A 111058-nucleotide genomic window follows, 5' to 3' on the forward strand; every position below is an offset into this window, starting at 1 on the left:
GATGGTGTGGCCCGAGTGGCTCGCCGAGCTGGAGCGCACCCGCTACGACAACCCGCTGTTCCTCGGCATCACCTTCGAGGACTTCACCCCGGGCTACGACACCCACTCCGCCGTGCTCTTCCCGGAGACCATCGCCGTCCGCGAGGCCCCCGAGCGCTTCACCTGGGGCGGCATCTTCTGCGACCGTGAGGCCGCGCGCTACCGCAAGGTCACCGAGGCCGCCGTCGACATCCTCGGCATCGAGCTGCCCGAGGACATCGCCCGCATGGTCGAGGACCAGGAGCGCTGCGAGAAGGCGTTCGTCCTGTGGGACATGGTCCACGACCGCACCCACAGCCACGGCGACCTGCCGTTCGACCCCTTCATGATCAAGCAGCGCCAGCCGTTCTGGATGTACGGCCTGGAGGAGCTGCGCTGCGACCTCACCGCCTTCAAGGAGGCCGTGAAGCTGGAGTCCGAGGGCAACGAGCACGGCCGCGACGTGCAGTACGCCGTCCTCTTCGACCGGATGTTCCGCTTCCCGGTGTCGGGTGACCGCAACCGCAACTACGACGGCCTCGGCGGCCAGCTGCTCTTCGCGTACCTCCACAAGCACGACGTCGTGCGCTGGACGGACAACAAGCTGAAGATCGACTGGATGCGTGCCCCGCAGGTCACCAACCAGCTGTGCGGCGAGATCGAGGACCTCTACCGGGCCGGCATCGACCGCCCGAAGCTCGTCCACTGGTTGAAGGCCTACGAGCTGGTCTCGACGTACCTCGCCCCGCACCCGGGCTCCAAGTGGGCCAAGGGCGCCGAGGCCCTCGACATGACGCAGCCTCCGCGCAAGCTCGTGGACGACGTGCTTCCGGACGAGTTTCCGCTGAGCATGTTCTATGAGGCCCTCGCCAAGAAGCTCAAGGGCGTGATCGCTTCGGCGAAGGGCATCACGGCCCGCAATGCGGAGAACGCCGATCGGGCCGCCGCGTGAGCACTCGCCCTCAGGAGGCTGCACAGATGAACGGCTCCGGGAACAGCAACGGAAAGCTGCACGGAGCGGTGGTGGCGGTGGCCGGGGCCGGCGGGCCCGCCGGCCGCGCCGCCCTGCTCCGCCTCGCCGAAGCGGGTGCGGTGGTCGTGGCGTCCGACGCAGATCCGACGCGCCTCGCCGAGGCCGTGGACGCGGCGCGCTACGCCCACGGTGGTGCCACCGTCACGGGTGACACCGTGGACCTGCTCGACCTCGACGCGACCAAGGCGTGGGCCGAGCGGACCGAGAAGGAGTTCGGCCGGATCGACGGTCTCGTCCACCTCGTCGGCGGCTGGCGTGGCAGCAAGACCTTCACCGACGTCGACCTCGCGGACTGGGACTTCCTGGAGAAGCTCCTCATCCGCACGGTCCAGCACACCTCGCTCGCCTTCCACGACGGACTGCTGCGCAGCGACCGCGGACGCTTCGTCCTGGTCAGCCAGTCCGGCGCGCACAAGCCGGTCGCCAACAACGCCGCGTACAACGCGGGCAAGGCGGCCGCCGAGGCCTGGACCCTGGCCATGGCGGACTCCTTCCGCAAGGCGGGGGGTGACGAAGGCCCCGTAGCGGCGGCTGCGATCCTGGTCATCAAGGCACTGGTGCACGACGCGATGCGCGCCGAGCGTCCCAATGCGAAGTTCGCGGGCTTCACCGACGTCAAGGAGCTGGCCGAGGCCATCGCCGGCGTCTGGGAGCGGCCCGCCACCGATGTGAACGGACAGCGTCTGTGGCTCACTCCGCAACCGTGAGAACCGATGCCGGGAAGACCGATGCCCGGCGGCACCACGATCCGGCGGTGCGCGGTTTCGCGAGCGACAACTACGCGGGGATCCACCCCGAGCTGCTCGCGGCCGTCGCGCTGGCCAACGGCGGCCACCAGGTCTCGTACGGCGATGACGAGTACACCGAACACCTGCAGAAGGTCTTCCGCAGCCACTTCGGTCCGTACGCGGAAGCATTCCCGGTCTTCAACGGCACGGGCGCCAACGTCGTCGCCCTGCAGGCCATGACCGACCGGTGGGGCGCCGTGATCTGCGCCAAGACCGCCCACATCAACGTGGACGAGGGCGGCGCGCCGGAGCGGATGGCGGGCATCAAGCTGCTCGCCGTGCCCACCCCCGACGGCAAGCTCACCCCTGAGCTGATCGACCAGGAGGCCTGGGGCTTCGAGGACGAGCACCGGGCCATGCCCCAGGTCGTCTCGATCACCCAGAACACCGAACTCGGCACGGTCTACACCCCGGACGAGATCAAGGCCATCTGCGATCACGCCCACGGCCTCGGCATGAAGGTGCACCTCGACGGCGCCCGGATAGCCAACGCCGCGGCGTCGCTCGACATGCCGATGCGCAGCTTCACGAACACGGTCGGCGTGGACGTGCTGTCGTACGGCGGCACCAAGAACGGCATGATGTTCGGCGAGGCCGTGGTGGTGCTCAACCCGGACGCGGTCCGGCAGATGAAGCACATCCGCAAGATGTCGATGCAGCTCGCCTCGAAGATGCGGTTCGTGTCGGTGCAGCTGGAAGCGCTGCTCGCCAAGGACCTGTGGCTGCGCAACGCCCGGCACGCCAACGCGATGGCGCAGCGGCTCGCCGCGGGCGTGCGCGAGACGGACGGTGTGGAGATCCTCTACCCGGTGCAGGCGAACGCGGTGTTCGCGCGGCTGCCGCACGAGGTCTCGCGACGGCTGCAGAAGCGTTACCGCTTCTACTTCTGGGACGAGGCGGCCGGCGACGTCCGCTGGATGTGCAGCTTCGACACCCAGGAAGAGGACGTGGACGGCTTCCTCCAGGCGCTCAAGGAAGAGCTCGCCCGCTAATTCAATAGATATACAAATTGCGGCATAGGTATGCTCCTGGATCATGGAACTGATCCAGGAGCAAACCGGCATTGCCGCCTACCTGGCGGCCGATGACGTCATCGACCACCACCACCCGCTCGTGCGCGAAACCGCGGACGCGTTCTGGACCGCGACGGGCGGTGACGCGCACGCGTACGCCGAGGCCGCCTTCGAGTTCGTCCGCGACACGATCCCGCACTCGGCGGACTCGGGTGACCCGCGCGTCACCTGGCGCGCCTCGGACGTGCTGGATACCCGCAACGGCATCTGCTACGCCAAGTCGCATGCGCTCGTGGCCCTGTTGCGGGCCCGGGGCATCCCGGCCGGCTTCTGCTACCAGCGCCTCGCCGACGACGACGGGACCAATCCCATGATCCACGGTCTGATCGCGCTGCGCCTGCCCGGCGCCTCGCGGTGGCACCGCCAGGACCCGCGCGGCAACAAGCCCGGCGTGGACGCCCGGTTCAGCCTCGACGGCGAACAACTGGCCTTCCCCGTCCGCCCGGAGCTCGGCGAGATCGACTACCCCGAGCTGTACGCCACCCCGCACCCCGCCGCGCTCAAGGCCCTCCAGGAGTCCGCCGACCGGCCGGAGTTGTGGCGGAAGCTTCCGACGGAGCTGTAACCGGCGACGGCGCCGCTGAGGTGCCGGGACCCCGCGCCGCCGTCAGCGCGTGCAGTAGGGCCGCCGCGAGCTGCAGTCCGGCGATCCCGGTCAGCAGCGTCCATGCCGGCGCGTCGGCCGCGAGCCCCACCAGGGCCGCCCCGGCCGACGCCGCCGTCACCTTCAGCCCCGCGCCCAGGGTGAACACCTGCGTCCGGACCTCGTCCGGGGCGTACTCCGAGCGGATCCGCAGGGTGGCCGTGAGCAGCGGTCCGTCGCACACCCCGGCCACCGCGAACAGCGCCGCCGCCGCGGCGACCGACGAGGTGAACGCGGCCGCCGCCAGAGCCGCCCCGGTCCCGGCCAGCGCCCACCGCACGAGCAGGCCCGGCTCCACGGACGTCATCCGGCCCAGCGTCAGCGAGCCCGCCAGCGCGCCCACCGCGAAGGCCGTCATCAGGACGCCCCCGGCGCCCGGGCTGCCGAGCCCGTCGGCCAGCAGGACCGAGGTGGTGGTGAGGGCGCCCACGCCGACGAAGGCCATGGTCGTCGCAGAGGTGACCGCCCGCAGCTCCCGGACCCGCCACAGGGCGGCGAGCCCCGCGCCCAGCCCGGCCCGGGGTCCGCCCTTCGACGGGCCCGCGCCCGGCTCTTCGTACGGAAGCGTGGCCGCGAACCCCGCCGCCAGCGCGCCGGAGACCGCCAGGACCGCCATCGCCGGAGCGGCGGAACCGAGGGCCGCGGCCAGGCTGACCGCCGCGGGCGAGGTGACCGAGGCGGCGTTGTAGGTGGAGGCGTCCCAGCTGTACGCCCGGTCGCGCCCGGCACCCGCCGGGACCAGCCCCGTGACCAGGCTGGACAGCCCGCCCGTCACCATCGGCCCGCAGCTGCCGCCGAGCGCCGCCACCACGAGCACCAGCGGCACCGGCGCCCGGCCCAGCAGTACGGCCAATGTCGCCACGGCGGTCGTGAACCCCGCCAGGGCGCCGACGTGGAACAGCCTCGGCCGGCGGGCCCGGGCCGCGGCGGCGCCCGCCAGCGGAGCCGCCAGCACGTGCGGGGCCAGCCAGGCCGTCACCACGAACGCCCCGTACGCCGCGCTCCCGGTGCGCTCCAGGGCGAGCAGCACCACGGCCATCCCCATGCCCTCCGAGGCGAACCGTGCGGCCAGCGCCGCTGCCAGGTACCGCCCGAACCCGCTCATCCCCGGACCCCCCAGTGTGTAACGTGATAGGCGCACAAGACGTTACGCCATTCGCGTGTAAGGGGAAAGGATCCGGCATGGCGGACTCCCGAGGGGGCTTCTCGGCGGCCCGGCGGCTGCTCGACCTCGCCGAGGCGGTACGCGCCGACCCCGAGCTGCCGCGCGCCGCCCTCGCCGAGCTGCTCGCCGGGCACGGGGAGCGTCCGGCGGACCTCACCGAGCAGGCGTTCTCCGAGGCGGGCGCCGCCGAACTGCGCACGGCCGCCCGGCGGATGGCGGGCGTGCTCGGCGAGCGCGACGAGGACCGTGCCGCCGACGCCCTCAACGCCCTGCTGGCCGAGTGCGCCACCCGACCCCGGTTGACCCGGCACGACGGCCACCCCTGGCACCTGCACGTGGACCGCGGGGAGGAGGCGGGCTGGGGCGACTGGTTCCTCGCCTCCGGCGCCCTCGCCCTCGCCCAGCTGCTCACCGAGTACGGACGGATCGCCTGGGGCGCCTGCGCCGCCGCGGGCTGCGGGCGGTTCTTCCTCGCCACCGGGCCGGGCAGCGCCCGCCGGTACTGCTCCACCGCGTGCGCCGGCCGAGCGCGCGTCGCCGCCCATCGCCGCCGCAGGCGCGAAAGCTGACAGGAAAGTTTCTTGTCGGATATCGTTGTCAGCTTGGCATGGGCATGAGTACTTTCGAGGGCGCCGGAACCCCTCCCACCGGAAGGCCCCCCATGCGTTTCGGATTGCCCGCCGCGCTCACCGCCCTGGCCCTCGGCCTGGCGGCGGCCGTGGTCCCCGTCCCCACCCTCGCGGCGCCCCCCGCCCCCGCCCCCGCGGCGCCCGCGCAGTTCGCCCACCCCGGAGTCCTCAACAGCCGCGCCCAGCTGGACTTCGTACGGACGAAGGTGCAAGCGGGGCAGCAGCCGTGGAAGTCGGCCTTCGACTCCATGCTCGCGAGCAAGTACGGCTCGCTGTCCCGCACGCCCAAGCCGCGCGCCGTCGTCGAGTGCGGCTCGTACTCGAACCCGGACATCGGGTGTTCCGACGAGCGCGAGGACGCCATCGCCGCCTACACCCAGGCGCTCGCCTGGTACATCACCAGGGACAGCAGGTACGCGAAGAAGTCGATCGAGCTGATGGACGCCTGGTCCGCGCAGATCAAGGACCACACCGACAGCAACGCCCCGCTGCAGAGCGGCTGGGCGGGATCGACCTGGCCGCGCGCCGCCGAGATCGTCAAGCACACGTACGACGGCGGATGGCCGGGCCAGGGGCGGTTCGCGACCATGCTGCGCGACGTCTACCTGCCCGAGGTCATCAACGGCCGGCCGAACAGCAACGGCAACTGGGAACTGATCATGATGGACGCCGCCGTCGGCATCGCCGTCCACCTCGACGACCACGCGAGCTACGACAAGGCGATGGGGATCTACCTCGGCCGCGTCCCCGCCTACTTCTACCTGGCGTCCGACGGCGCGCAGCCCGTCTACCCGCCTCGCTCGTCCATCGACACCAGGAGCGAGCTGGTGGAGTACTGGCACGGCCAGAGCACCTTCGTGGACGGCCTCGCCCAGGAGACCTGCCGGGACTTCGGCCACACGGGCATGGGGATCGCGGCGACCATGCACGTCGCCGAGACCTCGCGGATCCAGGGGCGCGACCTGTACCCGCAGTTCAAGGACCGCTTCCGGCACGCGCTCGGCTTCCACGCGAAGTACGAACTCGGCGAGGCGGTGCCGTCCTGGCTGTGCGGCGGAACCCTGGCCAAGGGCATCGGCCCGGCGACCGAGGTCGGCTACAACGCCCTGCACACCCGGCTGGGCGTCACGCTGGAGAACACCCGCAGGCTCACCGAGGGGCGGCGCCCGGCGGGCACCGAGAACCACTTCGAGGCGTGGGAAACCCTGACCCACGCCGAGAACCCCAACTGAGCGGGGCGTGAAGGCGCGGGCCACAGCGGCTCGCGCCGACCCGGCTATCAGGGGTGCTCCGGTCCGTCAAGCCACGAAATTCAGGGACGTGATGCGACGCGAGGGGTGAGGCGTACTGGAGGTGTCCATTTTTCGCCCCTCTCGTCAGAGGAGAACCGCCATGACTCACCCCTTTCGAACCCGACGCCTTGCTCTGTTCGCGGCCTCGACCGCCGTAGCCGCCGGAGCCGTGCTGGTGCCCACGACCTCCTTCGCCGCCACCCCGGCGGCATCCCACGTGGTCGTGGCGGAAAGTGACGGGGACGACGCCAACAAGTCCAACCTTCTCCTGGTCGTGCCTCCCGGCAGCGAAGGCACCATCAAGGTCGACCCCGACCACGGGCAGCCCGCCAAGCATCAGCCCGGCAAGTGGGGCAAGAAGCGTCCGGGCAAGGGCGGTTCATCCGACGACAGGATCGTCGTCACCCCCGGGAAGCCGGCCCAATGGCAGTGCATCGTCGCCCCGTGCGGTCCCCCCGAGGACGACTCGGTCGTGGGCGGTATCGCCATGCCCGGCACCGTGGACCCGCCGCAGCTGCCCGACGGCAGGACCTTCCCGGGCTGAGGCGCCCAGCGCCAGGATCCCGGGGTGACTGCGGCCCCGTCCCTTGGAGGGACGGGGCCGCACTCTGCTGTGGGGATCAGCCCGCTTCCTTCACCTGGGCCGGCGTCGGGGCGGTCCCGCCCAGGTGGGCCGGCAGCCACCACGAGTCCTCGGTGCCCTTGGGCTTCTCCGGGTAGGCGCGCTGCGCCGCGTCCAGCAGCTCCTGCACGCGCTCGCGCAGCCGCCGGGTGATGGCACCGGCGTACTGGTCCTTCGGCGCGTCGAGCGGCTCGCCGACCCGCATCGTGACCGGGATGTGGCTGCGCTTGAGGTTCTTCGGGCGACCCTTGGTCCACAGGCGCTGGGTGCCCCACAGGGCCACCGGGATCAGCGGTACGCCGGCCTCCTGCGCCATGCGCGCCGCACCCGACTTGAAGCTCTTGAGGGTGAAGGACTGGGAGATCGTCGCTTCCGGGAACACCCCGATGATCTCCCCGGCGCGCAGCGAGTCGAGCGCGTGCTGGTACGCCGACTCACCCTGCGCGCGGTCCACCGGGATGTGCTTCATCGCGCGCATCAGCGGGCCGGACACCTTGTGCCGGAACACCGACTCCTTCGCCATGAAGCGCACCAGGCGCTTCTGCGGCCGCGCGGTCAGGCCGGCGAAGATGAAGTCGAGGTAGCCGATGTGGTTCGACACCAGGACCGCCCCGCCCTTGCGCGGGATGTTCTCGGTGCCCTTCATGTCGATACGGATGTCCAGCGCACGGAAGAGCGTGTGTGCGGCGCCGATCACCGGAGGGTAGACGAACTCAGCCATGGTGCGGAGACCGCGCTTTCTGCCTGGGGAGGTACTCCCGGCCGGAAGTTACGGCAGCGTAGGTACGCGCCATTGGGGATCGTGCCCCATGCGCGCGCTGCTGGCCAGCCCAGACGCCCGTGCCCGGGGAGATTCTCGTCACGCCGGGAATCGTGCAGGTCCGGCGGGCGCTTCGTTCCCCGTACGAGCGTACGGCGATGATGTACGTACACGAAGGCAAGGGCCGGTCGACACGGTCGAGTCGACGGCCGAGGTGACGACGGGAGTGCGGGTGCGCGGGCAGGATGAGGCGCCGGGCCGGCTGGGCGCGGCGGAACTGGGCGCGGAGCCGGGGGAGCGCGCCAGCCTGGTGCAGTTCTCCAGCGCGTTCTGCCAGCCCTGCCGGGCCACCCGGCGGATCCTCGCCGAGGTCGCGGCGATGGTCGAGGGTGTCGCGCACATCGAGATCGACGCCGAGGACCGGCTCGAACTGGTCCGGGCCCTGGGGATCGAGAAGACCCCGACCGTGCTCGTCCTGGACGGGGCGGGCCGGATCGTCCGGCGGGCGGCCGGGATGCCGCGCAAGGCGGATGTGATCGCCGCCCTGGGGGCCGCCGTCTGACAGGCGCGCAGGTGGGCGGGCCGGCGGACGCGCCGGTCCGGTCATCGGTGTGAGGACCGGCACACGCGCCGTGCCGTGAGCCCGCACGCAGCGTGACGCGCCTGACATCTGCCGGATCCCGCTTGACTGTGTACACGCGCGATCGACAGGCTGGCCGTATGCCGTATGAACTCCTGCTCTACGGACGGGTCCACGTCGACCTCGTCCGCCACGCGAGCGCGCGCTGTTGGGATCACTGAACGTCCCCGGTCCCCGATCCCCGACAGTGCCCGCGTGCTCCGCGGCAGAAGGAAGTACTCCGATGACCGCTCCTGCGGCCCCGACGGCTCCGTCCCCCCGATTCGACGCAGGGCTCCCCGGCTCGCCCGACCTCCTGCGCTCCGTGTTCCGGCAGCACGCCGCCGGAGTCGCCGTCATCACAGCCGAGACCGGCGGCCGGCCTGCGGGCTTCACCGCCACCTCGCTCAACTCCGTGTCCGCAGACCCTCCGCTGCTCTCCTTCACCATCGGCACCGGGTCCTCCAGCTGGCCCGCCGTACGCGACAGTGAGTACCTCGGCGTCCACGTACTCGGCGAGCACCAGCGGGAGCTGGCCGGCCTCTTCGCGCGGAGCGGAGCCGACCGTTTCGGCCCGGGCACCGACTGGAGCACGGGGCCCCACGGGGTTCCCGTGCTGGACGGCGTGCTGGCGTGGCTGGTGTGCAGGGTGGTGGCCCGTGTGCCCGCCGGCGAGCACCGTGTGATCATCGCGGAGGCGGTCGTGGGGGATCCGGCGGGGGAGGGGCGGCCCCTCCTGTACCACCAGGGTCGCTTCAACGCGCTGCGCGACTGAATCGTCCCTGCTGGGGCGGGTTCGGGCGGCGTTGGACAGATCACAGTTCACCGGCCTTGCAACCGTGGAGCACCCACGGTGTACTGACGAGTAACATTCCCTTCGGAGCGCGGGCCGCCCCGACCGGGATCCGCCCGACAAGGCGCCTATGCTGCCTGCACAAGGCGGTATCAGAAAAAGACGATGCGGTAGGAGAGCCGGCGTGAGCCTGAGGATCGTTGTCTGTGTGAAGTACGTGCCCGACGCCACCGGCGACCGGCACTTCGCCGATGACCTGACCGTCGACCGCGACGACGTCGACGGCCTGCTGTCGGAGCTCGACGAGTACGCCGTCGAGCAGGCGCTGCAGATCGCCGACGAGGCCGACGATGCCGAGATCACCGTTCTGACGGTGGGCCCCGAGGACGCCAAGGACGCGCTGCGCAAGGCGCTGTCGATGGGCGCTGACAAGGCCATCCACGTCGAGGACGACGACCTGCACGGCACCGACGTCATGGGCACCTCGCTGGTGCTCGCCAAGGCGATCGAGAAGGCCGGCTACGACCTGGTCATCACCGGCATGGCGTCGACCGACGGCACCATGGGCGTGCTCCCGGCGATCCTGGCCGAGCGCCTGGGTGTCCCGCAGGTCACCCTGCTCTCCGAGGTCAAGGTCGAGGACGGCACCGTGACCGGCCGCCGCGACGGCGACACCGCGAGCGAGCAGCTGGAGGCCTCCCTCCCCGCGCTCGTCTCGGTGACGGACCAGTCGGGCGAGGCCCGCTACCCGTCCTTCAAGGGCATCATGGCCGCCAAGAAGAAGCCGGTGGAGTCCTGGGACCTGGAGGAGCTGGAGATCGAGGCCGACGAGGTCGGCCTGGAAGGCTCCTGGACCACGGTCGACTCCGCGGCCCAGCGTCCGGCCCGTACCGCCGGCACGATCGTCAAGGACGAGGGCGAGGGCGGCAAGCAGCTGGCCGAGTTCCTGGCCGGCCAGAAGTTCATCTAAGAACTTCGGCCACTCCTCACAAGCCCCCAGACACTTCGCAATAGCAGGAGAGCAGTCCCATGGCTGAAGTTCTCGTCTACGTCGACCACGTGGACGGCGCCGTCCGCAAGCCCACCCTTGAGCTGCTGACGCTGGCCCGCCGCATCGGCGAGCCCGTCGCCGTCGCCCTGGGCGCCGGTGCGGCCGACACCGCCGCCGTGCTCGCCGAGCACGGCGCCGTCAAGGTCCTCACCGCCGACGCCCCCGAGTTCGCCGAGTACCTCGTCGTACCGAAGGTGGACGCGCTCCAGGCCGCGTACGAGGCCGTCTCCCCGGCCGCCGTGCTCGTCCCGTCCTCCGCCGAGGGCAAGGAGATCGCCGCCCGCCTGGCGGTCCGCATCGGCTCCGGCATCATCACCGACGCCGTCGACCTGGAGGCGGGTGAGGAGGGTCCGGTCGCGACGCAGTCCGCCTTCGCCGCGTCCTTCACCACCAAGTCCCGTGTCTCCAAGGGCACCCCGGTCATCACCGTGAAGCCGAACTCGGCTCCGGTCGAGGCCGCCCCGGCCGCCGGCGCCGTCGAGGCGCTCGCCGTCACCTTCGGCGCCCTGGCCACCGGCACCAAGGTCGTCTCCCGCACCCCGCGCGAGTCGACCGGCCGCCCCGAGCTGACCGAGGCCGCGATCGTGGTCTCCGGCGGCCGCGGCGTCAACGGCGCCGAGAACTTCCACATCATCGAGGAGCTCGCGGACTCCCTCGGTGCGGCCGTCGGTGCCTCGCGCGCCGCCGTCGACGCCGGCTGGTACCCGCACTCCAACCAGGTCGGCCAGACCGGCAAGTCGGTCTCCCCGCAGCTGTACATCGCTTCCGGCATCTCGGGCGCGATCCAGCACCGGGCCGGCATGCAGACCTCGAAGACCATCGTGGCCATCAACAAGGACGCCGAGGCCCCGATCTTCGACCTGGTCGACTACGGCGTGGTCGGCGACCTCTTCGCGGTCGTCCCGCAGCTGACCGAGGAGATCAAGGTCCGCAAGGGCTGACCTGCGGATAAGTGGTCTCCGGGGCCGTGTGGTGATTCTCACCGCACGGCCCCGAGTCGTTTGTCCAGGACGGGAGAGGGACCATTGACGGAGCGGAACCGCGTGACTAAATTCTGCTATGCGGATCTAAGCTTCCGTGAAGCGGAAAAGAGGAGAGTGCACGATGGGTCAGCAGGAGAAGGTGGCGACGAGCCTCGCAGGCGCGGTCAGCGAGGGCATCAGCGCCTCCCTCGCGCCGGTGGACGCGGAACTCGCGCGCCACTACCCGGGCGACCCCGGCACCCGTCAGCCCATCCACACGGTCTACGTGCCCGGTGACGTCTTCGCCGCCGACACCATCCGCTCCTGGGGCGACCAGGCCCTCGCCGCCCTCGACGAGCACGCCCCCGACGCCGCCACCTTCGCCAAGGTGCTCGGCATCTCCGACGAACTGGCCGTACCCGTCTACGACCGCGTCCGCGCCAAGCTCGCCTCCGAGCCCATCGAGGACCTCCGCGTCGACTTCGAGGACGGCTTCGGCGTCCGCTCCGACGAGGAGGAGGACCAGGCCGCGGCCCGCGCCGCCCGCCTCGTCTCGGAGGCCTTCTCCAACGGCACGAACGCCCCGTACATGGGCATCCGCATGAAGTGCATGGAGTCCAACGTCCGCGACCGCGGCATCCGCACCACCGACATCTTCCTGTCCGGCCTGCTGGCGAACGGCGGACTCCCCGAGGGCCTCGTCCTGACCCTCCCGAAGGTCACGTACGCCGAGCAGGTCAGCGCCTTCGTGAAGCTGCTTGAGGCCTTCGAGACCGCCCGCGGCCTGCGCCCGGGGCGGATCGGCTTCGAGATCCAGATCGAGACCAGCCAGTCCATCCTGGCCTCCGACGGCACCGCCACCGTGGCCCGGATGATCGAGGCCGCCAAGGGGCGCGCCACCGGTCTGCACTACGGCACCTTCGACTACAGCGCCTGCGTCGGCGTCTCCGCCGCGTACCAGTCGAGCGACCACCCGGCCGCCGACCACGCGAAGGCGATCATGCAGGTCGCGGCCGCCGGCACCGGCGTACGCGTATCCGACGGCTCCACGAACGTCCTGCCGATCGGCACCACCGAGCACGTCCACGAGGCCTGGAAGCTCCACTACGGCCTGACCCGCCGCGCCCTGGCCCGCGCCTACTACCAGGGCTGGGACATGCACCCGGGCCACCTGCCGACCCGCTACGCGGCCGTCTTCACCTTCTACCGCGAGGGCCTCGACGCCGCCGCCGCGCGCCTGAAGGCGTACGTAGCCAAGATCGAGGGCGACGTGATGGACGAGCCCGCCACCGCGAAGGCGCTGGCCGGCTACCTGGTGCGCGGCCTCGACTGCGGCGCCGTCGGCGCCGACGAGGTCACCGCCCTGACCGGTCTGACCCGCGCGGAACTGGACGCCTTCGCGATCCCGCGCCGCTCGGCGACGTTGACGGCGACCGCCTGAGCCGTGTGGTTCCGCACGAGGCCCGGCCGGGGACGCCCTGGCCGGGCCTCGCGTCCTCAGGCGCGTCGGATCCCATCGCCGCACCGTGCCGTCCGGGCCGACCGCCGCCGCCGGCGGGGCCGTTCCCGTGTTGCGCGGGCTGATCCGGTGAGGCGTCAGGCAGTCGGCGGGAGTTCGCCCGAGCCGCGGGGGATCAGGCGGGTCGGGAGCTCGATGCGGGTCGGGGGGAGGTCGGTTCCGGAGAGGCGCTGGAAGAGGCGGTCCGTGGCCACCCGGCCCAGCTTCGCCGGGTCCTGGGCGACCACGGTGACGCCGGGGCGGAGCAGGTCGGCCAGCTCGAAGTCGTCGAAGCCGACCAGGGCCACCGGGCGCTCCCGGTCGGCGATGACCCGTACCACGGTGACCGTCACGCGGTTGTTGCCGGCGAAAAAGGCCGACACCGCCTCCGGGCCCGCGAGCATCGCCCGGGCCGCCGCGGAGACCCGCTCGGGAGCCGTGGAGCCGAGGGAGACCCAGGATTCGGCCACGGGCAGGCCCGCGTCCGCCATCGCCTCGCGGTAGCCGCGCAGGCGCTGCGCGGCCGTGTGGATGCGCGGATGGTCGCCGATGAAGCCGATGCGGCGGTGGCCGCCCGCGATCAGGTGCGCCACCCCGTCCCGGGCGCCGCCGAAGCTGTCCGAGAGCACCACGTCCGCGTCGATCCGGCCGGCCGGGCGGTCCACGAAGACGGTGGCCACACCCGCCCGGATCTCCGGTTCCAGGTAGCGGTGGTCGTCGCCCGCCGGGATCACGATCAACCCGTCGACCCGGCGCGCGCACAGCGCGAGCGCCAACTCCCGCTCGCGGTCCGGGTCCTCGGCGCTGGAGCCGTTGAAGAGCAGCGCGCCGTGTGCACGGGCCACCTCCTCCACCGCGCGGCTCAGCGGGCCGTAGAAGGGGTCGGCGAGGTCCTCAAGTACCAGGCCCACGGTGGCGGTTCGGCCCTTGCGCAGGACGCGGGCGCTGTCGTTGCGGCGGAAACCGAGGGCGTCGATGGCCTCCTGGACCCGCTGCTCCGTGTCGGGGGTGACGCCGGCCTCTCCGTTGACCACCCGGGACACCGTTTTCAGGCCCACGCCCGCCCGGGCCGCCACGTCCTTCATGGTCGGCCGGTTTCCGTAACGGGGGTCGGACGGGCGGCGGCTGATGGGCACGGTGGGGAAACCTCCGGAGGTATCGGGCGGCGCTGTGACCTTGAGGATAAGCACTCGGCCGAGAGTGAGGTTTCCGTGGCAGGGTGAGCGGGGCAAGCCACTGGGGGCTCCGGCGGAGCCATGGGGAGAGGGGTAGACGTGATTGTCTGGATCAACGGCACATTCAGCGCCGGAAAGACCAGCACGGCCCGCGAACTGACAGGAATCCTGCCGGACAGCACTCTGTTCGACCCGGAGTTGATCGGCGACGCGCTGCGCGTTCTGCTGCCGGGCAAACGTCTGGCGGAGGTCTCCGACTACCAGGACCTGCCGAGCTGGCGGCGCCTGGTGGTGGACACGGCGGCGGCGATGCTCGCGGAACTGGGCGGGGTGCTCGTCGTACCGATGACCCTGCTCCGGCAGGAGTACCGGGACGAGATCTTCGGCGGTCTGGCGGCTCGCCGGATAGCGGTGCGCCATGTGCTGCTGGCCCCTGAGGAAACGATCCTTCGGCAGCGGATCGCGACGCGGGAGGAGCCGGGCGAGCCACAGGAGGTGGACCTCCGGGTCCGCCAGTGGGCCTACGACCACATCCCCGTCTACCAGCAGGCACTCGGCTGGCTCACCGCCGACGCGCACGTCATCGACAACGGCGCCCTGAGCGTGCGCGAGACCGCGGAGCGGATCGCCGAAGCGGTGCGCACCGATGAGGCCCGGGTCTGCGACATCGTGCAGACCCCGGAGCCCACGCGGGAGACGGTGGCGTCCGGGGTGCTGCTCTTCGACGAGCAGGACCGGGTGCTGCTGGTGGATCCGACGTACAAGGCGGGCTGGGAGTTCCCGGGCGGCGTCGTCGAAGCCGGCGAGGCACCCGCGTGCGCGGGCGTACGGGAGGTCGCCGAGGAACTGGGCCTCGTACTGGACCGGTCGCCCGGTCTGCTCGTCGTCGACTGGGAGCCCCCGCAGCCGCCCGGCTACGGAGGGCTGCGCCTGCTCTTCGACGGTGGCCGCCTCACGGACGGCGCGCAGGACCGGCTCCGGCTGCCCGGCCCGGAACTGCGGGCCTGGCGCTTCGTCACGGAGGCCGAGGCCGCCGGACTGCTCCCGCGGCACCGCTACGAGCGCCTGCGCTGGGCCCTGCGCGCCCGGGAGCGGGGCCGCCCCCTGTATCTGGAGGCGGGCGCTCCGGTCGGCTGACGGGGTACGTCAGGTCGTGGTCTCGGCGGCGGCCTTGGCGAGGGCCGCCGCCGTGTCCGACGTCAGAGGATCGCCGTGTCCGAAGCAGGCCACGGAGGGAGCGAGCGCGGCCAGGCGGTGGAAGGAGTCGATCGCCCGCGCACGGTCCACGTTGAACACGCCCAGCATCAGAGGGCCGACGGCGGCGACGCAGTCACCGGTGAACAGCACCCCGTGGCGGGGGAGGTGCACGCCGATGCTGCCGTCCGTGTGGCCCGGGGCGTGGACCACGTGGGCCCCGTCCCCGAAGTCCAGCACGTCCCCGTCCTCCAGCTCCCCGTCGACCGGGGTGGGCGAGGCGCCGGGCACCACCGTCAGGGCGTGCTCGTACAGCGGGACCTCCCAGTCCAGCAGTACCGGTTCGGGTACGGGCAGCTCTCCCCGGATCACGGGCGCGTCCAGCCGGTGGGCCAGGACGCGCGCGTCCCAGCGGGCGGCGAGCTCACCGGCCGCGCCGATGTGGTCGCCGTGGCAGTGCGTGAGGACGATCCGCTCCAGCCGCCCGGGATCCAGCCCGAGGGAACGTATCGCCCCCTCGATCTCGGCGGCCGACTCGACGTTGCCCGAGTCGACCAGGGTGAGGGCTTCGCCGTCCTGCCAGAGGTACGCCTGGCCGATGGGGAAGCGGAGCATGTGGAGCCGGTTCGGAAGTACTTCGACAAGATCCATACCGCGAACGTACGGACCCGGCCCCGCCCCGCGCACGCGAGTTCACCGGGAGCGCAGTACGCCCAGGGCGCACTGCGCCCTGGGCGTACGGCCTACTCGCGGCGGGTCAGCCGCGCTTGGACTCCGCGTAGTTGACGAGGAAGAGGGCCTCGGCCACCGACAGGCGCTCCAGCTCCTGCGGCGACACGCTCTCGTTGACCGCGTGGATCTGCGCCTCCGGCTCGCTCAGCCCGATCAGCAGCATCTCCGCGTCCGGGTACAGCTGCGTCAGCGTGTTGCACAGCGGGATCGAGCCGCCCATGCCGGCGACCTGCATCTCCTCGCCCGGGTAGGCCTCCTGCAGCGCTGCCGCCATCGACGCGTACGCCGGGCTGCTCGTGTCCGCCTGGAACGGCTGGCCCTGCCCCACGATCTCCAGCTCCAGGCGCGCCTTCCACGGGGTGTGCGCCACCATGTGCGCCTCCAGGAGCTTGACGGCCTCGGTGGTGTCCACGCCCGGCGGCACCCGCAGGCTTATCAGCGCGCCGGCGCTCGCGTGCACCGACGGCGTCGCGCCGACCACCGGCGGGCAGTCGATGCCGAGCACCGTCACGGCCGGACGGGCCCACAGCCGGTCCGCGATCGTGCCTTCGCCGATCAGCTCGACCCCGTCCAGCACCTTCGCGTCGCCGCGGAAGTCCGCCTCCGGGTACTGCAGGCCCTCCCACACCGCGTCCGAGGCCAGCCCGTCCACGGTCGTCGAACCGTCCGCCGCGCGCAGCGAGTCCAGTACCCGGATCAGCGCGGCCAGCGCGTCGGGGGCGACGCCGCCGAACATCCCGGAGTGCAGGTTGCCGCCCAGCGTGTCGATCTTCACCTTGAGCAGGCACATGCCGCGCAGCGTCGCCGTCACCGTCGGCAGCCCGAGGCGGAAGTTGCCCGCGTCGCCGATGACGATGGTGTCGGCGGTCAGCAGCTCCGGGTTGGCTTCGGCGTACTGCTGGAGGCCGCCGGTGCCCTGCTCCTCCGAGCCCTCGACGATCACCTTCACGCTCACCGGCACGCCGCCGTTGGCCTTCAGGGCGCGCAGCGCCAGCAGGTGCATGATGAACCCGCCCTTGCAGTCGGCGGAGCCGCGCCCGTACCAGCGGCCGTCGCGCTCGGTCAGCTCGAAGGCGGGGGAGATCCAGGCCGCGTCGTCCAGCGGCGGCTGCACGTCGTAGTGCGCGTAGAGCAGTACGGTCGGCGCGCCCTCGGGGCCGGGCAGGAAGCCGTACACCGACTGGGTGCCGTCGGGGGTGTCGAGGAGCGCCACGTCCTGGAAGCCCTCGACGCGCAGCGCGTCCGCGACCCAGTTCGCGGCCGCCTCGCTCTCGCTCTTGGGGAACTGCGCCCAGTCCGCCACCGACTGGAAGGCCACCAGCTCGGTCAGCTCCTGCTTGGCGCGGGGCATCAGCGAGGCGATGGTCTCGGCGATCGGATTCTGGGACATGGGCACGCTCCTTTTGGGTGCGACGTTGTGCTCTTCAGTACGCCACCCGCATCCGCGGGGTATGCGTATGCCGGGTACGGCGAAAGACAGTCCCGATCCTCGCACAGCGGGGCGAGGCGGCGTCGCGCCGTAGGATTTCCCCGGCATCGGAGCAAACCGGGTGATCAGGAGCAGCAGCACATCGTGAGCAGCGACGACGACGTACGCGACGCAAGCGCAGGACACGAAGCGCAGGGGGCGGACGACGAGGTGGCCGGGGGGACCGGCGAAGTGGGCGAGGTCTGGGACGTGGTCGTGGTCGGGGCCGGTCCGGCCGGGGCCTCGGCGGCGTACGCGGCGGCGACGGCGGGCCGGCGCGTCCTGCTGCTGGAGAAGGCCGAGCTGCCCCGGTACAAGACCTGCGGAGGCGGCATCATCGGCCCGTCTCGTGACGCCCTGCCCCCGGGCTTCGTACTGCCCCTCAAGGACCGCATCCACGCGGTCACCTTCTCGCTGGACGGGAAGCTGACCCGGACGCGGCGCTCGAAGCAGATGCTGTTCGGGCTCATCAACCGGCCGGAGTTCGACGCCGGGCTGGTCGCGGTGGCGGAGAAGGCCGGCGCGACCGTCCGTACGGGTACGGCCGTGGCCCGCGTCGAGCAGCACGGGGCGGCCGTGCCCGACCGGCGTACCGTGGCCGTGCTCCTCGCCGACGGGGAGACCGTCCTGGCCCGCGCGGTCGTCGGCGCGGACGGCAGCGCGAGCCGGATCGGCGCGCACGTCGGGGTCGAGATGGAGCAGGTGGACCTCGGGCTGGAGGCGGAGATCCCCGTGCCCCCGACGGTCGCGGAGGACTGGAAGGGGCGGGTACTGATCGACTGGGGCCCGCTGCCCGGCAGTTACGGCTGGGTCTTCCCCAAGGGCGACACCCTCACCGTCGGGGTCATCTCGGCCAAGGGCGAGGGCGCCGCGACCAAGCGGTACCTCGACGACTTCATCGCCCGGCTCGGACTCGCCGGCTTCGAACCGGCCGTCTCCTCCGGGCATCTGACCCGCTGCCGCAAGCCCGATTCGCCGCTCTCGCGCGGGCGGGTGCTGGTGGCGGGCGACGCCGCCGGACTGCTGGAACCGTGGACCCGGGAGGGCATCTCCTTCGCGCTGCGCTCGGGGAGGCTGGCGGGGGAGTGGGCGGTGAAGATCTCCGAGGCGCAGGACGCGGTGGACGCGCGCCGTCAGGCGCTCAACTACGCCTTCGCCGTGAAGGCGGGGCTGGGTGTGGAGATGGGCGTCGGCCGGCGGATGCTGTCCGTCTTCGAGGCCCGGCCGGGGATGCTGCACGCGGCGATCACCGGGTTCCGCCCGGCGTGGCGGGCCTTCGCCCGCATCACGCGGGGCTCGACGACCCTGGCGGACATGGTGCGTACGTACCCGCTGGCGCGCAGGGTGCTGCACGCGCTGGACGCCCGGCAGGCGGCGCGAGGCGCCGTCGGCGGTGGCAGCGGCACCGGCAGTGGTGGCAGCGGCGGACACGGGACGGCGTAGGCGTCGACGCCTGCGCGGAGGTGAGGGCGGAGGCCGGACGGCGGCCTGGACCGGCGGGGCGGATCGAACCTGAACGAGGTGGACCGGCCGGAACGGGCCGCCGCGGCCTTCGCGGCGGCCGAGGGGTACGTCGGGGTGGCGGTGACCGCTCTCGCGCTCAACCACCCCGGCCCGGCCGAGGTATTGCCGCCTACGTGGGCGAGCGGATGCCCCGGCTGCTGCCCGACCGCCACCGCCACCGCTACCCCGACCGCGGCTCTCGGAGCGGCTGACCGGCCGCGGCCTCACCCGGGGGCGGCGGGTCAGTTCGACACCGTGATCCGGAAGACCGGGTGGTCGCCGGCGGCCGCCTGGAGCTCCGCGTCGGAGGACTTCGCGGTGACCCCCTGGAAGAAGCGGTTGACCTCCCAGCCCCACTTCTCCAGATAGGCGCGCAGGACGGCGGCTTGCTGGACGGGGTCGGTGATCTCGGTGGCGGTGAAGTTCCGGACCTTGCGCCCCACGCGCAGCTCGCCGCCGCCCGCGACCCGCATGTTGCGGACCCACTGGGAGTGGCCGCGGGCCGAGACCAGGTACTGCGCGCCCTCGAACGTGTGCGGGTTGACCGGGATGCGCTGCATCTCGCCGGACTTGCGGCCCCGGACCGACAGCTCGGCGGTTCCGGCCAGGCTGATGCCGAGCCGGGCCAGCTTGCCGAAGAGCGCGTTGAACCGGACGGCGAACGGGCTGGCCTGGACGTAGTACGGGTTGGTCGCGTTCACGGTGACCTCCGGGGTCGTCTTCCTCACTGAGAGAGCACTGCTCTCGCTTGAGAACAGTGTGCACGGATCGGTGCGCCAAAACAAGAGCACCGCTCTCTAAGTGGAGCAGGGATCCGATTGTTGGGCACTGCTCCATTTGCGTGGCAGACTGACGCGCATGAACACCGTGCGAGGGGCCAGGGAGCGGGCCCGCATCGAGGTCACCGCCGCCATCAAGGACGAGGCGCGCCGCCGGCTCGCGGCCGAGGGCGCCGCCAAACTCTCCCTGCGCGCCGTCGCCCGCGAGCTCGGCATGGTCTCCTCCGCCCTCTACCGCTACTTCCCCAGCCGTGACGAGCTGCTCACCGCGCTCATCGTCGACGCGTACGACAGCGTCGGCGCGGCGGCCGAAGAGGCGGACGCCCGCGCCCTCGCCGCCGGTCACCCGCCCCGCGCCCGCTGGATCGCGGTCTGCGAGGCCGTCCGCGCCTGGGCGCTGGAGCACCCGCACGAGTACGCCCTCATCTACGGCTCCCCGGTTCCGGGCTACAGCGCCCCCCTCGACACCGTCGGTCCGGCCTCCCGTGTCGGGAACACCTTCATCGCCATCCTCCGCGCCGCCTACGAGGGCCGCGGCCTCGCGCTGCCCCCGCTGCCGGCCGCCCTGCGCCCCGAGGCCGTCCGGATGACCGCCGACTTCGCCGAAGGCCTGCCCCCGGAGGTCACGGCCGCCCTGGTCGCCGCCTGGGCGCAGCTGGTCGGCCTCGTCTCCTTCGAGCTGTTCGGCCAGTTCAACCGCGTGGTGGAGGACCGGGCCGTCTTCTTCGCGCATGCCGCCGGGCAGCTGGCCCATGGGGTCGGACTGCCCGCGGTGTGACGCCGACTTCGTAGGGGGACTGACGGAGAATCACATGATGAGGTGACAGGTCGCTCTTCTGTTCCTCGTACGAAGGAGGGCGGTTCAGCCTTGAACCAAGGGCCGCCCGTCTAGTGTTCCTCGGGTCGCCCCCCTGCCGCCGCCGGAGGAACAGTCATGCCCCGCGCCGTGAAGGCCCTGTACGCCGTCCTGGTGACCGTCTTACTGGCCGCGCCGGCGCCGGCGCCCGCGGTCACGGCGCCGGCCGGCAACGCGGAACCGGCGCCGCATGGCCGGTCGGCGGCCGCGCTCCCACCCGACCGGGACCCCACCGGGATCCCGGCCCCGACCACGACTCCCGCACCCCCGGCGCCCCGGATACCCGGCGTGCGGGGTCTGGACATCGGCGTCCCCGCGTACGTCTGGGCGAACGACGCCATGCTGACCGACCTCACCACCACCGGCCCGGCCGCCTCCGTCGTCGTCCTCAACCCCGGCAACGGCGACTCCCCCTTCGAGGCCCCGTGGCGGGCCCGCGCCGACGCCCTGCGCCGCGGCACGACCGCCGCCGGCGGGAAGACCAAGGTGCTCGGCTACGTCCACACCGACCACGGCAACCGCGCCGCCGCCGCCGTGAAGGCCTCGGTCGACAACTACCTCAGGACCCCCGACGGCCGCCTCCACGTCGACGGCGTCTTCTTCGACGTCGTCAGCCGCGACTGCGGTCCCGGCAACGCCATCCGCGACCACTACGCGGAGCTCCGCCGCCACGTGGAGGACACCATGCGCGCCATCGACCCGGCCGCCGCGCCCCTCGTCGTCAACAACCCCGGCACGGCCATAGCCGACTGCTACCTGGAGCCGGGCCGCCGGACCGCGGACGTCTTCGTCACGTACGAGGACACGTACGCCGCGTACACCGGCGGCGGCTGGCTCGGCGGCAACGTCTTCGACCCGCTCACCGGCTACCGCGCGGGTACCGAACTCGATCCGAGCGGCACGGCGTTCTGGCACCTGGTCCACGACGTCCCGGACGCGGGGGCGATGCGCACGACCTTGCGCACCGCTTTCGACCGGGGCGCGGGCTACGCCTACGCGACCAGCGCGGCCATGCCCAATCCCTGGAACACGGGCCCGGCATGGAAGTACGGCGCCCAGACCGCCTACGCCGCCACCCTCGGCTGACGCACGGCACACGGCGCACGGCGTCAGGCCGGTGCGGCGAAGCAGTGCACCGTGACGGTCCGGGTCGCGCTCCACCGCTCGTCGACGGTGCCCAGCAGGCTCCAGCCCTCTCGTTCGTACAGGGCGACCGCGGCGGTGTCGTGGGCGAGGACGTCGAGGACCGGATGCAGACCACGTTCCCGCGCCTCCCGCACGGCCCGCGCCAGCAGTCGTGCGCCGACCCCGAGGCCGCGCGCGGCGGGCGAGGCGAACAGGCGGCCGACCACGGCGGTGCGCTCGACGGGTACTCGCGCGCGCCCGCTCCACAGGGCCGGTGCGAGGTCCCCCGGACCGCTGCGCGCCAGGCCGACGTGACCGGCGATCCGCCCGTCCGTCTCCGCCACCCAGGCCGCCAGCAGGGTGGGCGGCGTCAGCCACTCGGCGGGACGCTCGGGCCAGTTCACCGGATAGCCGTCGCGGTCGTGCACCGCGCGGAGGAGGCCGGCGCACGCGTCGAGGTCGGCGGACGCCCGCGGCCGGATCACCGGTAGTCGTCCGGGTGGCCCTGCATCCAGGTGTTGATCTTGTCCCGGGTGCCGATGAGCGAGGCCTGGTGCTTCTTCAGGTTCTCGAAGGAGCGGTCCCCGCCGAGTTCCTCGTCGAGCTTCGCGATCAGGTCGATCGGCTCGGGGAAGTGGCCGGGCCCCTTCGGGTCGTTCTTCATCGCGCGGTCCATGCGGTGGAGCTCGTCGTGGACCCGGCCGAGGAAGTACGCGCAGTTGCCCGGAGTGCACGAGTCGTTCAGCGTCGCCTGGAGACCGGCGAACGCGTCCCGCACCTTCTCGGCCGGGAGGGCGCCGGCAGACGGCGCGGCCCCCGAACCCGGGGCCCCTGAGCCCGGCGCCCCCGAACCCGGGGCCGTCGGATTCCCGGCCGCGGGGGCCACGGACGCGGACACGGAGGGCGCCGCGGCGGCCGGGCCGGCACCCGGGGTCCTGGGCTCCGTGCCGCAGGAGACGGTGAACGCCGCAAGGGCGACGGTGAGCACCGCGGCAGACCGCGCTGAAGACACGAACATCGACTGACCCCCATGATCGACTGAGGCAGTCGACCCTACTGCCTGCCCGGCGGGCGCCCGCCGCCGCCCTCCTCGGATCCCGCCCTCCTCAGATCCCGGCGGCCTCGGTCCACAGGCGGGCCAGTGCCAGGTCGCCGGTCACCCCCGGACCCGCCAGCGGCTGCCGGTTCCACAGCGCCGCGTACAGCCAGGCCGCCTCCCCCGTCACCTCGCAGTCGACCGCGTCGTCCGTGGCACCCAGCACCGTGCGCGGCGGTTCCGGCGACAGGTGTACGGTCCACGCCGCGCCCGTGTCCACGGCCCTGACCCGCATCACCCGGGGCTCCGGGGTCCGCACCCGGCTGCGCGGCCGCGCGTGGAAGCCGGTCAGCAGCTCGTCCACCCCGTCCTCCGCGAACTCGGGAGCCACCGCCGAGAACGCCACACCGAGCGCCGCCTCCGCGTCCATCCGGTGCACGGCCGTCTCATGGGCCTGGCGCCGCGCCCAGAACGCGAGCGGCGACGGCGGGGCGGTGGGCAGGAAGGTCCAGCACTGCACATCGGCCGGGGCCTCGCCCAGGGCGCGGACCAGGGCCGCGTGTCCTTCGCGGAACCAGGCGAGCAGCTCCGCGCCGGCCAGCTCCGGGGCGTCGGGGAAGGGCGCCCCCTCCAGCAGTCCCCCCTCGACGTACCCGGCCGCCCAGCGGTGCACCGAGCCGGTGTGCCGCAGCAGATCGGCGACGTGCCATCCCGGACAGGTGGGCACGAGGGCGGTCGTACCCGCCTGTTCCGCCACGTCGGCCAGCAGCTCGCCGTCTCGCTCAAGGGTCTTCACGAAGTCGTTGATCTCCATGCCGGGAGTCTGCCAGCAGGCCCGCGGCAGTGGGGGCCAGGGACGGGGAACTCTTCCCGATCGAGCGCGTCCCTCCGTTCGTTCGACCGGCCCGTCACGGGTGCCGAAGGCCCTGCCGGGCACCGCCCCGGGAGGGCTCGGGCACACCGGTCGGCTGAACATCACCCTCCGGGTCGGCGGCCTCGGCTGGCGGGGCGGCATCCGAGGGCCCCCGATCATGGGAGGATCGATGCCATGAACGGCAACGGGGCCCCGCCGCGGGTGGGGGATGTGACCACGGTGGCCACGCCTTCTACGGCTTCCACGGCTTCTACCGCTTCGTCGGCTTCGTCGGCTTCCACGAGGGCCAAACTGGAGCGTGGCCGCAGCGCGCTCGGCCCGGCGCTGGAGCTCGTCCACACCGGCCGTGCACCGACCCGGGCCGTCCTGACGGCCGAGCTCGGGGTCACCCGCGCGACCGCCGGAGCGGTCGCCGCCGAGCTGGAGGCGCTCGGGCTGATCCGTGTCGACTCCCGCCCCGGTGGCGCGGGCGGCGCCCAGGGCCGCCCCTCGCACCGCCTGTCGGTCGACGAGAACGGCCCCGTGGCGCTGGCCGCGCAAGTGCACGCGGACGGTTTCCGGGCCGCGCTGGTCGGTCTGGGCGGCCGCATCGTGGCCACCGCCCCCGGCAAGCTCACCGTCGCAGCCGACCCGGCGCAGGTACTCGGCGCGGTGGTGGAGGCCGGGGCAGCGCTGCTCGCGGAGAGCGGCCGCCGCTGCATCGGCGCGGGGCTCGCGGTCCCCTCCGCGGTCGCCGAGCCGGATGGGACGGCGCTGAACCCGCTGCACCTGGCCTGGCCCCCCGGTTCCCCCGTACGGGCCGTCTTCGCGGAGTGCGTGAAGGCGGCCGGGATCAACGGCCCGGCCTTCACCGGTAACGACGTCAACCTCGCGGCCCTCGCCGAGCACCGGCACGGCGCGGGGCGCAGCGCGCAGCACCTGCTGTGCGTGGCCACCGGGCACCGCGGGGTCGGCGGGGCGCTGGTGCTGGACGGCCGCCTGCACAGCGGGAGTTCGGGCCTGGCCCTGGAGGTCGGCCACCTCACGGTGAACCCCGAGGGGCGCCCCTGCCACTGCGGCGGCCGCGGCTGCCTGGACGTGGAGGCCGACCCGCTGGCCTTCCTCACGGCGGCGGGGCGCACGCCCGGCCCGGAGGTGTCGCTGCTCCAGCAGGCCCGCGACCTGTTGAGCGCGGAGTACGCGGAGCCGGCGGTACGGGCGGCCGCCGAGGAGCTGATCGACCGGCTCGGGCTCGGCCTCGCGGGCCTGGTCAACATCCTGAACCCGGACCGGATCATCCTGGGCGGGCTGCACCGGGAGCTGCTGTACGCCGACCCGGAGCGGCTGCGCGCGGTGGTCGCGGACCGCAGCCTGTGGGGGCGCAGCGGGGGCGTTCCGATCCTGCCGTGCACCCTGGACCACAACAGCCTGGTCGGCGCGGCGGAGCTGGCGTGGCAGCCCGTGCTCGACGACCCGCTGGGGGCGTTGGGCGCCGCGGCGTAGAACCGACCGCCCATGGCCGGGTTCGCCGCCCGGCCGGGGCCGGCTCGGCTCGGCCCGGCTCGGCCCGGGTCTGTCCGGGCCTCGCTCGGGTTCCCCGGTCGGCTGCCGGGCCGTCCGGGGTGCCGCCGCCGTGCGCTACCCGGGCCTGACGCCGACCGACGCCGCCACCGACACGCCTGTCGATACGGTCACCGGGTCCACGGCGACGATCGCGGTCCGGGCGGGTTCTCGTACGGGCTTGGTCCCGATGCGTACCGGCTGCGGCAAAGCCGCCGGCGTGGGGGCCGCGGTGAGCGAGAACCACACGACCTTGCCCGGACCGTCCGCCTGATGCCGGGCGCCCCAGGCCTCGCTGAGCGCCTCCACGAGCGCGAGCCCGCGCCCGCAGGTCTCCAGGGACCCCGCGACCGCCTCCCGGATCTCCGGAAGCCGCGGATCGCTGTCGATGACCGAGACAGTGAGCCGCCCGAGTCGGAATTCGATCTCGACGGTGCACGTTTTGTCCGGCTGCGCGTGGCGATGGACGTTGCTCAGCAGTTCCGTCACTCCGAGCGCGGCCCGGTCTATGAGCGGATCGAGCTGCCAGTGACGCAATTGCGCGGAAATGATTCTGCGGATCTGGCCTATGCGCGACGGCAGCGCCTGCAGTTCGACGACGCAGTGTCTGCGGGAATGACTGATCACGGCTGCGACTCCCCGAAATGAGTGTTACGGGTGCTGCACCCTCGGTAATGCTCCACCAGGGTCACCCACGGTGCTCCACAGTGCAACCGAATGCGACCAAAAGCGATTCGCATGGAACCCCAAAGTGACTGTTTGTGCAGGTGAGGGAGGTACATTGCGAAAGCAGGGGGCGAATACACGCACAAAGGAGCACGGCGCATGAGCACCACCGGTACCAGCGGTACGACTGCCACGACCGTCGACGTCGACCGCAGCGACGCGGACTACCGCGCCTGGCTGAAGGAGGCCGTCCGTAAGGTCCAGGCGGACGCCAACCGCTCCGCGGACACCCACCTGCTGCGCTTCCCGCTCCCCGAGGCCTGGGGCATCGACCTCTACCTCAAGGACGAGTCCACGCATCCGACGGGCTCCCTCAAGCACCGCCTCGCCCGCTCGCTGTTCCTCTACGCCCTGTGCAACGGCTGGATCCGCCCCGGCCGCCCGGTCATCGAGGCCTCGTCCGGTTCCACGGCCGTCTCCGAGGCGTACTTCGCCAAGCTGATCGGCGTCCCGTTCATCGCCGTCATGCCGCGCACGACCAGCCCGGAGAAGTGCCGCCTCATCGAATTCCACGGCGGCGTATGCCACTTCGTGGACGATTCGATGAAGATGTACGAGGAATCGGCGCAATTGGCCGCCCGTACCGGCGGCCACTACATGGACCAGTTCACCTACGCGGAGCGGGCCACCGACTGGCGCGGCAACAACAACATCGCCGAATCGATGTACCAGCAGCTGCGGCTGGAACGTTTCCCCGAGCCCGCCTGGATCGTGGCCACCGCCGGCACCGGCGGCACGTCCGCCACCATCGCGCGCTACGTGCACTACATGCAGCACGACACCCGCATCTGCGTCCCGGACCCGGAGAACTCCTGTTTCTTCGACGGCTGGACCAACAACGACCCGGACGCGAGCAGCGATTGCGGCTCGCGCATCGAGGGCATCGGCCGGCCGCGCATGGAGCCGAGCTTCGTCCCCGGCGCCATCGACCGGATGATGAAGGTCCCGGACGCGGCGAGCGTCGCCGCGTGCCGCGCGCTGGAGACGGCCATAGGGCGCAAGGCCGGCGGCTCGACCGGCACCGGCCTGTGGAGCGCGCTGAAGATCATCTCGGAGATGGTGGCGGAGGGCCGTACGGGCAGTGTCGTCACCCTCCTCTGCGACCCGGGCGACCGCTACCTGGACAAGTACTACTCCGACGCGTGGCTGGCGTCGCAGGGGCTCGACATCGCCCCCTACGCGCGCACGATCGAGACGCTGCTGACGACCGGAGTCTGGCGCGAGCCCATCGCCTGACGCTGGCGCCCCGCTTCGTGAGCTCGCCCTGTTCGAGCCGCAGTCCGCTGGCTACGCTGTGCGGACTTCGATCACGGCGGAGCTTCGGGGGAAGTCATGGCGGGCATCGCGTACAACAGGCCGGAGCGGGACGCGCGTACGCGGGCCCAGACAGGTGCGGAAACGGGTACGGGTACGGGTACGGGTGCGGGGGACGGGCCCGGGAGCGCGGCGCGGGCGTCGCCGTTGGAGTGTCCGAGCTGCCGACGCTCGGACGAGGTGCGCGCCGTCCCCGCCGTCTGCCTCAGCGGGCACAGCCGGCTCCAGCAGGGCGGCACCCGCGGTGACGAGCGGAGCGTCCCCACCCGGGAGGTCGTCCCCCGGCTGGCGGCAGCGCTGGCCGCGACCCCGCCCGCGCCGGTGACCGCCGGGCGGACCGCTCTGGGCGTGCTGTTGATCCTGGTGTCGATCGGCACGTTCATCGGCGGGGCGGCGGGCGGGAAATGGTTCGCCGACCCGCCGGAGAGCGTGCCCCAGGGGTCGCTCCAACTCTGGGGCGGCGCCCATGGGCAAGCCCCGCCCGAGCCCGGGGCCGGGCTCCTGTTCCTCGGCTGGATCTCGACCTTCGCGCTGCTCGGGGCGGTCCTGCTCATCGTCGCGGCCGTACGGATCCAACGTGCCTTCCGGGCGCGGATCGCCGCCGGCCGGGACGCCGCCGAGGAGGTCTGGTCCCGCGGCTGGTGCTGTGCGCGCTGCGCGGTGGTCCACTTCGCCGAGGGGCCGGCGATGTCCCTGCAGGAGTTCCGGGCGACGGTGTGGGGCGCGGGAGGCTACGGAGACCTCGCCCGGGAGCACCGGGTGACGGGAGCGGGCGGCGACTACTGATCCGCCCCGCGCCGCCCGGTGAGGCGGCCGTCGAGCGTACGGACCGCCGTACGGAAGGAGCGGCCCAGGCCCGGGCGGGCGGCGGCGAGGGTCAGCCGGAAGAGGGCGGGCCCGTCCGCGGCGAAGGTCCAGCGGACGTGCGTGCCCGAGCCGGCGGGGGTCAGCCGCCACTCTTCCAAGAGGGCGCGGGCACCGGGGGCGTTGGTCTCGTCGACCCGGTACGCGTACCGCCGTTCGGGGTCCGCGGCCATGATCGTCTCCTGGAAGCGCACCCCGCCCACCAGCTTGATCTCGCGACCCGCGCCGCCGTGCGTGGGGCGGGCCAGGGTGACGGCCCTGAACCACCGCGGCCAGCCCTCGACCTCCTCCGCCAGCGCCCCGTACACGGCCTCGGGGGCGGCGGTGGTCCGCGCGGCGAAGACCAGCCGTACGGGCGCGTCCTCGATGAAGTCCAGCCCCACCGGGCGGAGTCGGCGCAGAGTCATGGCGTTGCCCCCTGGGGTGGTCTGCGGAACGCGCGCGCGGAACAGGGTGACCCTAACTGACTATCAGTCAGAAGTCCGCCCCGAGGCCGAAACCCGCGGTGCGGGGGCTGGGCAGGCGGTCCACCGCGCGGGATGCTGGAACCGCGCCGATCACGCCCCGCGAGCGGAGGCCGCTTTGCCGGATGCCCCCAGCCCCGAACCGCCCCTCGCCCCGGAACCGCCCCTCGCCCCGGAACTGCACCGCGCCCCAGAACCGCCCCTCGCCTCCGAACCACCCCTCGCCCTGGAACTCCTGGTCCACGGCGTCGCCGGCGCCGCTCCCGCCGAGCTGCTCGGCGACCCGCGCACCGTGCGCGTCACCGGCGACTCCACCGCGGCCGTCTTCCGCCGCACCGAGGACGCCGACGCCGAAGCCCACCCCGAGCGCTACCCCGGGCGGCCCGTCCCCGAGGCCTACTGCTGGTCCCGGCTCACCTCCGGCAACGGCGCCCGCGCCCTGTGGCTGCTGCTCCTGCCCTTCATGGTGGCCAACCTCGCCCACTGGGCCCGCCCGGCCACGCTCGCCGCCGACCCCGCGCCGCGCACGGTACGCACGTACGGGGTGCTCGTACGGATCCTCGCGCTCGGCCTGACCGTGCTGCTGATCGCGGCCGCCTGCGAGGTCGCGCTCGACCTGTTCGCCTGGCAGTGCGCGGGCTCCGGCACCTGCGCCGGCTCGCGATCCTGGCTCCGCTTCCTCGCGCCCGGGGGCGGCTGGTGGGCCCGGCCCGGGCGCCGCCTGGCCCTCGCGGCCCTGGTCCCCGCAGCGCTGACCGGGCTGCTCTGGTTCCTGTCGAACCGTACGTGGAGCGCCTACGAGTCCCAGCCGCCGCCCGCCGGCGCCACCGACCCGGACACCGCGTCGGACACCGCGCCCGCGCTCGGCCGCCCCGGATTCTGGTACGGGCGGCGGCTCGTGGCCCGCCTGCGCGCCGCGCACACCGCCGCCGGGCTGCTCACCGTGGCCGCGGCCGTGGCCGCGCCCACCGCCCGCCACGACCGCCGCGCCGGTTCCGCCGTACTCGAAGTCCTGGGCTGGGCCGCACAGTCACTGCTCGTCGCCGGGGGACTCACCGTGGCCTGGGTCGTCTGCCGGCGCGGCCGCACCGAGGCCCGGCCCGACCACCGGCTCGACCGGGCCGCCGTCACCCTGCTGCCGGGCGCCGCCCTCGCCCTCCTCGCCGCCGTCCTCCTGTACGCCTGCTGGCCGCGTCCCGGCTGGACCTCCGCCGGGCGGCTCCCCGGGGACTTCGCCTTCGGGATCCTCATGCTGGGCCAGGGCGTCTGCGTGCTCGCCCTCACCGGCGTCGCCGCGTACCTCCACCGCCGGGCCCCCGACCCGGCCGCCGCCCTGCACGGCCTCGGCGGGCCGGCCGTCGCCATGCTCGGCTGCGCGCTCGGCGGGGTGATGTCAGGCGGGGTCGCCCAGCGCGTCGCCGACTGGCTGGACGGGGGAGCCACCCCAGGCATGGCCGGGGCGCCGCTGCCCGGCCCGCCCGTACTGCTGTCCTGGCAGGCCGCCGTGCTTCCGCCGCTGCTCCTCGTACTGGCCCTGCTCGCCGCCTGGTTCGCGGCGCGCGGAGCCCGGATCCGGCGCCGGCTCGCCGCGACGGTCGCCGCCGAGTACCCGGGGGAGACGCCCGATCAGGCCCGCAGCCGCCGGATCGCCGGGGCCAGGGCCGCCGCCGCGCTCACCGACTCCGCGCCGTGGTTCGTGGCGGCCGTCTCCGGGATCACCCTCCTGCTCGGCGCGGGAGCGCTCGCCGGAGCCTGGTCCACCGGGCGGGTCCCGGGCGAGGCGGCCCGCGGGACCGGGCCGCTCCTGGAGGGCGCCGCCCGCGCCGCCCAGGACACCGGGTCCTGGCTCATAGGCTTCGGTTTCGTCCTCTTCGTCACCTGGGGCCGCCGCGCCTACCGGGACCCCGCCGCGCGCCGCACCATAGGAATCCTGTGGGACGTCGGCACCTTCTGGCCGCGCGCCGCCCACCCTTTCGCACCGCCCTGCTACGCCGAGCGCGCCGTCCCCGACCTGACCTGGCGGATGGCCGGCTGGACCGGCCGCACCGGCGGCCGTCTGGTGATCTCCGGCCACTCCCAGGGCAGTGTGCTCGCCGCGGCCGCCGTCTGGCAGTTGCCGCCGCCCGTCCGCCGCCGGGTCGCCCTGCTCACCTACGGCTCCCCGCTCGGCCGCCTCTACGGCCGCTGGTTCCCCGCCTACTTCGGCCCCGGCCCGCTCACCGCGCTGCACCGGGAGGTCGACTGCTGGCGCAACCTGTGGCGGGCCACGGACCCCATCGGCGGCCCGGTGCTCCCCGGCACACAGGAGGGCGTGGACCGCGGCCCGCTGGCCGACCCGCTCGCCTACGGCCGCAGTGCCCGCCACCCGCTGCCCGCGCCGATCCTCGGCCACTCCGACTACCAGGCGGATCCGGCCTTCGCCGCCGAACGCGACGCCCTGCTCGCGCGCCTGGACACGGCGGCACGGGCCCAGGTGCCCCGCCCTGGGGGTCCCCCCGGAGGGAGTCCGGGGGAGGAAGCCGGGGGAGTACCGGGCCGGAGCCTCAGCAAGGCGCGGGCTGCCCCGGCAGATCCGCCGGGAACAGCAGGGTGAGCTCGTCCTTGCTCGGCTCCGACAACTGAGCCACCCGCCCCGCGTGCCGCTCCACCATCGACTCGAAGGTCTGGCGCGCCGTGCGGCCGTTGCCGAAGGCCGGCCCCTTCGGCAGCTCCGTGAAGTACGTCAGCAGCGCCTCGCAGGTGCCCTCCCCGAGCCGGTACTCGTGCTCCTCCGCCTGCTGCTCGACGATCCGCAGCAGTTCCCCCGGCCCGTAGTCGCCGAAGGTGATGGTCCGGGAGAACCGTGAGGCCACCCCCGGGTTCACGGTCAGGAAGCGTTCCATCTCCGCCGTGTACCCGGCGACGATCACCACCACCGCCTCGCGGTGGTCCTCCATCAGCTTGACCAGGGTGTCGATCGCCTCGCGGCCGAAGTCCCGGCCGGAGTCCTCCGGCGCCAGCGCGTACGCCTCGTCGATGAACAGGACCCCGCCGCGCGCCCGGTCGAAGGCCTCCTGCGTACGGATCGCGGTGGAGCCGATGTGCTCGCCGACCAGGTCCACGCGGGACACCTCGACGAGGTGCCCGCGCTCCAGAACCCCGAGGGAGGCGAGGATCTCCCCGTACAGCCGGGCGACGGTGGTCTTGCCCGTGCCCGGTGAGCCGGTGAAGACCAGGTGCCGGCGCACCGACGCGGCCTTCAGGCCCGCCTGCTGCCGCCGCCGGCCCACCTCGATCATGTCGGTGAGCGCGCGCACCTCGCGCTTGACGCTGTCGAGGCCGACCAGCGCGTCGAGTTGCCCCAGAACCTCACCCGAGCCCCGGGCGGGCGCAGCGGTGGCCGCAGCCGTCGGCGCGGCCCCGCCGTCCGCCGGGCCGGCGGGCCGCGCCGCCGGTACCTCCGCCGCCCGGAGTACGGGACTCTGCCCGGCGGTGTCCGTACGGATGCCCGCGTGCGCCCCGGCGAACGCCCCGCCCGCGGCGGCCTGGGCCGCCGGGCGGGCGACGGACTCGTCGCCGGTGCAGTCCTCGGCGACCGGCCCGGTCTCGGGGAACTCGTACCCGCCGCGTGCGCAGCGCTCGGTGTGACAGCGCGCCAGGGCGGTGCGGCAGCCGTCGAGGACGTGGAAGCCGAAGCCGGAACTGCCCGTCACCCGGCAGGCCGTGAAGGTGCCGCGGCCGCCCGCCGACACGTAGAACCCGGCCTCGGCGGGGGAGGTGACCGTGCACCGCTCCAGGGTGGGGTCCGCGCCCTTCGTGACGATCACGCCGGTCTGCACGGCGTCGATGGTGCAGTTGGCGAGGGTGCCCCCGCTGCCGTGGTCGCGGAACCAGGCCCCGGTGGCCGCTTCGCGGATCCGGCAGTCGTCGAGCTGCGCGGTGGCCCCGTCGCTCACCGACACCGCGGTGTTGCGCACCTGGGACAGATCGCTGTCGACCACGTCCACACGCGAACCCCGGTCCAGTACGAACAGCGCGTCCGGCACGTCGTGGACCCGGCAGGAGTCGAGCGACACGGCGGCCCCGTCACTGATCCACACCGCCGGATAGTCGCCCGTGCTGTCGTGGATCTCGCAGGATTCGGCGTCGACCCGGGTCCCCGGGTCCCACACCGACAGGCCGTTGCGGCCGAAGCGGCGCACCGTGGTGCGGCTGAGCGTGAGCACCGAACGGGACCGCAGGTCGATCGCGTTCTCCGGGATGTCGTGGATGTCGCAGCCGGCCAGGGTGAGCACCGCGTCGGTGTCCAGGGTGACCCCGTCGGCCGTGGTGCGGTGCACCGCACAGTCCGTGAGCCGGGCCGTGGCGCGGGCCGCGATCTGCACGCCGGAGCCCTTGATCTCGTACACCTCGCAGCCCAGCGCCTCCAGGCCCGAACCCTCGCCCGTGACCCCGATGCCAGTGCCCGTGGCGTGGTGGACCCGGCAGCGCTCCAGCCGGGGGCGGCCGCCGCCGCGCACCGAGATACCGGTCTGCCCGGCGGCCACGACCTCGCACTCCTCGAACACTCCGCCGCCGCCGTCCAGCACGGCGATCCCGACCCCGCTCGGATTCTCCACCGTGCACCGCCGGACCAGGGGCCGGGCCCCGCTGCCGCGTACCTCGATGCCGGCCGCCGACCGCGTGCTCACCCGCAGGTCGGTGAGCTCGGGGGCGCCGTCCTCCACCAGCAGCGCGGGCGCGGCCCGGTCCTGGCCCTCCAGGTGCAGGTCCTGGACCACGGCCGAGGCGCGCACGGTCAGCGCGACCCCGTCGAGCGGGGCGATCCGCACCGACCCCAGGCCGCCCTCGGGCCCGCGCAGGGTGACGGCATGGTGCAGCACCAGGTTCTCCCGGTAGGTGCCGGGAGAGATGGACAGCACGTCCCCGTCGCCCGCGACGGCCAGAGCCGCCGCCAGCGTCGGATACTCACCGGAGCGGCGCCGCCACCGCGAAGCCCCGCCGTGCGTCACCTGGACCGTGCCCTGAGCCATGGTGCTGTCGTGCCCCCACCCTCTTACTCGCCGCGCCGCCGATGCGGACGCTCTGGTCTGGCCGGTCCACCGTAGCGCGCGCGGGGCCGGTGAGTTGCCAGGTCAACTGCCCGCGCCCGCCCGGCCCCAGTCCGGCCCGGCCGCCGCCCACGCGCGGTCCAGCCGTACGTACCGCTGATGCATGAGCCGCCGTACGACCAGCCGGCGGACCGTCTCTCCCAGTACGGCCACCGCGATCGCGGCCGCCAGGCCCGCCACCCCGGCGTGGACGGCGGCCGAGGACGGGTCGAGCGGCTGCCCCACCACCCGGCCGTGCGCATCGGTCCATATCCGGAACCGCTCGCCGGGGCGCGGCGGTTCCTCCGCGGCCGGCACCGTCCCCTCGTGGCTGCTGCCGTCGGGAGCGGTCCACGCGGCCACGATCTGCGTACGCTGCGGGGCCGTCTGCTGCGCGGAGGGATCGGCGGGCGCGCCGGTCGGCGACGCCGAAGCCGAAGCCGAAGCCGAAGCCGAAGCCGAAGCCGACGCCGACGCCGATTCCGAGGCGGGCCGGACCACCACCGCCGGAACCAGATGCCGCTCCTGCCGCTGCTCGCGCGCGGCCCGCTGCAGCGTCCCGTCGACCTGCACACCCGCGACCCAGCCGATGGCCGGAGCCACCAGCAGGACGCACACCAGCGCGGCGAACGCCACCCAGGCCTCGAAGAGATCGGTCGGCCGGCGCAGCGGATTGCGCCGCCAACGCCACACACCCATTGCTGTCCACACGGTCCGGCACCCCCTTTGCCTCCGCCTGCCTGCGCGTCCAAGCCTTCCGCACGCCCCGGGGACGCGCATTCCGGGACGCGCGAGACCTGTGCCACCCGATCCGGAGCCAGCTCCCGGCGCTGGTCATGCGCCGGTGCCCGTGCCGGTCCTCGCGGGTGTCCACATGTCCTGACTGCTCCAACGGCGTGGTCGCACCAGTTGGTTCCAGCCTGGGGACGGAGCCCCTCGAAGGTGTCATTCCGGCGGCCGTTCGCAGCCGTGCGACAGGCCGTTCGAGGCAGCTCGTACGAGGCAGATCATTACAGGCGGTTCATTCGCGACAGTCCATTCGCGACAGTTCATTTCCAAAAGGTCGTTCACGGGTCATTCCAGGACGCGGACCTCGTCGCCGACGCGCACCGTGCCCAGCCGCACCGGCACCAGCTGCCGTCCGAAGGCCAGCGACTTTCCGATCCGCCGGTGCACGGCAAGGGTCTTCAGCGGCTCCTTGCCCCGTTCCGCCGTCCGCTGGTCGGTGGTGGTGACGACGCACCGCCCGCACTCCCGGACCCCGCGGAAGACGGCGTCGCCGATCGCGATGCGCCGCCAGCCGTCCTCGGCCCAGGCTTCCGCGCCGGAGACCACCACATTGGGGCGGAACCGGTTCATCGGCAGCGGGCCCTCCTGCGGATGTTTCCCTTGCGCGATCAGCGCGTTGAGCGCGTCCAGCGAGGCCAGGGTGGTGATCAGCAGCGGGTAGGCGTCAGCCAGGCTCACCGTTTCGCCAGGCAGCGCGTAGTCCGGATCCACGGGCCGTCGTACGGCCGGATCGTCCAGGTGCACCAGCCGCGCCGGCTCTCCGAGGTACGCGCTGAACCAGTCGGCCGCGGCACTCGCCGCGACCACGGTGTCGATCTTCTTCCCGAACAGCAGGACCGGCTCCAGCGAACCCTGTGCGGGTGCCTCCACGACCAGTTCCGCCATTCCGGGAGCCGAGACCGCGATCCGGCCGCCGTCGAGCGGACGGGCGCAGGCCAGGGCAAGTCGCGGTTGCTGGCGTTGGGTTATGACAGTTCCCCCGGAGTCGACCAGCGCCCACCGCCGGTCCCCGGACAGCCCCCAGGGCTCCACGGCCACCTCGTCGGGAGCTGTCCCCGCTACCGACTTGACGGGATGGACGTGAAGCGCCTGGACATACAAGTTCGCCATGGGGGCATCCTGCCAGCCGCCCCTCCACCGCCCCAGCGGTTAACGCTCCTCCGTCAGTAGCCGCGCCCCTGGTACGGGCGGCCGTACGGGTCCTCGTACGAGGCGGCCGGTACCGGCGCGGGAGCCTGCATCGGACGCGGCGCGGCCGGGCGCATGGCCTCGTACCCGGTGGCATTGGCGAGCGGGCGGGGCTGCTGCGGCTGGGGCTGCGGCATGTACCCCGCGCGGGCGGCCATCGGCTGCTGCTGCGGGATGTAGGGGGCGGGCGCGTTCTGCAGCGGCATCGGCTGCGGTGCGCCCTGCTGCTGGTACGGGTATCCGTACGCGGGCGATTGCTGCTGAGGCGTCGCCGGGGGCAGGGCCGGCAGCGACGACGCGAGGGCCGGCAGGTACCCACCGCTCGAATACCCGGCGCTCGGGGAGTCGTAGGCGGCCGGAACGCGGATCGGGGCGATCTGCGGAGTGCCCCGTTCGGCGACGAGGGAGTCGTAGATGGGGGTGTCCGGGAAGGAGGGCGCGGAGTAGTAACCGCCGCCATAAGTGGAGCGGGGGGAGGTCATGGGACCTAAGTTAAGCCCACGAATTCACGGGGTCCATAGCGAGGTGGCCCGAACACCGCCCTGACCTGCATATTCGCAGGTCAGGGCCACAGCTTTCACTTGACGTTCACGTGCACGATTCGCCACTTCCGCCCCAGCATGTCCCACTCGTACTCACCGGTTGTGCAGTGCACCGACTTGCTGCTGACGCAGCGTCACAAGCCGGTGACCTCGGATGACGTTGTTTCGGGCAGCAGTTCGCCGTTTCAGGCGTCACTGGGACGGGCATAGGTACGGCCCTTCCATGCCGCGCCCCGCCCCCGGTAGTGCTGGACCGCCGAGTCGACGGTCATCAGGAGGTACAGCAGCGCCGTGAGCGGAAGCAGCGGCGCGAGGGTGGCGGACTGCCCGTAGTAGCGCAGCATCGGCAGGTACGTGCCGGCCATCAGCAGCCAGGCCAGGCCGCCGGCCCACGCGATCGCCGGCTGTCCGCCGGCGAGCCCGGCCAGAAGGGCGGCGGGGGGTACGAGGTACACGAGCGTCAGGCCCGCGACCGTGCCGGCGAGCAGGAGGGGCTTGTGGCGCAGTTGCGCGTAGGCGCTGCGCGAGATCATCCGCCACAGGTCGCCGAGCGCGGGGTACGGCCGCACGCTGTCGACCCGCTCCGCCAGCCCGAGCCAGATCCGGCCGCCGGAGCGCTGGACCGCGCGGGCGAGCGAGACGTCGTCGATGACCGCGTGGCGGATGACGTCGGGCACGCCCGCGCGCACGGCGGCCCCGGTGCGCAGCAGGACGCAACCGCCGGCGGCCGCCGCGGTGCGGGCGGCGGGGCGGTTGATCCGGCGGAAGGGGTAGAGCTGGGCGAAGAAGTACACGAAGGCGGGTACGACGAGCCGCTCCCAGAGGCCGGCGACACGCAGCCGCGCCATCTGGGAGACGAGGTCGAGGTCGGCGGAGGTCGCGGCGGCGACCAGCTCGCGGAGGCTGTCGGGCTCGTGCGCGATGTCGGCGTCGGTGAGGAGGAGGTAGTCGGGCTCGGCGGCGTGCGAGGTGCGGGCCAGCGCGATGCCGTGGCGCAGGGCCCAGAGCTTGCCGGTCCAGCCGGGGGCGGGATCGCCGGGGGAGGTGACGGTGAGCGGGAGCCCCGGATGCTCGCGGGCGAGGCGCAGGGCGAGGGTGGCCGTCCCGTCCGTACTGCCGTCGTCGACCAGGATGACCTCGGCCTCGCCGGGATAGTCCTGGGCGATGAGGGAGGGCAGGCTGCGGGGCAGTACCTCGGCCTCGTCCCGGGCCGGGACGACGATGGCCACGGAGGGCCAGCGGGCGGGGGCGGTACGCGGGGGGAGGCGGACGTCGGTGCGCCAGAACATGCCCTGGGCGAGGGTGAGCCAGACCCAGGCGGCGAGGGAGGCGTAGGCCGCGCAGGCGGCGGTGAGGAGGCCCATGGCCGCAGTGTGCCGGGCCGCGCGGGGCGTGTCGCGCATCCGGCCGCCCCGGGTGCGGCGGGCCCCGCCGGCCGGGCCGGGGCCGGGGTGCCGGTGGTCCGCGGTGCGGTGCGGCGCAGGCGCGGCGGACCCGGCGCCGACCCGCCCGGGCTCCGCCTTTCGGCGGGCGGCGGCGGGTGGTCGAAGGCGCCGGACAAGGCAGACCGGCGCGGGCGCGGTCCCCCGGCCCGGGCCCGCCCCGCCCCGTACGCCCCGCCGAGCCCGTCCAGCTGCCGGCCCGCCGCAAGGCGGTGGACCGGGCGGCCCCGCTCCGGGAAGGTGTCGGGGCCCGGGCGGGAGGGAGCACGACGGGGGCGTCGACTAAGGTGAGCGGGTGAAGATCGCGCTCATGGACTCCGGAATCGGCCTCCTCGCGGCGGCCGCGGCGGTGCGGCGGCTGCGGCCGGACGCGGATCTGGTCCTGTCCAACGACCCCGACGGGATGCCCTGGGGGCCGCGGACCCCCGCCGACCTCACCGGGCGGGCCCTCGACGTCGCCCGGGCCGCGGCCACGCACCGCCCCGAGGCGCTGATCGTGGCCTGCAACACCGCCTCCGTGCACAGCCTGCCCACCCTGCGGGCCGAGCTGGAGCCGGGTATCCCGGTCATCGGGACCGTACCGGCGATCAAGCCCGCCGCGGCCGCCGGCGGGCGCGTGGCGATCTGGGCCACCCCCGCCACCACCGGCAGCCCGTACCAGCGCGGCCTGATCCGCGAGTTCGCCTCCGGGGTCCACGTCACCGAAGTGCCCTGCCCCGGGCTCGCCGATGCCGTCGAGGCCGCCGACGACGACGCCGTGACGGCCGCCGTCGCCGCGGCCGCCGCCCTGACGCCGGCCGATGTCACCGACGTGGTGCTCGGCTGTACGCACTACGAGCTGGTCGAGTCCGCGATCCGGGCCGCCCTGGCCGCCCGGACGCAGGGCGCGGAGCTGGTCTTCCACGGTTCCGCCGAGCCCGTCGCCGTCCAGGCACTGCGCCGGATCGGTGCCCGGCCCGAGCCCACCCTGCCCGTCACCGGCGGCCTGACCGTCCTGCGCAGCGGGCGCGTGGGAACGCTTCCCGCCGCCGCCCTCGGGTACGCGGAGGGGCGGCTGCTCGTCGGCCATGGTGCGCCCGTCGGCTGACCCTCAGCCGGGCCCGGCCGACGCCAGCCGCCGGGCCAGCTCGCGCAGATCGTCCGCGTCCAGGACCCGGTCCCCGAACCCGGGCAGCGGCACGTGCAGCGCTGCCGTCCAGTGCCCGGGGATCGAGTGGTCCCCGTACCGGGCCCCGGCGAGGGTTCCGGTCACCGCCGCCACGGTGTCGGTGTCCCCGCCCAGGTCCACGGCGGCCCGTACCGCCTGCGCGAACTCGCCGGTCGTCCGCAGCGCCCACACCGCCGAGCCCAGGCAGGGCCACACCGCCCCGTTGAACTCGGTGGCGAGGCCGGGGTGCCACGCCGGGTCGAGCACGCGGCCGTAGCGTTCGCGGTGGTCCGGGTGGACCGCGCCGAGCGTCGCGGGCAGGGCGGCCAGCGGATCGGCGCCGTCCAGCGCCACGCGTACCAGCTCGTGCAGGACGGCCGTGCCCTCCCAGGCGGCCCGGTCGCCGTGCGTCAGTGCCGCGATCCGGCGCGCCGCCTCCATGGTCCCCTCGCGTCCGGCGCCCGCGAAATAGACCGCCGAGGTGGCCGCGCGCATCAGCGAACCGTTGCCCGCCGCGCGGGCGTTGATCTGGAAGTGCAGGGCGGCCGCGCGGTCCCAGGGCTCGCCGTTCGTCAGCACGTCCTCCGTCTGGAGGTCGATGTCCTTCGGCCGACCGGCCGCCCATCGCTGGAACCGGCCGAAGACGTCCGGGAGTTCGAGGCCGCCGTGCTCCAGCAGGGACTCGCCGACCAGCACCGCCATCTGCGTGTCGTCCGTCGCCTCGCCCGGATCCCACCCGCCGCCGCCCCGCATCTCCTCGCCTCGCGCACTCAGTTGCCCAGCAGGCCCGAACTCGTACGGCGCCCCCAGCGCGTCACCCGCCGCCGAGCCGACCACGGCGCCCACGGCCCGGTCGAGTCGGGTCGTCACCGTGCCCGCAGGGCGCATACGGAGGCCAGCAGGTCGCCGGTGAAGCGGTCGAGGTCGTCCAGGCCGGCCGCCTTCAGGGTGTCCGCAGTGCCCGCCAGCAGGTGGGGGATGGCGCCGTGCAGAGCGAGGGTGAGCGCGCGCGCCGGCTCGGGCCCCGCCGGCAGCCCGGCCCCACGCAGCAGCTGCGCGTGGGCCGCGAAGTCCGACGCCGCGATCGGGTCCAGCAGCCCGGCCAGCCAGGGCCGCCGGGTCGCCTCGGACTGCAGTTCCAGGTACGCCAGCATGCGCGGCCGCCCGGGGCCCGCCACATCCCGCAGCAGGCCCGCGAGCAGCGCCGCGAGCTCTCGAGCGTCGGCCGGTCCGGTGTCGGCCCCCGCCAGGGCGGAGGCCAGCGCCCGGTACTGCTCCAGGCAGCGCTCCGCCACCGCCCGCAGCAGCGCGTCGCGGCTCGGGAAGTAGTTCTTGGCCGTGCCCGTGGGTACGGCGGCCGCCGCGTCTACGGCCCGGTGCGTCAGCCCTCGCCCGCCCGCCTCGGCCAGTACGGCGATGGCCGCGTCCCGCAGCCGGTTCCTCCGGTCCTGATTCACCCCGCCAGCATAACCACGGCCGTGGTACCGCAGGTGTAGTACCACGGCCGTGGTCCGACGCCGGATCCGGCGCCCCGGCGGCAGGGGCCTGGCCGTCGTCGGAGGCCTACGCCCCGGCGAGCCGGCGCGTCAACTCCTCCCGGGAGACCTCCTCCAGGTGGGTCAGGAAGACCCACAGGTGCCCGGACGGATCCCGCAGGATGGCGGTCCGGTCGCCGTGGAACTGGTCGGCGGGCTCTTGTACCAGCTCCGCTCCGGCCGCCACGGCGGTCCGGGCGAGCGCGTCCACGTCCGGTACGAACACGTGCAGCGCGACCGAGGTCCCGCCCAGGGCCGGAGGGGCGGTGAAGGGGCCTTCGGAGGTGTCGCCCAGCATCAGGACCGCCTCGCCGATCCGTATCTCGGCGTGCAGCACCCCGCCCTCGGGCCGGTCGATCCTGAACTCCTCGACGGCGCCGAAGGCCCGGACGTAGAACGCGATCGCGGCGGGCGCGTCGGCCACCATGATGTGCGGCACCACCGCGGTGCGGTAGCGCTCGGGGACATTGCTCTCGACTGCCTGGTGAATGGTCATACCGGGGACCGTAGAACCTCAAGTTTGGTTCAGGTCAAGCACGGGCAGAGGCGCGATGCGGAGAGCGGGTGAGAGGGCGGTGGCGCGCATGCGGAACGTGAGTACGCTGCTACACATGACGGGTCACCCTCCGGGTCCGCTCTGGGCGGGCCGGGCCTCCAACCGTGTGCAGTGGCTGCTCGCGGCCGCCGGTGCGGCCTGTCTGGCGCTCGGCATCGAGCTCGCCGTCGACAACGCCTGGACCTCCGGCATCGTCCCGCTGCTCATGTCCGTGATCGGCTGCCTCGCGGTGGGGCTGCTCATCCTCTACGGCACCCTCGCCTTCGTCCACGTGGACGTCACCATCGACTCCGAGGCCATCGAAGTCCGATGCGGCCACGTCGGCCTGCCGCGCCGCAAGATCCGCCTCGCGGAGGTGACGTCCGCCGAGTTCGTCCCCCGGATCACCCCCCAGCAGTGGGGTGGCTGGGGCTACCGCTGGCGCCCCGAGAGGGGCACCGCGGTCATCGTCCGGCGCGGCGAGGGGCTGGAGGTGCGGCTCGGCGACGGGAAGCGCTTCACGGTCACCGTCGACGACGCCGAGAACGCCGTCCGGGTCATCCGCGCCCACCTTCGGGCCCTCGCCCGATAACTGCTTACCGACGCCCGGCGCACGGGGACGTACACTCCGCCAGATGAGCAGCAGTGTCACCCGCGCGGCCGGGAACGAGCCCGCGCACCCCGGATCCGGAGCCCCGACCGAAGCCGCGGCGCACCCCGCCCCCGGCGCGAAACGGAAGGGCGCCGCCCTGCTGCGCGCAGCGCTCGCCGCCCTCGCCGGGGTACTGCTCTACCTCAGCTTCCCGCCCCGCCCCCTGTGGTGGCTGGCCCCCCTCGCCCTCGCCCTGCTCGCCGGCTGCCTCCACGGTCGCCGCGCCCGGGCAGGCTTCGGCCTCGGGTTCCTCGCCGGGCTCGGCTTCCTGCTGCCGCTGCTCGTCTGGACCGGTGCGGAGGTCGGGGCGGTGCCGTGGCTGGCGCTGGCCGCCGTCGAGGCCCTCTTCATCGGAGTCACCGGCCTCGGCGTCGCCCTCGTCAGCCGCCTCCCGGCCTGGCCGCTGTTCGCCGCGGCCGTCTGGGTCGCGGGCGAGGCCCTGCGCGCCCGTGCCCCCTTCGGCGGATTCCCCTGGGGCAAGCTCGCCTTCGGCCAGGCCGACGGAGTCTTCACCCCCATCGCCGCCCTCGGCGGCACCCCGCTGCTCTCCTTCGCCGTGGCCCTCTGCGGATTCGGCCTCTACGCGGCCCTGCGCGTCGCCCTCGACCGCCCCCGGCGCGCCACCGCGGCGCTGGCCGCGCTCACCGTCGCCGTGCCCATCGGCGCCGGCCTCGCGGCCCGGCCCCTGGTCTCCGACGCGGCCGAGGACGGCACGGCCGTGGCCGCCGTCATCCAGGGCAACGTGCCGCGCCTGGGCTTCGACTTCAACGCCCAGCGCCGCCAGGTCCTGGACAACCACGTCAACCGGACCATCCAGCTCGCCGACGACGTCAAGGCCGGCCGTGCCCCGAAGCCCGACTTCGTCGTCTGGCCGGAGAACTCCTCCGACCTGGACCCGTACGCCGAGCCCGACGCGTACGAGGCCATCGACACGGCGGTCAAGGCCATCGGCGTGCCCGTCGCCATCGGCGCCGTCGTGGCCCCGGAGACCGGACCGCTGCGGAACACGGTGATCCTCTGGGACCCGGTGGCCGGCCCCACCGAGACCTACGACAAGCGGAAGATCCAGCCCTTCGGCGAGCGCATCCCGATGCGCTCCTTCGTCCGGCTCTTCAGCTCGGACGTGGACCGGGTGCGCCGCGACTTCGGCCCCGGCAAGGAACCCGGCGTCTTCGACATGGCCGGCAGCGGCGTCGGCATGGTCACCTGCTTCGAGGCCGCCTTCGACGACGCCGTCCGCTCCACCGTCCGGGACGGCGCCCAGGTGATCGCCGTACCCAGCAACAACGCCACGTTCGGCCGGACCCAGATGACCTACCAGCAGCTCGCCATGGACCGGGTCCGTGCCGTCGAGCACAGCCGCACCGTCCTCGTGCCCGTCACCAGCGGGGTGAGTGCGGTGATCCGTCCCGACGGGAAGGTCGTGCAGCAGACGAAGATGTTCACCGCCGACGCGCTGGTCGCCGAGATCCCGCTGCGCTCCACCCGTACCCCGGCCACCGTCGTGGGACCGCTGCCCGAGTACGCGCTGCTCCTCCTCGCCGCGGGCGGGCTCGGCTGGGTCCTGACCCGTCGGATTCGCGCGCCCCGGGCTGCCTGACCGGGGAGTCGCCGCCCCGGCCTCGTAGGGTCGGGGCATGACCACTCCCGATTTCATCCGCGAGATCCGTGCCACCGCCGGTCACCGGCTGCTCCTGCTGCCCGGGGTCACGGCCATCGTCCTCGACGACCGGGGCCGGGTGCTGCTCGGCCGGCGCTCCGACACCGGGCGGTGGTCCGTGATCGGCGGGATCGCCGAGCCTGGGGAGCAGCCCGCCGAGACCGCCGTGCGCGAGGTGTACGAGGAGACGGCCGTGCGGTGCGTCCCCGAGCGGGTGGTCCTCGTCCAGATGCTGGAGCCGATGACCTACCCCAACGGTGACGTCTGCCAGTTCCAGGACATCACCTTCCGCTGCCGGGCGACCGGCGGCGAGGCCCGGGCGAACGACAGCGAGTCCCTGGAGGTGGCCTGGTTCGACGTGGACGCGCTCCCCCCGCTGGAACGGTTCGCCGTGGACCGCATCCACCAGGCCCTGCGCGACGAGCCGACCTGGTTCGCGGCGCCCGCCGCCGACCTGGACGGGGAGTCCGCCGACGCCTGAGTCCGTCCCCGCGGGCCGGGCCGGGCCGTCCCGGATCCGGCAGGGGCGTCAGCCCTCGTCCGCCGCCTCGCGGTAGAGCTCCACGGCCTGGTCGCCCATCACCGCGCTGTAGGAGACCTCCGGGACGGCGCCGCCGCCCTCGTGGCCGCCGAGCACCCCGGCCAGGGCGCCGTGCACCAGCCAGGGGCTGCCGCTGGTGCCGCCGCTGAGGTCCGGGCACTCGATGCGGCGCTGGGTGTCCGAGAACAGGCTGGTGGTGTTGGCGCAGCGCAGCGGGGTCTCGTCGGTACGCGGGTACCCGATGACCGTCACCGTGGCGTCGGCGGGCTGCTCGGCGGCGACCGGGAAGCCGCCCACGAGGTCCTCGACCGCGCCGGACCGCCCCTCGTCCACCGGGGCCACCGTCGCGAAGGCGATGTCGTCGTCCGGGTCCTCGCCGTCCGTCCAGCCCGGAGCGACGTGGACGCCGGTCACCTTCCACACGCCGTACGGGGCCTCGCCGTCCCGGTAGCCCGGCGCGAAGACGGTGGTGTCCGGGTCGCCCAGGCAGTGCGCGGCGGTGGCGATCACATCGCGGTCGTCGCTGTGCACCACCGCCGCGGTGCAGAAGTGCCCGCCGTCGAGCCCGCCCCCCGAGAAGAGCGCCCCGACCCGGTCCGCCGAGGCGTCGGGCAGGGCCTGCGCGGTGACTCCGAACGGCGGACCGGCCGCGGCGTCGGGGACGTCCACGCTGGTCAGCGCGGCCATCGCGGCCAGCGCCAGCAGGATCCTGGACGCCCGCCGCGTACGGGTGCGGCGGGCCGGTCGGGGGAGCATCCGGTGGATCATGTTCCGACCCTGCCTGCCGAACCTGTGTCCGGAGGGAGGTGTTCCGTATGAATCCCCTGTGAATCCCGTGAACCCGATGTGAAACTCGGGTCACGGCCGGACAAGTCCCGCCCGAGCCCGTTCGTGCCGAACCGTCCGCTACGCGCGCCGCTCGTACACCGTCACCCGGCGGCCCCGGATTTGCCGGTCCTCGACCACCGTGAACCGCTCCCGCAGCACCGCGGCCTTCGCCTTGTCCCGCTCCGCCGACGGCGCCTTCGCGACCTTCGCCGCGTCCGTCACCAGCAGTACCCGCTGCTGTGTGAGCAGCGTCGCCCGGATCCGAGCAGGATCTGCCTCCTCGCCCTTGAGCGTCGCCGAGACCACCGGCGTCTCGGCCAGCGCCACGTCCGCCAGGCCCGTGAACGCGCCGGGGGAGACCAGCGCGGTGTCCCGCCGCGCGGCCGGTACGAACAGCACCGCGTCCCCGTCCCGCTTCAGCCGCGCCACCTCGCCGGCCACCGCCAGGACGTCGTCGACACGGCTCGCCGGGGCCCGCTTGCCCAGTTCCACCGGCAGCAGGGCCAGCACCGCGATCCCCACGACCCCCGGCACCAGCAGGCCCGCGGCCCTCGGGAACCGGGGCGCGGTGGCCCGTACGGCGGCGCCCAGGGCGGCGCCGATCAGCAGGGCCAGACCCAGCATGCTGAACAGCACGTACCGGTCCAGGAACAGCGGCTGGACCAGCGACAGCCCCACCAGCCCGAGCTGCGGAACCACCAGCAGCGGCAGCCCGACCGCCGCCGCCGACAGCCGCCCCGCACGAGGCCGCCCCGCACGAGGCCGGTCCGCCCACGCGCACAGGCCGCCGATCGCGAACAGGATCCCCGGCCCGATCAGCATGTGCCAGGTCAGCGGCGGTATCCACGACACCTGGTCGGACTGCTCCCGGCTGAACAGGATCAGCGGCAGCGTCCCCGCCACCGCGCCCGCACCGTACGCCGCCCAGCGCAGCCACACCCCGCGGCCGGCCCGGACCCACCACAGGGTCGCCACGTGGGCGGGCAGGACCAGCAGCGACAGCCAGTTCAGCAGGGCGCACAGCAGCACGGTGATCCCGTACGCCGTCCAGCGCGGCCAGGCCCGCCGCCCGGGCGGGAGGTCCAGCAGCGACACCAGCAGCAGGGTCGACAGCCCGGCCCCGGCGGCGACCAGCGCGTACGGCCGGCCCTCCTGGAGGTAGAACTGCACGGCCGGCAGCAGCCCCAGGGCCAGCCCGCCGCCGAGCCCCGCCCAGAACCCTGCGAGCCGCCGCCCGATCAGGCCCACGCACGCCGCCGCGGCGGCGACCGCCAGCACCGACGGCAGCCGCAGGGTCGTCGTAGCCGCCCCGAACACCTCGAAGAGGCCGTGCATCAGCAGGTAGTACAGCCCGTGCACGGCGTCGACGTTGCCGAGCATGGCCCAGATCTCGTCCGCCGACCGCCCGGCCACCTGCCAGGTCGCCGCCTCGTCCCGCCACACGCTGTCCTGCCGGGAGAGCCCCCACAGGCCGAGCACCAGCGTCCACAGGGCCGGGACCAGCCACACGAGGTGCCGGTGGCGAGGACCGGACGGGGAGGATATGTCGGAAGCCATGAAGGTGCGCTGGTCCTCGGTGCGGGGCGTGGGCGGAAGCCACCAGTCTATGGACGACACGGACGGTTTACGGTCCGGCTGTTGTGCACCGCGGAGCGTGATCGTCCGGGCCGGCCGCCCCTAGCCTCGCCGCAGGAGCACGAACGAGGGGCGGTACCCGGTGAACTGGCTCATCCACGACTACCGCGAGAGCGATCTCGCGGCGGTCGTCCATCTGATCGACACCACGGCCGAACTCGGCCAGGAGTCCGTCTTCTCGCTCGCCGAGTGCATCAGCGCCCTCACCGGCCGGCAGCCCTGCGTGGTCGCCGTCCACCAGGGTGTCCCGATCGGCGCGGCCCTCGCCTGCGTCACCGGGGAGCGCGCCTGGGTGATGCGCATCGCGATCGCCGCGGGCTGGCGCGGCCGGGGCCTGGCCAGCGCCCTGCTCGTCGAGCTGGAGCGACGGCTCGTCGCGGCGCGCGTCGGCCGGATCGCGTACGTCCTGCCCGAGGAGGACCTGCTCGGCGAGGGCCTCCTCAACGCCGGCTACACCCGGCAGCCGGCCGTCGCCTACTTCGAGAAGACCGAGCCGCTGCACGGACCGGCGGCCGGCCTCCTCGACGACCTCGGCGGCCGGTTCCTGCCCAGCGACCTGTGGGCCGGGGTCGCGGGCATGGAGAAGGAGAAGGACCTCATCGAGCGGCGCGTGGTGCTGCCGCTCGCCGAACCCGAGCGTGCCGCCGCGCACGGCGTGCGGCCGCCGCGCGCCATCACCCTCTTCGGCCCGCCCGGTACCGGCAAGACCACCTTCGCCCGGGCCATCGCCTCCCGGCTCGGCTGGCCCTTCGTCGAACTGCTGCCCTCCCGCCTCGCCGGTGAGGGCAGCCTCGCCGCTGCGCTGCGCGACGCGTTCGCCCGGATAGCCGAGCTGGAACGGGTCCTCGTCTTCATCGACGAGGTCGAGGAGATCGCGCCCGTACGCACCGAGCCCGCGCAGCCCGGCGGCATCCACGGGGTGACCAACGAACTGCTCAAGCTGGTCCCGGGCTTCCGGGAGGGCGACGAGCGGCTGCTGGTGTGCGCCACCAACTCCATCCACTCCCTCGACCCGGCCTTCCTGCGGCCAGGGCGCTTCGACTACCTGATCCCGATCGGCACCCCGGACGCCGGGGCCCGCGCCGCGATCTGGTCCCGCTATACGGCGGGGCGCGCGGACGTCGACGTATCGGCCCTGGTGGCGGCGACCGAGCTGTTCACACCGGCCGACATCGAGCACGCGGCGCGGATCGCGGCCCAGGTGTCCTTCGAACGGGACCTGGAGGCGGTGGGCGTGCGGGGCGCGGTGGCCGCGCAGCTCGGCGCGGGTACGAAGGACTACCTGGCAGCTGTCCGGCAGTGCAGGCCGACGGTGACCCCGGCGATGACGGGCGAGTTCGAGGCGGACATCACCGCGCACGCGAGGTTCTAGACACGCGAGGTTCTGGACACGCGAGGTTCTGGACACGCGCGGTCCTGGAACCGGCGGACCGGGTGCCCGCGCTTCGGCCGGACGGCCACACCTTCCCCGGCCGGCAGACCTACGGGCGGCACCGGTACGTGAACTCCACCGCGGCCGTGCGCTGCCCGGGCGAGAGCAGTTCGAGTTCGGCCTTCGCGGGGTAGCTCCCGGCGCCCTGGAAGGTCCACAGCAGGTGCAGCCGGGCCTCCCGCTGTCCGCGCGGCACCCGCTCGGTCAGCCGCTCGGAGTGCGTGCCGTCGCTGCGGAGCCAGCGGTAGGTGAGGGTGCCCGGGCGCCCGTTGGTCCGTACGACGGCCACCACGTCGGCCGCCGTGTCGCACGCCGGTCCCCCGGGATCGGTGGTCACGGCCACGTCCCGGACGACGAGGGCGGGCCCGTACCGCTGCCACCCGAGGTACGCGAGGACCGCGAGCAGGACGACCGCGGCCAGCGTGTACCGCCGCAGCCCCGCGCCGCGCCGCCGCCCCGCGCCGCGTACGGCGGTGGCGGGGACGGGGAACGGGGCGGGCATGGCCGCCGTGACCCCGGGCCCGAACCGGAGCACCGAACCCTCGACCCGGTCGGGTGTCACCTCCGGAGCCGCCGGCGGCCCGGAGAACCAGTGGCTGCCGAGCACGGTGGCGCTGTAGTCGTCGTCGCCCTGCGGGACGTGGGGATCGCTCATCGGGGCGCCTCCTGGCACCGCAGCAGGTACTGGGAGTCGGACGCGGACCTGTTGCCGGCGGCGGGCTTGGTGGTGACCCTGACCCCGCCGTAGCAGCCGCGGCCGCGGGTGAAGGTGTGGGCCTGGACCACGCGGGCCACCGAACCGGCTTGGACGACGACCGTGTCCGTGCCGTCGGGCACGGAATAGTCGCCCGGCCCGCTGCCCAGGAACCACTCCAGTACGACGGTGACCGGCCCGGTGCCCTGGGCGGCGAGCGTCACGGTCGCATCGCCCCGGTACACACCGGGCTTGAGCGAGACGTCGACCTTCGTGACCTTCAGGGTCGGCGTGGGAGTGGGGGCCGGTGTCGTCGGCCCGCTCACCGTCGGCTTCGGGGTCGGGCTCGGGGCCGAGGACGCAGAAGGCGTGGGAGTCGGCGACAGCGAGGGCGAGGCACTCTTCGACGCCGACGGGCTCGCGCTCGCGGACGGGGACACCGAGGCCTGCGGGGCCGGGGCAGGGGTCGGCGAGCCGGACCCGGGAGGGGCCGCGCTCGTCGTGGCGAACGCGCTCAGCGCCGAGGCCCCGCCCGGTGCCGCGCCGATCGCGTCCGTGGTGATCACCAGCACCGCTCCCAGGACCAGCGCCACCCCGGCCGCCAGCCAGCCGCTGCGGCCGGGGGCCCAGCCGGAGCCGCTGTGCAGCGTGGTCGTGGCCACCGCGGTGGTGCCCTCCGCCGCGGCTCCCGCCGAGGGGAACAGCAGCGGCAGCAGCGCGGCCAGCGCCGCCAGCTTGCGCTGGCCGCGCTCCTCCCACTGCGGCCCGTACGCGGCGAGGGCCACGCCCTCCAGCTCCGTCACGAAGGCCTCGGCGTTCTCCGGCCGTTGCTCCGGCTGCTTGGCCAGACCGCGCCGGATCAGCGGGCGTACGGGCTCGGGGGCCTCGGTCTCCGGCACCGGCGCCTCGATGTGCTGGACCGCGAGCTCCGCGAAGTTCTCCCCGTCGTACGGCTTGCGCCCGGTCAGGCACTCGAAGAAGGTCGCCGTCGCCGCGTACACGTCGGCCGCGGGCGAGGCCGGCCGGCCCTGCCACTGCTCGGGCGCCATGTAGGCCGGGGTTCCGGCCACGCCCGGTGTGGTCCCGCGGCCCGCCGCGATCCCGAAGTCCACCAGCTTCGACGAGCCGTCCGCCGCGACCAGCACGTTCTCCGGCTTGTAGTCGCGGTGGACCACGCCCTCCCGGTGCGCCGCCGCCAGGCCGAGCAGGGAGCCCTTCAGGACCACCAGCGCGGCCTCGGCGTCCGCCCGCCCGGCCTGCTTCAGCAGGGCGCGCAGGGAGATGCCGTCCACGAGTTCCATCACGATGGCCGCGCCGCCGGGCGACTCCACGTACTCGTACAGACCCACCACGTACGGCGACCGGAGCCCGCCGAGCAGGCGGGCCTCGGCCCGGAACTCGCCGACGAAGGCCGGGTCCTGGCGCAGCCGGTCGCTGAGGTACTTCACCGCGACCGCCGTGCCCGTACCGTCGTGCACGGCGAGCACGACGCGGCCGCTGCCGCCCGAGCCGAGCTCGCGTACCTCCGTGTAACCGGGGACCGTCCATGACGCCCGGGTGTCCTTCATCGCTTCCCGCCCCCTGCCGCCGTGCCCTCGGGCCGTCCGGTCGTCGACCGGCCAACCCCAGGGACACGGTTTCCGCCACGGCCGGTTCCCAACCGTGCGGGGGTGTCTCAGGCGGCGGCCGGTACCGCGCCGATCATGGCGTGCAGCCGGTCGGCCGCCGCCCGTCCGAAGTCCGGGTCGTTGATGTGCGTGTCGTAGTCGTAGAGCCGGGCGGCGCTGCCCCGCAAGCCGTCGCGCAGTGCCGAGAACAGGGCCCGGTCCGCGTCGGGGTCATGGTAGGGGCCGCCCGGCGCGCCGAGCGTGGACAGTCCGCGCAGTGGGACGCAGACCGCGGTGGGGCCGGTGGCCGCACGGAGTTTGGCGGCGACCCGGCGGCCCAGTTCCGCGCACTCGGCCTCGGTCGTACGGATCACCGTGATGGACGGGTTGTGGACGCGGACCCGCCGGTATCGGGCTTGTTCGGGCAGCGTCTCCAGCGGGCCGAACTTGACCATGTCCAGTGCGCCCAGGCTCACCACCTGCGGAATCCCGGCCAGCCCGGCCGCACTGAGCCGGTCGGGGCCGGCGGTGAGGATGCCGCCGCACAGATCGTCGGCGAGCTCGCTGAGGGTGAGGTCGAGGACCCCCGCGAAGACCCCCTGGCCGGCCAGCTTCTCCAGGGTGCGGCCGCCGCTGCCGCTGACGTGGAAGACGAGTACCTCGTAGCCCAGCTCGGTCAGCCGTTCGCGGGCCGCGTCCACGCCGGTCGTGGTCACGCCCGCCATGCTCGCCGCGACCAGCGGGCGGCCGCCCGCGCCCAGCCGGGCCGGGCGGCGGGTGTCCGGGGCCGTGCGGGCGAAGGCTCTGGCCATGCCGGCGACCGCCTCCACGGCGTTGGCCAGGACGGGCGCGGAGATGCTGTTGATCCCCGCTATGTCCACGACGCTGTACATCATCGTGATGTCCGCGGAGCCCACGTAGGGCGAGACATCGCCCGACGCCATGGACGAGACCATCAGTTTCGGCACGCCCAGCGGCAGGGCGCGCATCGCCCGGGTCGCGATGGAGGTGCCGCCGCTGCCGCCTATCGCGAGCACCGCGTGCAGCCGGCCCTCGGCGTGCAGGCGCAGCAGGATCGCCTCCGCGCCCTGGGCCATCGTGGTGACGGCCGCGCCCCGGTCGGCGGCCGCGCGCAGTTCCGGCAGCTCCGTTCCCGCGGCCCGGGCCACCGCTTCACGCGGTATGTCGGCGGGCACCCGGGGCTCGCCCATCACTCCCGTGTCGACCAGTATCACTTCGACGCCGGCGCGCAGCAGCCTCTCGCGCAGCCAGCCGTACTCCACACCCTTGGTGTCCAGGGTTCCCACCAGCACGACGTTCGTCATATGTGCAATGTCCATGCAGGGGGGTTTGTTTGCAAGTAATGGTCGAGTCAACCCTTCAGTAGCGCCAACAAGCGCTCCAGAAAGGGAATTTGAGGGGGCATCAGTTTGGTTTCCGCCATCTGGGGAGTGAACCAGGCCACCCGCTCCAGCTCGGGGAACTCCTGCACGGTCCCGGAGTGCGGCGGCCACTCCATGGAGAAGGTCCCGGGCACCATCAGTGCGGGGTCGAGGTCCGCCTCCACGGCCCAGATGGTCACCAGCTTCCCGCTGCTCAGCCGTACTTCGCCCAGCGGCAGGTACTCGCCCTCCGGGGGCGGCAGCCCGATCTCCTCGGTGAACTCCCGGCGGGCCGCGTCCCGCGGCGTCTCGTCCGGTTCGTACTCGCCCTTGGGGATGGCCCAGCCCCCGGCGTCCCGTCCGGCCCACAGCGGGCCGCCCATGCGGCCGAGCAGGATCTCGACCCCCGGGTCCGAGCCCTGACCCGTTCGGCGGAACAGGAGCAGTCCGGCACTGCGCTTGTGCGTCATGCGTCCATGTATGCCCCGCGCGGCGCGGACTCAGTGATCCCTGCCGGACCCCGCGCTTCAGTGGTCGTGCGGGCCCTGCCGGTGGACCGGACCGTGCGCGTCCGCGCAGTGGGTGTCCCTCGGCCCCTCGCCCCCCGTGCGGCCGACCGTCAGGAGGGTGTCCTGCACGTGGTCCACCTGGAGGGTGGTGTGCGTGATCCCGTACTCCTCGGCCAGCATCCGCTCCAGGTCCCGGCGCACCGCGTGGCAGTCGCCCGCCGGCTCGACGAGCACGTGCGCGGAGAGCGCCGCCTGCCCGGAGGTGATGGTCCAGATGTGCAGGTCGTGCACCTCGGTGACCGGCGGGTGTCCGACGAGCCGGTCGCCCACCGCATCCGGGTCCATATGGGCCGGAGCGGCCTCCAGGAAGATCCGGCCGGACTCGCGGACCAGACCGTAGCCCGCCCTGACCATCAGCACCACCACCACGAGGGTGGCGATCGCGTCGGCTTGCCGGAAGCCGGTGGTGAGCACGATCAGACCGGCGGCGGCCGTCCCGATGAAGGCGAACAAGTCGTTCAGGATGTGCTGGTAGGCGCCCTCGACGGCCAGCGAGGACCGGTTCGCCTTTGAGATGCACCAGGCCGCGGCCACGTTGACGACGATGCCCGCGAGCGCGGTCACCACGACCAGGCCGCCCTGCACCGGCGGCGGATCCATCAGCCGCCGCACCGCCTCGTACGCCAGCCAGGCCGCCAGCAGGATCAGGGTCAGCCCGTTGGCCTGGGCGGAGAGTATCTCCGCCCGCTTGAGGCCGTACGTGAAACCGCCGCGCGCCGGACGGGCTGCGAGCCGCATCGCGATCAGCGCGAGGACGATCGACACGGCGTCGGTCAGCATGTGGGCCGCATCGGAGATCAGGGCCAGCGAGTTGGCCATGATGCCGACGATCACCTCGACGGCCATGAACGCGCCGATCAGGCCGAGCGCGATCGCCAGCCAGCGCCGGTCGGCATCGGCGGCCACGCCGTGGCTGTGCCCGCCGTGGCCTCCGTGGCCGGTGTCGTCGTGCGCGTGATCGTGCCCGGTCATGGCGTCCCCCGTTTGTTCGGTTCCGACGCGTGAAGTGAAGCGCACCTCGGCGGGATCGGCAAAGGCTGCAACGGGGACCGTTGTCATTACCCATAAGCCGCCTCTGACCTGCGGTTATGTTGGACCGGTGCCGGTCCCGCCGGATCGTGGGAAAATCTGCTCATGGTCCAGCGGCCCGGTGTGCCGACGGCGCCCGAGCTCGTCCTGGAGACCGACCTCGGTTCCACGGAGATGAGCCCGGGCCGGGTGTATCACGTCGGCCGGGACCCCCTGTGCGAGATCTGCCTCGACGATGCCCGCGTCTCCTGGCACCACGCGCTCCTGCGCCCTGACGGCGACCACTGGACCGTCGAGGACGAGGGCAGCACCAACGGCACCTGGGCCGACGGCCACCGCATCCACGAATGGATCGTCGGCCCGGGAAGCGAGCTGCGCTTCGGCAGTGCCGCGGACGGCCCGCGCGCCGTTCTCGTCGACCGCGCCCGGCCCCGGCCCGCGTCCGCGTCCCGGCCCTCCGGGGTCTCCAACCCGTCCCTGACCGGCACCTTCCGGCAGCCGACCAGCATCCGGCCGCTGCTCGCCCGTACCGCCGTCCGCATCGGCCGCGCCCCCGACAACGACCTCGTCATCGACGACCTCGTCGTCTCCCGCCGGCACGCCGAACTGCGTGCGCTCGCCGACGGCACGCACGAGATCGCCGACCTCGACAGCCACAACGGCACCTATCTCAACGGCGCCCGCGTGGAAGGGGCCGCCCCCCTCGCCGAGGGAGACATCGTCGGCATCGGCCACTCCGACTTCTGCCTAGTCGGGGACCAGCTCCAGGAGTACGTCGACACGGGCGAGGTCTCCCTCGACGTCCAGGACCTCACCGTCGCCGTCGACCGCGGCCGCAAGACCCTCCTCGACGCCGTCTCCTTCCCCGTCGGCGCCAACTGCCTGCTCGCCGTGATCGGCCCGAGCGGAGCGGGCAAGTCCACCCTGCTGGGCGCCCTCACCGGCCTGCGCCCCGCCGACCAGGGCACCGTCCTCTACGACGGCCGCGACCTCTACCGCGACTACGCCGAACTGCGCAGCCGCATCGGCCTCGTCCCGCAGGACGACATCCTGCACACCCAGCTCACCGTCCGGCGCGCCCTCACCTACGCCGCCGAACTGCGCTTCCCGCAGGACACCGCCAAGGCCGAACGCCGGGCCCGGGTCGACGAGGTGATCGGCGAACTCGGCCTCCAGCAGCGTGCCGGCCAGCCCATCCACAGCCTCTCCGGCGGCCAGCGCAAACGCGTCTCCGTCGCCCTGGAACTGCTCACCAAGCCCTCGCTGCTCTTCCTGGACGAACCCACCTCCGGCCTCGACCCCGGCATGGACCGCTCGGTGATGCACATGCTGCGCGGCCTCGCCGACGACGGCCGCACCGTCATCGTGGTGACCCACAGCGTGCTCAGCCTCGACGTCTGCGACCGGCTGCTCGTCCTCGCCCCCGGCGGGCGGATCGCGTACTACGGGCCCCCCGGGGAGACCCTGGGCTTCTTCGGCTTCACGCAGTGGCCCGAGGCCTTCGAAGCGTTCGAGAACCAGCAGGACCGCGACTGGGCCGGGGAGTACGCGACCTCGCCCCTGCACCGCAGGTACGTCGACGGAGCCCCCCGGCAGCCGCGGCCGGGCGGCGACGACCGGGACCGGGGCCGGCACGCCTCGGCCGGTTTCGTCGCCGCGCCGCCCAAGTCCCAGAGCTGGGCGTCCCAGCTGTCCACCCTCATCCGGCGTTACGCGGCCGCGCTCAGCGCCGACAAGACCTTCCTCGCGATCATGATCGCGCTGCCCTTCGTGATGGGAGCCATGGCCCGGGCCCTGGCCGGCGGCGTGCTCACCCGGGAGACGGCGATGAACGCCCTGCTCATCCTGTGCGTCGGCGGCGTGCTCACCGGGGCCGCCAACGCCGTCCGCGAGCTCGTCAAGGAGCGGGTCATCTACCGGCGCGAACGCGCCGTCGGGCTCTCGCGCTCCGCCTACCTGATGTCCAAGGTGGTGGTGCTGGGGGCCATCACCGTGGCCCAGGCCGTGGTGCTGACGCTCGTCGGCCTCTTCGGCGTGAAACTGGGCGCGCCCGGCGGGCGAGGAGTCTTCCTTCCACCCCTCGCCGAGATCGCCCTCGTCGTGGCGCTGCTGTCCTTCACCGCGATGATGCTGGGCCTGCTGGTCTCCGCGCTGGTCACGAAGGAGGAGGTCACCATGCCGCTGCTGGTGCTCCTCGCCATCGTGCAGGTGGTCTTCTGCGGCGCGCTACTCCACCTGGACGGAGTGCCGGTGGTCGAGCAGCTGGCCTGGCTCGTACCCTCGCGCTGGGCGCTCGGTGCGATGGCGGGCACCATCGACCTGGGCGCGATCCTGCCCGGCCCGCTCACCGACGACCCGCTGTTCGCCCACAGCCCCGGCGTGTGGCTGCTCGACGTCGGCATGCTGGTGGCACTGTCGGTGCTCTTCGGGGTGCTGGTCGCCCGGCTGCTGCGCCGCCACGAGCCCGCCATCATGCGGAAGTAGGACCGCCCATGACGAACCCGGACGACGCCCTGGACTTCCGGCCCACTCACGTCGTGCCGCAGGAGGGACTGCCGGCCTGGGAAGAACCCGACGTCTCCCGGCCGACGGAGCCCCTCGACCCCTTCCTGCCCGTGCAGCTGCTCGCCCGCCGCGGGGACTGGGGCGAGATCCTCTGCTCCAACGGATGGTCCGCCTGGGTGGACGGACGGCTGCTGATCACCGTGCCGCAGCCGCCGCCGACCGCAGGAGGAAGGCAGCCGGGGCGGGCCGAGGACCCGGGCCCGCAGCTCGCGCGCAGCGCCGAAGCCCTGGAGCGCTACCGGCAGGCCGTCGCCGACCTCGCCTCGGGGCGCACGGACGGCGAGGCCTTCCGGCGCTCCGTGAAGGGACTGCGGGCCGGGGTCGTGCTGGACGGTGAGTCCGCGTGGCTCTACGACGACACGACGGGACGGTGGCTGTACGGCGACGGGACCCGCCTGGCGACCTATGCGGTCGCCGCGGAACCGGGGGCCCCGCCCGGGCCTCAGGACCCGTCGGCGCCCTCGGATCCGGACGGTGCGGGAGACGAACGGACCGGTCCGCCGACCGCCGATGCGCTCACGCCCCGGCCTGACGCGGAGCCCGAGCGGGCGGTGGCGTACGACCCGACCCGCATCGTGGACACGCCCGGGAACGCGAACGGGGACGGGGACGGGTGATGGAGCCGGAGCCGGTCGGCGGGCGGCCCTCCGACCTGCGCGGCAGGCGCATCGCCGGGTACGAGGTGGAGAGCGAGATCGGCCGGGGCGGGATGGCCGTCGTCTACCGGGCTCGGGACCTGCGCCTGGACCGGACGGTGGCGCTGAAGCTGCTGGCTCCCGAACTGGCCCGTAACGACACCTTCAGGCAGCGGTTCGCGCACGAGTCGCGGGTGGCCGCGGCCATCGAGCACCCGAACATCGTGCCCGTGTTCGAGGCCGGGGAGGCGGAGGGACTGCTGTACATCGCGATGCGGTACGTCGCCGGGCAGGACCTGCGGGCGATGCTGGACCGCACGGGCCCGCTGCCGGTCGGCACGGCCGCCCGGATCGCGGGGCAGATCGCCTCGGCGCTGGACGCGGCACACGACCACGACCTGGTGCACCGGGACGTGAAGCCGGGCAACATCCTGATCGCGGAGGGGACGGACAGCGACCACCCCGAGTACGCGTACCTCACGGACTTCGGGCTGACGAAGAAGTCGCTGTCGCTGACCGGGTTCACGACCGTGGGGCAGTTCGTCGGGACCCTGGACTACGTGGCGCCGGAGCAGATCTCCGGGAAGCCGGTGGACGGCCGGTGCGACGTGTACAGCCTCGGGTGCGTCGTCTACGAGACCCTGGCCGGAGGCCCGCCCTTCGAGCGGGACGACGACATGGCCCTGCTCTGGGCCCACCAGTTCGATCCGCCGCCACCGCTCAGCTCCCGGCGGTCCGGGCTGCCGGGCGCGGTGGACGAGGTACTGGCGAAGGCGCTCGCCAAGTCGCCGGAGGACCGGTGGAGCACCTGCCTTGAGTTCACCGGAGCGCTCAAGCGGGCCGGGACTGCCGCCCGCCCGCGGACCCGGGAGGCGCACGCGCCGGGGCCCGCGGAGCCGCCGCCACCGCCTCCGCGATGGGCGCTGCCGGTGTTCGGACAGCACCCCTAGGCAGGCGGGGGCGCTGCGGCCTCGACGCGGCCGCGGCGGCGGAGGGGGCGGGCCAGGAGGGCGCCCAGGAAGCCCGCCACCGCGCCCCAGAGGACGGCGAGGCCGACCGTGCGCCACAGGACGGGATCGAGTTCGACCTCCCCGCTGAGGCTGTCCACGTCCCCGATGCCCAGCAGGGTGAGGCCGAACTGGGCATGGACCCGGGCCAGCAGGCAGACCGTCAGGGTGGCGAGGGCCAGGGCCGCGCCGAGGTGCAGCGCGTGCTGCCAGGCGCGGACGTGGGCGGGGGAGCGTACGGCGGCCAGGACACCCGTGGCGAGCAGCAGGACGGCGGCCGTCGGCACAAGCCACCACCAGCGGGCGTCCTGTTCCGTGAGCGAGGCCAGGTCGAGCGTGGACAGGTCGGGGCCGCGCAGCACCTGGTCCATCGGGTGCGGCATCGGCAGCCCGAAGGGGCCCTCGACCTTGCCCTCCCAGGCGCCGCCGAAGCCAACGGTGAGCGCGAGCCAGGCGAGGTTCGGCAGGCCCAGCAGGACCACGGCCATGGTCCGGGCGGCATGGCCCTGCGTCGCGGCCACGACCACGCCGACCCCGATGCCGAGGACGACGTATGCGAGGAGCAGTGCGACCGTGGCGGAGGCCGCCGGGCGTACCGCCGTGTGGAAGCGGACCAGCCCGGCCGGGAGCGGTGCGCGGCGGGAGACCAACAGGGTGACCAGCAACAGGCCCAGGATCCACAGCAGTCCGAAGAAGAGAGTGGTGGGCAGATCGGCCCGAAATCCCACCGTCGGTGCGGAGTCGAGGAGTTCGCCGATCTCTCCGAGGGGGGAGTCGCCGGTGGAGATGCCGAAGGTCTGGCGGGCGAGGAGCGCGGTCCCCGCGAGGGCCAGCAGCCACAGGAGTACCAACGGGCCCGCCCGGCCCAGTAGTTCACGCGGTCGGGCCACCGCCCGGTGGTGCAGCGGCCGCAGGAAGCAGTACGCGGCGGTGAGGGCTCCGGCCAGGCTCACCGAGAGCGGGAGCACGGACAGGCTTGCGTCGGCACCGACCAGGAAGCCGGCGCCGCCGGACACCTCGACCGAGCCGCCGGCAGCCATCACGACGACTGCGGCGATCACCCGCGGGAACGCGCCGTCCGGCAGATCGCCGGCACCGGCACAGGCCAGTCCGGCCGCGGCTACCGCGGCCATCACCAGGAACCCCGCCAGTACCGCGATCACGGCGTCACGCCAGGAACGGCTCACAGAGTCACCGTAGGCAGCCCCGGTACGCGCCACCACCTGAACGGCGCACCCAATAGTGCGCTGGAGTGACGGATGTCCCGAGACTTCTAGGGATGGGCCTGTATGTACTGGTTCATTTGCGGAGCATCCAGGAGGGCATCGGTGACCACGCAGCCTTCGGGCACACCGCCGTCGGGACGCCCCACCGGCCCGCCTTCCGGTCCCCTCTCGGGTGGCCGTCAGGGCGCCCCGCCGCCCTCGCCTCCCGGGGGCACGGGCGGAGGAGGGCGAGGGTCGGGGTCCGGGCCGCACGGCGAGGGGGCCGGGAAGCCCTGGTGGCAGTCCGGGCCCCGGCTGGCGGCCGCGCTCGTCGCCGTGGCCATGGCGGTGGCACTGGCCGTGGTGCTGACCCGGCCCAGCGGTACCCCCGCGAAAGGCGGCGAGCTCTTCCTGCAGCCGGCCGGGTCCACCGGAAAGGACCCCTTCACCGAATCGACGGCGACGACCCAGGGCGTCCAGGAGCCCCGGCCGACTCCCACCGGCTCCGAGCCCGCGACGGGCACCATCACCACCCGCTCCGTCAGCGGCTCCCAGCCGGGCCTGTACGGCGGTACCCAGGACCTGGCCAGCTGCGACGTCGAGAAGCAGATCAAGGAGCTGGCGGCGGTGCCCGCGAAGAACAGCGCCTTCGCCTCGGCCCTGGGGATCCAGCCCGCAGACGTCCCGCAGTATCTGCGCTCCCTCACGCCGGTCCAGCTCCGGATGGACACCCGGGTCACCAACCACGGTTACAAGGACGGCGTGGCGACCCCATACCAGGCCGTGCTCGAGGCGGGGACGGCCGTGCTGGTGGACGACAGAGGGGTGCCCCGCGTGCGGTGCGCCTGCGGGAACCCGCTCAAGCCGCCGGTGCCCCTCAAGCCCTACTCGCGGCGGTACGGGCAGCCGTGGGCCGCGTACCGCCCGCAGGGCGTCGTGGTGATCGCGCCTTCCGAGACGGTCGTCGACAAGATCGTGATCTACGACCACGAGGACCACCGCTGGTACGAGCGCGGCCGCGGCCCGGATCCGGGCCGCGACAAGCCCGTCCCGCCACCGGTGCTCCCGACCCCGCCGATGACCGCTTCCGCGCCCGCCACGTCGCCCGGCGTGTCCGCGACCCCCACCAAGGCCACGGAGGCGCCCACCGAACCCACGGGCACGCCCACCGAAGCCACGGGGGAGCCGACCGAACCCACGGGCACGCCCGCAGAGACCATGGGCGCGACCGCCGAGGACACGGGTACGCCGACCGACGAGCCCGAGATACCCCCGTTGTTGCCGCCGCCGCCGGCACTGACGGACCGGACCGCTACGCCGACCGGGAGCGGGACCACGACCTCCGGCCCGCCCGCCACGCCGCCCCCTTCCAGTACGCCGCCCCCTTCCAGTACCGGGCCGACCTCTTCCGGTACCGGGCCGACCTCGCCGTCCCCGTAGGCACGCACCTCACCAGGGGGCTTGGCCGAGGCGGCTGTTGTCGGCTTCCGTGCCTCAGTGGCCGCCGCTGCGGCAGAACTTGCCGGAGCCGCTCGGGGCACCGGCGATGAAGCCCCGGCCTCTGCGCGGCGCGGGCTTGGAGTTGTCCCAGCTCTCCTGGGATGCGGGTGCCTGACATGAGGAGAAAAGCGGGGGAGGGTGAGACCCTGGCAGCATGGCCCAGAGGGGACAGAACCCCGAGGTCGACTGGCCCGCGCGGCCGGATACGAGCCTTGCGCTCAACCGCATGGGCACGTTCGACTGGGACCTCGACAGCGGGCGGATGTACCTGGATCCGACCGCCCTCGAGGTGCTTGACCTGCGCCCGGACGAGTTCGACGGGACCAGCGCAGGGCTGCGCCCGCGCGTCCCGCCGTCCGACGCGGCCCGGCTCGACGCCCGGGTCGCGCAGGCGCTCAAGGACGGCCGCAGCCACTACGGGGCCTACGTCCGCAGCCGGTGCCGCGACGGGACCCGGACCTGGATCCACATCCAGGGGCACATCATGCGGGACCCGCAGGGACGCCCGTACCGCGTCATCGGGATCCTCCGCGACGCTGCCCACGACCCCGGCGAGTCCGACTCCGGCGGGGACGAGGCCGAGGGGCGGCGCCGGATGACCGGTGTCGTCGAGCGGACCACGGCCATCCTCGCCCACGCCCGCACCGTCAACGACGTCACCGACATCCTCAAGGACCCGCAGGCCCTCGGACACCTCGGCGCGGTCAGCGTGATGCTCGGCGTCGTGGACGGCGGGCGCATCCACCTGGTCGCGGAGGGACAGCTGGGCTCGTACGTGCCCGAGATCGAATACACGCGGATCGACGCGGGGTTCCCGATGAGCGAGGCCGTCCGCACCATGCAGCCGGTCTTCATCGCCTCACGGGAGGAGTTCCAGACGCGCTACCCGCTGCTGTGGCCGTACATCGAGCCGCTGTCCGTCCGCAGCGGGGTCTACCTGCCGCTGATCGCCCAGGGGCGGGCCATCGGCGCACTCGGGCTGCTCTACACCCGCGACGGCCACTTCACCGCCGAGGAGCGCAACCTCCTGATGGCGCTCGGCAGCGGCATCGCGCAGAGCCTCCAGCGCGCGATGCTCTTCGAACAGGAGCACGATCTGGCCGAAGGGCTCCAGCGGGCCATGCTGCCCCGCCGGATCCCCGCGGTGGCGGGTGCGCTGATCGCCGTGCGGTACCGGTCCGCCCGGATGGGGCGGGACATCGGCGGGGACTGGTACGACGTGATCCCGCTCGGCGAGGGCCGGGTCGGAGTGATGATCGGGGACGTGGAGGGGCACGACACGGACGCGGCCGCCGTCATGGGCCAGCTGCGCATCGTGCTGCGCGCGTACATCGCCGAGGGGCACACCCCCGGCACGGCGATGGCGCGGGCCTCGGCCTTCCTGCGCGACCTGGACACGGAGCGGTTCGCCACGTGCACGTACGCCGAGGTGGACCTCACCAGCGGAATGCTCAGGATGGTCCGCGCCGGGCACCTCGACCCGGTCGTACGGCGCGGGGACGGCAGCTGCCACCGGATCCAGGTGGCCGGCGGCCTGCCCCTCGGGCTGCCGGCCCGCGAGCAGTCCGGGACCGGCTCGGGCTACCCGGTCACCAGCCTGGAGCTGCACCCGGGCGACACGCTGCTGCTGTGCACGGACGGCCTGATCGAACGGCCCGGTGCGGACCCCGACAGCGGGATGCGGGAGTTCATGGCCGCGGTCCACAGCGGCCCGGTCGACGTGGAGGAACTCGCCGACGTGCTGTGCGACCTGGTCGGCGACGCGGGCGGCGGGGACGACATGGCGCTGCTCGTCCTGCGCCGCCGCGGCACGCCCGCCGGGCGCGGTGGCGGTCCGCTGCGCCAGCGGCTGGAACCGGGCGACACGGAGGGCCCGGCGATGGCCCGCCACCTGATCCGGGCGGCGGTGGCCGCCTGGGGGGCGCGGGAGCGGGCCGACGAGATCGAGCTGGCGGCTGACGAGCTGATGACCAACGCCCTGGTCCACACGGAGGGCGGCGGCCACGTCGGCATGCGGCTGATGGCGGACGGGCGGATCCGGATCGAGGTCGAGGACTCCAGCAGCGCCCTGCCGCGTCGGCGTGAGGCGGGGGACTGGGCGGTCTCGGGGCGCGGGCTGATGCTGGTGGACCAGCTCGCGGACGCCTGGGGCGTGGAGCCCCGGGGCGGCGGCAAATGCGTGTGGTGCGAGTTCGCCGTCACCGCCCCGGAGCGCGAGAGCGTCGGGTGATCCGTACGCGTCAGACCGCGGCGTACGGTCCCTGTGCGGCCTTGATGTTCTGCAGGGCCGTGAGCCCCCGGACGAAGAGGACGGCGAGCACGGCGGCGGCGACTGCGAGGAGGTCGGAGACGATGCCGACGACGGAGGCGTCGCGAACGGCCGCGGGGGTCTCGGCCAGCTTGTACATCCGGGAGAAGACGCGGTCCGCGCAGGCCGCGACGACCCAGACCACCCACCAGGCCGTGAGGGGAGCGCTGGAGACGTGGCGGTAGGCGCCGTCGGGCCCGAGCTGGGTGCTGGCCTCCCATGTCTGCCGCGCGACGCGGAAGGGGAGGAACAGATTGCCGACGGGGACGAACCAGGCGCCGATGGCCCACCCGCGCCCCAGGGTGAAGGCGTCGGGGCGGAAGACCTCGCCGTTGGTCCGCACGCGGTGGAACCAGATGATGAAGACGGTCGCCGTGCCGAGCATCGCCAGGAGCTGGAAACCCCCGGCGAGGCCGGTGAGGACGTCCGACAGGTCGAGCGTGTCCTGCGGGACCCGGCCGGGGGCCGCGATGACGTCCTTCATCAGCGACCAGGCGAACAGGTTGGCGCCGGCCGAGAACAGGTTGACCGCGGCCGCGACGGACAGCAGCACGGTCAGCGCGGTCGCGAGGCCCTGCGGGGAGCGCAGGACGGCGACGGGCGGCGGCGGACCGGGGTACACGGGCTGGCCGGGGTACGGCTGCCCCGGGTAGGGCTGGGCCGGGTACGGGGCGGCAGTGGCGTGCGGCGGCTGGCCGGGCGGCGGCGGTGAGCCGGGCGCGCTGAAGGACATGACGGAGTACCCCCCACGGGAACGAGTGAACATGCGAATGGCCCGCTGACCGGCGCGGACAGGGCTGAACATATGTCAGCCCTGCGACCGGAGTCCAAAGCGATTCGCGCAGCCGCCCCGCAGCGGCCGCCGTCCGCCCGCCGGGCCGGTCAGGCCCTACGCCCCGCCCTCCGCCTCGGCCAGGAGGATCCGCGCCAGCTCGCCCGGGCGGGAGAACATCGGCCAGTGCCCGGTGTCCATCGTGACCAGCCGCCAGCGCTCGCCGGTCAGCAGCTCGGCCACCGCCTGGCTCGGCTCGGGGCCGTCGAGCAGGCACTTGACGTACGTGGCCGGGAGCTCGCCGAGCGGGCGGGCCAGCACGGCGGGCTCGGTCAGCGTGGCCCCGGGATGAGGGGTCGAACCGGCCACGATCCGCGCCACCTGCTCGGCGTCGAGGTCCTGGCCCGCGTAGTCCGGCGCGGGCCGCGGCGCCCAGAAGCCCCCGGTCCGGGAAATCGAGCCCTCCACCATCGCCCGCCCGTCCGGCCAGCCGTCGAGGAACGACCGCCCGTCGGCCGGGACCTCGGAGTCGACGAAGACCACCCGGGCCAGCCGGTCGCCGATCCGCTCGGCGGCCTGGCCGACCGGTATGCCCGCATAACTGTGCCCGACCAGGACGACATCGCGCAGACCGAGCCGCTCCACCTCGTCCACGACGTCCTGGACGTGGGTCTGCTGCCCGGCCGGTACGCCCTGCCGCTCGGCGAGGCCCGACAGCGTCACGGGATGGGCGCCGTGCCCGGCCGAGCGCAGCTCCGCCGCCACCTCGTCCCACGCCCACGATCCGAGCCAAACGCCTGCCACCAGTACGAAGTTCACCATGGCGGCACCGTATCCGAGGGGTCCGACATCGCAGCGCGCCGACGGCGGCCCCCGCGGGCCGGGGCAGGCGGTCCGGCCGGGACGTCGGCTATGGTCCCTGCCGTGAAGCTCATACCCCCACTCACCCAGCGGACGGCTGCCCCACCAGCCGCCGCCCACGGTGCCAGGCTCGGCTGGCTGGACGCGCTCCGTGGCATCGCCGCTCTGATCGTGGCGCTGCACCACTTCGACGTGCTGAGGATGCTGCCCTTCGGGGGCATGGTCTGGCGGAACTTCGACATGGGCCTGTTCGGCGTCATGCTCTTCTTCATCGTCAGCGGCTACATCATCCCGGCCTCGCTGGAGCGCCGGGGCGACGTCCGGGGCTTCTGGATCGGCCGGATCTTCCGGATCTACCCGGCCCTGATCGCCGCCTTCGTCCTCTCGATCATGATGCTGCCGGACGGGGACGGCTCGGTCGCGCTGCTGCGCACCGGCGACGACGTGGCCTCGCTGGTCGCGAACGGCCTGATGCTCCAGGACCTGCTCGGCGTGATCAACGGTATGAACGTCACCTGGACGCTCTGCTACGAGATGGTCTTCTACTTCTTCGTCACCGCCCTCTTCACCCGCGGCCTGCACCGGCACAGCGGGCCGATCGCGGTGGCCCTCGCAGGCGTCGCCCTGGCGGTCGGGACGGCCGTCGGCACCCAGCTCGTGAGCGCGGAACTCGGCTCGACCCGTCAGCTCCTGCTGATCGTGACGCCGATCGTGCTCCTGGGCCTCGCCGGCGTGCTCAGCGGCAACCGCATGCTGACCGGGACGGGCGCCATGCTGCTCGCCGGGGTCGGCCTGGTGCTGGTCACCCTCAACAGCCGGGCCCCCGCCTTCGAAACCTGGATGATCTTCGCGACCATGTTCGCCGGCACCGTGGTGTACCGGGCGCAGCACGGTCAGCTCGCCCGGGTCCCGGCCCTGCTCTCCTGCGGCTTCGTCATCGTCGCGGGCGCGCTGGTCGGCCGGCTGTACAACCACGGCGAAGCCCTGGACCGGACCTGGTCGTCGGGCTGGAAGGCCTGGTCGATCGCCTACCTCGCCGCCTGGGCACTGTTCGGTATCGGCTTCCTCCTCCGCGGGCGGCGCTTCCCGAAGGCGCTGACCTGGCTCGGCGCGATCAGCTTCTCGGTCTACCTGCTGCACATCCCGCTGCTGCGCACCATCGAACCGCTGGTGGGCGTTCCGCCGCAGCCGTCGTCCACGCTCGGCCGGATCGCCTGGACGGCGATCTTCCTCGGCGCCGTGCTGGCCGTCAGCTACCTCATGTACCGCCTGGTCGAGATGCCGATGCAGCGCCTCGGCCGGCGCGTGCAGAAGGCGGCGGACCGCCGCTGGCCCCGCCCCGCGCAGGAGGCCCAGCCGCAGCTCCGGCCGTCGGCCGCATCCGGCCGCGAGCCGGCGCCCGCCACGGGCTGACCGGAGAGAGGTCCTTCAGAGGCGGACCAGCGTGACCTCGGTGGCCTTCACGCTGGTCCACACCTCGGCGCCGTCGACGATGCCCAGTTCGGCGGCCGCGCCGGGGGTGATCTCTGCGACCAGGTCGGGTGCCTCGGCCGAGGCGACCAGGACGCGCAGCCGGCTGCCGACCGCGGTGATCTCCCGTACGGTCCCCGGCCAGACGTTACGGGGACTGCCGCCCGGGCGGCCGCGGTGCACGGACACCGCTTCCGGGGCGATGATCGCGAGCGCCTGCGACCCCTCGGGCAATGCCTCGGCGACGACCAGCCGGCCCCCCGCCGCCAGGGTGAGTCCGTCGGCCGACGCCGTGCCCGGCCAGGCGTTGCGCCCCAGCATCCGCGCCACCCACGGGGACCGCGGATGCCGGCTCACCTCGGCGGGCGGCGCGTCCTGGAGGGTCTGCCCGTCTGCCAGTACGAGGACCCGGTCGGCCAGCGAGACCGCCTCGACGGGATCGTGCGTGACGATGAGGCAGACCCCGCCGAAGCCGGCCAGATGCGTGCGCAAGGTGTGCCGGACGCGGGCCCGCGTCGTCTGGTCGAGGGCGGCGAGCGGTTCGTCCAGCAACAGCAGCCGGGGGCGGGCGGCCAGGGCGCGGGCGAGGGCCACGCGCTGGGCCTGGCCGCCGGAGAGCTGGGCGGGCCTGCGCTGGGCGAGGTGCCCGACGCCGAGCCGGTCCAGCCAGGCCTGCGCCTCCCGGCGGGCTTCGGCGCGCGGCACCCGGCGCGCGCGCAGCCCGTACGCCGTGTTGGCCAGGGCGCTCAGGTGCGGGAACAGTGCGCCGTCCTGCGGGACCCAGGCGACCTGCCGCTTGTGCGGGGGCAGCGCCGTGACGTCGGTGTCGCCGAGTCTGAGCTCGGCGTGGGCCCGCGGGGTCAGGCCGAGAAGGGCGCGCAGCAGCGTCGTCTTGCCGGCGCCGTTCTCGCCGACGACGGCGATGGTGGTGCCGGGGCCGGCGTCGAGGGTGAGCCGGTTGAAGCCGGTGACGGTGGCGTGCAGGGGCCACTGGCCGGCGTCGTCCGGCGTCGGCTTCGCCGGTTCACCGGCAGGCGCGGGTACCGGGTGACCGTCGGTCGTCGCCTGCGCCTCGGCGGGCTGCGTCTCGCCGGGCCGGGGGGCGGGGGCGGGGGTGGGCGTGCCCGTCCAGCGGCCGCGCAGGGCGATCAGTACGGCCATGGCGATCGCGAGGAGCAGCAGGGAGACGGAAGTGGCGGCCTCGGGCTGGTCCTGGAGCAGCAGGTACACCTGGAGCGGAAGGGTCTGGGTGGTGCCGGGCAGGTTTCCGGCGAAGGTGATGGTCGCGCCGAACTCGCCGAGCGCACGGGCCCAGGTGAGCGCGGCGCCGGCAATCAGGCCGGGGGCCACCATGGGCAGGGTCACGGTGAAGAACACGCGGACCGGCGAGGCACCGAGGGAGCCGGCCGTCTCCTCGTAGCTCTGCCTGAGCCCGCCGAGGGCGCCTTCCAGGCTGATGACGAGGAACGGCATGGCCACGAAGGTGGCCGCGACGACGGCGCCCGACGTGTGGAACGGCAGCGTGACGCCGAAGGTTTCCTCCAGCCAGGGCCCGAGCAGACCGCGCCGGCCGAAGCCCAGCAGCAGGGCCACACCGCCCACGGTCGGCGGCAGCACCATGGGGAGCAGGACGAGCGAGCGTACGAAGGCCTTGCCCCTGAACTCCACGCGGGCCAGTAGCCAGGCGAGCGGCACGCCGAGGAGCAGCGAGAGGCCGAGGGCCCAGAAGGACACCACGAGCGAGAGGTTCAGGGCCTGGACCACGCCGGGGCTGCCGAGGTGGGCGCCGAGCTCGCTCCACCGGGTCCGGGTGAGGATGCCGATCAGCGGCAGCAGCAGGAACGCGACGGCGAGCAGCGCCGGCAGTGCCAGGGCCACGGGGGGCCGGGTGCGGGTGCGGGTGCGGAATCTGCTCACGGGGGTTCCCTGGCTCGGGGGGCGGCGGTGGGCGGCTGCGGGGAAGAGTACGGGCACCCGTCCGGCCGCACGGGTGCCCGTACGGCCGGAAGCGGCGCGGGCACGCGGAGAGGGGCTGTCCGTCCCCCCGGCCGGACAGCCCCTCTCGGTATGCGGCGGCGGGCCGAGGGCCGTGCCCTGCCTCTGCTACGCCTGCTGGAATCCGGCGTCCTGGAGGATCTTCTGGGCCTCCGGGGTGCTCAGCCAGGCCACGAACGCGGCAGTGGCCTCGGCGTTCTTGGACTGCTTCAGGGTGGCGGCCGGGTAGGAGGCCACCGCGTTCTGCTCGTCCGGGATCTCCACGGCGACGACCTTGTCGCCGGACTTGGCGGAGTCCGTCTTGTAGACGAGGCCCGCATCGGCCTCGCCCAGCTCGACCTTGCTCAGCACGGCGCGGACGTTGGGCTCCTGGGAGACGGGCTTCACCGTGACGCCCTGCTTGTCCAGGATCTCCTTGCTGTAGCGGCCGACCGGGACCTCGGGTGCGGCCAGCACAACCTTGATCTTGGTGTCGGCGAGGTCCTTGAGACCGGCGATCTTGAACGGGTTGCCCTTGCCGGTAGCGATGACCAGGCGGTTCTTGGCGATGACCTTGGCCTCGCCCGTCTCCGCCTTGACCCCGTCCATGGTCTTGGTGTCGGCGGTGACCAGGGCGTCGGCCGGGGCGCCCTGCTTGACCTGCGCCGCGAGCTCCTGCGAACCGGCGAAGGAGAACGTGACCTTCGTACCGGGGTGGGCCTTCTCGTACGCGGCACCCGCGGCCTTGAAGACGTCCGTGAGGGAGGAGGCGGCCAGGACGGTGAGGTTCGCGGCCCGGGCCGTGGCGGAGCCCGGTGCGGAGGCTCCGGCGGAGGTGTCGGCGACGGGCTCCTTGTCGCCGCCGTCGTTGCCGCAGCCGGCCAGCGGGAAGAGCAGAGCGGCGGTCAGCGCGGCGGCGACGGCACGGCGGCGGGTCAGGTGCAGGGTCGGGGACATGGGCTGATGCTCCTCGGTCGGGTCGGCGGCCGGCGCGGTGCCGGGACCGGGGCGGTCCCGGCGCAGGTGCGGTGAATCTGCACGTCGGGACTGCGTGTGCGACAAGGTAGGGGCATCGCTGACGCATTTGCAATTCTCTTGGGATCATCTCCATGGCAGATGCTATGCATGTTGTGGAATCTGCCAAAAGTCGTTCCACGGTCCCGCGCCCGCCTCGCTAAAGTCGGGGCATGGCTGATGAGGCATCGGGAACAGGGGCGGAAACGGGATCCGTGCGCGTGGACGCGTGGATCTGGTCCGTGCGCCTGACGAAGACCCGCTCGATCGCGGCGACCGCCTGCCGGGCGGGGCACGTGAGGGTCAACGGGGAGCGCGCCAAGCCCGCGCAGCCCGTACGCGCGGGTGATGAGGTACGGCTCTTCCACGCGGGCCGGGAGCGGATCGTCGTGGTCCGCCGGCCCGTGTCCAAGCGGGTGGGCGCTCCGGTCGCCGCCGAGTGCCTGATCGACAAGAGTCCGCCGCCGCCGACCCCCGTCGAGGCCGCGGTGGTGGGCATCCGCGACCGCGGTGCCGGTCGCCCCACGAAGCGCGAGCGCCGGGAGATCGAGACCCTGCGCGGCCGCCAGTAGCCCAGGGCGGTGCCCGGGTCCGGGCGCGGACCGGCCCCGGCTGCCTGCGGCCACGGCCTCCGAGGGTCAGGCCTTGCGGTACGCGTATGCCTCGGCGGCGGCGGATTCGACCGCCGACAGGGGGGCTCCCGCGGAGGCGGCGACCATCGCCGCCACCGCTCCCTCCAGGAAGGGAGCGTCCACCAGCCGGGATCCCGCAGGCAGTTCGTCGTCCGCCAGCAGGGCCTTGACCGTCAGTACGGAGCTGCCGAGGTCCGCCAGGAGGGCGACCCCGGCGCCCCGGTCCACCTCCCGCGCGGCCGCGAGGACCCGCTCCGCGCTCGTCCCGAGGCCGCCGTCGGCCGTTCCGCCCGCCGCCGCCACCGGAGCCATCGGGGCATCGGGGCCGCCCACCGCGAGGCCGCGCGCCAGCTCGGCAACCGCCTCGGCGACCGGAGCGCTGTGCGAGACCAGCACGATGCCGACCAGGCCGGAATCCGCGCCGGTCACCGCGCACCGCCCGACGCGTCCGCCACGTCCGCCAGCGCACCCAGCAGCAGCGCCGACGAGGTCGCGCCCGGATCCTGGTGCCCGATGCTCCGCTCGCCGAGGTAGCTGGCCCGGCCCTTGCGCGCCAGCAGCGGTACCGTCGCGAGCGCCCCGTTGTCCGCCGCGTCGCCGGCAGCCCGGTACGAGGTGTTCAGCGCGGCGACCCCCGGCACCAGGGCGTCCAGCATCGTCTTGTCGCCGGGCGCCGCCCCGCCGAGCAGGGCCACCGCGCCCACGCCCGCGTACAAGGCCTTGCGCAGTTCGTCGTCGGAGACCTCGGCGGCCTCCCCGAGCTCCTTGCCGGTGCGCCGCAGCAGCGTCCCGTACAGCGGTCCCGAGGCGCCGCCGACGGTCGAGATCAGGGTCCGCCCGGCGAGCTGCAGCACCGCCCCCGGCGTCGCCGGAGCCTCCGCGTCCAGGGCCGCCCGTACGGCGATGAAGCCCCGCAGCATGTTGCTCCCGTGGTCGGCGTCCCCGATGGGGGAGTCGAGCTCGGTCAGCCGGTCCGCCTCCCGCTCGACGGCCGCCGCGGCGGCCGCCATCCAGCGCCGGAAGAAGTCTGCGTCACGCACCGGATCTCCTCGTCTCGCGAACGTCTGGCCGGTCCCCACACCACCTTAGTCAGCGGCCCCAGCGCAGCGCCGCGGTCTGCACGGGCGCGTCCCACAGTCGCAGCATTTCCTCGTCGGCCCGGCACAGGGTGACCGAGCACCCCGCCATGTCGAGCGAGGTGACGTAGTTCCCCACGAGGGTCCGCGCCACCGGCACACCGCGGGCCTCCAGCACGCGCGCCACCTCGGCGTGGAACCCGTACAGCTCCAGCAGCGGCGTCGCCCCCATCCCGTTGACCAGCGCCAGTACCGGGCCGGCTTGCGCCAGCTCCTCCAGTACGGCGCCCACCGCGAGCTCCGCGATCTCCCGCGCCGGCATCGTCGCGCGCCGCTCCCGGCCCGGTTCGCCGTGGATCCCGACCCCCAGCTCCAGTTCCCCGTCGGGCAGATCGAAGGTCGGGCTGCCCTTGGCGGGCGTGGTGCAGGCGCTCAGCGCGACGCCGAAGCTCCGCGAGGACTCGTTGACCCGCCGGGCGAGCGCCGCGACCCGCTCCAGCGGTGCCCCCTCCTCGGCCGCCGCCCCGGCGATCTTCTCGACGAAGAGCGTGGCCCCGGTGCCGCGCCGCCCGGCCGTGTACAGGCTGTCGGTGACCGCGACGTCGTCGTTGACCAGTACCCGTTCGACCCGCAGGCCGTCCTCCTCGGCGAGCTCGGCGGCCATCTCGAAGTTCAGCACGTCCCCGGTGTAGTTCTTGACGACGAACAGCACCCCCTGCCCGGAGTCCACCGCCCCGGCCGCCCGCAGCATCTGGTCGGGCACGGGCGAGGTGAACACCTCCCCGGGGCAGGCGGCCGACAGCATCCCGTACCCCACGAAGCCCGCGTGCAGCGGCTCGTGTCCGGAGCCGCCCCCGGAGACCACGCCGACCCGTCCGCCGGCGCGCGCGTCCCGACGTACGACGAGCCGCCGCTCCACGTCGACGTCGAGCTCGGGATGGGCCGCCGCCATCCCGCGCAGGGCGTCGGCGACCACGGTCTCCGGGCTGTTGATCAGCATCTTCACGGACGTCTCCTCAGAGGGCTCGATGGATGGCCGGCGGCCGGGTGAGGACTTCCTGCCCCCATTTCCGGAAGTCGACGACTCCGTGTCTGAATTGATAGCGAATCATGTCGCTCGGTAGTTTTGTGCGCACTTCGGATGACTTGCCCGACCCAAGGGTGAGGGTCCGCACAGGAGGTGCGTGCCGGTGCCTGGTTCGAAGCGGAACGCGCGGCCGGGGAACAGGGCCGGGCGGGCGGTGGCGCGGGGGTCCGAGGCCCTCGACGCGCGGCTGCCGCTCTCCGAAGTCCTCCGGACGGGCATGCGCAAGGTGTTCCCCGACCACTGGTCGTTCCTGCTGGGCGAGCTGGCCCTGTACAGCTTCGTCGTGCTCCTGCTGACCGGCGTCTACCTGACCTTCTTCTTCGACCCCTCGATGCGGGAGACGCCGTACAAGGGTTCGTACCGCCCGCTCCAGGGCGTGCTGATGTCCCAGGCCTACCTGTCCACCCTGCGGATCAGTTTCGACGTACGGGGCGGGCTGCTGATCCGGCAGATCCACCACTGGGCGGCCCTGGTCTTCGTCGCCGCCATCGGCGCGCACATGCTGCGGGTGTTCCTCACCGGTGCCTTCCGCCGGCCGCGCGAGGTCAACTGGCTGCTGGGGGTGACGCTGTTCATGCTGGCGCTGCTGGAGGGCTTCGCCGGGTACTCGCTCCCCGACGACCTGCTGTCGGGCACCGGGCTGCGGATCGCCCAGGGGATCATGCTGTCGGTCCCGGTCGTCGGCACCTACCTGAGCTTCTTCGTCTTCGGCGGGCAGTATCCCGGCGTCGACATCGTGCCCCGGCTCTACCCCGTGCACATCCTGCTGGTCCCAGGCCTGCTGCTGGGGCTGATCACGGTGCACATCCTCCTCGTCGTGGTCCTGAAGCACACCCACTGGCCGGGGCCCGGCAGGAGCGGACGCAACGTCGTCGGCCTGCCGTTCCTCCCCCAGTACATGGCCAAGTCCGCCGGGCTGTTCTTCGCCGTCTTCGGCCTCCTCGCGGCCCTGGGGGCCGTCGCGCAGATCAACCCCATCTGGACCTACGGCCCCTACCGCGCCGACGTGGTCTCCACCGGAGCCCAGCCCGACTGGTACGTCGGATTCCTCGAAGGGGCCCTGCGGCTGATGCCAGGGGTGGAAACCCGACTGTGGGGGCACACGATCATGTGGAATCCCCTGGTCACCGCAGTCCTCCTGCCGGGGCTGCTCTTCGCGCTCCTCTACGCCTACCCCTTCTTCGAACGCTGGATCACCGGCGCGACGGGGGAACGGCACCTGTGCGACCGCCCGCGTGACCGTCCCGCCCGCACCGGCCTGGGCGTGGCCGCCGTCTCCTGCTACGCCGTGCTGCTCCTCGCCGGAGCCCAGGACATCCTCGCCTTCGTCTTCGACGTGCCCGTGCACGCGCTGACCTGGACGCTGCGCGTCGCCTTCTTCGCCGTGCCGACGGCCGCCTTCTGGCTCACCAGGCGGCTGTGCCTGGCCCTCCAGTCGCGCGAGCGCCGGCTGCTGACCGAGGGGGAGGCGTCCGGTGTGGTGAGCCAGGGCGTCGAGGGCGGCTTCGAGCCGCTGCACCGGGCCCTCACGGCGACCGAGCGGTACGCCGTCCTCGCCAGGGAGCGGCCCGAGCCGCTGCCCGCCGACGCCGCCGCAGCGGCCGCCGGCGGCGCCCTGCGACGCCGGCTGGCCGGCGCGCGCTCGGCGATCAGCGCCTGGTACTACCAGGACCGGCTTCCCTACCCCGCCACCCCCGAACAGCGCCGGAAGATCGCCGCGACCACCGCCGGACCGGACGTGCGGGAGTCCGCCGAGGACGGCTGAGCAGTCCGGGCCGCTCGGGCTACTCCTCGTGGCCGAGGCTCTGGAAGGCGAACCCCAGGATGCCGGGCATCAGCACGCCGAATCCGATGAGGCACAGCCACAGCCCCTGGACCACGCCGAGGCCGATCAGCGCGCTGCCCGCCGCCGCCAGTACGGGAAACAGGCTGCGGGCGGGGAAGAAGGCGCGGCGGCCGGCCTCCCGGACCTCGGCCTCCCCGCGGTCCTCCGGACGCTCTCCCGCGCGCCGGTACTGGCGCCAGAGGAAGGCGGAGACGAGGCCCGACATGATGAAGGAGACGCACAGCGCCGCCGTGCCCGCCGGCTCGCGCGAGAACCAGCCGTAGACGACGGTGGTCGCCGCGAAGAACAGGGCCGTGCCGGTGAAGAGCCAGGCCTCACCTTTCACCGCGTACCTCTTTCACCGTGTACCCCTTTCGCCGGGCACTCTGTCACTGGGCACCTCCGGATGGTGCAGGTCGAAGGCCGGGGATTCCGAGCGGATCCGGGGCAGGGCGTGGAAGTTGTGGCGCGGCGGCGGGCAGCTCGTCGCCCACTCCAGGGAACGGCCCCAGCCCCACGGGTCGTCGACGGTGACCCGCTCGCCGTGGCGCTGCGTCCTGAAGACGTTGTAGAGGAAGGGCAGCGTCGAGAGGCCGAGGAGGAAGGAGCCGATGGTGGAGACCGTGTTGAGGAGGGTGAAGCCGTCGCTCTCGAGGTAGTCGGCGTACCGGCGCGGCATCCCGGCCTCGCCCAGCCAGTGCTGGACCAGGAACGTGGTCTGGAAGCCGACGAACAGGGTCCAGAAGTGGACCTTGCCGAGCCGCTCGTCCAGCATCCGTCCCGTCAGCTTCGGCCACCAGAAGTAGAAGCCCCCGAAGGTGGCGAACACGATCGTGCCGAAGAGCACGTAGTGGAGATGGGCGACGACGAAGTAGCTGTCCGTCAGATGGAAGTCCAGCGGCGGCGATGCGACCATCACGCCGGTCAGACCGCCCAGCAGGAAGGTGACGAGGAAGCCGATGGACCAGAGCATCGGTGTCTCGAAGGAGAGCGAACCCTGCCACATGGTCCCGATCCAGTTGAAGAACTTCACGCCCGTGGGGACGGCGATCAGGAAGGACATCAGCGAGAAGAAGGGCAGGAGCACGGCCCCCGTCGCGAACATGTGGTGCGCCCACACGGTCGCCGACAGGCCCGTGATGGCGATCGTGGCACCGATCAGGGCCGCGTACCCGAACATCGGCTTCCGGCTGAAGACGGGCAGGATCTCGCTCACCACCCCGAAGAACGGCAGCGCCACGATGTAGACCTCCGGATGCCCAAAGAACCAGAACAGGTGCTGCCACAGCAGGGCGCCGCCGTTGGCCGCGTCGAAGACGTGCGCGCCGAACTTCCTGTCCGCCTCCAGGACCAGCAGGGTGGCCGTGAGGACCGGAAAGGCCAGCAGCGCCAGAATGGACGTGAAGAGCACGTTCCAGGTGAAGATCGGCATGCGGAACAAGGTCATGCCCGGGGCGCGCAGACAGACGATGGTGGTGATGAAGTTCACCGACCCCAGGATCGTGCTGAGGCCCGACACCGCCAGCCCCATGGCCCACAGGTCCGGGCCGGTTCCCGGGGAGTACGCGGCGCTGTTGAGCGGCGCGTAGGCGAACCATCCGAACGCCGCCGCCCCGTCGGCGGTCAGCAGGCCTGACACCACCATGAGGCCCCCGAACAGGTACACCCAGTAGGTGAACGCGTTCAGCCGGGGGAAGGCGACATCGGGCGCGCCGATCTGCAAGGGCATGACCGCGTTGGCGAAGCCGGTGAAGGTCGGCGTCGCGAACAGCAGCATCATGATCGTGGCGTGGATGGTGAACGCCTCGTTGTACTGCTGGTTCGAGATGATCTGGAGCCCGGGGCGGGCGAGTTCGGCCCGCATCACCAGGGCCAGCACGCCGGCGAAGAGGAAGAAGGCGAAGGCCGTCACCAGGTAGAGGTTGCCGATCACCTTGTGGTCGGTGGTCGACAGCCACCCCAGTACGGCGGAGCCCTGGCCGGCCCGCCGTTCGGTCCTGGGCGCGGTCCGGTCGTCGGGCGGCGCCTCTACCGGTGACCGGTCCACCGACGTCATCCGTCCTCCCGAAGCCTCGCCGCCGCGCCTGCACCCCTTGCCCTACAGCCTGGGGAGCCGGGGCACCGGACGGCGCGCCGGCATCCCGCCCCGGGTACCCCGGCTGCCGCGCGGTGACCGGAGGGGGGCGAGGTTTGGATCCCTTCTCAGCGAGCACGCGCAGGACGACCGGAAGCTCAGCAAAGGAGGGATGTGGCATGGCCGGGGACCAGGACCAGGACGTCGTCGCGGTGATCCTCAAGGACCACCGCACCATGGAGGAGCTGTTCCGCCGGATGCGCAGCGTGGAGGCCGACCGGGCCGGCGCACTCGCGAAGTTCTCCGCGCTGCTCATCGCCCACGGCGAGGCGGAGGAAGCCGAGGTGTACGGCGCGCTGAAGCGCTTCAGGGACGTCGACAACGAGGAGGTGGAACACGGGGTCGAGGAGCACGCCGAGGGCAACGAGGCGCTGCTGGCGCTGCTCGAAGTCGACGAGGTGGGCTCCGACGAATGGGACGCGCGGCTGGAGGACCTGGTCAAGGCGGTTTCCCACCACGTCGACGAGGAGGAGCGGACGATCCTCAACGGTGCCCGGGAGAACGTTCCCGGTGAGCGCAGGGCCGAGCTGGGAGCCGCGTTCCTGCGGGAGCGGGAGCGGCAGCTGGCGGCGGACTGCGGAAGCGTCGAGAACGTGCGCGGCCTCGTACGGGGATGACGGCGCCCTGCCGCCCCGCGACGGTGCCCTGTCGCCCCGCCGCACGCGGATATTCGTGCACATGTTCGATGTGTGGGGTTAGGCTGGTGCCATGCACGCTGCCCAGGGCCTACAGGGTTCCCTCTTCGACCAGGGGGACGAGATCCGTCTCGGGCCGCTCACGGGCGTGCGGCGCACCCCGCTCGGTTCCGGGGCCTGGGTCGACCACCTCCCCGGCTGGCTGACCGGCTCCGACGTGCTCTTCGAGCGGCTGGCCGCCGATGTGCCCTGGCGCGCCGAGCGGCGCCAGATGTACGAGCGCGAGGTCGAGGTGCCCCGCCTGCTCGCCTTCTACGGTGAGGGCGAGGAGCTTCCGCACGCCGCCCTCACCGAGGCCCGCGAGGCGCTGTCCCGGCACTACGCCGCGGAGCTCGGGGAGCCCTTCACCACCGCGGGGCTGTGCCTCTATCGCGACGGCCGCGACAGCGTGGCCTGGCACGGCGACCGGACCGGCCGCTCGTCCACCGAGGACACCATGGTCGCGATCGTCTCCGTCGGCGACCCCCGCGACCTCGCCTTCCGCCCCCGCGACGGCGGAGCCACCCTGCTGCGTCTCGCCCTCGGCCACGGCGACCTCGTCGTCATGGGCGGCTCGTGCCAGCGGACCATGGAGCACGCGGTGCCCAAGTCGGCGCGGGCCGTCGGGCCGCGCATCAGCGTCCAGTTCCGCCCCCGCGGGGTCCTGTGAACCGGGCCCTGGCCGTGCGGCGGGTCAGGGCTTCGCGGGGCGGGCCGTCGCCGGCCGGGTCGCCGCCGCTGCCGCGTGCAGCGAGCGCAGGGCCAGCAGCAGGAGCCCGATGTCGTCTAGGTAGACCGGGTCCGGAATCAGGTCCACCGGCGAGACGGTGTAGATCACTGCGGCCCAGAACAGGGCCTTGTCGCGCAGCGGGATCCCGGCGTCGGCGAGCAGTCGCCGCGCCCGCAAGACCCGTACCAGCAGCACCGCCGCGGCCACCGCGAGCACCGCCGCGACCACCGTGGCGAGCGTGAGCCAGAACTTTCCGTCCATTTCGCCCCTATACCCGCCCCGCGGGTTTCCGTACCCCCGCCGACCCGTCCGCCCGCTGCTTCCTCAGGCGCCGTACTCGCGCAGGCGCCGTCCGACCTCGCCCAGCCCGTCGGCGAGCGCGTCGAGCTGTTCGGGGGTCAGGACGTCGACGAGGATCTCCCGGACGGTGGCCACGTGCCCGGGCGCCGCCTCGTCCAGCCGGGCGCTCCCGGCGTCGGTGAGGACGGCGAAGACGCCGCGCACGTCGGAGGGGCAGCTGCGGCGGCGCACCAGCCCGGCCTTCTCCATCTGGGTGATCTGGTAGGTCAGGCCGCTCTTCGAGTTGATCAGGCCATTGGCCAGTTCCGTCATCCGCAGCTCGCGTCCGGGGGCCGCGGCGAGGCGTACGAGGATCTCGTACTGGGGGTGCGAGAGCCCGGAGTCGTCCTTCAGCTGCTGGTCGAGGCGGCGGTTCACCAGGGCCGAGGCGGCCAGGAATCCGCTCCAGGCCCGCATCTCGCGGTCGTCCAGCCATCTCGTCTCAGCCATGGCCCCAGCCTACACGGGTTGTTCCAATTTGAATCAATGGTTAGGGTCGGAGGTCTGCGGTTCGAATTTGAACAACCTTGCCCAGTCCCGTCCCCCTCGGGCCGCACGACCGGAAGGATCACCCCGATGACCAGCCCCTCCGTCGCCACGACGAAGCCGCAGGCCGCCGCACCGGCCGCGCAGCCCGCCACCGCCGCCTCCCCTTCGCTCTCGACCCCGGCCCACGACACCGGCCTGCTGCTCTTGCGCCTCGTCCTCGGGCTGACCATGGCCGCCCACGGCTCCCAGAAGCTCTTCGGCTGGTTCGGGGGCGGCGGCATCAGCGGCACCGGCCAGTTCTTCACCGCCAGCGGCTACCCGGCGGGCGACGCCATGGCCGTCCTGGCCGGGCTGACCGAGACTCTGGGAGGCCTCGGCCTCGCCGTCGGACTGCTCACCCCGCTCGCCGGCGCGGCCGTCGTCGGCACCCTCATCAACGCGATCGCCGTCCACGGCGCCGGATCCTTCTTCGCCCCCAAGGGCATCGAGTACGAACTGCTGCTGGCGGCGGGCGCCGCGGCCCTGGCCCTCACCGGCCCCGGCCGGTACGCCGTCGACCGCTTCCTGCCCGTGCTGCGCAGCCACCGCCTGGCCCACGGCGCCCTCGCCGTCGCCCTCGGCGTGGTCCTCGCCGGCGCGCTGCTCCTCGTACGGAACTAGGCAGGCGCGCGCGAGGGTGTCCGGGGCCTGCGCTGATTGGCCCCGGGCATTCGGGGGAAGATCGCACAAATGACACAACCCATCGAAGACTACGCACTCATCGGCGACCTGATGACCAGTGGACTGGTCGGCCGCGACGGGTCCATCGACTGGCTGTGCCTGCCGCGATTCGACTCCGGAGCCTGCTTCGCCAAGCTCCTCGGCGACGAGGAGAACGGCCACTGGCGCATCGCGCCCGCATCCGCCGGGGCGGCCGAGCCGTGCACCCGCCGCGCCTACGTGGACGGCTCGATGGTGCTGGAGTCGTACTGGGAGACCGAGGACGGCACGGTCAAGGTCATCGACTTCATGCCGCAGCGTGACGTCTCACCCGATGTGATGCGGATCGTCGAAGGCGTGTCCGGCGAGGTGAGCGTCCGCAGCACCCTGCGCCTGCGCTTCGACTACGGCCACGTCGTCCCCTGGGTCCGCCGCAGCGACGGGGAGCGCGTCGCCATCGCCGGGCCCGACTCCGCCTGGTTCCGCAGCGAGCCGCCCGTGCACACCTGGGGCGAGGCCAACAGCACCCGCTCCGAGTTCACCGTCGCAGCGGGGGAGCGCGTCGCCTTCGTCCTCACCTGGCACGCCTCGCACGACCCGCGCCCCGAGCCCGTCGACCCGTACACGGCGCTGGAGCAGAGCCTCGCCGACTGGCGGGAATGGGCCTCCCAGTGCTGCTACGACGGCCCCTACCGGGAGGCGGTCACCCGCTCCCTGATCACCCTCAAGGCCCTCACCTACGCCCCGACCGGCGGCATCGTGGCCGCGGCCACCACCTCCCTCCCCGAGGAGATCGGCGGGGTCCGCAACTGGGACTACCGCTACTGCTGGCTCCGGGACTCCACCCTCACCCTCGGCTCGCTCCTGTCCACCGGGTTCCAGGACGAGGCCCGCGCCTGGCGGGCCTGGCTGCTGCGCGCGGTCGCCGGCGACCCCGCGGACCTCCAGATCATGTACGGGATCGCCGGCGAGCGCCGGATCCCCGAGACCGACCTGCCGTGGCTGCGCGGCTACGCCTCCTCCGCGCCCGTGCGCGTCGGCAACGCGGCGGTCGACCAGCTCCAGCTCGACGTGTACGGCGAGGTCATCGACTCCCTGTACCTCGCGCGGGCCTCCGGGCTGGCCTCCGAGCGCCACGCGTGGCAGATCCAGCTCGCGCTGCTCGACTTCCTGGAGCGGAACTGGCGCCGGCCCGACGAGGGGCTGTGGGAGGTACGCGGCCCGCGCCGCCACTTCGTGCACTCCAAGGTGATGGCCTGGGTCGCCGCCGACCGGGCCGTGCGCACCCTGGAGGGCGATGCCTCGATGCCCGGTGACGTGGAGCGCTGGCGGACCATGAGGGACGAGGTGCACGGTGAAGTGTGCGAGAAGGGCTACGACCCCGAGCGGGGCACCTTCACCCAGTACTACGGCTCCAGCGAGCTCGACGCGGCGACCCTGCTCATTCCCCGCGTCGGCTTCCTGCCGCCCGACGACCCGCGCGTCATCGGCACCGTCGACGCGGTCCGGGAGGAGCTCGGCCGTAGCGGCCTGGTCCGCCGCTACACCACCGAAGGCCCCGCCGTCGACGGCCTGCCCGGCGACGAAGGGGCCTTCCTGGCCTGCTCGTTCTGGCTGGCCGACGCCTTGTACCTGACCGGGCGGGAGAAGGAGGCCCGGGACCTGTTCGAGCGGCTGCTGACGGTACGCAACGACGTGGGGCTGCTCGCCGAGGAGTACGACCCCATCGCCGGGCGGCAACTCGGCAACTTCCCCCAGGCCTTCAGCCACGTCGGACTGATCAACACCGCCCTCACGCTGGCCGAGGGCGAGGCCGTCCGCGTCGGCTGACCGGCCGGAGGGGCGATCGGGAGCGATCAGTCCCGGTTCGGCGGCGGACCTGTCGAGCGGCGACTCGGCGCACGCGGGCGCGTAACCGGCGGCCAGTAGAAGGCGGCTTCGCTCAACCGGCGTGACTGCTGTTCCTGAACGGGCGCTACCCGCTGCCCGCCGTGCCCGGTGTGGTCGCGCTCCGCGACGGCACGGGCGGGTGGTCGCCGTGGGGGAGTCGGTCACGCGGTTCGCGGTCGGCGACCGCGTCGCCGGAACGTACTTCCCGCGCCGGCGGACCGGCCGGATCACCCCGGACGCCCTGGACCGGCCCGGCCGCACTCTCGACGTGATGCTCGCGGAGTACGCCGTACGGGATGAGCAGGCGGCCGTACACGTCCCCGGCCACTGACCTGGGAGGAGGCGGCCACGCTACCGGCCGGACCGTGACCGTACTGGCCCTCGGCACCGGCCGGTCGCGCTCTTCTCCGTGCGGTTCGCGAAGCGGTGCGCGCCAGTTCCTCTACGGCGAGATCGACCTGCTCGTCACGGGCAGCGCCCGCAAGGCCGGGACCGAGGTCTCGCACGCGGCGTGCGCGTCGGGCCCGGCGACGATCCGCCGCGTCTTCGTCGGCAGCCGGGACCGGTTCGAGGACATGGTCCTGGCCCTCGCCGCCCGCGAACTCCGCCCGCAGACAGGCCGCGTGCACTCCTTCGAGGAGGTGCACGCGGCCTACCGCGGCTACGTCACGGACCCGCCGTTCGGCGAAGTCGCGGGGACCGCTCGGTCCCGTCGCGCCGGAGCCTAGGCGCCGGCGTTCTCGCCGTCCTCCGGGATGCTGACCAGCCAGCGCGTCTCCCGCCGCGGCCGCAGGTACAGCGCCCAGTACACGGTGGCCGCGGCGGTGATCCCGCCCGTCCACAGCAGGTACTGGGTCTCCTGCTGGGTCAGGATGTACGCGAGTACGGCGATCAGCGCGATCGGCACGGCCGGCCACAGCGGCATCCGCCAGGCGGCCGCGTCGCGGTGCGCCCCGCGCCGGCTGAACAGCGCGGCTACCGCCACCAGCAGGTACATGCCGGTCACCGAGACGCCGGTGACCCCGTACAGGGTGTCGAGGTTGACGAAGCACATCGCCGCGCCCGGGACACCGACGACCAGGGTCGCCACCCACGGCGAGCCGAAGCGGCCGAGCTTGGACAGGGCGTTGTTGACGGGCTGGGGCCAGGCCTTGTCACGGGCGGAGGCGAACAGCACCCGGGAGTTCTGGATGACCATGACGATGCCCGCGTTGACGATGGCGAGGGCGACGCACAGGCTCACGAAGGTGCCGACGGCCGAGTTGGACCAGGCGGTCACCATCCCGCCGAGGTCGCCCGCGGCCAGCGCGTCCAGGTCCGGGGCGCCCATGGTGATGGCGATGACCGGCACCAGGATCACGGCGGTGGAGATGGCGAGCGTGGCGAGCACGGTCCGGGCGACGTTGCGCCGCGGGTTCTCCAGCTCCTCCGAGAGGTAGACGGCGGTCGAGAACCCCTGGGTGATGAAGAGGGCGATGGCGAGCCCGGAGACGACCATCATCGCGGTGACGGTGGACGTGCCGCCGCCCTCGGCGGCGACCGTGCCGTGCACCAGCGCGTCGGCGCCCCGCTCGCCGTGCGCGAAGCCCAGTACGGCGACCATGGCGGCGGCGACCACCTCCAGGACGAGGAAGATGCCGGTGATCCAGGCGTTGGCCCGCAGGTCGAGGAGACCGGCGAGGGTGGCCAGCAGCATGACGCCGCCGCCCGCGACCGGAGCCGGGATGTCGATCAGCGGGGCGAGGTAGTCGGCCGTGCCCATGGCGATCACGGGCGGCACGATCATGACGACCAGCAGGGACAGGACGAACACCAGCCAGCCCGCGAGCCGTCCGGCCAGCGTGGAGACCATCGCGTACTCGCCGCCCGCGCTGGGGATGAGGGTGCCCAGCTCCGAGTAGCAGAACGCGACGCCGATGCAGAGCAGCGAGCCGATCGCGATGGTGAGGGCGGTCCAGGTGCCGAGGCTGGAGAACAGGTCGGGCACGACGACGAAGAGGGTCGAGGCGGGCGTCACGCAGGAGAGCGTGAGCAGAGTCCCGCCGACGACGCCGATGGAACGCTTGAGCTTCTGCGGGACGGGCCCGGTGGCGGGGGAGAGGGCCTGTGGGGCGCTGATCGTGTCAGTCATCGGTGCGGGGTTCCGATCGGCAGGTGCGGTGAATGAGTGGGGGAGCGGTATCGCCTCCGAGGCGGTGGTGAGCAAGTGGTTCCGTGGCTCCCGGGCCGACATGCAATCTCTGCGAGATCCGCAGGTCAATAGCTGTCCGCCTGCGGATTTCGTCGTCCGGGGCCCCGCCGGCCCCGGTCCGCGGCGTAAAGAACGTGTTAAAGCTGCACGAGCGGCAGGTGCGGGAACCGCAGCTGCCCCGCCGAAGAATTTTCTTCCGCTTTGCCGGACGCCGGGATCCGCTCCAGGACGCCGCCCGCGAAGACGTCGTAGAGCGGCAGCGTCTCCAGGTGGACGTAGCCGATGTGGCAGTCGCAGACGGTGAGCGGACAGCCACGAGGGCGCAGGGCCGCCCGGTACGAGCCGTCGTAGAGGTTGCCCAGCTCCGCCTTCACGAAGTGACACCGGCGGACCGTGCCGTCGCCGTCCACCGAGATCACCGACTCGCCCGTGCGGCAGGGCAGCCCCGCCGAGCGGTGCGGGTGGCGGCTGTACGCGAAGAGCGGGTCCAACGCCGTCCACTCCGCGGCCTCCGCGTCGGTGTACGTACGGCCCTCCGCCGCGTTCACCCACAGGTACACCTCCGCCGGGAGCTCCGCGCGCAGCCGCCGGGCCTCCGCGAGGTGTTCCGGCAGCCCGACCACGCCCACGCTGAACCGGATCCCCCGCGCCGCCAGCTCCCGGCACCGGCCGAGGAAGCGGTCGAACGGGGTCTGCCCCGGGTGGTACGTGCACCACAGCGCGAGCGTGTCCGGATCGGCCTCGGCGGTCCACTCGACGCGGCAGCTCAGGTTGGTCTGGATCGCGACCCGGCGGACGTGCGGCAGGTGCGACAGCTCCACCAGCGCGCGCCGGTACCAGGAGCGGACCAGGCCCTCGCCCCACGGGGTGAACAGGAGCGACAGACGGTCGGCCGTGTTCCCGGCCGCCCACGCGGCGAACCGTTCCAGCGCCGCCCGGTCCGCGGTCAGCTGCGAGCGGCTGTCCCGCCGCTTGGCGAACGGGCAGTACGGGCAGTCGTAGTCGCAGGACGCCAGCGGACCCCGGTAGAGCAGCGTCAGGTCCATGGCCGGTGCGGCCCCCGGGCCCGTCACTTGCGCTCGTACGCGGCCATCGCGGCCCGTACCTCCGCCGAGAACAGCGCGGGACCCACGGCGTCCGAATGCGCCAGCCCCTCGGGAGTCAGGCGCATCAGGCCCGGCGCCTGCGACAGCCAGCCGCGCTCCGCGAAGGCCGCCAGCTCCGCCGGGAAGTCCTCCCACGGGTCACTGCCGAACCGCTCCCGGTACTCCGCCACCGCCATGCCCTGCGCCTGCAGCAGGGACTGCAGCAGATGCCGCCGGCGGGCCTCGTCGCCGTCGATCCACCGGCCGTACTCCGCCCGCGCGAAGTCGGCCTCGGACCGCCCCACGTAGTCGTCGACGATGCCCCGTATCTCCCGCATGTCCACCGCGTAGTCGAAGGAGTAGTGCAGCTCCGCGGTGTACGAACGGGCCCCGCAGCCCAGCCCCACCATGCCGTCCGTCTGGCAGGCGTAGTCGTCGGCGCCCGTCGCCGGGGCCCCGGGGCGGCGGAACATCCGCATCGAGACCTGCTCGTACCCGGCGGCCAGCAGATGGTCCCGGCCGGCCCGGTAGAGCCGCAGCCGCTGTTCGTCCCAGTCCGCGGTGGGCTCGTCCGACCGGCGCCCCAGACCCGTCAGGGGCCGCACGTACAGCGGATACAGGTACAGCTCCTCCGGTTCCCAGGCCAGCGCCGCGTCGAGCGAGTACCGCCAGCTGTCCTCGGTCTGGCCGTCGATCCCGTAGATCAGGTCGATGTTCAGGACCGGGATCGCCGCGTCCCGGATCCGGGACAGGGCCGCCTCCACCTCCGCCCGCTTCTGCGGCCGCACGGCCGTGCGCGCCTCCTCGGCCACGAAGCTCTGTACGCCCAGGCTCAGCCGCGTGGTGCCCCGGTCGGCGAGGACGGCGAGACGGTCCGCGGTGGCGGTCGAGGGCGAGGCCTCCACCGACAGCGGTACCGCCCGCAGATCGGCGCCCGCGCTCTTCTCCGCGATGTCGCAGAGCCGTTCCAGCTCGGACGCGGTCAGGAAGGTCGGGGTCCCGCCGCCGAAGGCGGCCGCCGCGTACCGCAGCGGCTCCCCCTCGCCGAGCGCGTCCCGGACGGCGTTCGCCTGCCGCTCCAGCGCGTCGAGGTAGGCCGTGGTCAGCCCCTCGGGCGCGCCGATCCGCGTGAACAGGTTGCAGAATCCGCAGCGCACCTCGCAGAACGGGATGTGCAGGTAGAGGGAGAGCGCGTGCCTGGGCTGCTCCGCCCACAGCTCGCGCAGCGCGGGCCGCCCGGCCAGCGCGCGGTACGCCGTCTTGTGCGGGTACGCGTACACGTAACTCTCGTACGGGGTGGGGGGAACGCTCATCGCAGGGCCTCCTTCGGCTCCAGGAAGAACTGCGCGTACGGGACCGTCCAGACCGCCTCGTGTGCCAGTCGGTGCCCGGTGTATCCGTCCTCGCCGTACGTCGTGCCGTGGTCGGAGCAGACGATCGCGAAGCAGCGGCGCCGCGCGCTCATCGCGTCGAACAGCCGGCCGATGTGCCGGTCCACGTACTCCAGCGCGGCCGCGTGCGTCTCCCACGAGTCCCCGGCCTCCGCGGCCGCGCCCTCCAGGTGGAACCAGTTGGGCTGGTGCAGCGCCGACACGTTCACGAACAGGAACAGCCGCCGGTCCCGCGGCAGTCCGGCCACCACCCGCTCCGCGCAGGCCACCTGCGCCTCGAAGGACGTCGGCGACGACACCCCGAACTCCGGTTCCCAGTGGCTCTCCTGGAACATCCCCGGCAGTACGGAGCCCAGCGCGGCCTGCTTGTTGAAGAAGCCGACCCCGCCCACGCACACCGTCCGGTACCCGGCCCCGGCCAGTGCGGAGACCAGGTCCGGGGTGTCGAACACCCAGGTGCGCCCGGCCGTGGTCTCACTGCCCGCGAACCGGGCGGCGAACAGCCGCGGATGCGGCCCGGGACCGGCCGGCGTCGGCAGGAAGCCCGCGAACATCGCCTGGTGCGAGGCGTAGGTGAAGCTGCCGGGCGCGTGCCGCCGCTCCCAGACCCCGCCGGGGAGGTGCGCCGCGAGGTGCGGGATCCGGCCCTCGGCCGCCAGCCGGGCGGCGACGTCGAAGCGCAGGGTGTCGAGGGTGACGAGCAGCAGGTCGTCGTGGCCGACGACCTCGTTCATGTCAGGGGCGGGCGGGGAGGGGTGCATGGTGTTCCCGTCGTGCGGATGCGTGTACGGCGGCCAGTTGGGCCGCGTAGGTGTCGAGGCCCGCGGCGGGCGAGCCGGGCAGCCCGGTGAGGTGGGGCAGCAGGTCCCCGAAGGCGTTGACCTCGCCGACGGCGAACCGCCGCCAGCCCGTTGCCGGGAGCAGGTCCACGCCCACGCACAGGGTGCCGGGGAAGGCGGCCGCAGCGCGCTCGCAGACGGCGAGGGCGTCCTTCGACCAGCTGCCGCCCGCCGCCGTCACGGCGGCGACGGCGGCGTCGAGGTCGCCGCGGGCGCCGCCGAGGTGCAGGTTGGTCATCGGCCCGGACGCGGTGCGGACCACCGCGTGCGTGGCGCGGCCGCCGATGACCACGACCCGCAGATCGGCCGCGCGGCCGTCCTGCGAGGCCTTCGGCAGCCAGCGCTCGATGTGCAGGCCGTCGGGGGCCAGCGCGTCGACGATCGCGCCGACCGTGCGCTCGTCCTCGTACCGGCGCACCCGCAGCGAGTTGTGCAGCCCGCCGGAGGCGGACCGCTCCACCGAGGTGGTCGCCCGGACGCGGCCGCCCGCCCCGGATTCGACGGCGAGGACGCCGGAGGCCGAGGAACCGTGGGCGAGCTTCACGAACACCCGGCGCAACCCGGGCCGCGCCAGCACCTCACGTACGTCCGCCCAGCCGCGCACCGGGGGCGCGGCGGGGCCGGAAGTCGGGGAGGGCGGCACCGCAACTCCCGCCGTCTCCAGGGTGTGGTGGGTCAGCCGTTTGTCGAACAGGACGGCCAGGTCCTCCGGGGTGGTGAGCAGCCGCCCGCCGGCCGCCGCGACCTCGGAGGCCAGCTCCTCGACGGCCCCGGTGAACCGACGGTACCAACGGCCGGTCCCCTCCACCCGGGTGGGGTCGGCCGTCCCCCGCAGCAGCCGGTCGACCTCCGGGTCCTCGCCAGGCGAGTCGATCCGTACGGTCTCGCCCGGCCGGAACCGGGCCCCGCCGTCCAGTACCTTCCGCCACGGAACCACCCGGGCGGGCGGCAGTCCGGCGGCGCGCACGGCCTCCTGGAAGAGCGCCACACGGCGGCCCCCCGGATTGCCGACGACCGCGAGGGACGGACGCGTCACTCCGACACCGCGACGTACCGGTAGATCTCCCCGTCGTACTCGTCTGTCTCGCCCGGGCCGAGGACGAGCTCCACGCCGTGCGGCTCCAGGGCCGCGCGCAGCCGCTCCTGGAGCTCGGAGCCGATGAAGTGGTGGTCCAGGTCCAGGCGGTTCAGGTGGGTGAGCGGCCCGCCCGCGAGCAGGGCGGCCGCGCCCTCGTCGGTGAGGATGCCCATGGACAGGTCCAGGGTCTCCAGCCGGGCCACGACCGGCGCGCCCGCCACGGCGACGGCGACCGCGTCCTGGATCTCGCTGTTGCGCAGGGCGAGATGGCGCAGGGCCGGCAGCCGCACGCCCGAGAGGATCGGCTCCAGGTCCTGCGGCTCGGTGTCGGCGCCGTACTCGGACGTGCCGAGCCATATGTCGAGAGCCTCCAGGGCGGGCAGGTCGCTCGCGGCGATGCCCTGCACCACCTGCCGGGGCAGCCCGCCCGTTTCCACCACGAGCCGCCGCAGCTCCGCGTGCTTGACCGGAGCGAGGACCAGCCCGTTACCGCCGCGCACCCCGAATTCGCGCAGCGCGGGGAAGGCTTCGAGGAGCGGGGTGACGTCCGATTGCTGGATCCAGGAGATTTCCGACTCCTCCCCCTCGATGTCGCCGAGGAAGAGGGCGCGCAGGAGCGGGAAGTCCGCGGCGGCCGCCACCAGGCTGCTCACGATGTCGGCGCTGGAGGTCTCGTACGACTCCTCCCAGACGCCCACGATCAGGGAGCGGACCTGCCGGGTGTCGACGTCGGCCGTGAAGCGGGCGAAGGCCTCGCTCCAGGTCTCCTCGGTCTCGTGCTCGTCGCCCCGGACCCGCCAGGCCACGGCGTCGGCCCCGGGCAGCTCGACCTCGCCCTCGACGTCCGTGCCCGGGAAGTCGAAGGCGGGCAGCCCGCCCAGTTCCTTGAGGTGTGAGACCTGGCTCATGCGCTGCTCCTGGTGGTGAACGGTCCGCTCGGACGGGCGGACGGTGCGACAGCAGTTCTACCAAGTCCCACTGACAGCGCCGGAGGCGGAGTGTGGCGGCGCGTGCGGGCGGAGTCCGGGGGTATCCGCGGTCCATGACTGTCGCGAAGACGAGCGTTCTCGTACTGGACTGCGCCGAGCCGGAGTCACTGGCCCTCTTCTACGCCGACCTGCTCGGTGCCGAGGTCCGGGCCGGGGAGGGGCCCGACACGGTCGAGGTCGTCGGCGGAGCCGGCGTGCACCTGGCCGTGCGCCGGGACCACGGCTACGCACCACCGAGCTGGCCGCGCCCCGAGGACTCCCAGCAGGCACACCTGCGCATCCTGGTCGCCGCCGCGGATCTGGACGAGGCCGAGCGGGAAGCCGTCTCGCTCGGCGCCCGCCCGCTCTCACCCGACGCCGGCGAAGGCCCGCGCGACGCCCGCCTCTTCAGCGATCCGGCGGGCCACTCCTTCACCCTGGCGGCCGCCTCGCACCCGCGCCCGGGACGACACGCCTAGGCCCCGCCCGTACGGGACGCCAGCAGCAGGGCGATGTCGTCCGGCCGGTCCTCGCTGCCGCCCGCCTCGGCGATCAGCCGGTCGGCCGTCTCGGTCAGCGGGCCCGGCCCGGTCGCGGCCAGGGCCGCCCGCAGCCGCTCCACCCCGACATCGATGTCGGTGCCCGGCTTCTCCACCAGCCCGTCCGTGTACAGGGCGAGCACCGAGCCGACCGCCAGCCGCAGTTCGGTCACCGGGTAGGCGGCCTCCGGGTCGATGCCGAGCACCAGCCCGCCCGCCAGGTCCAGGACCTCGGTCCGCCCGTCGGGGTGGCGCAGCAGCGGCTGGGGGTGCCCGGCCCGGACGGCCTGGGCGGTGCCCGACGCCGGGTCGAGCACCACGTAGCAGCAACTGGCGAACTGGCCCGGGTCCAGGTCGCTGAGCAACTGGTTCGTGCCGCGCACCACCTGGTCGGGGGTACTGCCGGCCAAGGCGAAGGCCCGTACCGCGCTGCGGAGTTGGCCCATGGTCGCGGCGGCCGCCACGCCGTGGCCCTGCACGTCCCCGATGATCAGGGCGAGGCGTCCGCCGCCGGTCTCGATGACGTCGTACCAGTCACCGCCGACCTCCATGCCCTGGGTGCCGGGGAGGTAGCGTCCCACCGTGTCCACGTGCTCGCTAACCGGCAGCCGGTGCGGCAGCAGGGCCGACTGGAGCCCGCGGGCGAGCGCCACCTCATTGTCGTAGCGCCGCGCCCGCGCCAGGGCCTGCGCTATCAGCCCGGCCAGGGCGGTCAGCACCGTACGTTCCTCCGGGCTGAAGCCGCGGGGCGCGTCGAAGCCGAGGATGCACGAGCCGACCGGGCGGCCGGAGGCGATCAGCGGGAGGAAGGCGCGGGCGCCGACATGGGCGTCCAGCGGAATGCCCGGATAGGCGGCGGCCAGATGTTCCATCGACTCGAAGAACAGCGGCCGGCCCGAGGTCAGCGTCTCCACGCCCGGCAGCCGCACGTCGAGCGCGACCCCGTCGAAGCGGTTGAGGAAGCCCTTGGGGAAACCGGTCTCCCAGGCGAGGTGCAGGTGCCGCTCGTCGAGCAGGTAGATCGCCAGCTGGCGGCCGCCGAAGGCGGGCAGCAGCTCGTCGGTGACCACCGCCGACACCTGGCGGGCCGTGACCGCCTCGGTCAGCGCGATGGCGAGGGCCACCGGCCGGTACAGCGCGGCGGCCCGGTCGGCGGGCGAGCCGAGCTCCGTGCCCGGCTGCATCATCGACGCGGGCGAGTAGGCGGGCTTCTCGGTGGCACTGATCGTCACGGTGACCCCGTCGGCGCTGGGGTACAGGTCCACCGACAGCCATTCCCCGGGCGGCTGCCGGCCGCGCCGGGCCGGGAAGTGCACCGGCTCGGTGGACATGAAGACGGCCCGGAAGTGGTCCTCGTACGTGGGGTGCCCGAGCCAGGGCAGCGCCTCCCACAGCACCCGTCCGCGCAACTGCGCAGGGCCGAGGCCGAGCAGGTCCTCGGCGGCGGAGTTGACGAAGCCGATCGTGCCCTGCCGGTCCACGGACAGCACGGCCTGGGCGAGCCGGTCCACGGCCTCCCGCGCGCCCGGTTCGTCGGCGCCGTCCCTGGCCGGTGCGGGCGGCCGGACGAGGAGGGGGTCGCCTTCCCAGATCACCGGCGCCCCGGCCGCCGTCAGCGCCGCGAGCCTCCGGGCCAGCCCGTCCGCGGTCTCGCGCAGTCGGTCGCGGTCCGCCGCCCCGACCGGGATCCCGGGAGTCGGCTCGCGAAGCACCATCAGGACTCCGAACCGCTCGGTCCCGGCCGTCACCGGCTCGAACAGCGAGGCGAAGGGGAAGGGCAGCCCGGCCATCAGCTGGGGAAAGCGGCGCATGGCCGTTTCCACATCGGGAAGGTGCACGGACTGCCCGGAGCGGTAGGCCTCGGCCACCGGGTAGGGCCGGTTCACGTGCATCCGCCACCAGGGCCGGAACAGCGGCCCCGGGAGTCCCGTGAGCACGGCCATCCGCAGCAGCCCCTCGGCGCCGGAGCGCAGGTACACCCCGCCCGCGTACCCGCCTACGGCCGCCACCGCGTCGACGGAGGCCCGGGCGAGCACCTGGGCCGTGGCATCGAGGGCGGGGGCGCCGCTGTCCGGTCTCGCCGTCACACCGTCAGCATGCGCCCTCGGCGGTGCTGCCCGCACCCCGGCGTCGGGCCCGGCCCCGCCCGGCGTCCCGGTACCCGGCCACCACGGCGGCCGAGGCCAGCAGCACCACCACCGCCACCGTGCGCAGGGCGGTCCCCATCGCGTCGGTGAAGGCGGCGGCCTGCGCCGGATCCGTCGGGTTCCCATGGAACCGGGAGGCCAGCACCGTGCCCACCACGGCCACCCCGAGGGCGGCGCCGATCTCACGGGCCGCGGTGTTCAGCCCGGAGCCCAACCCGGCCTGGTGCTGCGGCAGCTCGGCCACCACCGTCAGGGTCAGGGAGGGCGCGCACAGCCCGGTGCCTACGGACAGCACCAGCAGGTACAGCGCGTACAGGGCGTACGGGGTGCCCCCGTCGGCGGTGGAGACCATCAGCAGCCCCGCCCCGATCAGGCCGAGCCCGGCGCCGACCGGCAGCCGGGGCCCGGTGCGCTCCTGGAGCCGGGCCCCGAGCCGGGGCACCAGGGCCATGCCGACGGTCAGCGGGACGATCGCCAGGCCGGTCTCGGCGGGGGAGAAGCCCTTCGCGTACTGGAGGTACTGGGCGTTGACGAAGAACAGGGCGAAGAGCCCGAAGAAGGCGGTGCCGATACCGAGCGCCCCGGCGCGCAGCCCCCGCGAGGCGAAGATCCGCGGGTCGAGCAGCGGGCGGGCGGCGCGCAGGGCATGGCCGGTGAAGGCGGCGAGGAGGCCTGCGCCGGCGCCGAAGGCGGTCAGCACGCGTACCGAGGCCCAGCCGTACGCGGGCCCCTCGATGATTCCGTAGACCACTGCGAGCAGCGCCGCCGCGAGCAGCATCGCGCCGGCCGGGTCGACGGCCGCATCGGGTCGCGAGGGCGTACGGGGGACCGTACGGGCGACCGCGAGCGCGAGCACCGCGCCGAGCGGGACGACGGCCCAGAACAGGGCCCGCCAGGTCAGGAACTCCCCGGCCAGGCCGCCGCCGACATTGCCCGCCAGGCCCCCGAGGCCCGCGGCCAGCGTCCAGGTGGCCAGCGCCCGGCCGCGGCGCTCGGGCGGACTCAGGTGGACCAGGACGGACATGGTGGCGGGCATGATCAGGGCCGCGCCGGCCCCGCACAGGCCACGGCCGGCGATCAGCACGGCCGGGGCCTGCGCGAGGGCGCTCAGGGCCCCGCCCGCGGCGAACAGTCCGAGCCCGGCCAGCAGGGCGCCCTTGCGTCCGTACCGGTCGCCGAGGGCCCCGGCCGGGATGAGCAGCGCGGCGAAGACGATGACGTAGGCGTCGACCGCCCACAGCAGCTCGCCGGGGCTCGGGCGCAGGGTGGACGCGGCGAGCTGCGGGATGAGCAGGTTGACGGCGGCGACCATGCCCTGGGCTACCAGTACGCAGGCGCACAGGACGAGCAGGGCGGGCCGGGTGAGGACGGTCGCGGCGGGCGCGGGCGGTGTGACGGGTTCCCGCGTGCGGGCACGGCGGAGCACGGCTCCTCCTGGGAGTCGGTGGCAAGGGGGATGGGGCCGAGGCCTCCGCTTCACCGTAGAGTCGGGGTGACCTGCTTTCCAGTGCAAGTTCTGCAAGGGATGAATGCGTGTGACGCAATCCGGGACGGGGTCCGGTCTGGACCTGAATCTCCTCGCCGCTCTGGACGTCCTCCTGGAGGAGTCGAGCGTGTCGCGCGCGGCGGCCCGTCTGCACCTCTCCGAGCCCGCGATGAGCCGGACCCTCGGCCGGATCCGCAAGGCCCTGGGCGACCCGGTCCTGGTCCGGGCCGGGCGGACCATGGTGCCCACCCCGCACGCCCTCGCCGTCCAGGGCGAGGTCAGGGCCGTCGTGGAACGGGCCCGAGCCCTCTTCCTCACCGGCGGGCAGGTGGACCTGTCCACCCTCGCCCGCACCTTCACCGTGCTGGCGAACGACGCCTTCACCGCCGTTCACGGAGCCACCCTCCTCACCCGGGTGAGGAGCGAGGCGCCGGGGGTGCGGCTGCGCTTCCTGGGCGAGAGCCACGTGGACGTCCCGGCGCTGCGCGAGGGCGTCGCCGACCTGGAACTCGGCGTCGTCGACACGCGTTCCCCCGAAGTGCGCGTCGAGCACCTCGCCGACGCGCGGATGCTGGCCGTGGTCCGGCGCGGCCATCCGCTGCTCCGCGGCCGGGTCACCGCACGCCGGTTCGCCGACGCCGAGCACCTGATCGCTTCGCGGCGCGGCCGCCTGCAGGGCCCGGTGGACGCCGCCCTGGCCGAACGGGGACTGTCCCGGCGGGTGGTGGGCAGCGTGGGCACCTTCCCCGCCTCCCTGTTCGTGCTGCGCGAGAGCGACCTCGTCGGACTGATCAGCACCCAGGTCGCACCGCTCGCCGCCGCGCTGGACCTGGAGACCTTCGAGATCCCGCTCGATCTGCCGACGCTGCCCTTCGGCATGGCCTGGCACCCGCGCCACGACGCGGACCCGGCGCACGCCTGGCTGCGTACCTGTATGCGCGAACTGGTGCCGACCGGCGGGCAGGCCGAGGCGGTGAGCCCCCGTCTGCGATGACCCGGCCGAGCGGCGCTAGGCCGACCGCATCGCTCGTCCGGGGGACGGCCGGGTGTACGGCCCGTCCCGGGGCCTGTCGCGGGGCACGATACGCACGCGTCCCACCCGTCCCAGCCGTCCCACCCCACCGGCAGGCCACCGGAAGGCAGAGCATGCGGTTCCAGTACGACACCATCGGCGAGCGCTACGCGGAGTCCAGGACCACCGCGGCCTTCTCGGCGGCCGACACCTATACCCTGCACGGAGCCATCGACGCGCTCGGCGGGGTACGCGGGCTCGACGCCCTCGACCTGGCCTGCGGATACGGCTTCAACACCCGGCTGCTGGCCCGCGGCGGCGCCCGGCGGACCGTCGGCGTGGACGTCTCGGAAGAGATGATCACGCTGGCCCGCGAGCACGGGGCGGTGAAGGACCGGCCGGACACCGAGAACATCGAGTACCACGTCGCCGACACCGAGGGCCTGCCCGACCTCGGCCCGTTCGACCTCGCCACCGCCCTCTATCCGTTCCACCACACGCCTGACCGCCGGGAACTGCACGCGGTGTTCCGGTCGGTGCGCGCCAGCCTGCGCGCCGGCGGACGGCTGCTCGCCATCGTGCCCAACGCCGGGGCGTTCCCGCGCGTGGACTGGTCGCCGTACGGGGTCCGCATCCTCGACCGGGTCCAGAGCGGCGACGCGCCGCTGCTGAAGGCGCACTTCCTGACCGACCCGCCGGTGCCGTTCGAGTTTCGGGAGTGGTCCCACGCCGACCTGGCCGAAGCCGCCGTCGAGGCCGGCTTCACTACGGTCGGCTGGCAGCCGAACCGGACCCCGCCCGCCGATCACCTACGCGACGAGGCGTACTGGACGGCGTACCGCGCCTGGCCGATCAGCTCGCTGATGACCTGCGTGGCCTAGCCAGGTGTTCGGGATCGGCGTCGGGTCCGGATGACCGGTCACCTGACATGCCGATCACCCGTCGGCCTGCCGACGGGTGATGGGGCGCACGATCAGCCGTTCGACGCTCACAGTTCGAGGTCGAGGACGTCGTCGAGGTCGTCATCGGACCCCTTGTGCTTATGGGTCCCCTTGTGACTGCCGGACCCGTGGTGCTTGCTGGACCCGGTGTGGCCGCCGGACGTCGCGTCGCCGCCGACCATCGTGTTGTCGTCCTCCCAGTCGCCACCGGTCACACTGGAGCCGCCGTTGCTGTTGGGGGTCCAGCTGTCGCCTTCATCGCCCGGCGGGTAATCGGGGTCCATGAGGTCACCGCCCATGACGCCGGGGACGCTGAGGTCGCCGTCGTGGAGGCCGGGGTCATCGTCGCCGTGGTCTCCGTCCTGGGGGGCCAGGGTCACGGCGTGCTGCGGAGCCGTCGGCGCGGCCATCGCGGTCGCGGGAAGGGCTACGCCGCCGCCGATCAGCGTCACGGAAGCTGCGGCCAGGACGATACGACGGTTCCAGGTGATCTTGTTCATCGGAATTCTCCGCTAGGCGTTGCGAGGGGGGATGTGGGATGTCTGCTTGACCGTCCGGGGACTTCCCCGGTGGGGCCTGCTTCAAATAAACCCCGCCGCAAGCCCGCGGTCATGCCACAGGAATTCGTGGCTTGACGCCCGGTACCGCCCGTGATAGCCGGCCCTTGCCCCTGTTCCCGGTTGCCGTCACAGCTCCGCCGCCGACCGGATCAGCTCCACGATCCGGTCGCGCGCCGCCTGCCCCTCCGGCAGCGGCAGCAGCGGGTAGCCGTGCGGCAGCCCCGCCTCCTCGTGGAACTCCACCTCCACACCGGCCGCGCGCGCCCGGCGCACCAGTTCCCTGCTGTCCGTGCTCAGTACGTCCCGGGTCCCGCTGAACACCGTCAGCGGCGCCAGCCCCTCGAAGGACCCGTTCAGCGGGCTCACCCGGGGATCGTCGGCGGCCAGGGTCCCGGCGTAGAGGCGCCCGGCCTCCCGCAGCCCCGGGAGCGCCAGCACCGGATCGGCCGCCTCGATGCCCGCCTGGTCCGGATGGCTCATGGTCACGTCCAGCCACGGCGAGATCAGCACGATCCGGCAGGGGCGCGCCCCGGTGCGTTCGTGCAGCCGCTGGGCGGCGGCCAGCGCCAGCCCGGCGCCGGCGGAGTCGCCGATGAGTACCGTCCCGCCCGCGCCGCCGCTCGCGATGAGACCGCTGAGCAGGTCGGCGGCGACCGGGACCGTCCGGTCGGCCGTCCCGCGCGGGGCCAGGATGTAGGCGGGTACGACGACACGCGCCCGCGCCCGTGTGACCAGGGTCCGCACCATCGCCCAGTGCGGGCGGACCAGTTCGCCCACGTATGCGCCGCCGTGCACGTACAGCACCTGGGCCACCGGCTCGGTCCCGCGCGGGGAGACGTCGTACACCGGCCACGCCCCGACGAAGGTCCGCGAGACCTCCGCGACCCGGCCCAGCCGGCGCGGCGGCAGATGGGAAGCGGGCCGCCGGGCGGACTGGGCCACCCGGCTCCGTACCGCCTCCGCGCTCGCGAACCGTCTTCGCCGTCCCGCCGCGATCAGCGCCACCGACAGCGCCCTGCTGCGCAGACTCGGCACGCCCCTCACCTCCCCTTTTCCCCTGGCCGTCGCCGGCCCCCGCCCCGTCACGTGAGGAGCATAGGCGTGAAGCTGGGCTGTCGGCCCGCTTAAGAAAGTCTCGATGGACTGATCACCGTGCCGCTCGGCAGATTGGTTCCGTTCACCGACGCCGTCCGCGCCCCCGCGCTCGCGGCGCCCCCCTCCGCATGCCTGGAGCCACCCCATGAAGGCACTCGTCAAGCACAAGGCCGAGCCCGGGCTGTGGCTCATGGACGTCCCCGAGCCCGAGTACGGCGCCGGCGATGTGCTGATCAAGGTGCTGCGCACCGGCATCTGCGGAACCGACCTGCACATCCGCGCCTGGGACGGCTGGGCGCAGGGCGCCGTCAAGACCCCGCTGGTCCTCGGCCACGAGTTCGTCGGCGAGGTCGCCGCCCTCGGCGCGGACGTCCGCGACATCGAGATCGGCGCGCTGGTCAGCGGCGAGGGACACCTGGTGTGCGGCAAGTGCCGCAACTGCCTGGCCGGGCGCCGCCACCTGTGCCGCAGCACGATCGGGCTCGGTGTCGGCCGCGACGGCGCCTTCGCCGAGTACGTGGTCCTGCCCGCGCAGAACGTGTGGGTGCACCGGACCGCGGTGGACCTGGACGTCGCGGCGATCTTCGACCCGTTCGGCAACGCCGTGCACACCGCGCTGTCCTTCCCGCTGGTCGGCGAGGACGTACTGATCACCGGCGCCGGCCCGATCGGGATCATGGCGGCGGCCGTGGCCCGGCACGCGGGCGCCCGCAACGTGGTCATCACCGACGTCAGCCCCGAGCGGCTGGAGATCGCCCGCAAGGCCGGCGCCACGCTCGCGGTGAACGTCGCCGAGTCCTCCATCGCCGAGGCGCAGGCGCAGCTGGGCTTGCGCGAGGGCTTCGACATCGGCCTGGAGATGTCCGGCCGCGCCGAGGCGATGCGCGACATGATCGACAACATGACGCACGGCGGCCGGATCGCCATGCTGGGCCTGCCCGCGCAGGAGTTCCCGGTGGACTGGGCCAAGGTCGTCACCTCGATGATCACGATCAAGGGCATCTACGGCCGCGAGATGTTCGAGACCTGGTACGCGATGACGGTGCTGCTGGAGGGCGGGCTCGACCTCAGCCCGGTCATCACCGGCCGCTACTCGCACCGCGACTTCGAGGCGGCGTTCGACGAGGCCTCGACCGCCCGCAGCGGCAAGATCATCCTGGACTGGACGGCGTAACAGCCGCCCGCCACTTCCCGGACCATCTCCCTCAGGCCGGGCCCCGCACACCTCTCTCCCCCAGACTCCGTCCGGGGGGACCCCCACCTCCGCGGGGTCCGGCCCCTCCCGTTTGCCTCCGCTCCGCCGGACGGCGCACCGCACAAGGAGAACCGCACCATGTTCGAGTCCGTCCGCGAGGACCTGCGCGCCACCCTCGACGAGATCCGCGCCGCCGGCCTGCACAAGCCCGAGCGCGTCATCGGCACCCCGCAGAGCGCCGCCGTCGCCGTCACCGCGGGCGGCGCCCCTGGAGAGGTCCTCAACTTCTGCGCCAACAACTACCTGGGGCTGGCCGACCACCCCGAGGTCGTCGCCGCGGCGAAGGACGCGCTGGACCGCTGGGGCTACGGCATGGCCTCCGTCCGCTTCATCTGCGGCACTCAGGAGGTGCACAAGGAGCTGGAGGCGCGCCTGTCGGCCTTCCTCGGCCAGGAGGACACGATCCTCTACTCCTCCTGCTTCGACGCCAACGGCGGTGTCTTCGAGACCCTCCTCGGCGCCGAGGACGCGGTCATCTCCGACGCTCTCAACCACGCCTCGATCATCGACGGCATCCGCCTCTCCAAGGCCCGCCGCTTCCGCTACGCCAACCGCGACATGGCGGAGCTGGAGACCCGGCTCAAGGAGGCCACCGAGGGCGGCGCCCGCCGCAAGCTGATCGTCACCGACGGCGTCTTCTCGATGGACGGCTACGTCGCCCCCCTCGCGGAGATCTGCGACCTGGCCGAGCGCTACGACGCCATGGTCATGGTCGACGACTCGCACGCAGTCGGCTTCGTCGGCCCCGGTGGCCGCGGCACCCCCGAACTGCACGGGGTCATGGACCGCGTCGACATCATCACCGGCACCCTCGGCAAGGCCCTCGGCGGCGCCTCCGGCGGCTACGTCGCGGCGCGCGCCGAGATCGTCGAGCTGCTGCGCCAGCGCTCGCGCCCGTACCTCTTCTCCAACTCCCTCGCCCCGGTCATCGCGGCGGCCTCCCTCAAGGTCCTCGACCTGCTGGAGTCGGCCGGCGACCTGCGCGAGCACCTCGCCGCCAACACCGCGCTCTTCCGTACGAAGATGACCGAGGCCGGCTTCGAGATCCTGCCCGGCGACCACGCCATCGCCCCGGTGATGATCGGTGACGCGGCCGAGGCGGCCCGGATGGCGGAGCTGCTGCTGGAGCGCGGCGTGTACGTGATCGGCTTCTCCTACCCGGTGGTGCCGATGGGTGCGGCGCGCATCCGCGTGCAGCTCTCGGCGGCCCACTCGACGGCCGACGTGGAGCGCGCGGTGGCGGCCTTCGTCGACGCCCGTGCGGCGCTCGGGACCACTGGGGCCTGAGGGGGCTGTGCATCCTGAGACAATGATGGGGTGATCGACCCCCGCCGGCTGCGCATCCTGCGGGCCGTGGCGGACCACCGTACGGTGACCGCCGCGGCCGCAGCCCTGTACCTCACCCCCTCGGCCGTCTCCCAGCAGCTCGCGGCGCTGGAACAGGAGACGGGCCACGCCCTGCTCTCCCGCAGCGGCCGGGGCGTGCGGCTCACGGCGGCCGGTGAGATCCTGCTCGGCCACGCCCACGAGGTGCTGGCCCAGCTGGAGCGTGCCGAGGCCGAGCTCGCGGCCTACGCGGGCGGTTCGGCCGGCGAGGTCACGGTGGCCGCCTTCGCCACCGGCATCGCCGAGGTGCTGGCTCCGGCCATCGCCCGGCTCGCGCTGGACCACCCGGGGATCCGGCTGCGGGTACGGGACGCGGAGGGTGACCAGAGCCTGCCGATGCTGCTCGACGGCGAGGCGGACGTCGCCCTGGCGGTCGAGTACCGGGGCGGGCCGGGCGCGGACGACGCCCGGCTGTCGGTCCTGCCGCTGTACGCGGAGCCCTTCGACGCGGTGCTGCCCTCGGGACACCCGCTCGCCGACCTGCCCGCGGTATCGCTGGCGGACCTGTCCGACTCGGACTGGGTGGGCCAGTACCCCGGCAACCCGTGCCACGACGTGACGCTGCTGGCGTGCGAACTGGCCGGGTTCCAGCCCCGGTTCGTGCACTCCTCCGACGACTTCCGGGCGGTGACGGCGCTGGTGGGCGCCGGGGCCGGGGTGGCCCTCGTACCGCGCTCGGCGCTGCGGGGCATGGACCTCAAGGAGGTCCAGGTCCGCCCGGTCGCCGGACCGGCCGCCACCCGCCGGGTCTTCGCCGCCACCCGCCGCGGCGGCGAGACCCACCCCCTGGTCGCCCCCGTCCTGGCCGCCCTGGTCCGGGAATCGGAGCGGCTGCCGGCGCACTGAACGGCGGAGCGGGAGCACGAGCCCGTACGCCGGAGCCGGGACGCCGGAGCCGGGACACCGGCGCCCGTACGCCGGAGCCGGCCCGGTCAGCCGACCGTGAACACGGCCCCGGGCGCGGCGTGGTCGACGGGGCCGCCGTAGTGCGCCGAGGCGCGGGCCACCGCCTCGTCCGGGCCGAGGCCGCGGCCCACGTGGGTGACGACCAGCCGGCCGGCGCGCGCGGCCGCCGCTGTCCGACCGGCCTCCTCCGGCGTGTGGTGGAGGTGTTCGGCCTCGTCCGGCGCCGGGCGGCGCACGCTCTCCGCCTCGCAGAGCAGTACGTCGCACCCCTCGGCGAGGGCCGTCAGCGCGGGGCAGGGCGCCGTGTCCCCGGAGTAGACCAACGAGTGGCCGCCGGCCTCGACGCGCACGGCGAAGGCGGGCATGCCGTGGGCCACGGCCCGGCTGGTGAGGGTGAGCGCGCCCACCCGTACCCGATGCCCGTCGGACAGCTCGTGCACGGCGAAGGCGGACTCCACCGGGCTGCGCTCCGCTCCGTTGGTGAGGAACCCGGCCAGCCGGTCCGCGATGCCCGGCGGGCCGAACAGTGGCAGCGGCGCGGCGCGTTCGACGTCGGCGAAGAGCAGGCCGTAGTACGCCGTGAGGAGGTCCGCGCTGTGGTCGGCGTGCAGGTGCGAGATCCAGACCGCGTCCAGCTCGCCCAGCCCGACGTACCGCTGCAGCGGCCCCAGCGTCCCGCTGCCGGCGTCCATCCAGATCCGCGTGCCGCCGCCGGACACCAGGTAGCCGGAACAGGGGTTGTCCGCTCGCGGATACGGCGTCGCGCTGCCGAGGACGGTGAGGCGCAGGGGATCGACGCCCGCCCCGCCGCTCGTCGTGCCGCTCGTCGTGCCGCTCATACCCGCACGACCTCCACGCCCGCCGCCGCGAACTCCTGCGCGACCGCCGCCGTCAGGCCGGTGTCCGTCACCAGGACGTCCACCGACGAGGTCGCGCAGATACGGGCGAAGGCGCGCACGCCCAGCTTGCTGGAGTCGGCCGCGATCACCACCCGGCGGGCCCGCTCGCACAGCAGGCGGTTCACCGAGGCCTCGTCCTCGTGCCGGGTCGCGGCGCCGTCCGCCGGATCGAAGCCGTCCACGCCCAGCACCGCCGTGTCCACCGCGAGCTGCCCTAGGACCTGCTCGGCGAGCGGGCCCGTCAGCTCGTACGACTGCGGGCGGGCCACCCCGCCGGTCAGCACGATCTTGAACTGCGGCCGGATCACCAACTCGCCCGCGATGTTGAGGGCGTTGGTCACCACCGTCAGCGCCGGGGAGCCGGAAGCCAGGTCCGGGCGCCCGGCCAGGGCCCGAGCCACCTCGGTGGTCGTGGTGCCGCCCGTCAGGCCGATGACCTCGCCCGGGGTGATCAGGGCGGCCACGGCCTCGCTGATGCGGTGCTTCTCGGCCGCCCGGCGCGAGGTGCGGTAGCGCAGGGGGAGTTCGTAACTGACCCCGTGCATCACCGCCCCGCCACGCGTACGGACCAGCAGCTGCTGCTCGGCCAGCTGATCGAGGTCGCGGCGGATGGTCGCGGCGGACACGCCGAGGATCTCGGCGGCCGGCTCCACCTCCAGCTCGCCCCGCTCAACCAGCAGATCCAGCAGCGTCTGCCAGCGCTCCTTGCGGGTCATCGGCCGCCCCCTTCGCTCTCCATTGGCCTACACGCCGACATTAACTCAGGCGATCCACCCGTAGATGCTTGAAGTTGCGCGAAACAGCCCGCTACCTTGCAAGAACACGCATTCAGACCCGTCTGCCGCATGAGGGAGCCTGCATGAGTCACGTCGCGCACGAGTTGGGAACGCAGCCCGAATGCTGGGAGCGGGCCGCCGAACTGGCCCCGGCCCGGCGGGCGGTGCTGCCGCAGCCGGGGGAGCGTACCGCGATCGTCGGGTGCGGGACCTCGTACTACATGGCCCAGGCGGCCGCCGCGTTGCGGGAGGAGGCAGGCCAGGGGGAGACCGACGCCTTCCCCGCCTCGGAGTTCCCGAGCCACCGCCGCTACGACCGGGTCGTCGCCCTCACCCGGTCCGGGACCACCACCGAGGTGCTGGACCTGCTGGCCGGGCTGCGGGACGCGGGCGTGCCCACGACCGCCGTCATCGGAGATCCGGCCACCCCGGTGATGACCCTCGCGGACGAGCTCGTCGTCCTCGACTTCGCCGACGAGCGGTCCGTCGTCCAGACCCGCTTCGCCACCACCGCCCTCACCCTGCTGCGCGCCCACGCCGGGCTGCACTCCGCGGGAGTCGTGGCCGACGCGCGCACGGCGCTGGCCGAGCCGCTGCCCGCCGAGCTGGCGAGCCGGGGGCAGTTCACCTTCCTCGGCCGAGGCTGGAGCGTCGGCCTCGCGAACGAGGCCGCGCTGAAGATGCGCGAGGCCTCCCTGTCCTGGGCCGAGTCCTACCCGGCGATGGAGTACCGGCACGGGCCCATCAGCGTCTCCGGCCCCGGCACCGTCACCTGGTCCCTCGACGAGGCCCCCGACGGGCTCGCCGACCAGGTGCGCGGTACCGGCGCCCAGTGGGTGGCCGGGCGGCTCGACCCGCTCGCCGAGCTGGTCCGGGTGCACCGCCTGGCCCTCGCCGTCGCCGCCCACCAGAAGCTGGATCCGGACACGCCGCGCCACCTCACCCGCTCGGTGATCCTCACCACCGGAGAGGAGGCGGTCCGATGAGCCTCGTCCCCTCGGGCACGCTCGTCCGGGAGGCGGCCGGCGCGGGCCGCGCCGTCGCCGCCTTCAACATCATCACCCTGGAGCACGCCGAAGCCGTCGTCGCCGGCGCCGAGGCGGCCGGACTGCCGGTCATCCTCCAACTGAGCGAGAACGCCGTGAAGTTCCGCGGCGGACATCTGCTGCCCATCTCCCGCGCGGCCGCCGCCTGTGCCGAGGCCGCGGGCGTCCCGGTCGGCCTGCACCTCGACCACGTCAAGAGCCCCGAACTGCTGCGCCAGGCCGGAGACGCGGGATTCAGCTCCGTGATGTACGACGCCGCGCACCTGCCGTACGCCGAGAACCTGGAGGCGACCCGCTCGGCCGCGGACTGGGCACACGTCAACGGACTCTGGATCGAAGCGGAGCTGGGCGAGGTCGGCGGCAAGAACGGGGCGGCGCCACTGGATCCGCACGCGCCCGGCGCCCGTACCGACCCGGACGAGGCGCACCGGTTCGTCGCCGACTCCGGGGTCGACGCGCTGGCCGTCGCCATCGGCAGCAGCCACGCCATGACCAGCCGGACCGCCTCCCTGGACCACGCGCTGCTGGCCCGGCTGGCCAAGACGGTCGACGTGCCGCTCGTCCTGCACGGTTCTTCCGGGCTGCCGGACACGGAGCTCGCGGCGGCCGTCGCGGGCGGCATCCGCAAGGTCAACATCGGCACCGCGCTGAACGTGGCGATGACCGGGGCCATCCGCACCCACCTCACCGCGGCGGACCCCAGGCCCTATCTGACGGCTGCCCGCACGGCGATGGCGGCGACGGCCGAGGCTATGATCAGCGCCCTGAACTGACGGGCACCGGGGGGACACGATGGAGTCGCAGCGCGGCCGCACCAGCAGACGCCGGTTCCTGCTGATCCTGGGCGGCCCGCTGCTGCTGGCGGGCGCCGGGTTCGGGGTGGCGTCCGCGCTGTCGTCCGACGAGCCGGACCCGCGCCGGGTCCGTACCGATCTGGCGCCGCTGAACCTGCGGTTCCATGCGGCGGGCGAACTCGCCGAGGCGCACTGGCAGGGCTACGACATGGACGAGCCCGTCGGAGGCGACCGCGGCATCCCCAGCCCGGACTCCCGGATCCGGCTGGTCGGCGTCGCCCGCCTCGGGCCCGGCCAGGTGGCCGGCATCCTGCGCAACCCCGACTACTCCTTCGCGGCCGCGGAGCCGAAGGGCCTTCCGGGCCGCCTGAAGCCGTACGTGCCCGCCGGCGCGGCCTGGCAGCGGAGCGAGGCCTTCGACACGCTGATGAACAGGCCCGGCACGGACCTGTTCACCTCCTCCTCTGGCGAGTTCCTCCTCGACGCGGAGCGCGACCTCATCTGCTTCGACGTCGTCGAGCTGTACACGTAGCGCGCACGCGGCCCCGGGGGCAGGTCGCCCGGTCCCCTGGGCGATCCGGTGTCGAACCCCCATTTCGGTGGTGCGGACGAATCGTTTGGTCACGCTGGGTGAGCGCTAGCGTGGTTGGCGTCGCCTTCCGAAACCGAAAGGGAAGCCCCCATGCGTCTCCGTACCGCCGCCGTGGCCGCAGCCGGCGCCCTCACCCTGCTCCTCGCCGTGCCCGGCTCGGCCACCGCCGCGGCCGGTGACTTCGAGTACTCCTACATCGGCCTGAGCGGGGAGCCGCAGCAGGGATTCCTGATCGACCCGGAGGGGCACGAGTGCACCGTCATCCCCGAGGCCGCCGACCCGCACTCCTCCGAGCCGGCCTTTTCGCCGCGCAACCGGACCGACGCCCTCGCGCGGGTGTTCACCAACCCCGACTGCACGGGTGACGAGTTCGACCTGCGCCCGTACACCGGTCGTGGCTCGGAGCGTCTGAAGCTGCGTTCGGTGATCTTCTTCCGGTGACCGCGGTCACCGGCCCCGCCTGCCCGGCCCGTCCGGGCAGGTCAGGTGTCGAGTGCGGCCAGCAACTCCCGGGCCAGCCCGGTCAGGACCTCGGGCTCGGCCGGTGAGATCTCGCCCAGGTACACGTGGGACCCGCCGAAGGGGTTGGAGTACAAGGGCTCGCCGCTCGGTGAGGTCCCCACCCGGTCCGCCGCGAGCCCGAAGGCGGCCTCCACGCACAGGTACAGCTCGGGCCCGTACCCGACCGTCACGCTCGTCTCCGCGTAGCCGTCGTCGTACAGGGGGAAGTCCGGCTCCCCGGTGCCCACCTCCAGCACCTCCAGGATCCCGTGCGCGAAGGCCCGTACGTCCTCCTCGCGCGCCACCCCCGCCAGCGTCTGCGCCGCGGCGACCGGCGAGCCCAACTCGTACAGCCACGCCCCGTCGTGCCGGCGCCGTCGCAGGCGGAACGGGGTCGGGGTCCCCTTGTAGTAGTTCTTGAACCCGGGGAGTTCGGCCACGATCTCGCTGCCCACCGTCACCGTCTGTGCGTCCATGCCGAAACCCTAGCCCGCCGACCCTTCCGGATTCTTGTAACAGGTTCTAGTCTGCCCTCCGCCAGCGACGACGGACCGAGAGAATCCCGGAGGGGCCGTGCACCTCGAATACACGCCTGAGCAGCAGCAGTTGCGCGCCGAGCTGCGTGCCTACTTCGCCCGGCTGATCCCTGAGGACGTCTACGCCCGCTACGAGGACCCGGCAGCGCAGAAGCGGTTCTACCGGGAGACCATCCGCCGGCTCGGCGCCGACGGCTGGCTCGGGGTCGGCTGGCCGAAGGAGTACGGCGGCCGCGGGATGTCCCCGATGGACCAGTTCATCTTCTTCGACGAGGCCGCGCAGGCCGTCGTCCCCCTGCCGCTGATGGCGCTCAACACCGTCGGGCCGACCATCATGCAGTTCGGTACCGACGAGCAGAAGGCGTACTTCCTCCCCAGGATCCTCGCCGGCGAGATCGACTTCGCGATCGGCTACAGCGAGCCCGACGCGGGCACCGACCTCGCCGCGCTCAAGTGCAAGGCGGTCCGCGAGGGCGACGAGGAGACCGGCACCTACGTCGTCAACGGGCAGAAGATCTGGACCACCAACGGAGACACCGCCGACTGGATCTGGCTCGCCGTCCGCACCGATCCGAACGCCCCGGCGCACAAGGGCATCACCATGCTCCTGGTGCCGACCTCCGACCCCGGCTACTCCTGCACCCTCATCAACACCCTGGCCTCGCACGACACCACCGCCAGCTACTACGAGAACATCCGCGTCCCCGCCACCCGCCGCGTCGGCCAGGAGAACAAGGGCTGGCGCCTGATCACCAATCAGCTCAACCACGAGCGCGTGACCCTCGCCGCCCACGGCACCATGGCCATCCGCGCCCTGCACGACGTCCAGCGCTGGGCCGCCGGGACGAAACTCGCCGACGGCCGCCGGGTGATCGACCTGTCCTGGGTCCGCGGCCGCCTCGCCCGCACCCACGCCCGCCTCGACGCGATGAAGCTGCTCAACTGGCAGATGGTGAACGCCGTCCAGTCCGGCACCCTCACCCCCCAGGACGCCTCAGCGGTCAAGGTCTACGGTTCCGAGGCGCGCCGCGACGCGTACGCCTGGCTCATGGAAGTCGTCGGCGCGGCGGGCTCCCTCAAGGACGGCTCCGCCGGAGCGGTCCTGCACGGCGAGCTCGAACGCGGCTACCGCAGCGCCGTCATCTTCACCTTCGGCGGCGGCAACAACGAGATCCAGCGCGAGATCATCTCGTGGATCGGCCTAGGCATGCCCCGCGTCCGCCGCTGACCCCGGCACGGCTTCCCGTCGTAGGACTCGTACGCGATCACCTGGGCCGCCGCGCCGACCGCCTCGTACGCTGGAGTCGGCGGGCGCCCGCGACAGGGAGGTACGGCGATGGGAAGCACCACGGTCGTGCCCGACCCGGGACTGTACGGGCCGGCCTCCGTCACCTGGCAGTGCCACGGCGATCCGGTGATGTGGATCGCCGGCGTCCGCGCCCTCTACCTCCAGGCCCTGCACCCGCGCGCCGTACGCGGGGTCATGGAGAATTCCGACTTCCGGAAAGATGCGTGGGGGCGGCTGCTGCGCACCGCCGACTTCGTCGGAACCCTCACCTACGGCACGACCGAGGCCGCCGAACGGGCCGGCGCCCGCGTACGGAAGATCCACCGGACGCTGTCCGCCACCGACCCGGACACCGGCGACCGCTTCCCCGTCGACGACCCCGCGCTGCTGCTGTGGATCCACTGCGCGCAGATCGACAGCTTCCTGCACGTCCTGCGTCGCTCCGGCGTCCCCCTCACCCCCGCCCAGGCCGACCGCTACGTCGACGAGAACCGCGTGAACGCCCGCCTCGTCGGACTCGATCCGGCCGCGGTCCCCGCCGACACCGCGCAGCTGGCCGCGTACTTCGAGGAGATCCGTCCCGAGCTCGCGGCCGGCCCCGACGCCCGCGCGGTGGACGACTTCCTGCGCGGCCCGCCCGTCCACCCGCTCCTCGTGCCTGGCCGAAATCTGCTGTGGCGCCCGCTGGCCGGCCTCGCCTACGGCTCCCTCCCCACATGGGCGCACCAGCTGTACGGGCGGCCCGCACCGGCCCCACGTACGGTCACCCGGCGCCTGCGCCTCACCGGACACGTACTGCGCAGCATTCCCGCAGGTCTGCGCTGGCAGCTGCCTCCAGGTCACATCTTGAAAGCGATGCGTCGCATGGGCCCCGGGAGTCGCCCCTCGCCGTACACACTGCGTACATCAGCGGCCATACTGGACCGGCCGGGGAGGGCATGGCACGACAACGGGGGCGACTTCAAGACATGGCGGAGTCCAGACTGATCCAGGGCCGGTACCGGTCGCTCGATCTGATCGGTCGCGGCGGCATGGGCGAGGTTTGGCGTGCCCGGGACGAGTCGCTGGGCCGACACGTCGCCGTGAAATGCCTCAAACCGCTCGGACCGGAGCAGGACAACCACTTCACCCAGGTGCTGCGCGAGCGCTTCCGCCGCGAGGCGCGCGTCGCCGCGTCCCTCCAGCACCGGGGCGTCACCGTCGTCCACGACTTCGGCGACGACAGCGCCGCGGGCGGCCCCCTCTACCTCGTCATGGAACTCCTCGAAGGCCGCAACCTCAGCCAGCTCCTGGAGGACAACGGGACCCGCCCGCTCCCCGTGGACGTGGTCGTCGACATCGCCGAGCAGGTGGCCGCCGCCCTCGGCTACACCCACGACCAGGGCGTCGTCCACCGCGATCTGAAGCCCGCCAACATCATGCGGCTCACCGACGGCACGGTGAAGATCTGCGACTTCGGCATCGCCCGTCTCGCCCACGACATCGGCTTCACCGCCAAGCTCACCGGCGGCGGCATGGCCATGGGCACCCCGCACTACATGTCGCCCGAGCAGATCGCAGGCGGCGAGGTGGACCACCGCAGCGACCTCTACTCCCTCGGCTGCGTCCTGTACGAGATCGCCACCGGTGCCCCGCCCTTCGACCTCGGCGACTCCTGGTCCGTGCTCGTCGGCCACCGCGACAACGCGCCCGTCCCGCTCCGCGAGCACCGGCCCGAACTGCCGGAGTACTTCGAGCAGGCCGTCCTGGACCTCCTCGCCAAGCGCCCCGAGGACCGGCCCGTCGACGCCCGCCACCTGCACCGGCGGCTCGTCGAGGCGCGCGTCGGCCCGGGCGGGCTGCCCGGCGCCCAGGCCCCCCTCCCGGCATGGGCCCGTGGGATGACCGCCGGACGCAAGGCGGGGACCGAGGCGCGTCCCGCGAGCGGCGCGTGGGCGGTGCTCACAGGTTCCTGGACGGCGCGCCCCAGCGGCGAGCAGCCGGTCGGCGGGCTGCGGCGGATCGTCCGCCCCGCGCCCGCCGAGGACCCGCGGCTCACCGCCCCGTACGGGTTCCCGCGCGTGCCCGGGCCCCGCGTGACCGGCCCCGACGCCCTGGCCGCCGGGCACACGCGCGCCTTCGCCCTCAGCCGGGCCGGCCGTCCCGAGGAGGCGCTCGCCGTGTACGAAGCCGTGGCCGACGGACGCGCACGGGTACTCGGCCCGGACCACGCCGACACCCTCGCGGCGCGCCAGGAGGCCGGGTACGAACTGGGCCGGCTCGGACGCCACGAGGAGGCGTACGGCGTCTACCGCGCGGTGCTCGTCGCCCGCGAGCGCAGCATGGGCCCGCGCCACCCCGACACCCTGCGCTGCCGCCACAACCTGGCCTGCGCCCTGGGAGCGCTCGGCCGGTTCGCGGAGGCCCACGCCACCGCAGCCGGCGTCGCCGCCGACCGGGCGGCCGTCCTGGGCGCCGAGCACGCGGACACCCTCCTGACCCGTTACGAGGCGGCGTACGCGCTCGGCCGCCTGGACCGCTGGCACGAGGCCCTGGCCGGCTTCCGCGAGGTCGCCGCCCTCCGGGAGCGGGTGCTCGGCCGCGACCACCCCGACACCCTGGCCGCGCGCTACGAGGTGGGCATCGCGCTCGGCCGTACCGGGAACACCGCCCAGGCCCTCGACCTGTTCCGGTCCCTGGTCCGGGACCGGACCCGCGCGTACGGGGCCGCCGACCCGGAGACGCTCCGGGCCCGGCACGTCCTCGGCGTCAACCTGGGCCGCCTGGACCGCTGGGAGGAGGCGGTGGCCGAGGCGCGGCAGGTGGGCGCCGCACGGGCCGAGGTGCTCGGCGCCGAGCACGCGGACACCCTGGTCAGCCGCCGCGAACTCGCCGTCGGACTCGGCCGGCTGGGCCGCTGGGACGAGGCGCTGCCCATCTACCGTGAGCTCTCCGGCATCCGCGAGCGGTCCTTGGGTGACGAGCATCCCGACACCGTCCTGGCCCACGCCGACGAGGCGTACTGTCTGGAACGGCTCGGCCAGGTGTGCTACCAAGAGCCATGACAGCCATGCGGGGCTCCAGCGGGTTCGGACACGACGTCTACGACGATGTGATCGTGGGCGGCGGGCACAACGGCCTGGTGGCCGCCGCGTACCTGGCCCGGGCGGGCCGGTCCGTGCTGGTCCTGGAACGGCTCGGGAACACCGGCGGTGCGGCCATCTCCAGCCGCCCCTTCGCGGGTGTCGACGCCCGCCTCTCGCGCTACTCGTACCTCGTCTCCCTGCTCCCCGCGAAGATCGTGCGCGATCTGGGGCTGCGTTTCGAGGTCCGCAAGCGCACCGTCTCCTCGTACACGCCCGCCTTGCGCGACGGGCGCCCCGGCGGCCTGCTCGTCGGCGGCGGCGAGGCGCGCACCAGGGAGTCCTTCGCGCGGCTGACCGGCTCGGAGCGGGAGTACGAGAGCTGGCGCGCCTTCTACGGAACCACCGGCCGAGTCGCGGGGAAGGTCTTTCCGACGCTGACCGAGCCGCTGCCCACCCGTGAGGCGCTGCGCGCCCGGATCGACGACGAAGCGGCCTGGCGGATGCTGTTCGAGGAGCCCCTCGGACACGCGGTGGAGCGGCACTTCGCCGACGACCTGGTCCGGGGCGTGGTCCTCACCGACGGGCTGATCGGCACCTTCGCGGACGCGCACGACCCCTCGCTCGCGCAGAACCGCTGTTTCCTGTACCACGTCATCGGCGGCGGGACCGGCGACTGGGACGTGCCCGTCGGCGGCATGGGAGCGCTCACGGACGCCCTGGCCGGGGCCGCGCGGGCGGCCGGTGCGGAGATCGCCACCGGGCACGAGGTGCTGCGGATCGACACGGACGGCATCGCGCCGGCCGAGGTGGTGTTCCGGACGGCGGTCGGCGAAGGGCGGGTCGTCGGCCGGACGGTGCTGGTCAACGCCTCGCCGCAGGCGCTGGCGGAACTCCTCGGCGAGGCACCGGCCCAGCCGGCCGGGCCGGCGCCCGAAGGGGCCCAGCTCAAGGTCAACATGCTGCTCCGGCGCCTGCCCCGGCTGCGGGACACCGCCGTCGACCCGCGCGAGGCCTTCGGCGGTACCTTCCACATCGCCGAGGGCTACGAGCAGCTCGCGAGGGCGTACAGGGAGGCCGCGGCCGGGGAGCTGCCCTCGGTACCGCCCTCGGAGATCTACTGCCACTCGCTGACCGACCCGACGATCCTCGGGCCGGAACTGGTGGAGCAGGGCTACCAGACGCTCACCCTCTTCGGCCTGCACACCCCGGCCCGGCTCTTCGGACACGACAACCGGCAGGCGCGCGAGGTGCTGCTGACCGCCACCCTCGCGCAGCTCGACGCGCACCTGGCCGAACCGCTCACCGACTGCCTCGCCTTCGATTCGGACGGCCGCCCGTGCATCGAGGCGAAGACCCCTCTGGACCTGGAACGCGACCTGCGCCTGCCCGGCGGCCACATCTTCCACCGGGACCTGTCCTGGCCGTACGGCGACTCCGGACGGTGGGGCGTGGAGACCGCCCACCGCAACGTACTGCTGTGCGGTGCGGGGGCGGTGCGCGGCGGCGGCGTCAGCGGGGTCCCCGGCCACAACGCGGCGATGGCGGTGCTGGGGCTCTGACCTCCCGCTAGTGGACGGGCTCGATGACCACGATCGGGATCTCGCGGTCCGTCTTGGCCTGGTACTCGTCGTAGTCGGGCCAGTGCCCGACCATCAGCGGCCAGTACGCGGCGCGCTCTTCGGCGGTCGCGGTGCGGGCCGTGCCCTGGAAGGTCTCCGGGCCGACCTGGATGCGGACCTCGGGGTGCTCGGTGAGGTTCCGGAACCAGAGCGGGTGCGCCGGGTCACCGCCCTTGGAGGCGACGACGAGGTAGCGGCCGTCGGCCTCACCGTAGATGAGGGGCGTCCGCACCGGGTTGCCGGAGACCCTGCCCACCGTGGTGAGCAGCAGGGTCTGGGTCCCGTTCCAGAACTGGCCCTCGGCCCCGTTCGAGGACACGTACTGCTTGACGTGGTCGAGCTGCCAGCTTCCGGGCCTCGGGTCGGTCGGGTGGTCCCAGTCGATCTCGGTCGTCATAGAACTCTGCCTGCCTTCGTGTTGAACGGTCAACAACGTCAACAACGAGTTCCAACGCGGACGGGCACGGGATTATGCCGCGCGGGCGGCGAGCGCGAGGCGTCGTGGAGGATGATCGACGACGCGCCCGCGACTCCTTAGGATCCAGCCATGATCGCTGAACTGCAGTGCGTGGTCCTGGACTGCCCCGACCCGCAGCGGCTGGCCGAGTTCTACCGCTCGGTGCTGGGCGGAACCGTCGACCAGCCGGACCGGCGGTGGTCGGTCGACGCGGACTGGGCGACGCTCCACACCCCGTCCGGCCCGGTCCTCGCCTTCCAGCGCGCGCCGGACCACCGGCCCCCGAGTTGGCCTGACCCCGCCCGGCCGCAGCAGTTCCACCTGGACTTCGGTGTCCCGGACCTCGACCGCGCGCAGGAGCAGGTCCTCGCGCACGGCGCGACGGTGCTCGACGGGGGCCCCGCCGACCGGGGCTGGCGCGTCTACGCGGACCCGGCGGGCCACCCCTTCTGCCTGGTCCGTCACCAGGCCGCCGCTACGTGATCTGCCACGGCCGGTCGGGCCCGCCCAACTGGCTTCCGTACACCTCGAACTCGTACAGCGAGTAGCCGTAGGACGTGCCCCGCCGGGTGCCGTACACGCGGATGTACCGGCCGGATCCGGACAGGCCGGTCAGGTCCTGGACCCCGCCGGTACCGGTGGTCGTGGAGCGGATGGTGCGCCAGGTGACGGCGTCGTCGGAGAGCTGGATCCGGAAGGACCTGCCGTACGCCGCCTCCCAGCGCAGCACCACGCGGTCGACGTTCCGGGTGGAACCGAGGTCGACCTGGAGCCACTGCGGGTCGCCGTAGGCGCTGGACCAGCGGGTGGCGGGGTCGCCGTCGGTGGCCGCCGCCGCCGGGAAGTCCG

107 protein-coding genes (2 of these 107 running past the window's edge) are annotated in these 111058 nt (G+C 73.3%); 54 read left to right on the forward strand and 53 right to left on the reverse strand.

The window, feature by feature from the left end; translation table 11 throughout:
* The 4 genes in view from ACFYOB_RS08285 to ACFYOB_RS08300 are tightly spaced (at most 43 nt apart) and all read left to right on the forward strand, a layout consistent with a single transcriptional unit that may run on beyond the window.
* Window positions 1-970, forward strand: the 3' portion of a protein-coding gene (locus ACFYOB_RS08285; RefSeq protein ID WP_388556234.1) for a DUF6421 family protein. It extends 437 nt beyond the left edge of the window; 970 of the gene's 1407 nt are visible here — the last part of the coding sequence; the start codon falls outside the window, past its left edge; the stop codon is at window positions 968-970.
* Window positions 971-996: 26 nt separating this feature from the next.
* Complete coding sequence (locus tag ACFYOB_RS08290) at window positions 997-1758, forward strand: SDR family NAD(P)-dependent oxidoreductase (protein WP_388556237.1); 762 nt, start codon at window positions 997-999, stop codon at window positions 1756-1758.
* A complete protein-coding gene (locus ACFYOB_RS08295) occupies window positions 1737-2831 on the forward strand; it encodes a threonine aldolase family protein (RefSeq protein WP_388556240.1) in 1095 nt (364 codons plus the stop codon). The genes ACFYOB_RS08290 and ACFYOB_RS08295 overlap by 22 nt, the downstream gene beginning before the upstream one ends.
* Window positions 2832-2874: 43 nt before the next feature.
* Complete coding sequence (locus ACFYOB_RS08300) at window positions 2875-3477, forward strand: transglutaminase family protein (RefSeq protein ID WP_388556243.1); 603 nt, start codon at window positions 2875-2877, stop codon at window positions 3475-3477.
* Here the strand turns inward: ACFYOB_RS08300 and ACFYOB_RS08305 are convergent.
* Entirely contained in the window at window positions 3413-4660 is a 1248-nt protein-coding gene (locus ACFYOB_RS08305; protein WP_388556245.1) for an MFS transporter, read from the reverse strand. The genes ACFYOB_RS08300 and ACFYOB_RS08305 overlap by 65 nt on opposite strands.
* Before the next feature lie 77 nt (window positions 4661-4737).
* Between ACFYOB_RS08305 and ACFYOB_RS08310 the strand changes: the two genes are divergently transcribed.
* The 3 genes from ACFYOB_RS08310 (at window position 4738) to ACFYOB_RS08320 (ending at window position 7185) form a co-directional block, all read left to right on the forward strand.
* Window positions 4738-5289: a CGNR zinc finger domain-containing protein gene (locus tag ACFYOB_RS08310; protein WP_388556248.1), complete on the forward strand. Its 552-nt coding sequence runs from the start codon at window positions 4738-4740 to the stop codon at window positions 5287-5289.
* Window positions 5290-5381: 92 nt separating this feature from the next.
* Window positions 5382-6581: an alginate lyase family protein gene (locus ACFYOB_RS08315; protein ID WP_388556251.1), complete on the forward strand. Its 1200-nt coding sequence runs from the start codon at window positions 5382-5384 to the stop codon at window positions 6579-6581.
* 160 nt (window positions 6582-6741) lie between these two features.
* Window positions 6742-7185: a hypothetical protein gene (locus ACFYOB_RS08320; RefSeq protein WP_388556254.1), complete on the forward strand. Its 444-nt coding sequence runs from the start codon at window positions 6742-6744 to the stop codon at window positions 7183-7185.
* Between the two features lie 76 nt (window positions 7186-7261).
* Here the strand turns inward: ACFYOB_RS08320 and ACFYOB_RS08325 are convergent, their stop codons facing one another.
* Window positions 7262-7984 carry a lysophospholipid acyltransferase family protein gene (locus ACFYOB_RS08325; RefSeq protein ID WP_388556257.1) on the reverse strand — a complete coding sequence of 241 codons (723 nt, stop codon included), beginning with the start codon at window positions 7982-7984 and terminating at the stop codon, window positions 7262-7264.
* A 271-nt stretch (window positions 7985-8255) separates the two neighbouring features.
* On the opposite strand from ACFYOB_RS08325, the gene ACFYOB_RS08330 reads away from it, so the two are divergent.
* The 5 genes from ACFYOB_RS08330 to ACFYOB_RS08350 all read left to right on the forward strand — a co-directional run bounded on the left by ACFYOB_RS08330 (window position 8256) and on the right by ACFYOB_RS08350 (window position 12889).
* Window positions 8256-8585 carry a thioredoxin family protein gene (locus ACFYOB_RS08330; protein WP_388556260.1) on the forward strand — a complete coding sequence of 110 codons (330 nt, stop codon included), beginning with the start codon at window positions 8256-8258 and terminating at the stop codon, window positions 8583-8585.
* A 301-nt stretch (window positions 8586-8886) separates the two neighbouring features.
* Window positions 8887-9417, forward strand: a complete 531-nt coding sequence (locus ACFYOB_RS08335; protein WP_388556263.1) for a flavin reductase family protein — start codon at window positions 8887-8889, stop codon at window positions 9415-9417.
* A gap of 202 nt (window positions 9418-9619) precedes the next feature.
* Window positions 9620-10405: an electron transfer flavoprotein subunit beta/FixA family protein gene (locus ACFYOB_RS08340; RefSeq protein WP_328924336.1), complete on the forward strand. Its 786-nt coding sequence runs from the start codon at window positions 9620-9622 to the stop codon at window positions 10403-10405.
* A gap of 59 nt (window positions 10406-10464) precedes the next feature.
* Window positions 10465-11427: an electron transfer flavoprotein subunit alpha/FixB family protein gene (locus ACFYOB_RS08345; protein ID WP_388556266.1), complete on the forward strand. Its 963-nt coding sequence runs from the start codon at window positions 10465-10467 to the stop codon at window positions 11425-11427.
* A gap of 163 nt (window positions 11428-11590) precedes the next feature.
* A complete protein-coding gene (locus ACFYOB_RS08350; RefSeq protein ID WP_388556269.1) occupies window positions 11591-12889 on the forward strand; it encodes a DUF6986 family protein in 1299 nt (432 codons plus the stop codon).
* A gap of 155 nt (window positions 12890-13044) precedes the next feature.
* Here the strand turns inward: ACFYOB_RS08350 and ACFYOB_RS08355 are convergent, their stop codons facing one another.
* Entirely contained in the window at window positions 13045-14031 is a 987-nt protein-coding gene (locus ACFYOB_RS08355) for a LacI family DNA-binding transcriptional regulator (protein WP_388556782.1), read from the reverse strand.
* 189 nt (window positions 14032-14220) lie between these two features.
* On the opposite strand from ACFYOB_RS08355, the gene ACFYOB_RS08360 reads away from it, so the two are divergent.
* On the forward strand, window positions 14221-15258 hold the full coding sequence (locus ACFYOB_RS08360; RefSeq protein ID WP_388556272.1) for an NUDIX domain-containing protein: 1038 nt from the start codon (window positions 14221-14223) through the stop codon (window positions 15256-15258).
* Window positions 15259-15267: 9 nt separating this feature from the next.
* On the opposite strand, the gene ACFYOB_RS08365 is transcribed toward ACFYOB_RS08360, so the two are convergent.
* Both ACFYOB_RS08365 and ACFYOB_RS08370 read right to left on the reverse strand, forming a co-directional pair.
* Complete coding sequence (locus tag ACFYOB_RS08365) at window positions 15268-15966, reverse strand: MBL fold metallo-hydrolase (RefSeq protein WP_388556275.1); 699 nt, start codon at window positions 15964-15966, stop codon at window positions 15268-15270.
* 106 nt (window positions 15967-16072) lie between these two features.
* Window positions 16073-17437 carry a dipeptidase gene (locus ACFYOB_RS08370; protein ID WP_388556278.1) on the reverse strand — a complete coding sequence of 455 codons (1365 nt, stop codon included), beginning with the start codon at window positions 17435-17437 and terminating at the stop codon, window positions 16073-16075.
* A 183-nt stretch (window positions 17438-17620) separates the two neighbouring features.
* On the opposite strand from ACFYOB_RS08370, the gene ACFYOB_RS08375 reads away from it, so the two are divergent.
* Window positions 17621-18958 carry a geranylgeranyl reductase family protein gene (locus tag ACFYOB_RS08375; protein WP_388556281.1) on the forward strand — a complete coding sequence of 446 codons (1338 nt, stop codon included), beginning with the start codon at window positions 17621-17623 and terminating at the stop codon, window positions 18956-18958.
* 302 nt (window positions 18959-19260) lie between these two features.
* On the opposite strand, the gene ACFYOB_RS08380 is transcribed toward ACFYOB_RS08375, so the two are convergent.
* On the reverse strand, window positions 19261-19746 hold the full coding sequence (locus ACFYOB_RS08380) for a nitroreductase/quinone reductase family protein (protein ID WP_388556284.1): 486 nt from the start codon (window positions 19744-19746) through the stop codon (window positions 19261-19263).
* A gap of 130 nt (window positions 19747-19876) precedes the next feature.
* Here ACFYOB_RS08380 and ACFYOB_RS08385 point away from each other — a divergent pair, with 130 nt between their 5' ends.
* Entirely contained in the window at window positions 19877-20575 is a 699-nt protein-coding gene (locus ACFYOB_RS08385; protein ID WP_388556287.1) for a TetR/AcrR family transcriptional regulator, read from the forward strand.
* Window positions 20576-20731: 156 nt separating this feature from the next.
* On the forward strand, window positions 20732-21739 hold the full coding sequence (locus ACFYOB_RS08390; protein ID WP_388556290.1) for a spherulation-specific family 4 protein: 1008 nt from the start codon (window positions 20732-20734) through the stop codon (window positions 21737-21739).
* A gap of 23 nt (window positions 21740-21762) precedes the next feature.
* Here the strand turns inward: ACFYOB_RS08390 and ACFYOB_RS08395 are convergent, their stop codons facing one another.
* The 3 genes from ACFYOB_RS08395 to ACFYOB_RS08405 all read right to left on the reverse strand — a co-directional run bounded on the left by ACFYOB_RS08395 (window position 21763) and on the right by ACFYOB_RS08405 (window position 23628).
* On the reverse strand, window positions 21763-22260 hold the full coding sequence (locus ACFYOB_RS08395) for a GNAT family N-acetyltransferase (RefSeq protein WP_388556785.1): 498 nt from the start codon (window positions 22258-22260) through the stop codon (window positions 21763-21765).
* A complete protein-coding gene (locus ACFYOB_RS08400; protein ID WP_388556293.1) occupies window positions 22260-22796 on the reverse strand; it encodes a hypothetical protein in 537 nt (178 codons plus the stop codon). The genes ACFYOB_RS08395 and ACFYOB_RS08400 overlap by 1 nt, the downstream gene beginning before the upstream one ends.
* An 88-nt stretch (window positions 22797-22884) precedes the next feature.
* Entirely contained in the window at window positions 22885-23628 is a 744-nt protein-coding gene (locus tag ACFYOB_RS08405) for a maleylpyruvate isomerase family mycothiol-dependent enzyme (RefSeq protein ID WP_388556296.1), read from the reverse strand.
* 234 nt (window positions 23629-23862) lie between these two features.
* Between ACFYOB_RS08405 and ACFYOB_RS08410 the strand changes: the two genes are divergently transcribed.
* Window positions 23863-25170, forward strand: coding sequence for an ROK family protein (locus tag ACFYOB_RS08410; RefSeq protein WP_388556299.1), 1308 nt, complete (start codon window positions 23863-23865; stop codon window positions 25168-25170).
* Between the two features lie 135 nt (window positions 25171-25305).
* On the opposite strand, the gene ACFYOB_RS08415 is transcribed toward ACFYOB_RS08410, so the two are convergent.
* Window positions 25306-25854: an ATP-binding protein gene (locus ACFYOB_RS08415; protein ID WP_388556302.1), complete on the reverse strand. Its 549-nt coding sequence runs from the start codon at window positions 25852-25854 to the stop codon at window positions 25306-25308.
* A gap of 198 nt (window positions 25855-26052) precedes the next feature.
* On the opposite strand from ACFYOB_RS08415, the gene ACFYOB_RS08420 reads away from it, so the two are divergent.
* Entirely contained in the window at window positions 26053-27189 is a 1137-nt protein-coding gene (locus ACFYOB_RS08420) for a PLP-dependent cysteine synthase family protein (RefSeq protein ID WP_388556305.1), read from the forward strand.
* A 258-nt stretch (window positions 27190-27447) separates the two neighbouring features.
* Window positions 27448-28053, forward strand: coding sequence for a hypothetical protein (locus ACFYOB_RS08425; protein ID WP_388556308.1), 606 nt, complete (start codon window positions 27448-27450; stop codon window positions 28051-28053).
* On the opposite strand, the gene ACFYOB_RS08430 is transcribed toward ACFYOB_RS08425, so the two are convergent.
* Entirely contained in the window at window positions 28047-28538 is a 492-nt protein-coding gene (locus ACFYOB_RS08430; RefSeq protein ID WP_388556311.1) for an SRPBCC family protein, read from the reverse strand. The two genes, ACFYOB_RS08425 and ACFYOB_RS08430, sit on opposite strands and share 7 nt — an antisense overlap.
* Window positions 28539-28773: 235 nt before the next feature.
* Between ACFYOB_RS08430 and ACFYOB_RS08435 the strand changes: the two genes are divergently transcribed.
* Complete coding sequence (locus ACFYOB_RS08435) at window positions 28774-31188, forward strand: hypothetical protein (RefSeq protein WP_388556788.1); 2415 nt, start codon at window positions 28774-28776, stop codon at window positions 31186-31188.
* On the opposite strand, the gene ACFYOB_RS08440 is transcribed toward ACFYOB_RS08435, so the two are convergent.
* From ACFYOB_RS08440 to ACFYOB_RS08460, 5 genes are all read right to left on the reverse strand, one after another.
* A complete protein-coding gene (locus ACFYOB_RS08440) occupies window positions 31139-33607 on the reverse strand; it encodes a right-handed parallel beta-helix repeat-containing protein (protein ID WP_388556314.1) in 2469 nt (822 codons plus the stop codon). The genes ACFYOB_RS08435 and ACFYOB_RS08440 overlap by 50 nt on opposite strands.
* A gap of 102 nt (window positions 33608-33709) precedes the next feature.
* Window positions 33710-34363, reverse strand: a complete 654-nt coding sequence (locus ACFYOB_RS08445) for a hypothetical protein (RefSeq protein WP_388556317.1) — start codon at window positions 34361-34363, stop codon at window positions 33710-33712.
* Window positions 34364-34738: 375 nt separating this feature from the next.
* Window positions 34739-35563 (reverse strand): MOSC domain-containing protein, encoded by an 825-nt coding sequence (locus ACFYOB_RS08450; protein WP_388556320.1) that lies wholly within the window; start codon window positions 35561-35563, stop codon window positions 34739-34741.
* A gap of 53 nt (window positions 35564-35616) precedes the next feature.
* Window positions 35617-36123: a DUF6643 family protein gene (locus tag ACFYOB_RS08455; protein WP_388556323.1), complete on the reverse strand. Its 507-nt coding sequence runs from the start codon at window positions 36121-36123 to the stop codon at window positions 35617-35619.
* Between the two features lie 245 nt (window positions 36124-36368).
* Window positions 36369-37547: a glycosyltransferase gene (locus tag ACFYOB_RS08460; protein WP_388556326.1), complete on the reverse strand. Its 1179-nt coding sequence runs from the start codon at window positions 37545-37547 to the stop codon at window positions 36369-36371.
* Between the two features lie 373 nt (window positions 37548-37920).
* On the opposite strand from ACFYOB_RS08460, the gene ACFYOB_RS08465 reads away from it, so the two are divergent.
* A complete protein-coding gene (locus ACFYOB_RS08465) occupies window positions 37921-38712 on the forward strand; it encodes a glutamate racemase (RefSeq protein WP_388556328.1) in 792 nt (263 codons plus the stop codon).
* Between the two features lie 3 nt (window positions 38713-38715).
* Here the strand turns inward: ACFYOB_RS08465 and ACFYOB_RS08470 are convergent, their stop codons facing one another.
* From ACFYOB_RS08470 to ACFYOB_RS08480, 3 genes are all read right to left on the reverse strand, one after another.
* A complete protein-coding gene (locus tag ACFYOB_RS08470) occupies window positions 38716-39660 on the reverse strand; it encodes an ADP-ribosylglycohydrolase family protein (protein ID WP_388556331.1) in 945 nt (314 codons plus the stop codon).
* Entirely contained in the window at window positions 39639-40229 is a 591-nt protein-coding gene (locus tag ACFYOB_RS08475) for a TetR/AcrR family transcriptional regulator (protein WP_388556334.1), read from the reverse strand. Before ACFYOB_RS08475 ends, ACFYOB_RS08470 begins: the two co-directional genes overlap by 22 nt.
* Before the next feature lie 106 nt (window positions 40230-40335).
* Window positions 40336-40803 carry a VOC family protein gene (locus ACFYOB_RS08480; protein WP_388556337.1) on the reverse strand — a complete coding sequence of 156 codons (468 nt, stop codon included), beginning with the start codon at window positions 40801-40803 and terminating at the stop codon, window positions 40336-40338.
* A gap of 115 nt (window positions 40804-40918) precedes the next feature.
* Between ACFYOB_RS08480 and ACFYOB_RS08485 the strand changes: the two genes are divergently transcribed.
* Genes ACFYOB_RS08485 through ACFYOB_RS08495 form a run of 3 tightly spaced genes read left to right on the forward strand, consistent with a single transcriptional unit; the run spans window position 40919 to window position 43635 of the window.
* Window positions 40919-41434 (forward strand): hypothetical protein, encoded by a 516-nt coding sequence (locus tag ACFYOB_RS08485; protein WP_388556340.1) that lies wholly within the window; start codon window positions 40919-40921, stop codon window positions 41432-41434.
* Window positions 41435-41477: 43 nt separating this feature from the next.
* Complete coding sequence (gene lnt, locus ACFYOB_RS08490; RefSeq protein WP_388556343.1) at window positions 41478-43094, forward strand: apolipoprotein N-acyltransferase; 1617 nt, start codon at window positions 41478-41480, stop codon at window positions 43092-43094.
* 37 nt (window positions 43095-43131) lie between these two features.
* Window positions 43132-43635: an NUDIX domain-containing protein gene (locus ACFYOB_RS08495; protein ID WP_388556346.1), complete on the forward strand. Its 504-nt coding sequence runs from the start codon at window positions 43132-43134 to the stop codon at window positions 43633-43635.
* Window positions 43636-43683: 48 nt separating this feature from the next.
* Here ACFYOB_RS08495 and ACFYOB_RS08500 read toward each other — a convergent pair whose 3' ends face one another.
* Together ACFYOB_RS08500 and ACFYOB_RS08505 are read right to left on the reverse strand one after the other, a co-directional pair.
* Entirely contained in the window at window positions 43684-44451 is a 768-nt protein-coding gene (locus ACFYOB_RS08500) for a trypsin-like serine peptidase (RefSeq protein ID WP_388556348.1), read from the reverse strand.
* Between the two features lie 150 nt (window positions 44452-44601).
* Complete coding sequence (locus ACFYOB_RS08505; RefSeq protein WP_388556790.1) at window positions 44602-46080, reverse strand: hypothetical protein; 1479 nt, start codon at window positions 46078-46080, stop codon at window positions 44602-44604.
* Window positions 46081-46240: 160 nt separating this feature from the next.
* Here ACFYOB_RS08505 and ACFYOB_RS08510 point away from each other — a divergent pair, with 160 nt between their 5' ends.
* Window positions 46241-47530: an ATP-binding protein gene (locus tag ACFYOB_RS08510; RefSeq protein ID WP_388556351.1), complete on the forward strand. Its 1290-nt coding sequence runs from the start codon at window positions 46241-46243 to the stop codon at window positions 47528-47530.
* A 109-nt stretch (window positions 47531-47639) separates the two neighbouring features.
* On the opposite strand, the gene ACFYOB_RS08515 is transcribed toward ACFYOB_RS08510, so the two are convergent.
* The 5 genes from ACFYOB_RS08515 to ACFYOB_RS08535 form a co-directional block, all read right to left on the reverse strand.
* Window positions 47640-48245 carry a hypothetical protein gene (locus tag ACFYOB_RS08515; protein WP_388556354.1) on the reverse strand — a complete coding sequence of 202 codons (606 nt, stop codon included), beginning with the start codon at window positions 48243-48245 and terminating at the stop codon, window positions 47640-47642.
* Window positions 48242-49852: a serine/threonine-protein kinase gene (locus ACFYOB_RS08520; RefSeq protein WP_388556357.1), complete on the reverse strand. Its 1611-nt coding sequence runs from the start codon at window positions 49850-49852 to the stop codon at window positions 48242-48244. Before ACFYOB_RS08520 ends, ACFYOB_RS08515 begins: the two co-directional genes overlap by 4 nt.
* 107 nt (window positions 49853-49959) lie before the next feature.
* Window positions 49960-51216: a Tm-1-like ATP-binding domain-containing protein gene (locus ACFYOB_RS08525; protein WP_388556793.1), complete on the reverse strand. Its 1257-nt coding sequence runs from the start codon at window positions 51214-51216 to the stop codon at window positions 49960-49962.
* A gap of 47 nt (window positions 51217-51263) precedes the next feature.
* A complete protein-coding gene (locus tag ACFYOB_RS08530) occupies window positions 51264-51743 on the reverse strand; it encodes an NUDIX domain-containing protein (RefSeq protein ID WP_388556360.1) in 480 nt (159 codons plus the stop codon).
* A 57-nt stretch (window positions 51744-51800) separates the two neighbouring features.
* Window positions 51801-52814 carry a cation diffusion facilitator family transporter gene (locus tag ACFYOB_RS08535; RefSeq protein ID WP_388556362.1) on the reverse strand — a complete coding sequence of 338 codons (1014 nt, stop codon included), beginning with the start codon at window positions 52812-52814 and terminating at the stop codon, window positions 51801-51803.
* Window positions 52815-52976: 162 nt separating this feature from the next.
* Between ACFYOB_RS08535 and ACFYOB_RS08540 the strand changes: the two genes are divergently transcribed.
* From ACFYOB_RS08540 to ACFYOB_RS08550, 3 genes are read left to right on the forward strand one after another with little or no spacing between them, the layout of a single operon-like run.
* Complete coding sequence (locus tag ACFYOB_RS08540) at window positions 52977-55355, forward strand: FHA domain-containing protein (RefSeq protein ID WP_388556365.1); 2379 nt, start codon at window positions 52977-52979, stop codon at window positions 55353-55355.
* An 8-nt stretch (window positions 55356-55363) separates the two neighbouring features.
* Window positions 55364-56053 (forward strand): hypothetical protein, encoded by a 690-nt coding sequence (locus tag ACFYOB_RS08545; protein ID WP_388556369.1) that lies wholly within the window; start codon window positions 55364-55366, stop codon window positions 56051-56053.
* Window positions 56053-57021, forward strand: coding sequence for a serine/threonine-protein kinase (locus ACFYOB_RS08550; protein WP_388556372.1), 969 nt, complete (start codon window positions 56053-56055; stop codon window positions 57019-57021). The genes ACFYOB_RS08545 and ACFYOB_RS08550 overlap by 1 nt, the downstream gene beginning before the upstream one ends.
* Here ACFYOB_RS08550 and ACFYOB_RS08555 read toward each other — a convergent pair.
* The gene (locus ACFYOB_RS08555) at window positions 57018-58265 is read right to left on the reverse strand and encodes a streptophobe family protein (protein WP_388556375.1); all 1248 of its coding nucleotides are present in this window, start codon (window positions 58263-58265) and stop codon (window positions 57018-57020) included. The two genes, ACFYOB_RS08550 and ACFYOB_RS08555, sit on opposite strands and share 4 nt — an antisense overlap.
* 141 nt (window positions 58266-58406) lie before the next feature.
* Here ACFYOB_RS08555 and ACFYOB_RS08560 point away from each other — a divergent pair, with 141 nt between their 5' ends.
* Both ACFYOB_RS08560 and ACFYOB_RS08565 read left to right on the forward strand, forming a co-directional pair.
* Entirely contained in the window at window positions 58407-59723 is a 1317-nt protein-coding gene (locus tag ACFYOB_RS08560; RefSeq protein ID WP_388556378.1) for a DUF6777 domain-containing protein, read from the forward strand.
* 214 nt (window positions 59724-59937) lie between these two features.
* Complete coding sequence (locus tag ACFYOB_RS08565) at window positions 59938-62013, forward strand: SpoIIE family protein phosphatase (RefSeq protein ID WP_388556382.1); 2076 nt, start codon at window positions 59938-59940, stop codon at window positions 62011-62013.
* 10 nt (window positions 62014-62023) lie between these two features.
* Here the strand turns inward: ACFYOB_RS08565 and ACFYOB_RS08570 are convergent, their stop codons facing one another.
* Both ACFYOB_RS08570 and ACFYOB_RS08575 read right to left on the reverse strand, forming a co-directional pair.
* Window positions 62024-62824, reverse strand: coding sequence for a DUF4328 domain-containing protein (locus ACFYOB_RS08570; protein ID WP_388556384.1), 801 nt, complete (start codon window positions 62822-62824; stop codon window positions 62024-62026).
* A 156-nt stretch (window positions 62825-62980) separates the two neighbouring features.
* Window positions 62981-63685 carry an alpha/beta fold hydrolase gene (locus tag ACFYOB_RS08575; protein ID WP_388556386.1) on the reverse strand — a complete coding sequence of 235 codons (705 nt, stop codon included), beginning with the start codon at window positions 63683-63685 and terminating at the stop codon, window positions 62981-62983.
* A gap of 102 nt (window positions 63686-63787) precedes the next feature.
* Here ACFYOB_RS08575 and ACFYOB_RS08580 point away from each other — a divergent pair, with 102 nt between their 5' ends.
* Window positions 63788-65137 carry an acyltransferase family protein gene (locus tag ACFYOB_RS08580; protein WP_388556389.1) on the forward strand — a complete coding sequence of 450 codons (1350 nt, stop codon included), beginning with the start codon at window positions 63788-63790 and terminating at the stop codon, window positions 65135-65137.
* Window positions 65138-65152: 15 nt separating this feature from the next.
* Here ACFYOB_RS08580 and ACFYOB_RS08585 read toward each other — a convergent pair whose 3' ends face one another.
* Together ACFYOB_RS08585 and modA are read right to left on the reverse strand one after the other, a co-directional pair.
* A complete protein-coding gene (locus ACFYOB_RS08585) occupies window positions 65153-67111 on the reverse strand; it encodes an ABC transporter permease (RefSeq protein ID WP_388556392.1) in 1959 nt (652 codons plus the stop codon).
* Window positions 67112-67297: 186 nt separating this feature from the next.
* A complete protein-coding gene (modA, locus tag ACFYOB_RS08590; RefSeq protein WP_388556395.1) occupies window positions 67298-68125 on the reverse strand; it encodes a molybdate ABC transporter substrate-binding protein in 828 nt (275 codons plus the stop codon).
* Window positions 68126-68355: 230 nt separating this feature from the next.
* On the opposite strand from modA, the gene ACFYOB_RS08595 reads away from it, so the two are divergent.
* Window positions 68356-68754, forward strand: coding sequence for an RNA-binding S4 domain-containing protein (locus ACFYOB_RS08595; RefSeq protein WP_388556397.1), 399 nt, complete (start codon window positions 68356-68358; stop codon window positions 68752-68754).
* Between the two features lie 66 nt (window positions 68755-68820).
* Here ACFYOB_RS08595 and ACFYOB_RS08600 read toward each other — a convergent pair whose 3' ends face one another.
* From ACFYOB_RS08600 to dhaK, 3 genes are read right to left on the reverse strand one after another with little or no spacing between them, the layout of a single operon-like run.
* Window positions 68821-69243 carry a PTS-dependent dihydroxyacetone kinase phosphotransferase subunit DhaM gene (locus tag ACFYOB_RS08600; RefSeq protein WP_388556399.1) on the reverse strand — a complete coding sequence of 141 codons (423 nt, stop codon included), beginning with the start codon at window positions 69241-69243 and terminating at the stop codon, window positions 68821-68823.
* Complete coding sequence (dhaL, locus tag ACFYOB_RS08605) at window positions 69240-69854, reverse strand: dihydroxyacetone kinase subunit DhaL (RefSeq protein WP_388556402.1); 615 nt, start codon at window positions 69852-69854, stop codon at window positions 69240-69242. The genes ACFYOB_RS08600 and dhaL overlap by 4 nt, the downstream gene beginning before the upstream one ends.
* Window positions 69855-69903: 49 nt before the next feature.
* On the reverse strand, window positions 69904-70896 hold the full coding sequence (gene dhaK / locus ACFYOB_RS08610) for a dihydroxyacetone kinase subunit DhaK (RefSeq protein ID WP_388556404.1): 993 nt from the start codon (window positions 70894-70896) through the stop codon (window positions 69904-69906).
* Window positions 70897-71194: 298 nt separating this feature from the next.
* Between dhaK and ACFYOB_RS08615 the strand changes: the two genes are divergently transcribed.
* Window positions 71195-72742, forward strand: coding sequence for a cytochrome bc complex cytochrome b subunit (locus ACFYOB_RS08615; RefSeq protein WP_388556796.1), 1548 nt, complete (start codon window positions 71195-71197; stop codon window positions 72740-72742).
* Between the two features lie 19 nt (window positions 72743-72761).
* Here the strand turns inward: ACFYOB_RS08615 and ACFYOB_RS08620 are convergent, their stop codons facing one another.
* A complete protein-coding gene (locus ACFYOB_RS08620; protein WP_388556407.1) occupies window positions 72762-73148 on the reverse strand; it encodes a cytochrome c oxidase subunit 4 in 387 nt (128 codons plus the stop codon).
* Between the two features lie 12 nt (window positions 73149-73160).
* Window positions 73161-74858 carry a cytochrome c oxidase subunit I gene (gene ctaD, locus ACFYOB_RS08625; RefSeq protein WP_388556410.1) on the reverse strand — a complete coding sequence of 566 codons (1698 nt, stop codon included), beginning with the start codon at window positions 74856-74858 and terminating at the stop codon, window positions 73161-73163.
* Window positions 74859-75055: 197 nt separating this feature from the next.
* Between ctaD and ACFYOB_RS08630 the strand changes: the two genes are divergently transcribed.
* Entirely contained in the window at window positions 75056-75553 is a 498-nt protein-coding gene (locus ACFYOB_RS08630) for a hemerythrin domain-containing protein (RefSeq protein ID WP_388556413.1), read from the forward strand.
* Window positions 75554-75644: 91 nt separating this feature from the next.
* Window positions 75645-76280, forward strand: coding sequence for an alpha-ketoglutarate-dependent dioxygenase AlkB (locus ACFYOB_RS08635; protein WP_388556416.1), 636 nt, complete (start codon window positions 75645-75647; stop codon window positions 76278-76280).
* A gap of 24 nt (window positions 76281-76304) precedes the next feature.
* Here ACFYOB_RS08635 and ACFYOB_RS08640 read toward each other — a convergent pair whose 3' ends face one another.
* Both ACFYOB_RS08640 and ACFYOB_RS08645 read right to left on the reverse strand, forming a co-directional pair.
* On the reverse strand, window positions 76305-76601 hold the full coding sequence (locus ACFYOB_RS08640; RefSeq protein WP_388556418.1) for a DUF1232 domain-containing protein: 297 nt from the start codon (window positions 76599-76601) through the stop codon (window positions 76305-76307).
* Window positions 76602-76664: 63 nt separating this feature from the next.
* Window positions 76665-77129 carry a MarR family winged helix-turn-helix transcriptional regulator gene (locus ACFYOB_RS08645; RefSeq protein WP_388556421.1) on the reverse strand — a complete coding sequence of 155 codons (465 nt, stop codon included), beginning with the start codon at window positions 77127-77129 and terminating at the stop codon, window positions 76665-76667.
* Window positions 77130-77255: 126 nt separating this feature from the next.
* On the opposite strand from ACFYOB_RS08645, the gene ACFYOB_RS08650 reads away from it, so the two are divergent.
* From ACFYOB_RS08650 to ACFYOB_RS08665, 4 genes are all read left to right on the forward strand, one after another.
* Window positions 77256-77828, forward strand: a complete 573-nt coding sequence (locus ACFYOB_RS08650) for a DoxX family protein (RefSeq protein WP_388556423.1) — start codon at window positions 77256-77258, stop codon at window positions 77826-77828.
* A 69-nt stretch (window positions 77829-77897) separates the two neighbouring features.
* Complete coding sequence (locus ACFYOB_RS08655) at window positions 77898-79697, forward strand: glycoside hydrolase family 15 protein (RefSeq protein WP_388556425.1); 1800 nt, start codon at window positions 77898-77900, stop codon at window positions 79695-79697.
* Between the two features lie 208 nt (window positions 79698-79905).
* Window positions 79906-80088 carry a hypothetical protein gene (locus ACFYOB_RS08660; RefSeq protein ID WP_388556427.1) on the forward strand — a complete coding sequence of 61 codons (183 nt, stop codon included), beginning with the start codon at window positions 79906-79908 and terminating at the stop codon, window positions 80086-80088.
* A 34-nt stretch (window positions 80089-80122) separates the two neighbouring features.
* Complete coding sequence (locus ACFYOB_RS08665; protein ID WP_388556429.1) at window positions 80123-80485, forward strand: hypothetical protein; 363 nt, start codon at window positions 80123-80125, stop codon at window positions 80483-80485.
* On the opposite strand, the gene ACFYOB_RS08670 is transcribed toward ACFYOB_RS08665, so the two are convergent.
* The 6 genes from ACFYOB_RS08670 to ACFYOB_RS08695 all read right to left on the reverse strand — a co-directional run bounded on the left by ACFYOB_RS08670 (window position 80482) and on the right by ACFYOB_RS08695 (window position 87249).
* Complete coding sequence (locus tag ACFYOB_RS08670; protein ID WP_388556432.1) at window positions 80482-81888, reverse strand: APC family permease; 1407 nt, start codon at window positions 81886-81888, stop codon at window positions 80482-80484. The two genes, ACFYOB_RS08665 and ACFYOB_RS08670, sit on opposite strands and share 4 nt — an antisense overlap.
* 197 nt (window positions 81889-82085) lie before the next feature.
* Window positions 82086-82994 carry an STM4011 family radical SAM protein gene (locus ACFYOB_RS08675; RefSeq protein ID WP_388556799.1) on the reverse strand — a complete coding sequence of 303 codons (909 nt, stop codon included), beginning with the start codon at window positions 82992-82994 and terminating at the stop codon, window positions 82086-82088.
* Window positions 82995-83017: 23 nt separating this feature from the next.
* A complete protein-coding gene (locus ACFYOB_RS08680; protein ID WP_388556435.1) occupies window positions 83018-84346 on the reverse strand; it encodes an STM4012 family radical SAM protein in 1329 nt (442 codons plus the stop codon).
* A complete protein-coding gene (locus ACFYOB_RS08685; protein WP_388556438.1) occupies window positions 84343-85158 on the reverse strand; it encodes an STM4013/SEN3800 family hydrolase in 816 nt (271 codons plus the stop codon). Before ACFYOB_RS08685 ends, ACFYOB_RS08680 begins: the two co-directional genes overlap by 4 nt.
* Window position 85159: 1 nt before the next feature.
* A complete protein-coding gene (locus ACFYOB_RS08690) occupies window positions 85160-86299 on the reverse strand; it encodes an STM4014 family protein (protein WP_388556441.1) in 1140 nt (379 codons plus the stop codon).
* Window positions 86296-87249, reverse strand: a complete 954-nt coding sequence (locus ACFYOB_RS08695) for an STM4015 family protein (protein ID WP_388556444.1) — start codon at window positions 87247-87249, stop codon at window positions 86296-86298. The genes ACFYOB_RS08690 and ACFYOB_RS08695 overlap by 4 nt, the downstream gene beginning before the upstream one ends.
* 134 nt (window positions 87250-87383) lie before the next feature.
* Here ACFYOB_RS08695 and ACFYOB_RS08700 point away from each other — a divergent pair, with 134 nt between their 5' ends.
* Complete coding sequence (locus ACFYOB_RS08700; protein WP_388556446.1) at window positions 87384-87788, forward strand: VOC family protein; 405 nt, start codon at window positions 87384-87386, stop codon at window positions 87786-87788.
* Here the strand turns inward: ACFYOB_RS08700 and ACFYOB_RS08705 are convergent.
* Window positions 87785-89971: a SpoIIE family protein phosphatase gene (locus ACFYOB_RS08705; RefSeq protein ID WP_388556448.1), complete on the reverse strand. Its 2187-nt coding sequence runs from the start codon at window positions 89969-89971 to the stop codon at window positions 87785-87787. The two genes, ACFYOB_RS08700 and ACFYOB_RS08705, sit on opposite strands and share 4 nt — an antisense overlap.
* Entirely contained in the window at window positions 89940-91421 is a 1482-nt protein-coding gene (locus ACFYOB_RS08710) for an MFS transporter (RefSeq protein WP_388556451.1), read from the reverse strand. Before ACFYOB_RS08710 ends, ACFYOB_RS08705 begins: the two co-directional genes overlap by 32 nt.
* Before the next feature lie 103 nt (window positions 91422-91524).
* Here ACFYOB_RS08710 and ACFYOB_RS08715 point away from each other — a divergent pair, with 103 nt between their 5' ends.
* Together ACFYOB_RS08715 and ACFYOB_RS08720 are read left to right on the forward strand one after the other, a co-directional pair.
* Window positions 91525-92475 (forward strand): LysR family transcriptional regulator, encoded by a 951-nt coding sequence (locus tag ACFYOB_RS08715; protein WP_388556454.1) that lies wholly within the window; start codon window positions 91525-91527, stop codon window positions 92473-92475.
* Window positions 92476-92627: 152 nt separating this feature from the next.
* Window positions 92628-93374: a class I SAM-dependent methyltransferase gene (locus ACFYOB_RS08720; RefSeq protein WP_388556457.1), complete on the forward strand. Its 747-nt coding sequence runs from the start codon at window positions 92628-92630 to the stop codon at window positions 93372-93374.
* A gap of 107 nt (window positions 93375-93481) precedes the next feature.
* Here the strand turns inward: ACFYOB_RS08720 and ACFYOB_RS08725 are convergent, their stop codons facing one another.
* Both ACFYOB_RS08725 and ACFYOB_RS08730 read right to left on the reverse strand, forming a co-directional pair.
* Window positions 93482-93934: a hypothetical protein gene (locus ACFYOB_RS08725; protein ID WP_388556460.1), complete on the reverse strand. Its 453-nt coding sequence runs from the start codon at window positions 93932-93934 to the stop codon at window positions 93482-93484.
* Between the two features lie 186 nt (window positions 93935-94120).
* Entirely contained in the window at window positions 94121-95029 is a 909-nt protein-coding gene (locus tag ACFYOB_RS08730) for an alpha/beta hydrolase fold domain-containing protein (protein ID WP_388556463.1), read from the reverse strand.
* Window positions 95030-95234: 205 nt separating this feature from the next.
* Here ACFYOB_RS08730 and tdh point away from each other — a divergent pair, with 205 nt between their 5' ends.
* The 3 genes from tdh (at window position 95235) to ACFYOB_RS08745 (ending at window position 98576) form a co-directional block, all read left to right on the forward strand.
* Complete coding sequence (gene tdh / locus ACFYOB_RS08735) at window positions 95235-96263, forward strand: L-threonine 3-dehydrogenase (protein ID WP_388556465.1); 1029 nt, start codon at window positions 95235-95237, stop codon at window positions 96261-96263.
* A gap of 159 nt (window positions 96264-96422) precedes the next feature.
* A complete protein-coding gene (locus ACFYOB_RS08740; protein ID WP_388556467.1) occupies window positions 96423-97631 on the forward strand; it encodes a glycine C-acetyltransferase in 1209 nt (402 codons plus the stop codon).
* A 30-nt stretch (window positions 97632-97661) separates the two neighbouring features.
* A complete protein-coding gene (locus ACFYOB_RS08745) occupies window positions 97662-98576 on the forward strand; it encodes a LysR substrate-binding domain-containing protein (RefSeq protein WP_388556470.1) in 915 nt (304 codons plus the stop codon).
* Window positions 98577-98662: 86 nt separating this feature from the next.
* Here ACFYOB_RS08745 and ACFYOB_RS08750 read toward each other — a convergent pair whose 3' ends face one another.
* Both ACFYOB_RS08750 and ACFYOB_RS08755 read right to left on the reverse strand, forming a co-directional pair.
* Window positions 98663-99475, reverse strand: a complete 813-nt coding sequence (locus ACFYOB_RS08750) for an MBL fold metallo-hydrolase (protein ID WP_388556472.1) — start codon at window positions 99473-99475, stop codon at window positions 98663-98665.
* Window positions 99472-100251 carry a DeoR/GlpR family DNA-binding transcription regulator gene (locus ACFYOB_RS08755; protein ID WP_388556475.1) on the reverse strand — a complete coding sequence of 260 codons (780 nt, stop codon included), beginning with the start codon at window positions 100249-100251 and terminating at the stop codon, window positions 99472-99474. Before ACFYOB_RS08755 ends, ACFYOB_RS08750 begins: the two co-directional genes overlap by 4 nt.
* 143 nt (window positions 100252-100394) lie before the next feature.
* Here ACFYOB_RS08755 and ACFYOB_RS08760 point away from each other — a divergent pair, with 143 nt between their 5' ends.
* The 4 genes from ACFYOB_RS08760 (at window position 100395) to ACFYOB_RS08775 (ending at window position 103184) form a co-directional block, all read left to right on the forward strand.
* Entirely contained in the window at window positions 100395-101297 is a 903-nt protein-coding gene (locus ACFYOB_RS08760) for an SIS domain-containing protein (RefSeq protein WP_388556479.1), read from the forward strand.
* Entirely contained in the window at window positions 101294-102130 is an 837-nt protein-coding gene (locus ACFYOB_RS08765; RefSeq protein WP_388556482.1) for a ketose-bisphosphate aldolase, read from the forward strand. Before ACFYOB_RS08760 ends, ACFYOB_RS08765 begins: the two co-directional genes overlap by 4 nt.
* 19 nt (window positions 102131-102149) lie before the next feature.
* On the forward strand, window positions 102150-102683 hold the full coding sequence (locus tag ACFYOB_RS08770; RefSeq protein WP_388556485.1) for a hypothetical protein: 534 nt from the start codon (window positions 102150-102152) through the stop codon (window positions 102681-102683).
* 150 nt (window positions 102684-102833) lie between these two features.
* Window positions 102834-103184, forward strand: a complete 351-nt coding sequence (locus ACFYOB_RS08775) for a hypothetical protein (RefSeq protein WP_388556488.1) — start codon at window positions 102834-102836, stop codon at window positions 103182-103184.
* A gap of 41 nt (window positions 103185-103225) precedes the next feature.
* Here the strand turns inward: ACFYOB_RS08775 and ACFYOB_RS08780 are convergent, their stop codons facing one another.
* Window positions 103226-103720, reverse strand: a complete 495-nt coding sequence (locus ACFYOB_RS08780; protein WP_388556491.1) for a hypothetical protein — start codon at window positions 103718-103720, stop codon at window positions 103226-103228.
* Between the two features lie 97 nt (window positions 103721-103817).
* Between ACFYOB_RS08780 and ACFYOB_RS08785 the strand changes: the two genes are divergently transcribed.
* From ACFYOB_RS08785 to ACFYOB_RS08800, 4 genes are all read left to right on the forward strand, one after another.
* On the forward strand, window positions 103818-105008 hold the full coding sequence (locus ACFYOB_RS08785; RefSeq protein ID WP_388556494.1) for an acyl-CoA dehydrogenase family protein: 1191 nt from the start codon (window positions 103818-103820) through the stop codon (window positions 105006-105008).
* Between the two features lie 108 nt (window positions 105009-105116).
* The gene (locus tag ACFYOB_RS08790; protein ID WP_388556497.1) at window positions 105117-106055 is read left to right on the forward strand and encodes an oxygenase MpaB family protein; all 939 of its coding nucleotides are present in this window, start codon (window positions 105117-105119) and stop codon (window positions 106053-106055) included.
* Window positions 106037-108112: a tetratricopeptide repeat protein gene (locus ACFYOB_RS08795; protein ID WP_388556499.1), complete on the forward strand. Its 2076-nt coding sequence runs from the start codon at window positions 106037-106039 to the stop codon at window positions 108110-108112. Before ACFYOB_RS08790 ends, ACFYOB_RS08795 begins: the two co-directional genes overlap by 19 nt.
* Complete coding sequence (locus ACFYOB_RS08800) at window positions 108109-109692, forward strand: phytoene desaturase family protein (RefSeq protein WP_388556502.1); 1584 nt, start codon at window positions 108109-108111, stop codon at window positions 109690-109692. The genes ACFYOB_RS08795 and ACFYOB_RS08800 overlap by 4 nt, the downstream gene beginning before the upstream one ends.
* Before the next feature lie 7 nt (window positions 109693-109699).
* Here ACFYOB_RS08800 and ACFYOB_RS08805 read toward each other — a convergent pair whose 3' ends face one another.
* Window positions 109700-110149: a nitroreductase family deazaflavin-dependent oxidoreductase gene (locus tag ACFYOB_RS08805; RefSeq protein WP_388556505.1), complete on the reverse strand. Its 450-nt coding sequence runs from the start codon at window positions 110147-110149 to the stop codon at window positions 109700-109702.
* 150 nt (window positions 110150-110299) lie between these two features.
* On the opposite strand from ACFYOB_RS08805, the gene ACFYOB_RS08810 reads away from it, so the two are divergent.
* Entirely contained in the window at window positions 110300-110692 is a 393-nt protein-coding gene (locus ACFYOB_RS08810; RefSeq protein WP_388556508.1) for a VOC family protein, read from the forward strand.
* Here the strand turns inward: ACFYOB_RS08810 and ACFYOB_RS08815 are convergent.
* Window positions 110685-111058 carry the 3' end of a family 20 glycosylhydrolase gene (locus ACFYOB_RS08815; RefSeq protein ID WP_388556510.1) on the reverse strand. Its footprint extends 1561 nt past the window's final position, so 374 of the gene's 1935 nt are visible here — the last part of the coding sequence; the start codon falls outside the window, past its right edge — the gene reads right to left on this strand; it ends in the stop codon at window positions 110685-110687. The genes ACFYOB_RS08810 and ACFYOB_RS08815 overlap by 8 nt on opposite strands.

Origin of the sequence: Streptomyces sp. NPDC006463 (assembly GCF_042870715.1) — a bacterium.
Lineage (GTDB): Bacteria > Actinomycetota > Actinomycetes > Streptomycetales > Streptomycetaceae > Streptomyces.

Coding starts and splice junctions, on each gene's coding strand:
- ACFYOB_RS08535 (WP_388556362.1), bottom strand. CDS start 52,814: ATGACCGGGCACGATCACGCGCACGACGACACCGGCCACGGAGGCCAC.
- ACFYOB_RS08320 (WP_388556254.1), top strand. CDS start 6,742: ATGACTCACCCCTTTCGAACCCGACGCCTTGCTCTGTTCGCGGCCTCG.
- ACFYOB_RS08530 (WP_388556360.1), bottom strand. CDS start 51,743: ATGACGCACAAGCGCAGTGCCGGACTGCTCCTGTTCCGCCGAACGGGT.
- ACFYOB_RS08615 (WP_388556796.1), top strand. CDS start 71,195: ATGCGCAAGGTGTTCCCCGACCACTGGTCGTTCCTGCTGGGCGAGCTG.
- ACFYOB_RS08450 (WP_388556320.1), bottom strand. CDS start 35,563: ATGGCGAACTTGTATGTCCAGGCGCTTCACGTCCATCCCGTCAAGTCG.
- ACFYOB_RS08390 (WP_388556290.1), top strand. CDS start 20,732: ATGCCCCGCGCCGTGAAGGCCCTGTACGCCGTCCTGGTGACCGTCTTA.
- ACFYOB_RS08365 (WP_388556275.1), bottom strand. CDS start 15,966: ATGGATCTTGTCGAAGTACTTCCGAACCGGCTCCACATGCTCCGCTTC.
- ACFYOB_RS08460 (WP_388556326.1), bottom strand. CDS start 37,547: ATGGGCCTCCTCACCGCCGCCTGCGCGGCCTACGCCTCCCTCGCCGCC.
- ACFYOB_RS08410 (WP_388556299.1), top strand. CDS start 23,863: ATGAACGGCAACGGGGCCCCGCCGCGGGTGGGGGATGTGACCACGGTG.
- ACFYOB_RS08325 (WP_388556257.1), bottom strand. CDS start 7,984: ATGGCTGAGTTCGTCTACCCTCCGGTGATCGGCGCCGCACACACGCTC.
- lnt (WP_388556343.1), top strand. CDS start 41,478: ATGAGCAGCAGTGTCACCCGCGCGGCCGGGAACGAGCCCGCGCACCCC.
- ACFYOB_RS08650 (WP_388556423.1), top strand. CDS start 77,256: ATGACCAGCCCCTCCGTCGCCACGACGAAGCCGCAGGCCGCCGCACCG.
- ACFYOB_RS08290 (WP_388556237.1), top strand. CDS start 997: ATGAACGGCTCCGGGAACAGCAACGGAAAGCTGCACGGAGCGGTGGTG.
- ACFYOB_RS08500 (WP_388556348.1), bottom strand. CDS start 44,451: ATGCTCCCCCGACCGGCCCGCCGCACCCGTACGCGGCGGGCGTCCAGG.
- ACFYOB_RS08445 (WP_388556317.1), bottom strand. CDS start 34,363: ATGGGTGTGTGGCGTTGGCGGCGCAATCCGCTGCGCCGGCCGACCGAT.
- ACFYOB_RS08310 (WP_388556248.1), top strand. CDS start 4,738: ATGGCGGACTCCCGAGGGGGCTTCTCGGCGGCCCGGCGGCTGCTCGAC.
- ACFYOB_RS08750 (WP_388556472.1), bottom strand. CDS start 99,475: ATGAGCGGCACGACGAGCGGCACGACGAGCGGCGGGGCGGGCGTCGAT.
- ACFYOB_RS08470 (WP_388556331.1), bottom strand. CDS start 39,660: ATGCGCCCTGCGGGCACGGTGACGACCCGACTCGACCGGGCCGTGGGC.
- ACFYOB_RS08420 (WP_388556305.1), top strand. CDS start 26,053: ATGAGCACCACCGGTACCAGCGGTACGACTGCCACGACCGTCGACGTC.
- ACFYOB_RS08480 (WP_388556337.1), bottom strand. CDS start 40,803: ATGACCATTCACCAGGCAGTCGAGAGCAATGTCCCCGAGCGCTACCGC.
- ACFYOB_RS08795 (WP_388556499.1), top strand. CDS start 106,037: ATGGCGGAGTCCAGACTGATCCAGGGCCGGTACCGGTCGCTCGATCTG.
- ACFYOB_RS08755 (WP_388556475.1), bottom strand. CDS start 100,251: ATGACCCGCAAGGAGCGCTGGCAGACGCTGCTGGATCTGCTGGTTGAG.
- ACFYOB_RS08455 (WP_388556323.1), bottom strand. CDS start 36,123: ATGACCTCCCCCCGCTCCACTTATGGCGGCGGTTACTACTCCGCGCCC.
- ACFYOB_RS08440 (WP_388556314.1), bottom strand. CDS start 33,607: ATGGCTCAGGGCACGGTCCAGGTGACGCACGGCGGGGCTTCGCGGTGG.
- ACFYOB_RS08700 (WP_388556446.1), top strand. CDS start 87,384: ATGACTGTCGCGAAGACGAGCGTTCTCGTACTGGACTGCGCCGAGCCG.
- ACFYOB_RS08670 (WP_388556432.1), bottom strand. CDS start 81,888: ATGACTGACACGATCAGCGCCCCACAGGCCCTCTCCCCCGCCACCGGG.
- ACFYOB_RS08675 (WP_388556799.1), bottom strand. CDS start 82,994: ATGGACCTGACGCTGCTCTACCGGGGTCCGCTGGCGTCCTGCGACTAC.
- ACFYOB_RS08405 (WP_388556296.1), bottom strand. CDS start 23,628: ATGGAGATCAACGACTTCGTGAAGACCCTTGAGCGAGACGGCGAGCTG.
- ACFYOB_RS08685 (WP_388556438.1), bottom strand. CDS start 85,158: ATGAACGAGGTCGTCGGCCACGACGACCTGCTGCTCGTCACCCTCGAC.
- ACFYOB_RS08810 (WP_388556508.1), top strand. CDS start 110,300: ATGATCGCTGAACTGCAGTGCGTGGTCCTGGACTGCCCCGACCCGCAG.
- ACFYOB_RS08725 (WP_388556460.1), bottom strand. CDS start 93,934: ATGAACAAGATCACCTGGAACCGTCGTATCGTCCTGGCCGCAGCTTCC.
- ACFYOB_RS08770 (WP_388556485.1), top strand. CDS start 102,150: ATGGAGTCGCAGCGCGGCCGCACCAGCAGACGCCGGTTCCTGCTGATC.
- ACFYOB_RS08715 (WP_388556454.1), top strand. CDS start 91,525: ATGCGTGTGACGCAATCCGGGACGGGGTCCGGTCTGGACCTGAATCTC.
- ACFYOB_RS08740 (WP_388556467.1), top strand. CDS start 96,423: ATGTTCGAGTCCGTCCGCGAGGACCTGCGCGCCACCCTCGACGAGATC.
- ACFYOB_RS08630 (WP_388556413.1), top strand. CDS start 75,056: ATGGCCGGGGACCAGGACCAGGACGTCGTCGCGGTGATCCTCAAGGAC.
- ACFYOB_RS08540 (WP_388556365.1), top strand. CDS start 52,977: ATGGTCCAGCGGCCCGGTGTGCCGACGGCGCCCGAGCTCGTCCTGGAG.
- ACFYOB_RS08790 (WP_388556497.1), top strand. CDS start 105,117: ATGGGAAGCACCACGGTCGTGCCCGACCCGGGACTGTACGGGCCGGCC.
- ACFYOB_RS08495 (WP_388556346.1), top strand. CDS start 43,132: ATGACCACTCCCGATTTCATCCGCGAGATCCGTGCCACCGCCGGTCAC.
- ACFYOB_RS08695 (WP_388556444.1), bottom strand. CDS start 87,249: ATGAGCCAGGTCTCACACCTCAAGGAACTGGGCGGGCTGCCCGCCTTC.
- ACFYOB_RS08720 (WP_388556457.1), top strand. CDS start 92,628: ATGCGGTTCCAGTACGACACCATCGGCGAGCGCTACGCGGAGTCCAGG.
- ACFYOB_RS08485 (WP_388556340.1), top strand. CDS start 40,919: ATGACGGGTCACCCTCCGGGTCCGCTCTGGGCGGGCCGGGCCTCCAAC.
- ACFYOB_RS08350 (WP_388556269.1), top strand. CDS start 11,591: ATGGGTCAGCAGGAGAAGGTGGCGACGAGCCTCGCAGGCGCGGTCAGC.
- ACFYOB_RS08765 (WP_388556482.1), top strand. CDS start 101,294: ATGAGCCTCGTCCCCTCGGGCACGCTCGTCCGGGAGGCGGCCGGCGCG.
- ACFYOB_RS08525 (WP_388556793.1), bottom strand. CDS start 51,216: ATGACGAACGTCGTGCTGGTGGGAACCCTGGACACCAAGGGTGTGGAG.
- ACFYOB_RS08680 (WP_388556435.1), bottom strand. CDS start 84,346: ATGAGCGTTCCCCCCACCCCGTACGAGAGTTACGTGTACGCGTACCCG.
- tdh (WP_388556465.1), top strand. CDS start 95,235: ATGAAGGCACTCGTCAAGCACAAGGCCGAGCCCGGGCTGTGGCTCATG.
- modA (WP_388556395.1), bottom strand. CDS start 68,125: ATGTCCCCGACCCTGCACCTGACCCGCCGCCGTGCCGTCGCCGCCGCG.
- ACFYOB_RS08545 (WP_388556369.1), top strand. CDS start 55,364: ATGACGAACCCGGACGACGCCCTGGACTTCCGGCCCACTCACGTCGTG.
- ACFYOB_RS08570 (WP_388556384.1), bottom strand. CDS start 62,824: ATGTCCTTCAGCGCGCCCGGCTCACCGCCGCCGCCCGGCCAGCCGCCG.
- ACFYOB_RS08575 (WP_388556386.1), bottom strand. CDS start 63,685: ATGGTGAACTTCGTACTGGTGGCAGGCGTTTGGCTCGGATCGTGGGCG.
- ctaD (WP_388556410.1), bottom strand. CDS start 74,858: ATGACGTCGGTGGACCGGTCACCGGTAGAGGCGCCGCCCGACGACCGG.
- ACFYOB_RS08315 (WP_388556251.1), top strand. CDS start 5,382: ATGCGTTTCGGATTGCCCGCCGCGCTCACCGCCCTGGCCCTCGGCCTG.
- ACFYOB_RS08385 (WP_388556287.1), top strand. CDS start 19,877: ATGAACACCGTGCGAGGGGCCAGGGAGCGGGCCCGCATCGAGGTCACC.
- ACFYOB_RS08400 (WP_388556293.1), bottom strand. CDS start 22,796: ATGTTCGTGTCTTCAGCGCGGTCTGCCGCGGTGCTCACCGTCGCCCTT.
- ACFYOB_RS08595 (WP_388556397.1), top strand. CDS start 68,356: ATGGCTGATGAGGCATCGGGAACAGGGGCGGAAACGGGATCCGTGCGC.
- ACFYOB_RS08805 (WP_388556505.1), bottom strand. CDS start 110,149: ATGACGACCGAGATCGACTGGGACCACCCGACCGACCCGAGGCCCGGA.
- ACFYOB_RS08335 (WP_388556263.1), top strand. CDS start 8,887: ATGACCGCTCCTGCGGCCCCGACGGCTCCGTCCCCCCGATTCGACGCA.
- ACFYOB_RS08505 (WP_388556790.1), bottom strand. CDS start 46,080: ATGGCTTCCGACATATCCTCCCCGTCCGGTCCTCGCCACCGGCACCTC.
- ACFYOB_RS08775 (WP_388556488.1), top strand. CDS start 102,834: ATGCGTCTCCGTACCGCCGCCGTGGCCGCAGCCGGCGCCCTCACCCTG.
- ACFYOB_RS08515 (WP_388556354.1), bottom strand. CDS start 48,245: ATGAGCGATCCCCACGTCCCGCAGGGCGACGACGACTACAGCGCCACC.
- ACFYOB_RS08430 (WP_388556311.1), bottom strand. CDS start 28,538: ATGACTCTGCGCCGACTCCGCCCGGTGGGGCTGGACTTCATCGAGGAC.
- ACFYOB_RS08645 (WP_388556421.1), bottom strand. CDS start 77,129: ATGGCTGAGACGAGATGGCTGGACGACCGCGAGATGCGGGCCTGGAGC.
- ACFYOB_RS08565 (WP_388556382.1), top strand. CDS start 59,938: ATGGCCCAGAGGGGACAGAACCCCGAGGTCGACTGGCCCGCGCGGCCG.
- ACFYOB_RS08345 (WP_388556266.1), top strand. CDS start 10,465: ATGGCTGAAGTTCTCGTCTACGTCGACCACGTGGACGGCGCCGTCCGC.
- ACFYOB_RS08800 (WP_388556502.1), top strand. CDS start 108,109: ATGACAGCCATGCGGGGCTCCAGCGGGTTCGGACACGACGTCTACGAC.
- ACFYOB_RS08780 (WP_388556491.1), bottom strand. CDS start 103,720: ATGGACGCACAGACGGTGACGGTGGGCAGCGAGATCGTGGCCGAACTC.
- ACFYOB_RS08635 (WP_388556416.1), top strand. CDS start 75,645: ATGCACGCTGCCCAGGGCCTACAGGGTTCCCTCTTCGACCAGGGGGAC.
- ACFYOB_RS08355 (WP_388556782.1), bottom strand. CDS start 14,031: ATGAAGGACGTGGCGGCCCGGGCGGGCGTGGGCCTGAAAACGGTGTCC.
- ACFYOB_RS08640 (WP_388556418.1), bottom strand. CDS start 76,601: ATGGACGGAAAGTTCTGGCTCACGCTCGCCACGGTGGTCGCGGCGGTG.
- ACFYOB_RS08305 (WP_388556245.1), bottom strand. CDS start 4,660: ATGAGCGGGTTCGGGCGGTACCTGGCAGCGGCGCTGGCCGCACGGTTC.
- ACFYOB_RS08300 (WP_388556243.1), top strand. CDS start 2,875: ATGGAACTGATCCAGGAGCAAACCGGCATTGCCGCCTACCTGGCGGCC.
- ACFYOB_RS08370 (WP_388556278.1), bottom strand. CDS start 17,437: ATGTCCCAGAATCCGATCGCCGAGACCATCGCCTCGCTGATGCCCCGC.
- ACFYOB_RS08550 (WP_388556372.1), top strand. CDS start 56,053: ATGGAGCCGGAGCCGGTCGGCGGGCGGCCCTCCGACCTGCGCGGCAGG.
- ACFYOB_RS08760 (WP_388556479.1), top strand. CDS start 100,395: ATGAGTCACGTCGCGCACGAGTTGGGAACGCAGCCCGAATGCTGGGAG.
- ACFYOB_RS08655 (WP_388556425.1), top strand. CDS start 77,898: ATGACACAACCCATCGAAGACTACGCACTCATCGGCGACCTGATGACC.
- ACFYOB_RS08520 (WP_388556357.1), bottom strand. CDS start 49,852: ATGAAGGACACCCGGGCGTCATGGACGGTCCCCGGTTACACGGAGGTA.